The organism is Paracoccus liaowanqingii, from assembly GCF_004683865.2.
In the GTDB taxonomy this organism is placed as follows: Bacteria; Pseudomonadota; Alphaproteobacteria; order Rhodobacterales; family Rhodobacteraceae; genus Paracoccus; species Paracoccus liaowanqingii.
In genome coordinates this window covers 1,003,809-1,117,940 of sequence record NZ_CP038439.1, presented here as the reverse complement: position 1 = coordinate 1,117,940, position 114,132 = coordinate 1,003,809, and the positions used below count along the sequence as shown (strand labels likewise).

Genomic DNA, 114,132 nt, shown 5'->3' with positions numbered 1-114,132 from the left:
TGACCCTGGGCAGCGAGGAGGGCATCGTCTCGCCCCAGGCCATCCGCGACCGCGCCGCCCGCTGGCCCGGGTCTGACCTGATGGTCATCCCCGGCGCGCGCCACGAGGTGATGATGGAAACCAACGACCTGCGCGCCCCCTTCCTCGAGGCGATGCTGGCCCGCTTCGACGCCCGCTGAGGCTCACTTCCTCCTCTGCAGCGGTCCGAAAATATCCTCGGGGGGAGACGCCGCAGGCGTCGGGGGGCAGACGGCCCCCCTGCCCCCCTCGGGCAAGGGGCGCGTCCCTCAGTCGTCCGCCGTCTGCCGCTCCGAGGGCGTGGCGACGCCGGTCATCCGCAGCCGGATGCGCTTCAGCCGGCGCGGATCGGCCTCGACCACCTCGAACTCGGCGCCCGAGGGGTGGCTGATGACCTCGCCGCGCAGCGGCACCCGGCCTGCCAGCATGAAGATCAGCCCGCCAAGCGTGTCGACCTCGTCGTCCTCGGTCTCGACCAGGCGCAGCCCGGTCTCGGCCTCGACATCGGACAGGTCGGCCCGGGCCTGGATCAGCCACTGGCCGGTCTTCTCATGGACCCACAGCCCGCCCTCGTCCTCGTCATGCTCGTCCTCGATCTCGCCGATGACCTGCTCGATCAGGTCCTCGATCGTGACCAGCCCGTCCACGCCGCCATATTCGTCGATGACCAGTGCCATGTGGATGCGCTTCTGCTGCATCTGCTGCAGCAGCACCCCGATGGGCATCGAGGGCGGCACGTACAGCATCGGGCGCAGCATGGGCCGCAGGGTGAACTTGCCGCCCGCGCCGAAGCCGTGCTTCAGCGTCAGGTCCTTGAGGTGGATCAGGCCAAGCGGGCTGTCCAGCGTGCCGCGAAAGACCGGGATGCGCGAGAAGCCGTGCTCGCGGAACATCGTCACCAGATCGTCGAGGGTGATGTTGAGCGGCGCCGCGATGATCTCGACCTTGGGGATGGCCACGTCGTCGACCCGCATGCGGCGCAGGTTCATCAGCCCGGGGCGGCCGGCGGCGTGATGCTCGCCCTCGTCCCCCTCCGTCTCGGCGCTGTCGGATCCCTTGATCGCGTCGATCACCCGCCCGAAGAAGCCGCGGGGACTGGCCGGCTCCTGCTCGGCCTCGTCGGCCCGGTCACGATCGGGAACGGGGGACAGGTCCTGCGTCGGCTGTTCGGATAATCGGGTCTCGGAATTCATCGGGCGGTCTCTCCATAGGGATCGGGCACGTCCAGACGCGCGAGGATCGCGCGTTCCGTCGTCTCCATGCGTTCGGCGTCGGGGTCGGTGTCGTGGTCATATCCCAGCAGGTGCAGGGTCGCGTGGACCAGCAGATGCAGGACGTGATGATCGAAGGGCTTGCCCTGCGCCTGCGCCTCGGCGACGCAGGTCTCAAAGGCGATGGCGATGTCGCCCAGCTCGTCCTCGTCGGGGATCTCGGGCGCCTCGCCGGGCGGGTGCGGCAGATGCTCGACCGAGGGCCAGGACAGCACGTTCGTGGCGCGCGGCTTGCCCCGGAAATCGGCGTTCAGGCTGGCGATGCGGGCATCGTCGCAGCCCATCACCACGACCTCCCCGCCGATGCGGTGCCATGACAGCGCCGCCTCGACCGCCCTGGCCGCCAGGTCTTCCAGACCGGCGGCCTCCCATCGGTCATCCTCGATGACGCAATCGGCAGTGATCTCGTCAGGCATCGTTCCGCATCATCCGGCGCGGGACATACTGCCCGCGCATCTCCTCGGTTTCGCCGCGGGCATGGGCCGCGATTTCCTCGGCGTCATACGCCTTGATGATGCGCGCGACAAGCGGGTGGCGCACGACATCGTCGGCGGTGAAATAGCTGAAGCTGATCCCCTTGACGTCCTTCAGGACCTTTTCCGCGTCGATCAGGCCCGACTGCATGCCGCGCGGCAGGTCGATCTGGGTGCGGTCGCCGGTGATGACCATCCGCGATCCTTCGCCCAAGCGCGTCAGGAACATCTTCATCTGCATGCTGCTGGCGTTCTGCGCCTCGTCCAGAACCACGAAGGCGCGGCTCAGCGTGCGGCCCCGCATGAAGGCCAGCGGCGCGATCTCGATGCGCTTCTCCTCCATCAGCTTCTGCATCTGCTTGCCGGGCAGGAAGTCGTTCAGCGCATCATACAGCGGCTGCATGTAGGGATCGACCTTCTCCTTCATGTCGCCGGGCAGGAAGCCCAAGCGCTCTCCGGCCTCGACGGCGGGGCGGGACAGGATGATCTTGTCGACATGGCCGCCGATCAGCATGGTCACGCCCACGGCGACCGCCAGATAGGTCTTGCCGGTGCCCGCGGGCCCGATGCCGAAGGCCAGTTCGTTCTGGAACAGCGCGCGGACATAGGCCTTCTGCGCCTCGGTGCGCGGCTCGACCGACTTCTTGCGGGTGCGCAGCTCGTAATTGCCCTGCGCGAACATCTCCATCTGCTCGGCCGGGGTCACCTCGGCGGCGGGCTCGACGCCCATGCGCAGGGCGGCCTCGACCTCGGCCAGGCTGACGGGGCGGTGCTGTTCCAACCGGGCATAGAGGCCCCGCAGCAGGGTCGCGGCCTCGGACTGCGCTTCGGGACCGCCGACGACGGCGATCTGGTTGCCGCGGCGCAGGATATGGACGCCAAGCGCCTCCTCGATGCGGGCCAGATGGCGGTCGTTGGCGCCGCAGAGGTCGATGAGCAATCGGTTGTCGGGAAATTCCAGAAGGGTTTCGGCCGTGGGTGCGGTGACGGGTGGCGTCGGGGTCAGGCCCAAATGTCTCTCCTGTTCAGGCGTGTGATCTCAAGGTGGCAAGCCTGCGGGATTCGCACAAGGTCGCGCGACCCGCATCCGGCGGGGAATTGCCGCAGAACGTGGCAAAACACGGGCCATGGCGCAAAAGTTGCATCACGGCGCAGCAAAACCGGCCGACTGCGCCGGGGATCTGCCCAGGAAAGCGGCCAGAGCGGGGGCCGCGTCCATCCCGGCCACCGGCCCGTCGTGGACGATCCGCCCGCCCTGCAGCAGCGCCACCCGGTCGCCGATCCGTGCGACCGAGGCCATGTCATGGGTGATGGTCAGCGCCGTGGCGCCGGTCTCGGTCACGATGCCGCGGATCAGCGCGTCGATGGCGCGGGCGCGGATCGGGTCCAGCCCGGTGGTCGGCTCGTCGAAGAAGATGATCTGCGGGTCGTCGGCGATGGCGCGGGCCAAGCCCGCCCGCTTGGCCATGCCGCCCGACAGCTCGGCGGGCATCAGGTCGGCGGTCTCGGGGCCCAGACCCACGCGGGCCAGCTTGTCCAGCGCGATGCCCCGGGCGCGGTCGTCCGACATGCGCTGGCGCAGCCGGAAGGCGACGTTCTGCCAGACCGACAGGCTGTCGAACAGCGCCGCCCCCTGGAACAGCATCCCGAAGCCCGCCAGGAACCGCGCCCGCGCGGCCCGGTCCAAAGGCCGGCCCTGCCACAGGATGCGGCCCGCCTCGGGCGCCTCCAGCCCCAGGATGCACTTGAGCAGCACCGACTTGCCGGTGCCCGACTGCCCGATCACGCAGAGGCTTTCGCCCTGCCCCACCGTCAGGTCCACCCCGTCCAGCACCCGCGTGGCGCCGAAGGTCTTCTGCAGGCCCCGGATCTCGATCATTCGAAGAACAGCCCCGTCAGCACGAAGTTCGCGGCCAGGATCCCCACGGCGGCGGCGACCACGGCCGAGGTCGTGGCCCGGCCCACGCCCGCCGCCCCGCGCCCCGCGCGCATCCCGAACCAGCAGCCCGACAGCGTCACGACCAGCCCGAAGACCGCGCCCTTGATCAGCCCCGAGGTCACATCCCAAGGCTCCAGATAGGACCAGCTGCCGGCGATGTAGGTGGCCGAGCTGAAGCCGAGCGATCCGGTCCCCACCAGCCAGCCGCCCATGATCCCGATGATGTCGCCCACCGCGACCAGCACCGGCATGGACAGGATCCCGGCCCACAGGCGCGGTGTCACCAGCCAGCGCACCGGATCGGTGGACAGCGTCACCAGCGCGTCGATCTGTTCGGTGACGCGCATCGTCCCCAGTTCGGCGGCGATCGAGCTGGCGACGCGCGCCGCCACCATCAGCCCGCCCAGCACGGGCCCCAGCTCGCGCACCATGCCGATGGCCACGATCGCGGGCACGACGTCGCTGGCCTGGAACCGGGCGCCGCCGGAATGGATCTGCAGCGCCAGCGCCGCCCCGGTGAACAGCGCGGTCAGCCCCACGACCGGCAGGGACAGCCAGCCGATCTGGACGATCTGGACCAGCAGCGCGCGGCTAGGGAAGGGGCGCAGCCCACCGAGGCCCCGTGCCGCGAAGATCGCGACCGCGCCGATGCCGCGCGTCACCCTCAAGGCAGGGCGGCCGACCGCCCGGATGGGGGTCACAGATAGGTCCGGGCGTAGCGCAGGCCAAGCGAGGTCAGCACCTCGTAGCCGATGGTGCCGGCCAGATCGGCCAGCCGGTCGATGGGCTGGGCCGGACAGATCAGCGCCAGCCGGTCGGGCACGTGGTCCAGATCGGTCACGTCCACGGTGATCAGGTCCATCGACACCCGCCCAACGATGGGACAGGCGATCTCGCCCGCGTAAAGCTTTGCGCCGCTGGAGGACAGGGCCCGCAGGATCCCGTCGGCATAGCCCGCATCCACCGTCGCGATGCGGCTGTCGCGCGCGGCGTGCCAGGTGGCGCCATAGCCCACCATCTCGCCCGCGGCCACCGCCCGCGTCTGGATCACGCGCAGCGACAGCGTGACCACGGGCCGCGCCTCGGCAAAGGGCAGCCCGCCGTAGAGGCCCACCCCGGGCCGCACCATGTCGAAGTAATAGTCCGGCCCCAGCAGGATGCCCCCGGTCGCGGCCAGCGATCGCGGCACGTCGCAGCCCTCGGTCATGGCGCGGAAGGCCGCCAGCTGCGCGGCATTGGCGGGGTGGTCGGGTTCGTCCGCGCAGGCCAGATGCGACATGATGAACTCGGGACGCGCGGCCATCGCCTCGGCGCGGATGGCGCCCCATTCGGCGGCCTCCATGCCAAGGCGGTTCATGCCGCTGTCCAGCTGGATGGCGAAGGGCTTGCCGGGGCGCAGGACGCGGTCGCGGAAGAACTGGGCGGGGCTGTTCAGGACCGGGACCAGGCCCGACAGATCCTCGCCTTCCATATGGCCCGACAGGATGTTGATGCGCGCGTCGGGCGGCAACAGGGGCCGGATCGCCCTGCCCTCGCGCGCCAGCGCCACGAAGAAGTCCCGCACCCCCGCCGCATAGAGGGCCGGGGCGACCCGGTCGGCGCCCAGGCCATAGGCATCGGCCTTGACCACAGCGGCGGCGCGGGCGCCGGGCGCGCGGGCGGCCAGGGCGGCGTGATTGGCCAGGATGGCCGCGATGTCGATCTGCAATCCCATATGCGTCGATTGCCCCCGCGCATGGCCCGCGTCAAGACCCGTCGCGCGCCGGGGTTTGCAGGTTTTCAGTTTGCTGGTTCAACACCCTCGCTTCTTTGCAAATTTCCCCGATTTTCCTTTGCCGCATCCGCATCACCCGCTAGCCTGCAGCGTGAACGAGGGAGGCCCGCCATGAAGGACATTCTGCAAGAGCTGGAACGGCGGCGCGCCGAGGCCCGGCTTGGCGGCGGCCAGCGCCGCATCGACGCCCAGCACGCCCGCGGCAAGCTGACCGCCCGCGAGCGGGTCGAGCTGCTGCTGGACGAGGACAGCTTCGAGGAATTCGACATGTTCGTCGCCCATCGCAGCACGGATTTCGGGATGGAATCCGACCGTCCCTACGGCGACGGCGTCGTGACGGGCTGGGGCACGATCAACGGGCGCATGGTCTATGTCTTCAGCCAGGACTTCACCGTCTTCGGCGGCAGCCTGTCGGAAACCCATGCCCAGAAGATCTGCAAGATCATGGACATGGCGATGCAGAACGGCGCCCCCGTCATCGGCATCAACGATTCGGGCGGCGCGCGCATCCAGGAGGGCGTGGCCAGCCTCGCGGGCTATGCCGACGTGTTCCAGCGCAACATCATGGCCTCGGGCGTGATCCCGCAGATCAGCCTGATCATGGGCCCCTGCGCGGGGGGCGCGGTCTATTCGCCCGCCATGACCGACTTCATCTTCATGGTCCGCGACACGTCCTACATGTTCGTGACCGGGCCGGACGTGGTCAAGACGGTCACCAACGAGGTCGTCACCGCCGAACAGCTGGGCGGCGCGGGCACGCATACGAAGAAATCCTCGGTCGCGGACGGCGCCTTCCAGGACGACGTGGAGGCGCTGTCGGAAATCCGCCGCCTCTTCGACTTCCTGCCGCTGAATAACCGCCAGAAGGCGCCCGTGCGGCCCTTCTTCGACGACCCGGCCCGGATCGAGCCCAGCCTGGACACGCTGATCCCCGACAACCCCAACCAGCCCTACGACATGACCGAGCTGATCGCCAAGATCGCGGACGAGGGCGATTTCTACGAGATCCAGAAGGATTTCGCGGGCAACATCATCACCGGCTTCATCCGGATCGAGGGGCAGTCGGTCGGCATCGTCGCCAACCAGCCGATGGTGCTGGCGGGCTGCCTGGACATCGACAGCTCGCGCAAGGCCGCGCGCTTCGTGCGCTTCTGCGACGCGTTCGAGATCCCGATCCTGACGCTGGTCGACGTCCCGGGCTTCCTGCCGGGCACGGGGCAGGAATATGGTGGCGTCATCAAGCACGGGGCGAAACTGCTCTTCGCCTATGGCGAGGCGACGGTGCCCAAGGTCACGGTCATCACCCGCAAGGCCTATGGCGGGGCCTATGACGTGATGGCGTCCAAGCATCTGCGCGGCGATTTCAACTATGCCTGGCCGACGGCCGAGATCGCCGTGATGGGCGCCAAGGGCGCGGTCGAGATCCTCTATCGCAGCGAGCTGGGCGACCCCGAGAAGATCGCCGCGCGCACCAAGGACTACGAGGACCGCTTTGCCAATCCCTTCGTGGCCGCGGAGAAGGGCTTCATCGACGAGGTGATCCAGCCGCGCTCCACGCGTAAGCGGGTGGCCCGGGCCTTCGCGTCGCTGCGCGGCAAGCAGCTGACGAACCCGTGGAAAAAACACGACAACATTCCTCTGTGACGGGGCGGGCGGGGCGCGGGATGCACAAGGTCGTGAATGATGCAGCAGGGCCACAGCCGCGCGGCGGCGTCGGGGCGGGCGCGTCCGATCCCTGTCTGCAGGCGGGTCGCTTGGCTATCATGCGCGCCAGGTCGGCTGTCCAACAAGCCTTCCATAACTCGAGCAGTCGGGCGCGCCGCCGCCCGCATCACAGGAGCCTTTGTCCATGTCGAAGAAAATCATCCTGGGCCTCGTGCTGGTCTCGGCCTTTGCCGCCTGCCAGCGTCAGCAGCCCGCCGACGTCTACGTGCCCACCGCACCGGCCGCGCCGATGGTCAACCCGGTCACGACCGAGCCGGTCTACAGCGGCAAGTTCGGCTAACACCCGCATCCACATCCTAGCGCGCGGGCGGCCTGCCCGCCCGTGCGCGGCGCCAGGCCCCCTGCGCCCCAGCAAAGGGGCCCAGCCATGCTGAAGCATCGCGGCTTTCCCGGGCGTCTGCCCGGCACCGATTTCCAGTTCGTCATCCGGCGCGAGAACCGCAAGAAGGGCGCCACGCCCATCACGCGGCGCGAGCGCTTCAAGGACCGCCGACCCGCCGACAAGCGCGCCGATGCGGGCTTCCTGTCCGCCCTGATCGCCCAGTTCGGCGACGAGCCCTTCCCCCGCGGCAATCTGGATGCCGGGCGCCTGTCCTGGCTGATCGGGCGCGAGGTGCTTGCCGTGGGCGAGTTCGATCCCGCCGACTACGACCAGCTGCTGCAGGTCGACATGGCCGCCGCCGAGGCGGGCTTCCCCGAGCTGTTCGTCCAGGACGCGCCCCCGGCCTTCGATTGGGACGACGCGGATGCCTGGGACGAGGATGACGACGGGGATGACGGCCGCTGATGCACGAGTTGATGCTGAACCCCTTGAAGTCACACGCATGTCAGTTTGACGCGGGGTGCAGCTGTGCGATAATGGATGTCGGCTTACAACCGGCCCCCTCTGGGCCCATCACCACAGGCATCATTTCATGCAGAAGATCTTCACCCTCCGTCTTGCCGGTCTGGCCCTTGTCGCAGCCGGCCTGTCCGCCTGCGCCCCCGGCTACCAGGGCGGCGGCATCTCGCCGGACGCGCAGCGCGCCGCCGGCGGCGCCGTGGCCGGTGCGGTCATCGCCCGCGCCCTTGACGAGGACATCGCCACCGGCGCAGCCATCGGCGCCGTCGGCGGCGCGCTGTGCGACGACGCCGGCGTCTGCCAGCGCCGCTACTGATCCAGACTCAGAAGGGCAGGCCGCGCGATGCGCGGCTGCCCGCCAACCCACGGGATTCACATCATGTCCAAGTATTTCGCCATCGCCGCTCTGGTCGGCACGACCGCCATCGCGGGCTGCACGCAGGGCATCAACCCGACCGACACCGACCGCGCGCTCATCGGCGCCGGCGTCGGCGCGACCATCGCCAGCGTCAGTGGTGAAAACGTCGTCCAGGGTGCTGCCATCGGCGGCGCGGCCGGCGCACTGTGCAACGACTTCCGTCTGTGCCAGTGACGACCTGACCGGCGCGTTTTGCGCGCCATCGGCCTGCCAGACCGTCCGAAGCCCCGCGCTTCGGACGGTTTTTTCATGTTCCGTCCTGGGGGGAGCCCATGTTCAAGAAGATCCTGATCGCCAACCGGGGCGAGATCGCCTGCCGCGTCATCAAGACCGCGCGCAAGATGGGCATCGCCACCGTCGCCGTCTATTCCGACGCCGACCGCAATGCGCTGCATGTGAAGATGGCCGACGAGGCCGTCCATATCGGCCCGCCCCCCGCCGCCCAGTCCTATATCGTGATCGACAGGATCATGGACGCCATCCGCCAGACAGGCGCCGAGGCGGTCCATCCCGGCTACGGGTTTCTGTCCGAGAACCGCAAGTTCGCCGAGGCGCTGGAGGCCGAGGGCGTCGTCTTCATCGGCCCCCCCTCGGGCGCGATCGAGCAGATGGGCGACAAGATCACCTCGAAGAAGCTGGCGCAGGCGGCCGGCGTCAGCACCGTGCCGGGCCATATGGGCCTGATCGCGGATGCGGACGAGGCGGCGGCGATCAGCGCGGGCATCGGCTATCCGGTGATGATCAAGGCCAGCGCGGGCGGCGGCGGCAAGGGCATGCGGATCGCCTGGAATGACGACGAGGCGCGAGAGGGCTTCGAATCCTCGAAATCCGAGGCCGCCAGCAGCTTCGGCGACGACCGCATCTTCATCGAGAAGTTCGTCACGCAGCCGCGCCATATCGAGATCCAGGTCCTGGCCGACCAGCACGGCAATGCGGTCTATCTGCACGAGCGCGAATGCTCGATCCAGCGCCGCAACCAGAAGGTCATCGAAGAGGCGCCCTCGCCCTTCCTCGACGAGGCGACGCGGGCCGCGATGGGCACGCAGGCCGTCGCGCTGGCCAAGGCCGTGGGCTATACCAGCGCGGGCACGGTCGAGTTCATCGTGGACGGCGACCGCAACTTCTACTTCCTCGAGATGAACACCCGGCTGCAGGTCGAACATCCGGTGACGGAACTGATCACCGGCGTCGATCTGGTCGAGCAGATGATCCGCGTCGCGGCGGGCGAGCCCCTGCCCTTCGCGCAGTCCGACCTGAAGATCACCGGATGGGCGATGGAAAGCCGTCTTTACGCCGAGGATCCCTATCGCGGCTTTCTGCCTTCGATCGGGCGGCTGACCCGCTATCGCCCGCCCGCCGAGGTCTCGGCCGGTCCGATGCGGGCGCAGGGCAAGTGGCTGGCGCAGCGCACGCCCTCGGGCGAGGCGGCGGTCAGGAACGACACCGGCGTCTTCGAGGGCGGCGAGATCAGCATGTTCTATGACCCGATGATCGCCAAGCTGTGCACCTGGGCGCCCACCCGCGGCGCGGCGATCGAGGCGATGCGCGTGGCGCTGGACACGTTCGAGGTCGAGGGGATCGGCCACAACCTGCCCTTCCTGTCGGCAGTCATGGACCATCCGAAATTCGCCTCGGGCGACATCACCACCGCCTTCATCGCAGAGGAATATCCCGACGGCTTCCAGGGCGCGACCCTGCCCGAGGAGGAATTGCGCCGCCTGGCGGTCGCCGCCGCCGCCATGCACCGCGTGGCCGAGATCCGGCGCGCGCGCATCAGCGGGCGGCTGAGCAACCATGAACGCCATGTGGGTCAGGATTGGGTGGTCTTCGCGGGCGGGCGCGAGTTCGCCTGCCGGGTGGTCCCCGACCGCGAGGGGGCCGACGTTCAGGTGGACGGCCTGTCGCTGCGGGTGGAAAGCGACTGGCGCCCCGGCCAGACCCTGGCACGGCTGGAGGTGGACGGCCGTCCGCTGGTCCTCAAGGTCGACAAGATCGCCGCCGGGCTGCGCCTGCGCAGCCGGGGCGCCGACCTGCGCGTCCATGTCCGCAGGCCCCGCGCCGCCGAACTGGCACGCCTGATGCCCGAGAAGCTGCCCCCCGACACGTCCCGGTTCCTGCTGTGCCCGATGCCCGGGCTGATCGTGAAGATCAATGTCGCGGCGGGCGACGAGGTGCAGGAGGGTCAGGCGCTGGCCACCGTCGAGGCGATGAAGATGGAGAACATCCTGCGCGCCGAGCGCAAGGGCGTGGTCAAGTCCGTGACCGCCGCCCCCGGCGAAAGCCTGAAGGTCGACGAGATCATCATGGAATTCGAATGACCGCCCCGCTGCCCTCCGGCCTGCTGGCCGCCCTGATCGCCCTGGGCGGGGCGGCGGGCGTGCTGGTGGTGGCGGGTGGCGCGGTCTTTCCGATGGGCGGCACCGACCTGCCCGCCGCCTATGTCCTGCCGCCGCTGGTGGCGCTGGCGCTGTTCCAACTGGTCTTCGGCGCGATGTCGGGGCGCTGGCGCGGCCCGGGTTTCTGGCTGGCGGCGCTGCCCCTCACCACGCTGATCTGGGGCGCGGGGCTGTGGCTGCTGCTGGACGGGCGGATCACCGCGCCGCAGGCGCTGGCGGGCACGGCTGCGGCCCTTCTGGCGGTCCTGCTGGTCGCGCTGATCCTGATGCGGAGGCGCGGGGATGGGCGGTGATCAGTCGGCCTCGCGGCGGCGCATCGGCATCGTGTCGATCAGGGCGGTGATCTCGTCCGGGGTCACCGGGCCGTCGCGGTCCAGCTTGACGCCGCCATCCTTGCCGATGAGCAGCACCCGCAGCCCGGTGCCAAGGCGCAGCGCATCGGCGCCGGGCCCGTCGGTCAGCAGCACCACCTCGCGCTCGGCCAGCGCCCCGGCGGCCGCGTGCATCCGGGCGATCTGGTCCGCGACGAGCGCGGCCTCGCCCAGCACGACGACCGGGCGGGCCTGCCAGCGCAGCCCCTCCAGTGTGTCGGACTGCAGGGCCATTACGGGCAGGGACGCCGCCCCCCGGCCCGCATCGGCGGGGGCCATCGCCGGCCACAGGGCCATCGCGGCGGTCAGGCAATATCGCATCGCATCTCTCCCATCTGTCCCGACAGGACGCATCCCGGCGGTGGCAGGTTCCCATGCCGCCGCTTGACGCCCATCTCAGCCCGCAGCTGCAGCAGGCAGTGGTCACGGGGCTGTTCGTGGCCATTGGCTGGATCGTGGTCGCGTCGCAGACCCGCCGCCGCGACGCCGCCCTGCGCCGCGCGCGCGAGGCCGACCTGCAGCGCGCCCTTCTGGCCGAGATCCGCGCCCATGTCTTCGCGCTGGAGCAGCAGACCCCCTCGGCCGAGGATGCCGAGGCGCTGATCGCGCGCATCCGGTCGGGGGATTTCGTGCCCACCCTGCCCCAGCAGGCCAATGACCGGATCTTCGGCGCGGTGATCGCGGATATCCACATCCTGCCCGCGCCGGTCATCGACCCGATCGTGCTGTATTACCGGCTGCTGTCGATCATGGGGGCGCTGGCCACAGACCTGCGGCGCATCGCGCGCAGCGACGGGGGGCGGGCGGCGCAGATGATGGCGGACTATCTGTCGCTGATGAACGAGACGCGCGACAGCGGCATCCAGGCGATCCGCGTGCTGACCGAATGCCTGCGGGGCGGGGCCGAGGCGGTCGACCGGATGCTGGACGAGGACGAGGCGCAGGCCATCGCGCAACTGGCGCGGCATCTGCCGGATGATCTGGCCCGGATGCGCGACCGGCTGGCCGCGCGCGATGTCAGTAGCCGATCTTCGGACCCGAGAGGCCGGTGATGGGACGCAAGCCGATGGCCCGGACGATCTCGTTGGCGCGGCTGATGGCGGTGGGCTTTCCCTCGGCGCGTGGGGCGACGGTGTCGCTGCGGCGCGCGGGGGTCTTGGTCGGTCGGGCAGGCACCACGGGCGCGGCGCTGCGGTCTGCACGCGGATTGGCCATGATCGGTCCCCTTGCTGGGTCCGGCACCATGCCGGACGCCCTTCATGATATAGGGAACGCGCCACAAATCCACAAGTTTCGCGCAGGCCCCGCTCAGCGCACCGCGCTGCCCCGCCCGATCTCTTGGCGGCGCAGCGGCAGCCGGTCGATGGCGCGGCCGACCTCGCGGGCGTCCCACAGGCTGGGGCGGCGGATCTTCACCTGCCCGTCCTTGTCGATCACCACCAGAGAGAAGCCGCGCGGCCGCAACTGCTGGCGCCAGAGGCTGTTGGCCGCCGGATCGCTGTCGACCACCACCACCACGTCGCGCGCCGCCAAGGCGCGGCTGTCGCGTTCCAGCGCCGCCACCTGCTGCAGGAAGGCCGGATCGTCGGGCGTGTCGGCGAAGACCACCACCGGACGGGCGTTCCACAGGAACTGCTGCGGCGTGACCTCGGTCGCGTCCAGAAGCGCGGGGCTCCCCTCGGCCAGGGGCGTCACCACCGGCACGGGCGGGTCGGGCTGCTGGGACACGGGCGGCAGGCGCGACGGATTGCGCTGCGGCTCGCTGGCGCTGGCGACGTCCGGATCCGCCTCCGGGTCGGGCACGGGGCCCTCGCGGGCGGGGCCCATTGCGGCCAGAGCCATCACGAAAATCAGGAATTTCAATTTCATCGGCACCTCGTCATGCTTTGAATATAGGGCAGGACGGGCCGCGCGAAAGGACGGATCATGACAAAAGCCACGATGAAGGACTGGGACAAACTGGCGCGGAGCGAGCTGAAGGGCCGCGATCCCGACAGCCTGACCTGGAACACGCTGGAGGGGATCGCGGTCAAGCCGCTCTATACCTCGGCGGATACCGAGGGGCTGGACCATCTGGACGGGCTGCCCGGCATCGCCCCCTTCACGCGGGGGCCGCGCGCCACGATGTATGCGGGGCGCCCCTGGACGATCCGGCAATATGCAGGGTTCTCGACCGCCGAGGCGTCGAACGCCTTCTATCGCCGCGCCCTGGCGGCGGGCCAGCAGGGCGTGTCGGTGGCCTTCGACCTGGCCACCCATCGCGGCTATGACAGCGACCATCCCCGGGTCGAGGGCGATGTCGGGAAGGCGGGCGTCGCCATCGATTCGGTCGAGGACATGAAGATCCTCTTCGACGGCATCCCGCTGGACCGCGTCAGCGTGTCGATGACGATGAACGGCGCGGTCATCCCGATTCTCGCCAGCTTCATCGTCACCGGAGAGGAGCAGGGCCATTCCCGCGCCGTGCTGTCGGGGACCATCCAGAACGACATCCTCAAGGAGTTCATGGTCCGCAACACCTACATCTACCCGCCCGAGCCCTCGATGCGGATCATCGCGGACATCATCCAGTACACGTCCGATGAGATGCCCAAGTTCAACAGCATCTCGATCTCGGGCTATCACATGCAGGAGGCCGGGGCGAACCTGGTGCAGGAGCTGGCCTATACCTTGGCCGACGGGCGCGAATATGTGCGCGCAGCCATCGCGGCGGGCATGGATGTGGATGCCTTCGCGGGGCGGCTGTCCTTCTTCTTCGCCATCGGCATGAACTTCTTCATGGAGATCGCCAAGCTGCGCGCCGCGCGGCTGCTGTGGCACCGGATCATGTCCGAGTTCGAACCCAAGAAGCAGGGCAGCCTGATGCTGCGCACGCATTGCCAGACCTCGGGCGTCAGCTTGCAGGAACAGGACCCCTACAACAACGTCATCCGCACGGCGTACGAGGCGATGTCGGCGGCGCTTGGCGGCACGCAATCGCTGCACACCAACGCGCTGGACGAGGCGATCGCCCTGCCGACCGAGTTCAGCTCGCGCATTGCGCGCAACACCCAGCTGATCCTGCAGGAGGAGACCGGCATCACCAACGTCGTCGATCCGCTGGCGGGCAGCTATTACATCGAAAGCCTGACGGCCGAGCTGGCCGAGAAGGCCTGGGAGCTGATTTCCGAGGTCGAGGAGATGGGCGGCATGACCAAGGCCGTGGCCAGCGGCATGCCCAAGCTGCGCATCGAGGAGACGGCGGCGCGGCGGCAGGCGCTGATCGACCGGGGCCAGGACGTGATCGTCGGCGTGAACAAGTACCGCAAGGAGACCGAGGATCCGATCGACATCCTCGACATCGACAACGTGGCCGTCCGCGACAGCCAGATCGAACGCCTGGCCCGCATCCGCAGCACCCGCGACGAAGCCCAGGTCACCGCCACGCTGGCCGAGATCACGCGGCGCGCCCGCGAGGGGGGCAACCTGCTGGAGGCCGCCGTCGAGGCCGCCCGCGCCCGCGCCTCGGTGGGCGAGATCAGCATGGCGATGGAGGAGGTCTTCGGCCGCCACCGCGCCGAGGTCCGCACGCTGGCCGGCGTCTACGGCGCCGCCTACGAGGGCGACGAGGGCTTCGCCCAGATCCAGCGCGATGTCGAGGCCTTCGCTGAGGAGGAGGGCCGCCGCCCCCGCATGCTGGTCGTCAAGATGGGCCAGGACGGCCATGACCGCGGCGCCAAGGTGATCGCCACCGCCTTCGCCGACATCGGCTTCGACGTCGATGTGGGCCCGCTGTTCCAGACCCCCGAGGAGGCCGCGCAGGACGCCATCGACAACGACGTGCATGTGGTGGGCATCAGCTCTCAGGCGGCGGGGCACAAGACGCTGGCGCCCAAGCTGATCGCGGCCCTGCAGGCGGCGGGCGCGGGCGAGATCCTGGTCATCTGCGGCGGCGTGATCCCGCAGCAGGATTACGACTTCCTGCGCCGCGCGGGCGTCAAGGCGATCTTCGGCCCGGGCACCAACATCCCCTCCGCCGCCGCCGACATCCTGGCGCTGATCCGCGAGACGCGGGGGTGAACCGGGCCGGGGGGGCAGCCCCCCGGCCCCGTCGGCATCGAGGGACCAATGCAGACCCTGTGGCTTCATATCGGCATGCAGAAGACCGGCACCTCGGCCGTCCAGACATGGATGGCGCGGAACGAGGCCCGGCTGTTCGACGCGGGGCTGCTTTATGTCCGCCCCCGGAAGGGCCTTCCGGCCAGCGGCGCCCTGGCGGCGGCCCTGAACCGCGATCCGCCCGAGGCGCAAAGGCTGATCGCGGAGCTGCTGGACCGCGTGCGGAAGGCCGGGCCCTCGCTGACCGACATCCTGGTCTCGTCCGAGGATTTCTCGGTCAGCCCGCCGCAGGTCGCGGCCCCGCTTCTGGACGCGTTCGCGGGCTGCCGGATCCGCATCCTTGTCTGGCTGCGCCGCCAGGACCTGTTCGCCGAGGCGCTGACCAAGCAGTGGATCAAGTGGAACGGCAACCAAGCGCAGGACCCGGCCCTGTTGATGCGCAAGGTCGTCGCGCCGCTTCTGGATTATGACCGGATGCTGCAGGCCTGGTCGGACGCCTTTCCCCAGGCCGTGATCCTGCCGCAGATCTATGCCGAAGACCTGCCCGGCCAGCCGCCGCCCGACAACATCGCGGCGCTGCTGAGAGCGATGGGCAGGGATCCCCTGATCCCGTCCGATTCGCCCGGGCATCGCGCCAATGTCTCGCCCCAGGCCGCGCTGCTGCAGCATTACCGGACGCTGGACGATCCCGTCCGCGTGCGGCAGGCCAATCGCCGGCTGATGGCGCAGGGCCCCGATCGCTTCGCCGGGCGCGGCGACCTGTTCAGCCCCGCCGACCGGCAGCGGATCCTGGACGATCATGCGGCCTCGAACGCGCGGCTGCGGGCGCGGTGGTTTCCCGACCGGGCGCAGCTATTCGACCCGCGCGATCCCGCGCCGCATCCCGGCCATGCCTCGGGCGAGGCGGCGGTGGCCGCCTTTCGCGCGATTTATGACGCCGAGTGATCGTGCATTGCCCCGGGCGGCCCGATTTGGGACAACCGAGGCACCATCACGGGCAGGACGAAGATGAGCGACGGACGCGACGGCAATCTCAAGCAGATCATCTGCATCAAGTGGGGCGCCAAGTTCGGGCCCGACTATGTCAACCGGCTGCACGCGATGATCGCGCGCAACATTACCCCGCCCTTCCGGCTGTTCTGCTTCACCGATGACGGGACCGGGCTGCATCCCGACGTGGCGGTGCGGCCCCTGCCCGACTTCGCCTATGAGGCGCCGGTCAACACGCGGGGCAAATGGCCCAAGTCGCGGCTGTGGGGCGATCTGGGCGACGTGACGGGGGTGGTTCTGTTCCTGGATCTAGACGTGATCGTCACCGGCGATCTGGACCCGTTCTTCACCTTCGGCGATCCCGACGACACGGTGCTGGGCCGCAACCCGAACACGCCGCTGGAGAAGATGGGCCAGACCTCGGTCTACCGGATGCGGGTGGGCAAGCTGGCGCCCCTGCAGCAGATCTTCGCCGCCGATCCGCAGGGCGTAGCCGACCAGTACCGCTACGAGCAGCGCTTCGTGACGCGCAACGCGCCGGGCGGGGTCAAGTTCTGGCCGCGCGGCTGGCTGGCGCATTTCCGGTTCCACTGCGTGCCGGTCTTTCCGCTGAACTACCTGCGCGAACCCCGCATTCCGCGCGGCACCCGCATCGTCATGTTCCCGGGCAGCCTGAACCCGCCCGACGCCATCGCGGGCCGGTGGGACGAGGCCGACCCGGTCCGCCCGCCCCTGGCGCATCTGCGCGCGCTGTTCACCGGCGACCGTCGCGAGGCGCCGCTGAAGCATCTGCGGCACTATGTGCGCCCGACCTCGTGGGTGGCGCGGCTCTGGCACGACTAGGGCCATGGCCCTGCCCCGCGCGCCCGACCGCCTGCCCGACGAGATGGCTGCGGCGCTTGGCCATGCGGTCGCGGCCTTCGGCTTTCTGGAAGAGGCGCTGAAGCGGGCGATCTTTTCCCTGACCCGCCACAGCCTGGGCGAAACGACAGATGACCGCGCCCTGGCCGCCTGGCTTAGGCGCATGGAGGAGATCGCCGACGATTCGCTCGGCACGCTGATCGACAGCTTCCTGGCCACGGCGCGGCGCGCCCATGTCGAGGCGCTGGACCCGCTGTCGCGCGAGCTGCCGCAGCTGCGCCTGCTGCGCAACCTGATCTGCCATGCCTCGTGGCGGCCGGGCGCGCAGCCGGGCCTGTGGCATCCGACCTTCATCAACACCCGGGGCGAGCGCCATCCCGACGACATGGGCCCCGCCGACCTGGCGGCCATCCGCGACCGCACCCTGCAGGCGGCCCGGCAGGTCGTGCGCATCATGCGCGCCACCGGCATCGAGGGCCAATGGGCGGGCATGGACGACGACGGCCCCTGAGGCCCGCGCATCGCGCGTTGCAACAGCCGCGCGGGCAGGCTAACACCCGCGAAATCAAGGATGAGAGGCTGCCATGTCGTCCCCCCTCCGCCTCGGCATTGCCGGGCTAGGCACCGTCGGGATCGGTGTCGTCAAGATCATCCAGCGTCATGCCGACCTTCTGGCGATGCGCTCGGGCCGCGCGGTGACGATCACCGCCGTCAGCGCCCGCGACCGGATGAAGAACCGCGACGCCGACCTGTCCTCGTACCGGTGGGAGGACGATCCGATGGCCGTCGCCACCGCCCCCGACGTGGATGTCTTCATCGAGCTGATCGGCGGCGACGCGGGCATCGCGCGCGACAGCATCGAGACCGCGCTGCGGTCCGGCAAGGACGTGGTGACCGCCAACAAGGCGCTGCTGGCGCTGCACGGGCAGCCGCTGGCGGAACTGGCCGAAGGCCTGGGCCGGGTGATCCGCTTCGAGGCGGCGGTGGCGGGCGGCATCCCGGTCATCAAGTCGATGACGGAGTCGCTGGCGGGCAACCGCATCACCCGCGTCATGGGCGTGATGAACGGCACCTGCAACTACATCCTGACGCGCATGGAAAGCGCGGGCCTGCCCTACGAGGCGGTCTTCGAGGAGGCGCGCCAGCTGGGATACCTGGAGGCCGATCCGACGCTGGACGTGGGCGGGATCGACGCGGGCCACAAGCTGGCGATCCTGTCCTCGATCGCCTTCGGCACGCAGGTCAGCTTCGACGCGGTCGAGATCGAGGGGATCGAGCGGGTCAGCATCGACGACATCCACCGCGCCCGCGACATGGGCTATCGCATCAAGCTTCTGGGCGTGGCGCAGATGACCCCGCGCGGGCTGGAACAGCGCATGGCGCCCTGCCTCGTGCCCGCCGACAGCCCCCTGGGGCAGCTGGTCGGCGGCACCAACATGGTGGTGATCGAGGGCGACAGCGTCGGCCAGATCGTCCTGCGCGGCGCCGGCGCGGGCGAGGGGCCGACCGCCAGCGCGGTGATGTCCGACATCGTCGAGATCGCCCGCGGCGTGCGCCTGCCGGTCTTCGGCCAGCCCGCGAACGGGCTGGTCGCGGCCCAGCCCGCCCGCACCGCCGTGCCCGCCGCCTATTACATGCGGCTGGAACTGCAGGACAAGCCGGGCGCGCTGGCCAAGGTCGCCACCGTGCTGGGCGATGCGGGCATCTCGATCGACCGGATGCGCCAGTACGGGCAGCACAGCCCGGCCAGCGTCCCGGTCCTGGTCGTCACCCACAAGACCATGCCCGAGGCGATCGACTATGCCATCGAGGGCCTGCCCCGCACCGGCGTCCTGGTCAGCGACCCGGTCGAGCTGCGCATCGAAGAGGTGTGACGGGAAACGGGGGCGGCAGGGCCCCCGTCCCGCGCGGGCCCGGTGCCGCGCCCCCGGACCGGGGGCGCGACCGTCGGCCCCCTCAGGGTGCCTTGTAGATCTCGACCAGCTTGCCCAGCATCTCCAGCGCATCCTCGCGCGAGCGCTGGAAGCTGTTGCGGCCGATGATCGAGCCGTTGCCGCCGCCCTCGCGGATCGCGCGCGCATCGTCGAAGACCGCATCCGCGCCCTTGGACGCCCCGCCCGAGAAGACGACGATCCGGCGCCCGCCGAAGCTGGCCTGCATGCAATGCGCCACGCGCTTGGCCTGGGTCGAGATGTCGATGCCCTTCTCCTCGTAGACCTTCTTGGCCTCGGGCAGCATCAGGTGGTCGGTGGACAGCTTGATCTTGATGATATGCGCGCCGATCAGCGCCGCGATCTGGGCGGCATAGGCGGCCACGTCGATCGCCGTCTCGCCGTCCTTGGTGATCGCCTCGCCGCGCGGATAGGACCAGATGACGGTCGCCACGCCCTTGGCGGCGGCCTCCTTGCGCATCTCGACGATCTCTTCGAACATGTCCAGGGCCATGTCGCTGCCCGGATAGATGGTGAAGCCCACCGCCGCGCAGCCAAGCCGCAGCGCGTCGTCCACGGATGCCGTGATCGCCTGGTTCTTGCCCGCCGTGTCCGACATCAGGCTGTTGGCGCTGTTCACCTTGAGGATCGTCGGGATCTGGCCCGCGAAGGTGTCCGCGCCCGCCTCGATCATGCCCAGGGGGGCGGCGAAGGCGTTCAGCCCGGCATCGATCGCCAGCTGGTAATGGTAATGCGGGTCGTATCCGGCCGGGTTGGCGGCGAAGGTGCGCGCCGGGCCGTGCTCGAAGCCCTGGTCGACGGGCAGGATGATCATCTTGCCGGTGCCGGCCAGCTTGCCGGTCATCAGCATCCGCGCCAGCTGCGCCTTCACGCCGGGCGTCTCGCCCTCGTACTTGGCCAGGATGCGGCGCACCGTGTCGGTCATCTGCATGGGGTCTTCTCCTTGGGTTTCGCGCGTGCATAGCACGCCCGCCCAAGGTCACAATTCTGATTACGCTAACGAAATCCTCACAAAGGTCAGGACGGGTGCCCCACACCGACCGTTCCGTCCCGCGCCACCCGAAAGGCGACGCGGGACGGGACCGCTCAGCGCTTGGCGGCCTGCAGCGCGGCGACGCCGGGCAGGGTCTTGCCCTCCATCCATTCCAGGAAGGCGCCGCCCGCGGTCGAGATGAAGGTGAACCCCTCGGCCGCGCCCGCCTTGTTCAGCGCCGAGACCGTGTCGCCCCCGCCCGCGACCGAGACCAGCGCGCCCTGCGCTGTCAGCTCGGCCGCGGCGCGCGCGGCGGCATTGGTGGCGGCGTCGAAGGGCTCGATCTCGAAGGCGCCAAGCGGGCCGTTCCAGATCAGCGTCTTGCAGGCGGTCATCGCCTGGCGCAGCGCCTCGACCGTGGCGGGGCCCGCATCCAGGATCATCGCATCCGCCGGGCAGTCGCCCACCGGCAGAGTCTCGGATGCGGCGCCCGCCTTGAACTCGCGCGCCACCACGATGTCGACCGGCAGGTGGATCCGGCAGCCGGTCGCCTGCGCCTTGTCCATGATCGCGCGGGCCGTGTCGGCCATGTCGCGCTCGGCCAGCGACTTGCCGACCTCGACGCCCTGCGCCACCAGGAAGGTGTTGGCCATGCCGCCGCCGATCACCAGGTGGTCCACCTTCTCGATCAGGTTCATCAGCAGGTCCAGCTTGCTGGACACCTTGGCACCGCCGACGACCGCCATCACCGGGCGCTGCGGATCGCCAAGCGCGGCGTCCAGCGCCTTCAGCTCGGCCTCCATCAGACGCCCGGCGCCCGCGTTCAGAAGCCGCGCCAGCCCCTCGGTCGAGGCATGCGCCCGGTGCGCCGCGGAAAATGCGTCGTTCACATAGGCCCCGCCAAGCGCCGCCAAGGATGCGGTGAAGGTCGCGTCGTTGCTTTCCTCGCCCGCGTGAAAGCGGGTGTTCTCCATCAGCGCGACCTGGCCGGGCTGCAGCGCCGCCACGACGCGCTTGGCCGGTCCGCCGATGCAATCGTCGGAAAAGACCACCGGCTGGCCCAGGGCCGCCTCCAGCGCGGGCAGGATCTGGCGCAGGCTCATGCTGTCCACGCGCTGGCCCTTGGGGCGGTCGAAATGGGCCAGCAGCACGGGGATGCCGCCCTTGGCCTGGATGTCCTTCACCGTCGGCACGATCTTGTCGATCCGGGTCGTGTCGGTGACCTGCCCGTTCTCGACCGGAACGTTCACGTCCACGCGGGTCAGCACCACCTTTCCGTCAAGATCCATGTCGTCGATGGTGTGGAACCTGGCCATGTCGCATCCTTCCGCTTGGGGTTGGCAAGCTTGTCCCGCATGGCAGCCGCGGCGTCAACCGCACCGATGGGCGGAGCCTTGCCGGCCCCCCGCCCGATCCCCCGTGAACCGCGCGTCACGGTTTCGCGCGTTGCCCTTGGGCGCCCGAGCCCCTAGATCAGGGGTCGAACAAGCCACAGGAGGGCCGCATGGCCGAGATCAAGGACCCGGAAAACACCATCGTCATCACGCTGAAGGACGGCCCCGTCGTCATCGAGCTGCTGACCGATGTCGCTCCCAAGCATGCCGCGCGCATGAAGGACCTGGCCCGCGCCGGGGCCTATGACAACGTGGCCTTCCACCGCGTGATCGAGGGCTTCATGGCCCAGACCGGCGACGTGGCGAATGCCAACATGGAAAAGGACTACAACCCGGGCCGCGCCGGCACGGGCGGGTCGGACATGCCGGACCTGCCGGCCGAGTTCTCCAAGCTGCCGCATGACCGCGGCACCCTGGGCGCGGCGCGCTCGCAGAACCCCAACAGCGCCAACAGCCAGTTCTTCATCAACTTCGGGGACAACCATTTCCTGAACGGTCAGTACACGGTCTATGGCCGCGTGATCGAGGGGATGGAGCATGTGGACAAGATCGCCCGCGGCGAGCCGCCGGTGAATCCCGACCGCATGATCAGCGTCAAGGTGGCCGCCGATGCGTAATCTGGCCCTCATCCCCGCCGTCCTGATGCTGGGCACCGGCGCGGCCTTCGCGCAGGGCACCAACCCGCAGGTCGAGGACACCGACGGCCCGAACATGGTCATCGAGGTCGCCGATGCCGAGGGCACGTCCAAGGGCACCATCGTGCTGGACCTGCGCGAGGACCTGGCCCCCAACCACGTGGCCCGGCTGGTCGAACTGGCCGAATCCGGCGCCTATGACGGGGTCGTCTTCCACCGCGTGATCGACGGCTTCATGGCCCAGACCGGCGACGTGGAGCACGGCCGCCAGGACGGCGACACCGCGATGGCCGGCATGGGCGGGTCCGACCTGCCCGATCTGGAGGCCGAGTTCAGCGACGCCTCGTTCGATCGCGGCACCGTCGGCATGGCCCGCGCGATGGACCCCAACAGCGCCAACAGCCAGTTCTTCATCGACCTGGCCCCCGCACAGTTCCTGGACGGCGAATACACCGTCGTGGGCCAGCTGATCGAGGGCTGGGAGGTGCTGGACAGCATCAAGAAGGGCGACGCCGCGACGAACGGTTCGGTCACCGATCCCGACGTCATGCAGAGCGTGACGATCGTGACGGGCGACGAGCCCGCCGAGGCCGAGGCCGACGCCACCGAGGGCTGACGCCCCCGCACGATCGACGAACAGGGGGCCCTTGCGGCCCCCTTTTTCGTTCACGGCACTGCAGCACGGCGCCCGCTGCGACGCCGTGCTGCAGTGCCGCATATTGCGCTTGCGACAGGACTGGCATGGCCCCTAGGATGCAGCCGTCATGAGCATCGCGCCGCCCCCCACCGCCATCCGCATCACACCCTCGGCCCCGGTCGTGCGCGATCTGCACGGCTGGCGGGCAAAGTGCCTGCAACGGCTGATCCGGATGGAGCTGCCGGTGCCCAGCAGCTTTGCCATCGGCTGCGACAACGTGCGGATGATCGCGCAGGGACGGCGCCCCCCGCCTGCGGAACTGTCGCCGATCTTCGACGGCAGCGGGCTGGTCAGCGTGCGCCCCTCGGCGGTGATGCCCGAATGGGGCGGGCCGGGGACGGTGCTGAACGTCGGCATCAACGATGCGCTGCACGACAAGCTGGCGGGCCGGATCGGCCGGGCAAATGCCGATGCGGTCTATCTGTCCTTCGTCCAGAGCTATGCGATCCACATCGCGCGGCTGGACCCCGACATGTTCACCCAGGACGGCCCCGACGCGCTGGCGGGCGCGCTGCGCTGCTATCGCGACGAGATGGACCAGCCTTTCCCCCAGGATCCCGCCGAGCAGCTCTCCGAGGTGCTGCGCAGCATGGCGCGGGCCTGGGACGGCCCGACCGCCCGGCTGCTGCGCCAGGCCAAGGGCGCCCCGCCCGACGCGCCCCTGGGGCTGGTCGTGCAGGAGATGGCCCTGGCCCTGGGGCCGGGCATCTGCGGCTCGGGCACGATCCAGTTCATCGATCCGGTCACCGGCGCGCCGCGCGTCACGGGGCGGTTCCGCGGCCAGCGCCACGGCCCCACCATCGGCACCGGGGCCGAGACGCTGTACCTGACCCGCGACAGCCGCGGCCCTTCGCTCGAGGAGACCGCGCCCGAAATCTTTGCCGATCTGGTCCGCTTCGGGATCGCCGCCCGCGAGCGCCTGCGCGAGGAGATGCAGATCGAGTTCGTCGTGACCGGCGGACAGATCAGCGTCATCGACGCCGACCGCGTCGCGCGCGGCAGCCGCGCCAGCGTGCGCATCGCGGTCAGCTTGGCGCGCGACGGCATCATCCCCCCGAACGAGGCGCTGATGCGGGTCGAGCCCCGCGCCCTGGCCGACCTGCTGCACCATCAGGTCGATCCGCGCGCGCCCCGCGACGTGATCGCGCGCGGCATCGATGCCAGCCCCGGCGCCGCGACCGGCCGCATCGTCTTTTCCGCCGCCGCCGCGCAATCCGCCCATGCCCGCGGCGAGCCCTGCATCCTGGTCCGGCGCGAGACCATCCCCGAGGACATCCGCGGCATGCATGCCTCGGTCGGCGTGCTGACGGAACGGGGCGGCACCACCAGCCATGCCGCCGTCATCGCGCGGGGCCTGGGCCTGCCCTGCATCGTGGGGGCCAGCGCGATCAGCATCGACGCCCGTGCCCGCACCCTGCGCGCGGGCACGCGGATGCTGCGCGAGGGCGACGAGATCACCATCGACGGCTCCTCAGGCGAGGTGCTGGCGGGGGCCGCCGTGCTGCTGCCCCCGGCGCTGGACGACGCCTTCACCCAGCTGATGGACTGGGCGGCGGATGCGGGGGGCCTGGGCGTGCGCGCCAATGCCGACACGCCCGAGGACGCGATCACCGCGCGCCGCTTCCAGGCGCAGGGGATCGGGCTCTGCCGGACCGAGCACATGTTCTTCGACGGCGAACGCCTGCCCGCCATGCGCGAGATGATCTTCGCCGACAGCCCCGAGGACCGGCGCCTGTCGCTGGACCGCATCCTGCCCATGCAGCGCCAGGATTTCACCCGCCTGTTCGAGATCATGGCCGGCCTGCCCGTCACCATCCGCCTCTTCGATCCGCCGCTGCACGAATTCCTGCCGCACGACCGCGAGGGGCTGCGCGAGCTGGCCGAATCGCTGGACCTGCCCCTGTCCGACGTCACCCGCCGCGTCGAGGCGCTGACCGAGTTCAATCCGATGCTGGGCATGCGCGGCGTCCGCTTGGGGATCACCGTCCCCGAGATCTATGACATGCAGGCCCGCGCCATCTTCGAGGCCACGGTCGAGGCCAGCCGCAAGGGCGATCCCGTCGTCCCCGAGATCATGATCCCGCTGGTCAGCGCCATGCGCGAGGTCGAGCTGGTCAAGACCCGCATCGATGCCGTCGCGGCGGCTGTCCGCAACCAGACGCGCACCGATTTCACCTATCGCTTGGGCGTCATGGTCGAGACGCCGCGCGCCGCGCTGCGGGCGGGCGACATCGCCGGGCAATGCACCTTCCTGTCCTTCGGCACGAACGACCTGACGCAGATGACCTACGGCCTGTCGCGCGACGACGCGGGCCGCTTCATGGGCACCTATGTCGGACAGGGCGTCTATGCCGAGGATCCGTTCCACGTCCTGGATCAGGACGGGGTGGGCGAGTTGTTGCTGATCGGCGTCCAGCGCGCCCGCGCCCACAAGCCCGGCATCACGCTGAGCGTCTGCGGCGAGCATGGCGGCAACCCGGAATCCATCGCCTTCTGCCACAAGGCGGGGCTGGATTACGTGTCCTGCTCGCCCTTCCGGGTGCCGGTGGCGCGGCTGGCGGCGGCCCAATCGGCGATTCGCATGGATCAGGGTCGCGTCGATCCCTGAGTCCTCAACCGCAAGTTGCTGTTTTTATTGGGACAGTTCGGACCTATTCCGGCGTTTGCGCCGGAACCCGCCAATAGCGCGGCGATGATGCAGCGGATACCTGCCCAAATAGCCCCGAATTCGTCCTGAACGCCCCGTTACCGGGAACGGGGATAGCCGGGGCCATGTCGAAAATCCTAATCACATCGTCAGACCGCCCGGCATGACGGTCTGCTTCCTGTCGCCGGGCCTTAATGCCCCGTCAACGGGTGCCCTGTTATAGGACGATCCATGCCCAAGCTGCTTCACCGGCTGGCGCACGTGACCTTATGTGCCGCCATCGCCGTCCCCTTGACCTCGACCATCGCCACCGCAGGGGGAACGGATCGCTGTTTTCGTCCGACGCGGTCCTCTTGGGCACCTTGCAGGCGGCCGCGACCCACGCCCGCCCGACGCCGCTTCTATACACCGGTGCCGAGCCGGCGAAAGTGGAAATTTCGCCCGACGCGCCGATCGAGCAACTTCATCTGGCCAGCACCCGCGCCAGCTATTCGGGCGCCGATCTGGAATGCATGGCCGAGGCCCTGTATCACGAGGCGCGCGGCGAGGGACGCCAGGGCCAGGCCGCCGTGGCCGAGGTCATCCTGAACCGTGTCGACAGCGGCGCTTTCCCGGGCACCGTCTGCGGCGTGATCAACCAGCCCAGCCAGTTCAGCTACACGATCGGTGGCGCCAAGCCGATCCGCAACAAGGGCGCCTACCTGCGCGCCCGCGACATCGCTCAGGCCGCGCTGTCGGGCGCGCCCCGTGCCCTGACCGGCGGCGCCACCTATTTCCACACGCCCGCCGTGCGCCCCGCCTGGTCGCACCGCTTCCAGCGCACCGTCCAGATCGGCCGCCACATCTTCTATCGCGGCAACCAGCGCGTCGCCTCGAACTGAGGCAGCGTGCGGGACTTGCCCGCGCCGCGGATTTGCTGTGAATGGCAGGCATGGAACATCCCGACCGCATCTTTCTGCGCGATCACGTCCTTTCGGCCGAGATCGGCGCCTTCCAGTCCGAACGCGGTCATGACCAGCGCCTGCGCTTCAACCTGAGCGTCGAGCTACGCGACACGGTGGCGGGCAGCGACGATCATGTGGACCTGATTCTGTCCTATGACGTGCTGACCCAGGCCGTGGCGACCGCCCTGGCCGACCAGCGCTACAACCTGGTCGAGACCCTGGCCGAGCGCATCGCCGCCGAGGTCCTGGCCCATCCCCGTGCCGCCTGCATCCACGTCACCGTCGAGAAGCTGGACCTCGTCCCCGGCGCGCTTGGCGTGTCGATCACCCGCCACCAGGGCCGCGTGCCCGCCTCGGGCGCGGCGGCCCGCGTGGCGATCCTGGTCCACGGCCCCGGCGCACCCGCCCCGCAGGGAGCGGTCGTGGTGCTGCCGGGCGATGCCCCCGCGCGCTCGGACGGTCCCCATGCCCGGCGCATCGCGCTGCTGGCGCTGGATCAGGCGGCCTGGGCGCTGGCCGGAGAGCTAAACCTGGAGGTCGCCGAGACGCGGACCGAACTGGACGCCGCCAGTCAGGCCGGTCGGCCGGTGGTCTGGGCGCCCGCGCGCCTGGCCGCCGACGCCCCTGCAGCGGGCGAGACCCCCGACAGCCTGGCGCTGTGGCTGGCCCGTCGGATCGGCGCGCATCGCGTGGACTTCATGCGGCCCGAGGCGGTCCCCCTGCCCCCGCTGCCCGAGGGTCTGACGCTGACCCTGGCCCGCCTGCCCGCACGCTGATGGCCATGTCCGACCGCATCTATTATCGCCCGATCCCGCAGACCGGCGCCGCCCGCTGGCGGCTGGCCGGGGGCTGGACGGGCTTCACCCTGTTCGAGCGTCTGCAGCGCGGCCAGCCCCCGCAGGTGGTGGACCGCGCCCCCGACGAGGTCGTCGCCGCCCTGACCGCGCCCCGCCCGCCGCTGCTGGGCCTGCCGCTGGATCGCCCGCGCCTGATGGGGATCGTGAACGCCACGCCCGACAGCTTTTCCGATGGCGGGCATTACGTCCCCTCCGAGCAGGCCCGCGCATTGCTTCAGGCAGGCGCCGACCTCTTGGACGTGGGTGGCGAATCGACCCGTCCCGGCGCCGCGCAGGTCCCTGAGGCCGAGGAGATCGCGCGCATCCTGCCGACCCTTTCCGCCATGGCGGGCCAGGCCCCCCTGTCGGTGGACACCCGCAAGGCCGCCGTCGCCCAAGCCGCGCTGGCGGCGGGCGCGGGCATGGTCAACGACGTGTCGGGCTTCGATTTCGACCCCGACCTGCCCGGGCTGGTGGCGCAGGCGGGCGTGCCGGTCTGCCTGATGCACGCGCAGGGCCTGCCCCAGACGATGCAGGACGATCCCCGCTATGGCGACGTGCTGCTGGACGTCTACGACGCGCTGGAGGCCCGCATCGCGCGCGCGCGGGCGGCGGGCATTCCCGCGCAGCGGATCGTGATCGATCCGGGCATCGGATTCGGCAAGACGATGACGCATAATCTGGCGATCCTGCGGCGCATCTCGGTCTATCATGGGCTGGGCTGCCCGATCCTGCTGGGCCTGTCGCGCAAGCGCTTCATCGGCACGATCGGGGGCGCCGAGGCGCCCGGCGACCGGATGCCCGGGACGCTGGCGCTGACCGTCTCGGCGGTGGCGCAGGGGGTCCAGATCCACCGCGTCCATGACGTGGCCGAGCATGCACAAGGGCTGCGCCTGATCGCCGCCCTGAACGACGAACAAGGAAAGACGGGGACATGAGCAGGAAGCTTTTCGGGACCGACGGGGTGCGCGGACGCGCCAACACCCATCCCATGACCGCCGAGATGGCGCTGCGCCTCGGTGCCGCCGCGGGGCGGTACTTTCGCCGCGACGGGCGCAACCGCCACCGGGTGGTGATCGGCAAGGACACGCGCCTGTCGGGCTACATGCTGGAGAACGCGCTGACCGCCGGGCTGACCAGCACGGGCATGAACGTGCTGCTGCTGGGCCCGGTGCCCACGCCCGCGGTGGGGTTCCTGACCCGGTCCATGCGGGCCGATCTGGGGATCATGATCTCGGCCAGCCACAACCCGGCCGAGGATAACGGCATCAAGTTCTTCGGCCCCGACGGCTTCAAGCTGTCCGACGAGGCCGAGGCCGAGATCGAGGCCATCGTCGCGGGAGAGGTCGCCCCCGCCCAGCCCGCCAATATCGGCCGCGCCAAGCGCATCGACGACGGGCGCGGGCGCTACATGGAATACGCCAAGACGACGCTGCCCTCGGGGCTGCGGCTGGACGGGCTGAAGGTGGTGCTGGACTGCGCGCATGGCGCGGCCTATCGCGCCGCCCCCGACGTGCTGTGGGAACTGGGCGCCGAGGTGATCCCGCTTGGCGTGAAGCCCGACGGCTTCAACATCAACGACGGCGTGGGCAGCACCCATCCGCAGGCCTGCGCCGAGGCGGTGCGGGCCCATGGCGCGCATCTGGGCATCAGCCTGGACGGGGACGCCGACCGGGTGGTGATCGTGGACCAGACCGGCCGCGTGGCGGATGGCGACCAGATCATGGCGCTACTGGCGGGCCGGTGGGCCGCGCAGGGCCGACTGAAGGGCGGGGCGCTGGTCGCCACCGTCATGTCCAACCTGGGGCTGGAGCATTTCATGGCCGCCAAGGGGCTGCGGCTGGAACGCACCCGCGTGGGCGACCGCTATGTGGTCGAGCGCATGCGCGAGGGCGGCTTCAACCTGGGCGGCGAGCAGTCGGGCCATATCGTGATGACCGACTATGCCACCACCGGCGACGGGCTGGTGGCGGCCATGCAGGTGCTGGGCGCGATGGCCGAGACCGGCCTGCCCGCCAGCGACCTGGTCGCCCAGTTCGAGCCGGTGCCGCAGATGCTGAAGAACGTCCGCTATGCCGCCGGCGCCGATCCCCTGGCCGCCGAGCCGGTCCGCCGCGTGATCGCCGAGGCCGAGGCGCGCCTGGCCGGGACGGGCCGGGTCCTGATCCGCAAGTCGGGCACCGAGCCGCTGATCCGGGTGATGGCTGAGGCAGAGGACGAGCATGTCCTGCGCGAGGTGGTCGACGGCATCGTGGCAGCGGTCGAACAGGCGGCCTGATCGCGTCCCGCGACGGCCCGACAGGCGCGTCCCGCGACAGCGGGGGGCCAGCCCCCCGCGCCCCCCGGGATATTTCTGCCAAGATGAAGGAGGTGCCGGGGCCGTGTGTGCCTTGGGCCGGGCGGTTCCGGCCTCAGGGGGTGGCCGAGACGGGATCGTGGTCGTAGAGCCAGTCGAAGCGGCCGGGCATCAGGCCGGGGGCGAGGCGGTCGGCCAGGCGCAGCACGGTATGGGCGGCGAGGCGCATCGGGCCCTTGAAGTGATAGTTGCGGGCATTGGCGGTGGCGGCATCGGTGATGCGGGTGACGCGCGGCTGGCGCAGGGCCTGATAGCGGGCAAGGGCTGCGGGCTGGTCGGAACCCGCGTCGAGGCAGGCGGCCAGCACCCAGGCATCCTCGATCGCCATGCCCGCGCCCTGGGCCAGGAACGGCAGGGTCGGATGGGCGGCGTCGCCCAGGATCGCGCGGCGGTCGTCATGCCAGCGGGCGGCGACCGGGTGGCGGAAGAGGCCCCAGAGATGGACCCGGTCCACCGCCGCCAGCCAGCCGGGCACCGGGCCTGCGAAGCCTGCGAAGGCCGCGCGCAGGTCCGTGGGGTCGCCGGGATGGGACCAGCCCTCGTCCTGCCAGTCGGCGCGCTCGACGACCGCCACCAGATTGCGCAACCCGCCCGCCAGAGGATAGCTGACCAGATGGCGGCCCGGGCCCATGAAGACCTGCGCCTCGGGCGGGGCATCCGCAGCCTCGGGGAGGAGCGCGCGCCACGCGGTCTGGCCGGTGAAGAAGGGGGTCTCGGGGCCGTTCAGCGCGCGGCGCAGCGTGCTTCTGACGCCATCCGCGCCGATGACCAGCGGTAGGTCGGGGGGCGTCGCAATGTCCTGCCCGAGGCGGAGATCGACCCCGGCATCGAGGGCGGCCCGGGCCAGCAGGTCGATCAGACGGGCGCGGTGGATCAGCAGGAAGCGGGCCTCGGGCCGGTGCGCGGCCAGGTCCATGCGCAGCACGCGGCGACCTTGCGCGTCGTTGAGCTGGACCGCGCGGTTCCTCAGGCTGGCCGCATCGACGGCGGGACCCAGGCCGAGCGCGTCGAACACCCGCACCGCATTGGCCGACAGCTGGATGCCCGCCCCCACCTCGGCGATCGTCGGAGCGCGTTCGAGGAGGGTGACGCGCGCCCCGCGCCGCGCCAGGGCCAGCGCGGCGGTCAGGCCGCCGATGCCCGCGCCGATCACGGTCGCGGGGCGACCTTCGAGGGCGCCCGTCACGGCAGGGATGCGCCCGGGCGCATGTCGCGAAGGGCGTCCGGGGTCAGTCGTCGCGATGGACGCGCTCCTTGCGCTCGTGACGCTCCTGCGCCTCCAGCGTCATGGTGGCGATGGGCCGGGCGTCAAGGCGGCGCAGGCTGATGGGCTCGCCCGTCATCTCGCAATAGCCGAAATCGCCCGTCTCGATCCGGCGCAGCGCGGAGTCGATCTTGCTGACCAGCTTGCGCTGGCGGTCGCGAGTGCGCAGTTCCAGCGCGCGGTCGGTTTCCTCGCTGGCGCGGTCGGCCAGGTCGGGCACCGCACGGGCGCTGTCCTGCAGGCCTTCCAGCGTCTCGGCCGACTGGTCCAGCAATTCCTGCTTCCAGGCTTCCAGCTTGCGCCGGAAATATTCGAGCTGACGCTCGTTCATGAAGGGCTCGTCCTCGGCGGGGCGATAATCCTGGGGAAGGAAGGTCTGGGCTTTCATACGTCCTCCGGCAGCGCCGGGCGGAGCTAATTTACCGGCACCTTGCGCGCCCCCTTAAAGTATGGCGTAGCGCTTGTCACTAGGGTTGCGCGCGGTAATCATGCGCGGCGTGCAAATCTGCCCGCCCGCGCGGGCCATCGCGGCCAAGCACCTTGGCCAGAAGGAGAGTTTCCATGCAATTCACCGGGACAGACCGCTATGTGGCGCCCCCCGACCTGGCCCTGGCGGTGAATGCGGCCATCACGTTGCAGCGACCGCTGCTGGTCAAGGGCGAGCCCGGCACCGGCAAGACCGAGCTGGCCCGGCAGGTCGCCGCCAGCCTGGGCATGCCGATCCTGGAATGGCATGTGAAGTCGACCACCAAGGCGCAGCAGGGCCTGTACGAATACGACGCGGTCAGCCGGTTGCGCGACAGCCAGCTGGGCGATGCGCGGGTGTCCGATGTCGCCAACTACATCCGCAAGGGCAAGCTGTGGCAGGCCTTCGCCGCGCCCGAACGGGTGGTGCTGCTGATCGACGAGGTGGACAAGGCCGATATCGAGTTCCCCAACGACCTGCTGCAGGAACTGGACCGGATGGAGTTCCATGTCTACGAGACCGGTGAGACCGTCCACGCCACCCACCGTCCGGTCGTGATCATCACCTCGAACAACGAGAAGGAGCTGCCCGACGCCTTCCTGCGGCGCTGCTTCTTCCACTACATCCGCTTTCCCGATGCCGAGACGCTGAAGGCCATCGTCGAGGTCCATCACCCCGGCCTGAAGCCGCGCCTGCTGGACGCCGCGCTGTCGCAGTTCGTGGCGCTGCGCGAGGTGCCGGGTCTGAAGAAGAAGCCCTCGACCAGCGAGTTCCTGGACTGGCTGAAGCTGATCCTGGCCGAGGATCTGGCACCCGAGGACCTGACCCGCGATCCCGCCACCATGCTGCCGCGGCTGCACGGAGCGCTGCTGAAGAACGAGCAGGACGTGGCGCTGTTCGAGAAGCTGGCCTTCATGGCCCGGCGTCAGGGGCGGTAGACCGGGTCGGAAGGGGGGCGCCGCCCCCCGTCCTGCGGACTCCCCCCGGGATATTTTCGTGAAGAAGAGGTCGAGGGTGGTCGGGACCGGAGCCGGGGCTCCGGTCCGGGGGTCAGTTGGCCGGGGCCTCGGGGAGCGGCTCGACGATGCCCGGGACGATGGGTTCATCGGCGGCGGGGGCGCCGTCGCCCGGCATCGGGGGGTGGACCGGGGCGGGCGCGGGTCCGCCCTGGGGTCCGCCGTGGGGTCCATCGGAAGGTCCGCCATGGTGGCGGCCATAGGAGGGCATCGGGGCGCAGGCGCCCTCGCCCGCCAGCGCGTATTCGACCTCGACCTGGGCGGTGGTCTCGACCTCGCCGGGCTGGACGGGGGTGCTGTCGGCCATCGCCGCCTCCATCCGCATCATCGGGCGCGGACCGCCGCCGCCGGTGGCCATGTCGCGCAGGGTCATCAGCGGGCCCAGCTCGACGCCTGCGGCCTCGGCCAGCACCTGCGCCTTGCGCTGCGCGTCGGCGACCGCGTCGCGGCGGGCGTCATCCTCGGCCGAGGCGCCGTCCTCGCGGGTGAAGGTGATGCCGTTGATCTCGTTGGCGCCGGCCCCCACGATCGCGTCCAGCACCTCGCCCAGGGCCGGCAGATCCGAGACGCGGACGGTGACCATGTTGCTGGCCTGATAGCCCGTCACGGTGGGGGCCTGGTCCTCGCCGTACTGCATCAGCGGGTTCAGGGTCAGGCCCGATGTCTGGATCTGCGCCGCGTCGATCCCCTGGCCGGTCAGCGCCTCGATCACCGCGCGCTGGCGCTCGCTGTTCTGCGACATCGCCTCGGCTGCGCTGTCGGCCTGGGTGGTCACGCCCAGCTGGATGCTGGCCATATCGGGGGCGGTGCGGGACTGGCCCTCGCCCGTGACGGTCATGCGCGAGGGGCCGGCAGGGCCGCAGGCCATCGGCGCGGCCAGGCCGGGACCGGCGGTCAGCGCGGCCAGCGCGGCCAGCGCGGCGGTCAGGGCCAGGCGGCGGGCATGGGGGGCACGAAGGGTCGGTCGCATCGGGGATCCTTTCTGATCACGCATCAGGCGTGCCTTTTGATGCCTTGGGCCGCGTGCGGTGGACAGCCCTTTTGCACGCATTCCGATCACAGATGTGGCAGATCTTCTTTCCACGTTCCACAATTTGCGGTAGAGATGGGGCCGAGGCCAACGACATGGTGCGCACGCATCGCACCATGCAAACCGAGCAGTGAACATATCCATGAATCAGCATGCCGCGCCCCCGGAATTCGCCATGAGCTTCACCCAGGAGGCCGTGCAACTGGAATGTCGCGACGGCCCCGAATGGCAGCCGCTCGGCCAGGCCCGCTTTGCCGGCGGCGACCTGGCCTCGGTGCTCAATGCCCTGCGCAAGGAGGCCGGCGGCCAGGCCGGCGAGTTGGACACCGTCCTGGTGATCCCCGACGACCAGATCCTGTACACGGTGCTGACGGTGCCCTTCGGGTCCGACACGGCCGCCACCATCGCCCGCGCGCTGGAGGCCTCGTCGCCCTACCGGGCCGAGGATCTGGCCTTCGACTGGTGCCCCGCCGCCAATGGCGACATCGAGACGCTGCGCGTGGCCGCCGTGGCCCGCCGCACGCTGGACGAGGCCGAGGATTTCGCCCGCGCCCAGGGGTTCCGCCCCTCGGGCTTCCAGGCCCGGCCGGGGGATGAGCGTTTCGAGGGGCAGCCCGATTTCGGGCCGACCCGCCTGGCGCAGGAACAGTTCAACCGCCGCCCCTTCAGCGAACCCGACCTGATGCAGGCCCGCGTCACCGCCCCGGTGATCGAGGTCGAGGCGGGGGCCGCGCCGGCTGCGGCCGCGCCGCCCGCCGTCTCGCGCATCACGCCGCATGTGGCGGCAGGGATGCCGTCGGACATGGCTGTGGCTTCGGCCGCCGCGCCGGAGGGTGCCGCCGATGTCGTGGCGGATGACGACATCCCCGCCGCCGAGGGCGGGACCGGGGCCGTCATCCGGCATGGCGGGCCCCTCACCGCCAACCGGCTGTCGCCCCGGGCCGAGGCCGTCCATCAGCGTGCCGCGACCGCCAAGGCGCAGCGCGAGGCCGATGCCACCGCCCCCGCCCCGACGCCCGGATGGGCCGACCGCCTGCGGGCGCTGGATCCCGGGCGGCTGCCGGTGATGTTGGGCGGGCTGGTGGTGGTGCTGGTCCTGGCGCTGCTGGTCCTGGGCCGTCCGACGTCTGAGGAGACCGTGGTGGCGGATGCGCCGGTGGCCGAGGCGCCGGTGACCGAGGTTCCGGTGGAAGCTCCTGTGGCCGAGGCGCCTGTCGCGCAACCGGCGGTCCCGGTGGATCCTGCGCCGGAGGTGGCGCCGGCCCTGCCCGAAACGGCGGGCGAAGTGCCCCCGTCCGAGGCATCCGATGCCCTGCCCGAGGGTGCCGCACCTGCGCCGGAGCCTGTGGCCCCTGCCGAGGCACCCGCGACCGAGCCGGACGCGCTGGACCGCGCGCTGGCCGAGGCATTGGGCACGGCCCCGACCGAGGCGACGTCCGGTCTGACCCCCGAGGCGGCCAGCGTGGCCGCGACGGCGGCCGCCTCGGCCGCGGGTCTTCCCGAGGCCGGTGCCGCGACAGGGACAGCCTCGGCCACCGCGCCTGCGTCCTCGACGACCGCTCCCGCATCGGACTTCGTTCCGGCGGAGGACGGCCCTGCCGCGGATGCACCCGCCACGGCTGCGGACACGGCCGCTGCCACCCCGCCCCCCGCCGCGCCCGCGACGCCGCCGGTCCCTGCGCCCGCGACGCCGCCTGTCGCCGCCGACCCCTCCGGCACGCTGGCCAGTTCCGTGCGTCCGCCCCGGTCGGCCCCGGCGGCGGCGGCGCAGCCTGCGGCTCCGGACAGCCGTCCCACGGTGCCCGACAGCCCGCTGCCCTTCGAGGCGCAGCAGCAGGCCGCGCCCGCACCCGTCGCCCCCACCCGTCCCCGGTCCCGTCCCACGGCAGCGCAGCAGCCTGCGGCGGCCCAGACCGGTACGGCCCAGCCTGCCGACACGACGCCTGAAGCACCGCCCGCCACCACGCCCACGGCGGCCGCGCCTGCAGCGCGTCCCGACAGCGTCCGGCCTCCGGCCGCCAGCGCGGCCCCGGCGTCCACCGCTGCCCCGACCCCTGCCCCGGCACCAGCCGCGACCCCGGTCGAATCGACCTCGCGTCCGCCCGCAAGGCCCGACAACCTGTCCCAGCTGGACGAAGGCAGCGTGGCCGAGGACGATCAGCTGCGCCGCCTGACCCAAGCCGAGCAGGATCAGGTGACCCGGCAGATGCGCGATCTGAGCATGGCCTTCGCGGGGCCCGCGCCGCTTTCCGGGTACGACCGGACGGCAGGGCGGCAGGTCTTGCAGGCGGACATGGCCTCCGTCTCCGATGTCGATGCCAAGACCCGGCAGCGTCGTGACCTGCGCACCGCACAGGCGGGCAATGCGCCCCTGACCGGGGCCGAGCGGGGGGCGGTCTTCCAGCTGGCCGATGCCCGTCCGATGCGCAAGCCGACCTCCGTGGCAGCGCCCACGCAGCGCGCGGCGCAGGACATGGTGGCCCGGCCCCGCCCCGCGGCCCGCGCCAGCATCGCGGCCGATGTCGTCTCGCCGCCCGCCGCCGCCAGCCCCGCCCCGGCCGTGACGGCGGGGCCCACGGTCGGCATCCTGCGCTCGGCCCGTCCGGCCGGCAGGCCCGGTGGCCAGGCCGCGCCGAACCGCGTGTCGGGGGCGGCGGTCGAACAGGCCATCGCATCGGCCATCGGCAGCAGCACGGCCACGCCCGGGGCGGTCGCCCTGACGGCGCTGACCTCGTCGCAGGTTCCGCCCCGCCGCGCGGCAGGCGCTGCGGGCGCGGCGGTCAATTCCATGATGGCCTCTGCCGCACCGGTCGCCGCCGCGCTGACGCCCTCGGCCTCGGATCTGCGCGCCGCGGCCGAGGCGCAGGCCGCCGCCGCCGCCGCGGTCGCCGCCCAGAATTCGCAGGCCGCCATCGCCGAACAGCGCCGCCAGGACGACGCGCTGCAGGCCCAGGCGGAGGCCCGCGCCCGATCGCAGGCCGCCGCCGATGCGCGCGCCGATGCGCAGGCCCGGGCGGCCGCCGAGGCCCGCGCGCGGGCCCAGGCCGAGGCCGAACAGCAGCGCGCCGCGTCGCGCAACCAGCGCTACCAGCCGCCCGAGGTCGATGCCGAGCCCGACGTGGTCGCCGCGGTGCCCCGCAACGCCATCGGCAATGCCGCCGCCAGCGCCACCGTCAAGGACGGCATCCAGCTAAGCAGCACCCAGATCATCGGCACCATCGGCGCGGGCCGGGCCAGCCGGGCGCTGGTGCGCCTGTCGAACGGGCGCGTGCTGACGCTGCGGATCGGCGACCGCATCAATGGCGGCACGATCAGCGAGATCAGCGACAGCCGCATCACCTATCAGAAGCAGGGCCGCGCCCACGCCCTGGGCGTGCTGAACGGGCAGTAGGCCTCAGTCCAGCCTGTTAATGTCGAAGCCCTCGGCCTCCAGCAGGGCCAGCACCCCCGCCGCGCCGGGCAGGTGCAATGCGCCGAACGCCGCGACGATCCCCTGCCCCTCGGACGCGGCCTCGACGGCGCCGCGCGTCAGCGGCGCGATCCAGGCGCGGTTGCGGTCATCCATCAGCCGGGTCTGGGCAAAGCTCATCTGGCGATCCACCTCGGCCCGCGACAGCCCCGAATTGGCGATGGCGTCGAAGCGGCCGAACTCCCAGATCTTCCACACGTCGCCATCGAAATAGGCGTCCGTCAGCGTCACCGCATAATCGTCGGCATAGCCTGCTGCCGGCAGGCCCGCGCGGATCATGTCCAGTTCCTGCTGCGGGGTCAGCCCCTCGAAGAGGCCGAAGATCGTGTCCCACGGCTCCAGCGGGCGGATAGGAGTGCCGGCCGCCTCGGCCTCGGCGACCAGAAGATGGTCCAGCCCGCCCGCATCGCCCGTCTCGGCCATGGTGCGCACCATGCAAGGCGACACGCCCAGCATCATCGCCACGTACCAAGGCCGCATCTTGGCGGCGATCACCGCCGGCGTGCCGCGATCCGACATGGCCTGCGCCAGCGCCTGCCATTCCGGCGCGGACAGCCGTTCGGGCAGGGTCGGGCCGTCGGGATTGACCATCAGCGTCGGATCGCGGGTCAGCGCCTCGGCCAGACGCGCCTCCTCCTCGGGGCCGGCCTCGACGAACAGCGCGTCCGCCTCGGCGATCAGGGGGCGCAACCGGTCGACCATCGCCTGATGGCGCGAATCGGCAAAATGGTAGGTTCCGGCCAGGATGATGCGCTGATCGTCGCGCCGCGCCTCGAACAGAAGGCCCCGCCGATAGGGCACGCCCTCGGTCGCGGCCTCGATGGCGGCGGCGCGGTCGGGGGGCATGGTGTCGAACAGGTTCTGCCCGTCACAGGCGGCCCAGACCGGCTGACCCGCCAGCACGAACAGGGCGGCGGAAATCGTCATTCGCATGGGGGATCAGGTCCTTATCGGTCGGCGTCCCCCACAGGCTGTCACGTCCGGCGGGCGGAATCCAGCCCGGCGGGGGCATCACGGCTGTTGACACGGGCGCCGGATTTGCCTAGATCACCGCCATTGGCACTCGCAGTCGGTGAGTGCCAACAACGAAACACTGCAACCTGAAATATCGGAGTGTTCTATCATGGCTTTCACACCCCTGCATGACCGCGTGCTGGTCCGCCGCGTCCAAGGCGAAGAGAAGACCAAGGGCGGTCTGATCATCCCGGACAACGCCAAGGAAAAGCCCGCCGAAGGCGAGATCATCTCGACCGGCGAAGGCGCGCGCAAGGACTCGGGCGAGCTGATCGCTCCCTCCGTCAAGGCAGGCGACCGCGTCCTGTTCGGCAAATGGTCGGGCACCGAAGTCACGATCGACGGCGAAGAGCTGCTGATCATGAAGGAAAGCGACATCCTGGGCGTGATCAACTGATCCCCGGACTGTTCCATCCTTCCCCCCAGAATCTAGGAGACTCATAATGGCTGCCAAAGAAGTCAAGTTCAGCACCGACGCGCGCGATCGCATGCTGAAAGGCGTCAACATCCTGGCCGATGCCGTCAAGGTCACGCTTGGTCCCAAGGGCCGCAACGTGGTCATCGACAAATCCTTCGGCGCCCCGCGCATCACCAAAGACGGTGTGACGGTCGCCAAGGAAATCGAGCTGTCCGACAAGTTCGAGAACATGGGCGCCCAGATGGTCCGCGAAGTCGCTTCGCGCACCAATGACGAAGCGGGCGACGGCACCACCACCGCCACCGTGCTGGCTCAGGCCATCGTCAAAGAGGGCATGAAGGCCGTTGCGGCCGGCATGAACCCGATGGATCTGAAGCGCGGCATCGATCTGGCCACCACGAAGGTCGTGGAAGCCATCAAGGCCGCCTCGCGTCCCGTCACCGACAGCGACGAAGTCGCCCAGGTCGGCACGATCTCGGCCAATGGCGAAGCGCTGATCGGCCGCTTCATCGCCGATGCGATGCAGAAGGTCGGCAACGAGGGTGTCATCACCGTCGAAGAGAACAAGGGGATGGAGACCGAGGTCGAAGTCGTCGAAGGCATGCAGTTCGACCGCGGCTACCTGTCGCCCTACTTCGTCACCAATCCCGACAAGATGATCGCGGATCTGGAAGACGCCTATATCCTGCTGCACGAGAAGAAGCTGTCCTCACTGCAGCCGATGGTTCCTCTGCTGGAAGCCGTGATCCAGTCGGGCAAGCCGCTGGTCATCATCTCGGAAGACGTCGAAGGCGAGGCCCTGGCCACGCTGGTCGTCAACAAGCTGCGCGGCGGCCTGAAGATCGCGGCCGTCAAGGCTCCGGGCTTCGGCGATCGTCGCAAGGCGATGCTGCAGGACATTGCGATCCTGACCGGCGGTCAGGTCATCAGCGAAGACCTGGGCATGAAGCTGGAGAATGTCGGCATCGACATGCTGGGCCGTGCCAAGAAGATCACGATCAACAAGGACAACACCACCATCGTCGACGGCGCCGGTGAGAAGTCCGAGATCGAGGCACGCGTGTCCCAGATCCGTCAGCAGATCGAGGAAACCACCTCGGACTACGACAAGGAAAAGCTGCAGGAGCGCGTGGCCAAGCTGGCCGGCGGCGTCGCAGTCATCCGCGTCGGCGGTATGTCCGAGATCGAAGTCAAGGAGCGCAAGGACCGCGTCGATGACGCGCTGAACGCGACCCGTGCAGCTGTCCAGGAAGGCGTTGTCGTCGGCGGCGGCGTGGCTCTGGTTCAGGGCGGCAAGGTCCTGGAAGGCCTGACCGGCGAGAACAGCGACCAGAACGCAGGCATCGCCATCGTGCGCCGTGCCCTGGAAGCGCCGATGCGCCAGATCGCCGAGAACGCGGGCGTCGACGGCGCCGTCGTGGCCGGCAAGGTCCGCGAGTCGACCGACAAGACCTTCGGCTTCAACGCCCAGACCGAAGAATATGGCGACATGTTCAAGTTCGGCGTGATCGACCCCGCGAAGGTCGTCCGCACCGCGCTGGAGGATGCAGCCTCGGTTGCCGGCCTGCTGATCACGACCGAAGCCATGATCGCCGACAAGCCCGAGCCGAAAGGCCAAGGCGGCGGTGGCGGCATGCCCGACATGGGCGGCATGGGCGGCATGATGTAATCATCCCCCTGCCCCTTGCAGGACCGACGGAAAAGGGCGCCCCACCGGGCGCCCTTTTTCCATGGCGCGGGCCCGTGGCGCGGCCCCTGGCCGGGGCTGGCCTGCGTCGGGACATGAAAAAGGGCGCCCCGTCACGGGCGCCCCTTCCCATTTCGGTGGCGGACCGGCCTAGCGCAGCACGCCCTCGACCCCCATCGACTTGCACAGCGACTGGAACCGCGACAGCGCGACCTCGCCCATCAGGTTGCGGCCCGTCGCGGTCAGGCGCAGTTCGACCGCCTCGCCCGGGATCAGCTTGAGGCTGGCGGCGTCCGAGGGATCGTCGGTGGCGAACATCGCGCCGAAGCGCATCGCCTTGCCCAGGATCTCGGCCTCCAGGATCTGCGCCTCGTCCAGCAGCGCGAACAGAGGCGCCATCTGCGACTGCGCGCGGCTGTTGCGATACCGATGCAGCAGGGCCAGCCCCAGATAGATGCGCTCGGAGTGGCTCAGCGCGGCCATGTTGGCGCGGGTGACATTGTCGAAGCAGGCCTCGGCCCGGTAATCGGGATGCGCCCGCCACGCGGTGTCATGCAGCAGGCAGGCCGCCCGCATCAGCCGGTCGCGTTCGGGGGGCAGGTCGGGAAACAGCGGCAGCAGGAACTGGTACAGCTTCTTGCCGAAGCCCGGCAGGCGGGCCATCTGCTTTTCGGTGAAGCGCGCGGCCTCCAGCAGCGGGTCGCGCTTGCGCAGGGTCGTGGACATGTGCTCGTACAGCAGCCCCTCGCGGATGCCATAGCTGGACACGGCCAGCTCCGCCGGGCCGAAGACCTCGATCATCTGGGACAGAACCTGGGCCGCCAAGGGCACCAGCTCGATCCGCGAGGCCGAGATGCCGACCGTCGCCCGCAGCGCGTTCAGGTCGTGCTGGCCGATCCAGTCGACGGTCTTGCCGACCGCCTCGGGGGTCATGCGATATTCGTGCAGCACCGTCATGGGATAGGCGCTGCGCTCCATATCCAGCCGGGCGATGGCGCGCCACGATCCGCCGACCAGATAGATGCGGTCGTGATCCGTCCCGATCTGATCGGCCAACCCGCGCAGCACGCCTGCGATATGATCGGCCAGCTGTTCGGGCGGGATCTGCTGCAGCCGGAACGGCCCCAGCTGAGAGGTCACGCGCCGCCCGACCTTGCCGTCCGCGACCTCGGCCAGCTCCATCGAGTTGCCGCCGATATCGCAGACAAGTCCCCTGGCATCGGGCCAACCCAACAGCACGCCCTGCGCGGACAGCCGTGCCTCTTCCTCGCCGTCGATGACGTGCAGCTTGAGGCCGGTTTCCTTCTCGACCCGGCGCTGGAACTCGGGGCCGTCCTCGGCCTCGCGCACGGCGGCGGTGGCCACGCAGGTCAGCGGTTCGATCTTCATCGCCCGGGCCAGGGCCGCAAAGCGGACCAGCGCGGAAAAGCCCCGCTCGATCCCCTTGGGGTTCAGCTTGCCGGTCCGGGCCATGTCCTGCCCCAGCCCCGCCATCACCTTCTCGTTGTAGAAATACGCGGGCGATCGGGCCGCCCCGTCGAAGACGACCAGCCGGATCGAGTTCGATCCGACATCGACGACACCAAGCCGGCTCAGCGCCCGCTTGGGCAGCTTGCGGAACTTGGGCCCGAAGGGATCGATCATCCGGCCGCTGGTGGTTCGCACCCCGTTCATCTTGATATCCCTTGCCTGAGGTCATGGGTTGATGGCCCCCAATGGGGCCAACCGTCAATCCGCTGAATGGGTCAGCGCCGGCACATCGCGCGCGCCTGCCGTTCCCCGCCCGGACAGGGAGGGGTTTTCCATGAAAAAGCGATGACAATTGAACAGATCATCCCGGCCTTCGGGAAGGTAACGCAGGAAACGCCCATCCGGCTGCAACAGCCAGCTTTGCGCCTCGTCGGCCATGTTGGCGGACATGACCTGATTGACGATCTGCGCCTTGACCGTGTCGTTGACGCATTCGACCAGCGTTTCCACCCGGCGGTTCAGGTTGCGGTCCATCCAGTCGGCCGAGCTGATGAACACCCGCGCTTTGGCCGAGGGCAGCCCGTGGCCCGAACCGAAGCACACGATCCGGCTGTGTTCCAGATAACGCCCGACGATCGACTTCACGCGAATATTCTCGGACAAGCCCTTGATGCCCGGACGGATTCCGCAGATGCCGCGGATGATCAGGCTGATCTTGACGCCCGCCGCGCTGGCGGCATACAGCGCCTCGATCACGTCCTTCTCGATCAGCGAGTTCATCTTGGCCCAGATCGCGCCGGGGCGGCCCTGGCGGGCATATTCCGCCTCGCGCCCGATCAGGTCCAGAAGCCGCGTCTTCAGGTCGATGGGCGAGATCGACAGGTTCTCCAGCCCCGCGGGCTGCACATAGCCCGACAGATAGTTGAAGACCTTGGTCGCGTCGCGCCCCAGGGCCGGGTTGCAGGTGAACAGCGACAGGTCGGTATAGATGCGCGCGGTGATCGGGTGATAGTTGCCGGTGCCGTAATGGGTATAGGTTACCAGCCCCTCGCCCTCGCGGCGCACGATGGTGCTGATCTTGGCATGGGTCTTGTAGTTGACGAAGCCGTAGACGACATGCGCCCCCGCACGTTCCAGACGGCGCGACTGGCGGATGTTGGCGGCCTCGTCGAAGCGGGCTTTCAGTTCGACCAGCGCGGTGACGGATTTCCCCGCCTCGGCCGCCTCGCAGAGCGCGTCGACGATGGGGCTGTCGCGGCTGGTGCGGTACAGCGTCTGCTTGATCGCCAGCACGTCGGGATCGCGCGCCGCCTGCGCCAGATAGCGCACCACCATGTCGAAGGTCTCGTAGGGGTGGTGCAGCAGCATGTCCTTTTGCCGGATGGCCGAGAACATGTCCCCGTCATGGTCCTGCACCCGTTCCGGCACGCGCGGCACGAAGGCGGGCCACAGCAGGTCGCGGCGGCTGTCCAGGACCAGCTCGGCCAGGTCGGCCATGCCCAGAAGGCCCTCGACCTCGATCACCTCGTCGGCGCTGACCTCCAGCTCGTCCATGATCAGGCGGCGCAGGCGGTCGGGCGCGCCGCCGGTGATCTTCAGCCGGATGACGCTGCCCCGGCGGCGGCGTTTCAGGGCGGTCTCGAACTCGCGGACCAGATCCTCGGCCTCTTCCTCGACCTCCAGATCGCTGTCGCGCAGCACGCGGAAGCTGCAATGGCCCACGTCGCGATAGCCCGGGAACAGGCTGGACAGGTGCATCAGCAGCAGATCCTCCAGCCGCAGGAAGCGCTGGCCGCCCGGCAGGGGCACGAAGCGCGGCAGCTGCGCGGGGATCGGCAGCAGCGCCTGCATCTGGCGCCCGTCGGTTTCCCGCGCCAGCTCCAGCGCCAGCGAAAAGCCCAGGTTCGGGATGAAGGGAAAGGGATGCGCCGGGTCGATGGCCAGCGGCGAGAGGACCGGAAAGACCAGGTTCTGGAAATGGTCGCGCAGGAACTCCTCTTCGGCGCGGGTCAGGCGCTGGCGGGACAGGATGACGATGCCGGCCTGTTCCATCTCGCGGCGCAGGGCGGTCCAGACGCCCTGCTGCGCGCCCATCAGGCGCCGCGCATCGGCGTTGATCAGGGCCAGCTGCTCGGCGGGCGTCAGCCCGTCATCGGACGGCGTGGTGCTGCCCTCGCGCAGCAATTCGCGCAGACCCGCCACGCGGACGCTGTAGAACTCGTCCAGGTTGGTGGCGCTGATCGACACGAAGCGCAGGCGTTCCAGCAGCGGCACGCGCGGATTGCGCGCCTCGTCCAGGACGCGCCAGTTGAAGGACAGCCAGGACAGTTCCCGGTTGAAGAACCGGGCGGGGCCTTCGGGCGTCCCTCCGGGCAGGGGCTTGGCATCGGGAAAGGGCGTGCGGAGGAAGTCGGCTTGGGTCATGGTGTTCCGGCATCGGGCAATGGCGCGATCATGCGTCAGCCTCGGTCAGCTTGTCCAGCAGGTCGGCGGCGATGCGGCGCGTCACCGGGCCCTGCCGCGCCATCGCGGCCAGGTCCATCGCCGCCACCAGGCGCCGCGCCAGGCCCAGGTCGCGGTCCATGTGCAGCACCAGCCAGTCGATCAGCCCGGCGGGCACGGCCAGCTGGCGGTCGGCGAACAGCTTGACCAGCACGGCGGCCAGCAGCGCCTCGTCCGGAGAGCCCAAGCGCACCTGCGGCATCGCGTCCATCCGGGACCGCAGGTCGGGCAGCACCAGCCCCCAATCGCGCGGCGGCGTGCGCGCGGTCAGCAGCAGCAGGCATTCGCGCGGCCCGCAGAGGTTCCACAGGTGGAACAGCGCCTGTTCCGCGCCCGCCGCAAAGCCCGCATGGTCGGCATCCTCGACCACCACCGCGCCGCCCTCGGCCGCCAGCAGATCGGCCCCGTCGGGGCGCAGGGCGGCGGCGGTGATGCGGCGCGCGCCGTTCTCGGCCGCCCAGAAGGCCGCCAGATGGGACTTGCCCGACCCCTCGGGGCCGATCAGCAGCATCCGCCCCTGCGGCCAGTCCTGCGGGCGTTCCAGCGCCGCCAATGCCGCGTGATTGGCGGGCGCGGGCAGGAAATCCGCCCGCGCATGGGCGGGCGGCGTGGTCAGGTCCAGCGTCAGTTGCCGAGAGAGGGGAAAGGCGGTCGTCACGCGGCCCTACCCTTCGGCGTCCCGGCGGGTCAGGTCTTCCTGCATGGCGTCGATCTGCTGCTGGCTGCGCACCCGGTCCGAGGCCATGCGCGCGGCCCGCAGGCGGTCGGCCACGGTGCCGGTGGGCACCATCTCGACCAGCAGGGGCTGGGCGGGCTCGTCCGGCACCGCCTGCCCGGTGAAGAGCGAGCTGTCCCGGTAGCGCGCGATCAGGAAGCGCGCCAGCACGCCAAGCGCCGCCGCCATCGGCACCGCCATGACCAGGCCCACGAAGCCGAAGAGCGTGCCGAAGACCGACAGCGCCAGCAGCAGCCAGACCGGATGCAGGCCGACATGGCCGCCCACGATCTTGGGCTGCAGATAGTTGCCCTCGACGATCTGGCCGATGGCGAAGATCGCCACGACCGCCCCGATCCACAGCGGATCGCCCCAGAAGCTGAACAGCGCCACGCCGATGGCCGTGGCCCCGCCGATCAGCACGCCCACATAGGGGATGAAGGACAGGACCGCCGCCATGATCCCGATGAAGAAGCCGAAGGGCAGGCCCACGAACATCAGCCCCAGGGCGTACCAGGTCCCCAGGATCGCGATGACCACCGCCTGCCCGCGCAGGAAGCCCGACAGCGCGTCGTCGATCTCGGAGGCCAGCTGGCGGATGGTGCCCGCGTGTTCGCGCGGCAGGTAGCGGTCCACCGCCTCGACCATGTTGTCCCAGTCCAAGAGCAGGTAGAAGGCCACCACCGGCACGATGACCAGAAGCGCGATCCCGCCCAGCACGCCCGTCACCGACCCCAGCACGGTCGAGGCCAGCCGCCCCGCCTGCTCGCCCACCGCGGCCTGCAGGTCGACAAGCGTCTGCTGCAGCCCGGCGCCCTGCGGGATCAGGTCGGGAAAGCGGGTGTCGAAGAACAACCGGCCCTGTTCCAGCATCTGCGGCGCGGTCTCGACCAGGGCGGTGGCCTGGCGCAGCAGGATCGGCACGACCAGCAGCATGACGGCCACGAAGGCCAGCACGACGGCGAAGGTGATCACCACCACCGACAGGGTGCGCGACAGGCCCGCCCGCTCCAGCCGGTCGGCGACGGGGTCCAGCAGATAGGCGATCCCGGCGCCCAGGATGAAGGGCAGCACCGCCTGGCCCAGCAGCCACAGGGTCAGCGCCAGGGTGAAGGCCGCGATCCCCCACCACATGACCTGCTTGCGTACGGGAATGCGCATCGTTCGACCTTTGCCCTGAAAACTGCGGCGAATGTGCCGTCCCCGCACGCCGGTTGCAAGCGCCATGCTTGGCAAGGCCGGGCCGATCCGGTAACGCTGCCCAAACCGTTTCGAAGGACTTCGACCATGCGCCTGTCGCGATATTTCCTGCCCGTGCTGAAGGAAGACCCCAAGGAGGCGCAGATCGTCAGCCACCGCCTGATGCTGCGCGCGGGCATGATCAAGCAGCAGGCGGCGGGGATCTATTCCTGGCTGCCCCTGGGCTTCAAGGTGCTGAAACGCATCGAGCAGATCGTGCACGAGGAGCAGCAGCGCGCGGGCCATATCCCCATGCTGATGCCCACGCTGCAGCCCGCCGACCTGTGGCGCGAATCCGGCCGCTATGACGATTACGGCGAGGAGATGCTGCGCGTCACCGACCGCCACAAACGCGACCTGCTCTATGGTCCCACCAACGAGGAGATGATCACCGACATCTTCCGCGCGCATGTGAACAGCTACAAGGACCTGCCGCTGACGCTGTACCACATCCAGTGGAAGTTCCGCGACGAGATCCGCCCCCGCTTCGGCGTGATGCGCGGCCGCGAGTTCCTGATGAAGGACGGCTACAACTTCGACCTGACCAAGGAAGACGCGCTGCATGCCTACAACCGGCATCTGGTCAGCTATCTGCGCAGCTACGAGCGCATGGGGTTGCAGGCCATCCCGATGCGCGCCGATGGCGGCCCGATCGGCGGCGACTACACGCACGAGTTCCTGGTGCTGGCCGAGACCGGCGAATCCGAGGTCTTCTATGACAGCCAGATCACCGACCTGACCTTCGGCGACCGCCAGATCGACTATGACGACGTGGCCGAATGCCAGGCGGTGCTGGAGGAGTTCACCTCGCGCTATGCCCGCACAGACGAGACCCACGACCAGGAGGTCTTCGACCAGATCCCCGAAGAGCGGCGCCGCACCGCGCGCGGCATCGAGGTGGGGCAGATCTTCTACTTCGGCACCAAGTATTCCGAGGCGATGGGCGCGACCGTGCGCACCTCGGACAGCACCCAGGTGCCGGTCCACATGGGCAGCCACGGCATCGGCGTCAGCCGCCTGCTGGGCGCGATCATCGAGGCCAACCACGACGATAAGGGCATCATCTGGCCCGAGGGCGTGACGCCCTTCCATGTGGGCATCGTGAACCTCAAGCAAGGCGACAATTCGACCGACAGCGCCTGCCAGGCGATCTATGCCGAGTTGCAGCATCGCGGGCTGGATCCGCTCTATGACGACCGGGACGAGCGGGCGGGCGCGAAGTTCGCCTCGATGGACCTGATCGGCCTGCCGTGGCGCATCACCGTGGGGCCCCGCGGCCTGACCAACAACAAGGTCGAGTTGACCTGCCGCCGCACCGGCCAGTCCGAGGAACTGTCCCCCGCCGACGCGATCCACCGGGTGGCGCAGATCTATCAGCCGATGCTGGGCCTGACGGTCCAGGACCGGTGATCGGGCTGCTGCGACTGGCGCTGGCGGCGGTTGCAGCCGCGCTGCTGTCGCAGTTCCCGGCGTTTTCGGACCATTATGTGCAGCGGCTTGGCGGACAGGTCGATGCGCTGACGCTGGTGGCGCAGGATTTCGACGCCAGCGCCGCCCGCGCCGACATGACGCGCGACGAGGCGCTGGCCGACCTGTCGGGCAGCGCCTTCCGCGACGGCCACCGCGCCGACATGCTGCGCGCCTTCGGGCGGCTGGACCGGGCGCAGGCCGATCTGGCGATGCTGCGCCTGGCCGGGCCTCTGGAACGGATGGTCCTGCCCCACCGGCTGCGCGACGCCGACACGCTGCGCGCCACCTGGACCGATTTCCGGCCCGCCCTGCCCCTGACCTCGTCGGGGCTGATCGCGGCGGGGATCGGCTTTGCCCTGGGCTGGATGCTGGCGGCGCTGCTGGGGCGTCTTGCGGGCCGCACCCGGCGGCGCGACGAGCGGCTCGGCTGGCGCTGAGCCACGCCCTTGACGTGGCGCCCGGGGACGCGCGGCGGACCAGTTCACCCTTCCTTTTTCGGAAACCTACTTCTACCCTGACGCGCAGGACAATGTTCCAACTGGGAGACAACCAAATGAAAAATCTTCTTCTTGCGACCGCCGCCGGCGCATTGATGGCCGGTGCCGCCGGTGCCGAGGAGATCAAGCTGGGCATCTCGCTCGGCTTCACCGGTCCGCTGGAATCGATGGCCCCCGCCATGCAGCAGGGCGCCGAGCTGGCGATGAAGGAAGTCACCGATTCGGGCCTGCTGCTGGACGGGTCGACCGTCACCGCCGTCACCGGCGATTCGACCTGCATCGACGCCGCCGCCGCGACCGCCACGGTCGAGCGCCTGATCGCCTCGGAAGGCGTCAAGGGCATCATCGGCGGCATGTGCTCGGGCGAGACGATCGCCTCGCTGGAGAACGTCGCCAAGGCCAACGGCGTGGTGATGATCTCGCCCTCGGCCACCTCGCCGGCGCTGTCGACCATCGAGGATGACGGGCTGTTCTTCCGCACCTCGCCCTCGGACGCGCGCCAGGGGCAGGTGATGGCGGACATCCTGTCCGACCGCGGCATCACCAGCGTGGCCGTCACCTATACCAACAACGACTATGGCAAGGGCTTGGCCGACAGCTTCCAGGCGGCCTTCCAGGAAGCCGGCGGCAGCGTGACCGTGAACAGCGCGCATGACGACGGCAAGGCCGACTATTCGGCCGAGGTCGCCGCACTGGCGGCCGCCGGTGGCGAGGCGCTGGTGGTGGCGGGCTATGTCGATCAGGGCGGCTCGGGCGTGGTCCGCGCCTCGCTGGACACCGGCGCCTTCGAGACCTTCGTCTTCCCCGACGGCATGGTCGGCAACGCGCTGGAGGCCAATTTCGGGTCCGAGATCGAGGGCAGCTTCGGCCAGAACCCGGCTGCCGAAGGCCCGGGCCGCGACGCTTATCTGGCCATGGCCGAAGAGGCGGGCTTCGACGGTACCGGCGCCTTCTCCGCCGAGGCCTATGACGCGGCGGCGCTGATCCTGCTGGCGATGGCCAAGTCGGGCTCGTCGGATCCGGCGACCTACAAGGACAGCATCATGGAGGTGTCCAACGCGCCCGGCGAGGAGATCCTGCCCGGCCAGCTGGCCCGCGCGCTGGAGATCATCGCCGAGGGTGGCGATGTCGACTATGTCGGCGCCACGGCGGTCGAGATGGTGGGCGGCGGCGAATCCGCCGGCAGCTATCGCGAGGTCCAGATCACCGACGGCAAGCTGGAGGTGGTCGGCTATCGCTGATCCCGTCTGACGGCGGACAGCCCGGGGCGCGATCGCGCACCGGGCTGTTTTTGCAAATTCATAACAGCCTCTCGCAGGCACATCTTCACCCCGAATGTGAAGACAGGGACGTAGAAGCATGATCAGGGTCGAGGACCTTCACAGGCATTTCGGCGGCTTCCGCGCCGTCGACGGCGCCAGCCTGACCATCGAGACCGGCTCGATCACCGGGCTGATCGGCCCCAATGGCGCGGGCAAGTCGACGCTGTTCAACGTGATCGCGGGCGTGCTGCCCCCCACCTCGGGCCGCGTGATCATGGACGGGCAGGACATCACCGGCCTGCCGCCGCACACGCTGTTTCACAAGGGCCTGCTGCGCACCTTCCAGATGGCGCACGAGTTCGGCTCGATGACGGTGCGCGAGAACCTGATGATGGTGCCGGGCGCACAGGCCGGCGAGACGATCTGGAAGACCTGGTTCCAGCGCGGCCGGATCGAGCGCGAAGAGGCCGAGCTGAGGCGCATGGCCGACGAGGTGCTGGACTTCCTGACCATCCGCCACCTGACGCACGAGAAGGCCGGCAACCTGTCGGGCGGGCAGAAGAAGCTGCTGGAACTGGGCCGCACGATGATGGTCGACGCCAAGATCGTGTTTCTGGACGAGGTCGGCGCGGGCGTGAACCGCACCCTGCTGATGACCATCGCCGACGCAATCCTGCGCCTGAACCGCGAACGCGGCTATACCTTCTGCGTGATCGAGCATGACATGGATTTCATCGGCAAGCTCTGCGACCCGGTGATCGTCATGGCCGAGGGCAAGGTCCTGGCCACCGGCAGCGCGCAGGACATCATGAAGAACGAGGCGGTGATCGAGGCCTATCTGGGCACCGGCCTGAAGAACAAGGACATGGTGGGCGCATGAGCGACGTGGGTTTGGGCAACCGGGGGATGCGCGACGCCTCGGTCGTGAATGCCAAGGGGATGGGCAAGATCGACGGCACCCGCCGTTCGGGCCCGGTGGGACCGGGACAGGCGGGCGATCCGTTCCTGATCGGCGAGGCGATGACCGGCGGCTATGGCAAGGGCGCCGACATCCTGCACGACTGCACCATCGCCGTGGAACAGGGCCAGATCGCGGTGATCGTGGGCCCGAACGGCGCGGGCAAGTCGACCGCGATGAAGGCGATCTTCGGGATGCTGAACCTGCGCCAGGGCTCGGTGCGCCTGAACGGTCAGGACATCACCGCGCTGAACCCGCAGGACCGCGTCAAGGCCGGCATGGGCTTCGTGCCGCAGGTGAACAACATCTTCCCCTCGATGACCGTCGAGGAAAACCTCGAGATGGGCGCCTATATCCGGCGCGACGACATCAAGGCGACGATGGCGCAGGTCTATGACCTGTTCCCCGCCGTCGCCGCCAAGCGCCGCCAGGCGGCCGGAGAGCTGTCGGGCGGCCAGCGCCAGCAGGTGGCCGTGGGCCGCGCGCTGATGACGCAACCGAAGGTGCTGATGCTGGACGAGCCGACCGCGGGCGTCAGCCCCATCGTCATGGACGAGCTGTTCGACCGCATCATCGCCATCGCGCGGGGCGGGCTGCCGGTGCTGATGGTCGAACAGAACGCACGCCAGGCGATGATGATCGCCGACAAGGCCTATGTGCTGGTGCAGGGCGCCAACGCACATACCGGCACGGGCGAGGAACTGATGAAGAACGACGAGGTGCGTCGCACCTTCCTGGGGGGCTGAGCCTGTGGATATCGCAAACGCCCTCGTGGTCTTTCTGAACTTCGTCTTCATCCCCGCCGCCGCCTACGGGGCGCAGCTGGCGCTTGGCGCGCTTGGGGTGACGCTGGTCTATGGCATCCTGCGGTTCTCGAACTTCGCGCATGGCGACACGATGGCCTTCGGGACCGGGACGGTGATCCTGCTGACCTGGGGCCTGCAGGCCATGGGGATCAGCGCCGGGCCCCTGCCCACCGCGCTGATCGCCCTGCCCTTCGGGATCGCGCTGACCGCGCTTCTGGTGCTGGGCACCGACCGCGCGGTCTATCGCTTCTATCGCAAGCAGAAGGCGGCGCCGATCATCCTGGTCATGGCCTCGGTCGGCGTCATGTTCGTGATGAACGGGCTGACGCGGGTGCTGATCGGCGTGGACGAGTACCGCTTCGACGACGGCACGCGTTTCATCATGGACGTGCGCACCTTCCGCGAGATGACAGGCCTGCCCGAGGGGCTGGCGCTGCGGTCCACGCAGGCGCTGACCGTGGGGGTGGCGCTGATCGTCATGGTCGCGCTGTTCTGGTTCCTGAACCGCACCAAGTCCGGCAAGGCCATGCGCGCCTATTCCGACAACGAGGATCTGGCGCTGCTGTCGGGCATCGACCCCGAAAGGGTCGTGCGCCTGACCTGGATCATCGCGGCGGGCCTGGCGACCATCGCGGGCACGCTCTACGGTCTGGACAAGTCCTTCAAGGCCTTCAACTATTTCCAGATCCTGCTGCCGATCTTCGCCGCCGCCATCGTGGGGGGCTTGGGCAATCCGCTTGGCGCCATCGCGGGCGGCTTCCTGGTCGCGTTTTCCGAGGTGGCGGTGACCTACCCCTGGGTCCGCGTGGTGGGCTATTTGGTGCCCGGCTACGAGCCCTCGGGCCTGATGCAGCTGCTGGGGACCGAATACAAGTTCGCCGTCAGCTTCGTCATTCTGATCGTCGTCCTGCTGTTCCGGCCCACGGGCCTGTTCCGCGGAAAATCGGTGTAAGGGGAAGATCATGGCCACCAACCGTCAAGCCGCCTCCTCCTCCAGCCGCTGGCGCGCGCCCGTGCTGTTCGCGGTCCTCGCCGTGCTGTTCGTGCTGGAGGGGACGGTGCGCAACGCGATGTTCTCGGGCAGCTGGAACACCTCGCTGGCGATCCTGAACATGGGGCTGATCTCGGCCATCACGGCCTTGGGCGTGAACATGCAATGGGGCTATGCGGGCCTCTTCAACGTGGGCGTCGTGGGCTTTCTGGCGATGGGCGCGCTGGCCCCGGTGCTGGTGTCCCTGCCCCCGGTCGAGGGGGCCTGGGCGGCCGGCGGCACCCGGCTGATGCTGGCGCTGCTGGTCGGTCTGGGCACGCTGGCCATGGCCAAGCTGGCCTGGACGCGCACCCGCAGCGGCCTGCTGACCATCGTCGTGCTGATCGCGGGCTTCGTCGCCTATCGCTGGCTCTTCGACCCGGCCGTCGTCGCGATCGAGGCCAACAACCCCGCCCGCCACGGCAATATCGGCGGCCTCGGCCTGCCGGTGCTGCTGTCCTGGGCGGTGGGCGGGATCTTCGCCGCCGCCGCGGCCTGGGCCATCGGCAAGGTCGCCTTGGGCCTGCGGTCGGATTATCTGGCCATCGCCACGCTTGGCATCGGCGAGATCATCGTCGCGGTCATGAAGAACGAGAACTGGCTGGCGCGCGGGGTGATGAACATCACCGCGATCCCGCGCCCCGTCGCGCAGGAGGTCGACCTGCAGAACAACCCCGATTTCGTCGAATTCGCGTCGAGCTGGGGATTCGCCGCCGCCGAGGCCTCGGGGATCTGGGTCAAGCTGTCCTACATGTCGCTGTTCCTGGTCGTGCTGCTGGTCATCATCCTGCTGGCCGAGCTGGCGCTGAAATCCCCTTGGGGCCGGATGATGCGCGCGATCCGCGACAACGAGACCGCCGCCGAGGCGATGGGCAAGGACGTCACCCGCCGCCACCTGCAGGTCTTTATCCTGGGATCCGCGGTGATCGGGGTGGCCGGCGCGATGATGGTGACGCTGGACGGGCTGCTGGCGCCGACCAGCTACAACCCGCTGCGCTATACCTTCCTGATCTGGGTGATGGTGATCGTCGGCGGGTCTGGCAACAACTGGGGCGCGGTGCTGGGCGCGGTGACGATCTGGTTCCTGTGGATCAAGGCCGAGGTCTGGGGACCGGCGCTGTTCGCGCTGCTGACCGGGCCGCTGCCCGACAGCGCCTTCAAGTCCCACCTGCTGGACAGCGCGCCGCACATGCGCTTCATCGCGATGGGTCTGGTGCTGCTGCTTGTGCTGCGCTTTGCGCCGCGCGGTCTGTTGCCCGAGAAATGACCTGACAAAGGGGCGCGGTCCGATCCGCGCCCCTCTCCCGTGTTCCTGGCAATCGTCTTACTGGCAGTCGTTGCCCAGAACGACGCTGTGCCACAGCCGACCGTCCGCGCCCTGCGCCACGCCGCTGCCGATCTCGTAGCTCAGCTGGCCCATCACCTGCTCGCGCTGCGGGCCCGGCACAGTCCAGGCCGCGACCGTGCCCTCGGGCGTGCCGCCGCTGCCGACAAGCTGCGCGACACCGCAGGTCGGATAGCCGACCGAGCGGGCGCGATCGACCACGTTCGAGCCGTTCGAGCCCGCCACATCGGCACGTCCCTGCTGGGCCATGTCGCAGGCATGAGACAGCGCGATCGTGTCCAGCGCCTCGCTTTGGGTCAGCACGGTCTTGCCATCGGCGGCCCGCGCGGCGTTCACGGCGGCGCCAAGCCGGGCGCCCTGCTCGGGATTGCCTTGGCACTGCGCAGCCAGCGCTTCCTCGGCCGCGGGCTCGGTCTCGGGCAGCGACATCATCGGGCCCGTCGCGCAAGCGGACAGGGACAGCAGGCAGACGAGAGACAAGGACGATCGGAACATGGGAGGCAACCTTCGGTTCGGGCGCGCGGGCGCGTGGGGATCCTGCGGGCAAACGCCCCCGCCTGTCGCCGGTTCCGCCGCCCGAAGGTCGCGACTCTCTTGCAAGGTGCTGTAACCGCGCTTAAAGCGCATCCATGACCCAGCACCAGCGCCTTCTGATCATCGACTTCGGCAGCCAGGTGACGCAGCTGATCGCGCGTCGCCTGCGGGAACTGAACGTCTATTGCGAAATCCACCCGTTCAACGCGGTGACCGACCAGGCCCTGCGCGACATGGCCCCTCAGGCGGTCATCCTGTCCGGCGGCCCGGCCAGCGTCACGACCCAAGGCAGCCCCCGCGCACCCCAGGCCGTGTTCGAGCTGGGCGTGCCGGTCTTTGGCATCTGCTATGGCCAGCAGGTCATGATGGAACAGCTGGGCGGCCAGGTCGAGGCCGGCCACCATGCCGAATACGGCCGCGCCTACATCGCTCCCGCCCCGGGCCACAAGACCGACGGCATCTTCGCCGGCCTCTTCGGGACGGGCCGCGAAGAGGTCTGGATGAGCCATGGCGACCGCGTCACCGCGCTGGCCCCGGGCTTCGAGGTGATCGGCACCTCGCCCAACGCCCCCATCGCGATGATCGCGGACGAGACGCGGCAGTTCTACGGCGTCCAGTTCCATCCCGAGGTGCATCACACCGCCAATGGCCGCACCATGCTGGAGAACTTCGTCCGGCTGGCGGGCTTCACCGGCGACTGGACCATGGCCAGCTACAAGGACGAGGCGATCCGCAAGATCCGCGAGACGGTGGGCGACCGCAAGGTCATCTGCGGGCTGTCCGGCGGCGTCGACAGCTCGGTCGCGGCGGTGCTGATCCACGAGGCGATCGGCGACCAGCTGACCTGCGTCTTCGTCGATCACGGGCTCCTGCGCCTGAACGAGGGCGCCGAAGTCGTCAAGATGTTCCGCGACAACTACAACATCCCGCTGATCCATGCCGACGAGGCCGAGCTGTTCCTGGGCTCGCTGGAAGGCGTCAGCGACCCCGAGGTCAAGCGCAAGACCATCGGCCGGCTGTTCATCGACGTCTTCCAGAAATACGCCAGCCAGATCGAGGGCGCCGATTTCCTGGCCCAGGGCACGCTCTACCCCGACGTCATCGAAAGCGTCAGCTTTTCGGGCGGGCCGTCGGTCACGATCAAGAGCCACCACAATGTCGGCGGCCTGCCCGAAAAGATGGGCCTCAAGCTGGTCGAGCCGCTGCGCGAGCTGTTCAAGGACGAGGTGCGAGAGCTGGGCCGCGAGCTGGGCCTGCCCGCCAGCTTCATCGGCCGCCACCCCTTCCCCGGCCCGGGCCTCGCCATCCGCTGCCCCGGAGAGATCACCCGCGAGAAGCTGGAGATCCTGCGCAAGGCCGATGCCGTCTTCATCGACCAGATCCGCCGCCACGGCCTCTATGACGAGATCTGGCAGGCCTTCGTGGCGATCCTGCCCGTCCGCACGGTCGGCGTGATGGGCGACGGGCGCACCTATGATTTCGCCTGCGCGCTGCGCGCCGTGACCTCGGTCGACGGGATGACGGCGGATTACTATCCCTTTACCCACGAGTTCCTGGGCGAGACCGCGACCCGGATCATCAACGAGGTCCGCGGCATCAACCGCTGCACCTATGACATCACCTCGAAGCCCCCGGGCACGATCGAGTGGGAATGACGGGACGGCGGGGCTGACGCGGCACCCCGCCGCATCGTGAAACGGGACCGCGCGGGGCACCCTGCGCGTCCTGTCGTCCTCGGGGGTGCCCCATGCCGCGTCTGATCCTTGTGCTGGGCGACCAGCTGACCCGCGACCTGTCCGCCCTGCGCGAGGCCCGCCCCGACGATGTGATCGTCATGGCCGAGGTGATGTCCGAGGCGAGCTATGTCCGCCACCACCCCAAGAAGATCGCCTTCCTCTTCGCCGCGATGCGCAAGTTCGCCCATGCGCTGCGCGCCGAGGGGCTGAACGTCGCCTACACGGCGCTGGACGATCCCGACAACGGCCAGTCCATCCCCTCGGAGCTGCTGCGCCGCGCAGCCGAGCATGGCGCCTCCGAGGTCATCGCCACCCAGCCCGGCGAATGGCGCCTGATCGCCGCGCTGGATGAGCTGCCCATCCCCCTGCGGCAACTGCCCGACGACCGCTTCCTGGCCAGCCATGCCGAATTCGAGGCCTGGGCCGAGGGCCGCAAGGAACTGCGGATGGAGTGGTTCTATCGCGAGATGCGCCGCAAGACCGGGCTGCTGATGGAGGGCGACCAGCCCGAGGGCGGCAAATGGAACTACGACCACGACAACCGCAAGCCCGCCCAAGCGGACCTTTTGCGCATCAAGCCCCCCCGGTTCGACCCCGACGACATCACGGCCGAGGTGCTGGATCTGGTCGAGGCCCGCTTTCCCGACAATTTCGGCCGGCTGCGCCCCTTCACCTTCGCCACCGACCGCGAGGGCGCGCTGCAGGTGCTGGACCATTTCATCGCCCATTCGCTGGACGAGTTCGGTCCCTATCAGGATGCTATGCTGCAGGACGATCCCTTCCTGCACCACTCGATCCTGTCGCCCTACATCAATGCAGGGCTTCTGTCCCCGCTGGAGGTCTGCGAGGCAGCGGCGGACGCCTATGCCAAGGGCCGCGCGCGCCTGAACTCGGCCGAAGGGTTCATTCGCCAGATCATCGGCTGGCGCGAATACATGCGCGGCGTCTACTTCCTCGAAGGCCCCGACTACACCGCGCGCAACACGCTCGGGCATGACCGCGACCTGCCGCCGCTCTACTGGGGGGCGCCCACGAAGATGAACTGCCTGGCCCACGCGGTCGGGCAGACCCGCGACCATGCCTATGCCCATCACATCCAGCGCCTGATGGTTACGGGCAACTTCGCCCTGCTGGCGGGCTGCGACCCCCATCAGGTCCATGAATGGTATCTCGAGGTCTATATCGACGCCTATGAATGGGTCGAGGCGCCCAATGTCATCGGGATGAGCCAGTTCGCCGATGGCGGCGTGGTGGGCTCCAAGCCCTATGTCAGTTCCGGCAACTACATCAACAAGATGTCGGATTACTGCAAGGGTTGCGCCTACAAGGTCGCGGCCAAGACCGGACCCGACGCCTGCCCCTTCAACCTGCTCTATTGGGACTTCCTTGCCCGCCACCGCGACCGGTTCGAGGCCAATCCCCGCATCGGCCGGGTCTACGGCACCTGGGACCGCATGGAGGCCGACCGGCGCCAGACGATCCGGGCCGAGGCGGCGGATTTCCTGCAGCGCCTGGATGCGGGCGAGCCGGTCTGAGCCGAGCGCTTGACGTCCCGCGCCGCGCCGCCGATGCTGCGGGCGACCCGACCGGAAGGACCCCCGATGAGTTGCGCCTGCGGCCACCACCACCCTGCCCAGGCAGATGTCTCGGGCCGCCCGGTCCCGCTGGCCCGGCCCCTGGTGGCGCTGCACGGGCGCCTTATCTGCACCGACATGTCACAGATGCTGACGGCGCTGGACCTGCTGCCCGACCACCGCGCCCTCAGCCGCGCCGAGCCCGGCTGCCTGCGCTTCGATGTCGAGCAGTCCGAGGATCCGATGGTCTGGACCCTGACCGAGCTCTTCGCCGATGATGCGGCCTTCGCCACCCACCAGACCCGCACCACGGCCAGCCCCTGGGGCCAAGCCAGCCGCGCCCTCACCCGCGATTTCCACCGCCACGAGGTGCGGCCCCTGATCCGCCCCGAGGCCCCCGGCGACCACAAGGCGCTGGACCGCCTGCTGACCATCGCATTCGGCCGCCCCGACGAGGCGCGACTGCTGCGCCGCCTGCGGGCCGAGGGCGATCTGGCCGTCTCGCTGCTGGCCCATGCCGAAGGCGTGCCCATCGCCCATGTCGCCCTCTCGCCCCTGCAGGCCGAGCGGCCCGCCCTCGCCCTGGCGCCGCTCGCCGTCCACCCCGCCCTGCAGCGCCGCGGCCTGGGCCGGGCCCTGACCGCCGCCGCTCTCGCTGCCGCCGGCGACCGCCCGGTCGTCACCTTGGGCGATCCCGAACTCTACGCCGGCTGCGGCTTCGTCCCCGCCGATCTCGCCTCCCCTTGGTCCGGCCCCGCCCTGCAGATCCATGGCGCGCTGCCCCCCGGCTCGCGGATCACCCACGCCCCGGCCTTCCACGCGCCCTGACTTTCATCTTGGCGAAAATATCCCGGGGGGATCGCGGAACGCGAGGGGGGCAGCGCCCCCCACCGGCCCCGCCACCCCGCACAGGCTTGCACCCGGCCGCCCCAGCCTCCACATCGGGACCAACCGACAGAAAGGACCGATCATGCCGACCCAGATGGTATTCGACGCCGCAGAGGCCAATTTGGCGCAGGGCGATTTCGGCGCCCTCCCCGAATGGGACCTGACCGATCTCTATCCCGCGCCCGACAGCCCGGAACTTGCCGCCGATATCGACCGGCTCGGCGCCATGGTCCAGTCCTTCGCCGCCGCGTATCAGGGCAAGCTGGCGGACCTCACGCCCGAGGCGATGCTGGCCTGCATCGAGACCTACCAGCAGATCGACATCCTGGCCGGGCGCATCATGTCCTATGCGGGCCTGCGCTATTACCAGAACACCACCGATCCCACGCGCGCCAAGCAGATGGGCGACCTGCAGGCGAAGATCACCGACCTGACCACGCCGCTGGTCTTCTTCGGGCTGGAATTCAACCGCATCCCCGATGAAACCTACAGTTCGGTCTTCACCGCCTCCGACGGTCCCGCCCGCTACAAGCCGGTCTTCGACCGGATGCGCGCGATGCGCCCCCACCAGCTCTCCGACGAGCTGGAACAGTTCCTGCACGACGCCTCGGTCGTGGGCGCCGCCGCCTGGAACCGGCTCTTCGACGAGACGATGGCCGGGCTGACCTTCGAGGTGGACGGCGAGACCCTGGGGCTGGAGGCGACGCTGAACCTTCTGACCGACCACGACCGCGCGCGCCGCGAGGCGGGCGCCCGGGCGCTGGCCAAGGTCTTCACCGCCAATGTCGGCCTCTTCGCGCGCGTCCACAACACGCTCGCCAAGGAGAAGGCCATCGAGGACAAGTGGCGCAAGATGCCCAGCCCCCAGCATGGGCGCCACCTGTCCAACCATGTCGAGCCCGAGGTGGTCGAGGCGCTGCGCGATGCCGTGACCAAGGCCTATCCGCGCCTGTCGCACCGCTACTATGCGCTCAAGGCCAGATGGCTGGGGCTGGACAAGCTGCAGGTCTGGGACCGCAACGCGCCCCTGCCCACCGAGACGCCCCGCAGCATCGACTGGCCCGAGGCGCGCGCCACGGTGCTGGACGCCTATGCGGGCTTCTCTCCGGAGCTGGCCGAGCTGGCCCGTCCCTTCTTCGATCGCGGCTGGATCGACGCCGCCGTCAAGCCGGGCAAGGCCCCGGGCGCCTTCGCCCATCCGACCGTGACCACCGCGCATCCCTATATCCTGCTGAACTATTTGGGCAAACCACGTGACGTGATGACCCTGGCGCATGAGCTGGGCCACGGCGTCCACCAGCGGCTGGCCGCGCAGCAGGGGGAACTGCTGGCCTCGACCCCCCTCACCCTGGCCGAGACGGCTTCGGTCTTCGGCGAGATGCTGACCTTCCGCGCGCTGCTGGCGAAAACGACCGATCCGGCGCAGAAGAAGGCCCTGCTGGCCGGCAAGGTCGAGGACATGATCAACACGGTCGTGCGCCAGATCGCCTTCTACGATTTCGAATGCCGCCTGCACGCGGCCCGCGCCGAGGGAGAGCTGACCCCCGACGACATCAACGCGCTGTGGATGGCCGTCCAGCACGAAAGCCTCGGCCCGGTCTTCGAGTACATGCCGGGATACGAGACCTTCTGGACCTATGTGCCGCATTTCGTGCATTCGCCCTTCTACGTCTATGCCTATGCCTTCGGCGACGGGCTGGTGAACGCGCTCTATGCCGCCTACGAGGACGGGCTGCCCGATTTCGAGCAGAAATACTTCGCCTTGCTGAAGGCCGGCGGATCGCAGCATCACAGCACGCTGCTGGCGCCCTTCGGGCTGGACGCCTCGGACCCGGCCTTCTGGGACAAGGGCCTGTCGATGATCGAGGGATTCATCGACGAGCTGGAGGCGCTGGAGGCGTGATCCTCGGTCCGGGGGGTGGCCCACGGGGGCTGCCGCCCCCGCACCCCGCGGATATTTGAGGACCAATGCAGGGGGCCGAGGGGGGCTTTTTTGCGCGGAGGAATGTGGTGCGGCGGATTGTGCTTGGTCTGGCAGCGGTGGGGGTGGTGACGCTGGCGGGGTTTCTGGTCCTTGCCCCGGCTTACGTGGAGCGGGGGATGAACCCGGTCACCATGCCCGCCGAAGGCTGGCCGGTGGGCCCCGAGGCACAGGCGCTGCACGAGCGGCTGGTCATCGGGGACTGGCATTCGGACGCGCTGCTCTGGGACCGCGACCTGCTGCACCGCGTCGACCGCGGCCATACCGACATTCCCCGCCTGCTGGAGGGGAACATGGCCGTGCAGGTCTTCACCACGGTGACGAAAAGCCCGCGCGGCCAGAACTATGATCGGAACAGCGCCGCGGGGGGCGACAACATCACGCCCCTGTTCATAGGGCAGTTGCGACCGCCGCGGGCGTGGTTCTCCCTGCGCGAACGGGCGTTGGTGCAGGCGGCGGCATTGCAGCGCGCCGCCGACCGGGCGCCCGACCGGCTGACGGTGATCCGCACGCGGGGCGATCTGCAGGCGCTGCTGGAGCGCCGCGCGGCCGGAGAGCGGGTGCTGGGCGGGATCCTGGGATCCGAGGGCGGGCATCCGCTGGAGGGCGATCTGGCCAATCTGGATGTTCTGCACGATGCGGGCTTCCGCTTGATGGGGCTGACGCATTTCTTCGACAACGAGCTGGGCGGCAGCCTGCATGGCGAGGGCGGCAGCGGCGACGGGCTGTCGGATTTCGGGCGCGAGGTGGTGCAGGGCATGGTCGCGCGGGGGATGATCGTCGACGTCACCCATGCCGCCCCGCGGATGGTCGAGGACGTGCTGGCCCTGCCCGGCACGCGGCCCGTGCTGTCCCATACCGGCATCGCCAGCCACTGCCCCAGCCCGCGCAACCTGCCCGACGATCTGGTCGCGCGCATCGCCGGGGCCGGGGGCATCATCGGCATCGGCTTCTGGTCGGATGTCGTCTGCGGCACCACGCCCGCCGATGTGGCCGGCGCGATCGTCGCGGCGATCGGGGTCGCGGGCGAGGATCACGTCTCGCTCGGCTCGGACTGGGACGGGTCGGTGGATGTGCCCTTCGATGCGGCGCATCTGCCGGCGCTGACGCAGGCGCTGCTGGATCAGGGCCTGGACGAGGCGCAGATCGTCAAGGTCATGGGCGGCAACATGATGCGCTATCTGGCCGAGATGCTTCCCGAGGATTGAGGAGACACGAATGAAACGCACGGTACTGTTGCATGCCGAACTGTCGGGGCTGGTGGCCGCGATGGGGCATGGCGATCTGCTGGTCATCGGGGATGCCGGATTGCCGGTGCCGCGCGGGGTGCGGGTCGTCGATCTGGCCGTAACCCGCGGGATTCCCGGGGTTTTCGATGTTCTGGACGCGGTGCTGGCCGAGATGGTCGTGGAACGCTCGGCCCTGGCGCAGGAGGCCGGGGCGGATCTGGCGGCGCGGTTCCGGGCGCGGCAGATCGGGGCGGTCTCGCCGATGCCGCATGACGCGCTGAAGGCCGCGATGGCCGAGGCGCGGGCGGTCGTGCGGACGGGAGAGTTCACGCCCTATGCGAATATCTGCCTATATGCGGGCGTCGCGTTTTAGCCGGGAACCGATGCTTCAAGGATTGCGTTGCAAGGTCAGATGGTTATCCACAAGGAGAGTGTGCCGTGCAGAAGAAGATCCTGGGCCTGAGCGCCGTTCTGGCCATGATGACGCTGGCTGCCTGCGAGACCGTGCAGGGTGCCGGACGCGACATCTCGACCGCCGGCGCGGTCGTGCAGCAAGAGAGCGCCGAGGTTCAGGCCGGGATGTGATCCCGTCCTGACCGACGACGACAAGGCCCTCCGCAGCGTGCTGCCGGGGGGCTTTTTCTTGTCCCGCGATGGGGCCGCACCCGGGATGCACCGCCGCGGCACAGGGGCGGCACAGGATGGACACCGCTTGCGGGCGGTGCGTTCAGGACCCGTCAAGGCTCAAGCGCCCTGACGGATTGTCGCAATTGCATCCCGTGCCCCGGGGTGGGATCATCGGGCGTGGCCCCTGCTTTGGGCCGGGAAGACCGGAGGAGGTCGGGATGCGCGGATGGCTGATCGTCTTGCTGATGCTGCCGCTGCCTGCGGCGGCGTTCACGGCGCGAAACGGGATGGAGGTCGCGCAGGTCGGCGCCACCGGGATCGCGGTCGCCTTCCGCTCGGGCCGGGCGGATACGGATTACTGGTGCGCGGCGGGCGATTATGCGCAGCGTGTGCTGAACCAGCCGGTCGGCACGCGGCTCTGGCGCGCCAGCCCGAAGCCGCGCGAGGCCGGGGCGGGGATCCTGTTCACGCTGGACCCGGCCGAGCGGGCCGAGGGCGCCGGGCTATCGCAGTTCGGCGCGGGGCCGCAGGACGGCGCGATCTCGGTCGGGGCGGCGGTGTCGGGTCATTGCCGGGTGATCGTGCCGCTGTGGCGGGACTGAGATCACGCGCGACGGGCGAGGCCTGTCGTCAGGGGCCGGGCAGAGGATCGCGCCTGACCGGCGCGACCCTTGTCCGGGGCCCGATCAGCTGTCCATCTTCAGCGCCTGGATGAATGCCGTCTGCGGGATCTCGACTTTCCCGAACTGGCGCATCTTCTTCTTGCCGGCCTTCTGCTTCTCCAGCAGCTTCTTCTTGCGCGTCGCGTCGCCGCCATAGCATTTGGCGGTCACGTCCTTGCGCATGGCCGACAGGGTCTCGCGTGCGATCACGCGGGCGCCGATGGCGGCCTGGATCGGAATCTTGAACATGTGGCGCGGGATCAGCTCTTTCAGCTTCTCCACCATGACCCGACCCCTCGCCTCGGCGCGGTCGCGATGGACCATGATCGACAGCGCGTCCACCGGCTCGTCATTCACCAGGATCGACATCTTCACCAGGAAATCCTCGCGGTATTCGCTGATCTGATAGTCGAAGCTGGCATAACCCTTGGTCACCGATTTCAGCCGGTCGTAGAAGTCGAAGACCACCTCGGCCAGCGGCAGGTCATAGACGACCATCGCGCGGGCGCCGGCATAGGTCAGGTCCAGCTGGATGCCGCGGCGGTCCTGGCACAGCTTCAGCACATCGCCCAGATAGTCATCGGGGACCATGATCGTGGCCTTGATGCGCGGCTCCTCGATATGGTCGACCAGCGATAGGTCGGGCATGTCGGCGGGGTTGTGCAGTTCCTTCACCTCGCCGTCGCGCATGTGCAGGCGGAAGACGACCGAGGGGGCGGTGGTGATCAGGTCCAGATCGTATTCGCGTTCCAGACGGTCGCGGATGACCTCGAGATGCAGGAGGCCCAGGAAGCCGCAGCGGAAGCCGAAGCCGAGCGCGGCCGAGGTCTCCATCTCGCTGGAGAAGCTGGCGTCGTTCAGGGCCAGCTTCTCGATGGCGTCGCGCAGGGGTTCGAAGTCGTTGGCGTCGACCGGGAAGAGGCCGCAGAAGACCACCGGCTGCGCGGGCTTGAAGCCGGGCAGCGCCGTGGTGCAGGCGCGGCGCTCTTGGGTGATCGTGTCGCCCACGCGGGTGTCGCGGACCTGCTTGATCGAGCCGGTGAAGACGCCGATCTCTCCGGGGCCCAGTTCCGGGATGTCGACCATGGCGGGCGTCAGGACCGACAGCTTGTCGATGCGGTGGCTGGCGCCGGTCTGCATCATCTTGATCTGGTCGCCCTTGCGGATGACGCCGTCCATGACGCGGATCATCACGACGACGCCCAGATAGGCGTCGTACCAGCTGTCGACCAGCATCGCCTTCAAGGGCGCGTCGCGGTCGCCCTTTGGGGCGGGAAGGCGGGTGACGATGGCCTCCAGCACGTCGGGGATGCCCAAGCCCGTCTTGGCGCTGATCGTGATGGCATGTTCGGCGTCGATGCCGATCACGTCCTCGATCTGGGCCTTCACGCGGTCGGGCTCGGCGGCGGGCAGGTCGATCTTGTTCAGGACCGGGACGATCTCGTGGCCCGCGTCGATGGCCTGGTAGACATTGGCCAGGGTCTGCGCCTCGACCCCCTGCGTGGCGTCCACGACCAGCAGCGAGCCCTCGACCGCGCGCATGGACCGACTGACCTCGTAGGCGAAGTCGACATGGCCGGGCGTGTCGATCAGGTTCAGGACATAGGTCTGGCCATCCTTGGCCGGATAGGCGATCCGGACCGTGTTGGCCTTGATGGTGATCCCCCTCTCGCGCTCGATATCCATGCTGTCCAGCATCTGGGCCTTCATGTCGCGATCCGCGACAGTGCCCGTGGACTGGATCAGCCGGTCGGCCAAAGTGGATTTTCCGTGGTCGATATGCGCCACGATCGAGAAATTGCGGATGAGGGAAAGCTCGGTCATGGCCGGGCTATACAGGGGTGCGGGCGCCACGAAAAGAGGGTTTCGCGGCGCCCGAGCGATTGGCCGCAGCCGGTCGGGTCAGCGGATGGCGGGCTGGCCCGCGGCCTGCAGCATCAGCTGGGCGACCTGCGCCGAGGAGGCCGGGTTCTGGCCCGTCACCAGCCGCCCGTCGGCCAAGGCGAAGGGCTGCCAGTCGGGGCCCTTCTCGTGGCGCGCGCCCTGCGCCTTCAGCTGGTCCTCCAGCAGGAAGGGCACGGTGCCCGTGAGGCCCGCGGCCTCCTCCTCGCTGTTGGTGAAGCCCGCGACGCGGCGCCCGTCGACCAGCGGCTTGCCCGAGGGCAGGCGTGCCGACAGCAGCCCCGCCGGGCCGTGGCAGACCGCGCCGATGACCGCGCCCTTGTCCCAGGCCGAGGCCAGCAGCTGGCCCAGGGCCTGCGACCCGGGCAGGTCCCACATGGTGCCGTGGCCGCCGGGCAGATAGACGATGTCGCAGCCCGACACGTCGATCTCGTCCAGCTTCTCGGTATGGGCCAGGCGGTTCATCGCGGCGTCGTCGGCCATGAAGCGGCGGACCTCGTCGGTCATCGTCTCGTCGGTGGCCGAGGAGGGATCGGCGGGCGGGTTGCCGCCCAGGACGCTGGCCAGCTCGACCTGCCAGCCGGCATCGGACAGGATCCAGTAGGGGGCGGCCAGCTCCTCCCAGTAGAAGCCGGTGGGCGTGCCGGTGTCGCCCAAGCGGTCGTGCGAGGTGAGGATGATCAGGGCCTTGGGCATGGGATGCCTCCTTGTCGTCATGCGGAACCTGACGCGCGCGCCCGGGTGGCGTGCCGTCTGTCACCCCGACAATGATCGCCGCCGTCCCGAGGTTCCCGTGCCGCCGCGTCGCCCGTGAGGCGGCCGGTCAGGGGCCGGGGCGGGCCCCGCAGGGGCGCGCGGCCGGCAAGGCCCCTCGAGGGGGCCGTGGCCGGCCTGCCCCCGCCCGCAGCCGCAGGCGCGGGCATCTGCGGGGATCAGCTGGGGCCGGGGCGGATCAGCCCGTCGACGGGGGCGGGGCGGCGCGGCTTGCGGGCCTCGCGCCACATCGCATAGCCGCCCGCCAGCGCGATCAGCCCCGATCCGGCCAGCATGGGCAGGTCGGGCCGCTCGCCGAAGACCACCGCCGCGACCAGCAGCGCAAAGCCCAGCCGGGCATAGCGGAAGGGCGCCACGACGGAGGCCTCGCCCAGGCGCGAGGCGGCGACCAGCGTGGCATAGCCCAGCACGCCGAAGACCACCGTCCCCGCCAGCAGGCCCACCTGCGCCGGATCGGGCATCACCGGCCCCGTCCCCGTCGCCAGCCCCAGCAGCAGCCCCGCCACCAGGATCGCTGCATAGGCCGAGCCCGAGAGCTGGTCCGAGGCCACGCCCGCCGGAATGCGCCGCGTCGCCAGGTCGCGCAGCGTCAGCCCCGCCACCCCCAGGCAGGCCCAGAGCATCGCCGGATCGAAGGCCGCCGTGCCCGGGCGCAGGATCAGCAGCACGCCCGCAAAGCCCACGACGACCGAGGCCCAGCGGCGCCAACCCACCGCCTCGCCCAGAAACAGCGCCGCCCCCAGCACCAGCGTCAGCGGCAGCACCTGCAGGATGGCCGAGGTCGTGGACAGATCGCCCGTCGCCAGCGCGGTCAGAAAGCTCAGCGCGCCCACGATCTCGCCCAGATTGCGCATGAGGACCATCGGATGGCCCAGCGCCCGCGTCCACAGCCGCTGCCCGCGCAGCCGCAGGCGCAGCCCGAAGATCAGGGCCGAGATGGCGCCGACGATCGCCAGCAGTTGCCAGATCGGCATGGTCCGGGTCAGGATCTTGAGAAAGGCGTCCTCGATGGCGAACATGGCCATGGAGGCGATCATGAACAGCGCCGCGCGCCCGTTGTCGGTCAGGCCCGCGCCGATCATGGGCGCGGCCCCGCGCGGCAATCGGTCCGGTCCGTGGTCTGCTGGTCCCTCATCGCCGCCCTGCCTTCCTGGCCCCTGCCGGGTGTTTCCGCACCGCTTGCCACGGCGCGCCGGGCGCCGCATGATCGCCCCCGGAGATCCGTGGAGGCCCGATGATCTATTCCGTACCCGACATGAGCTGCGGCCATTGCAAGGCCGCCATCGAAACCGCCATTGCCGGGGCCGGAGGCCGGGCGCAAGTGGATTTGCCGCAAAGGCGCGTCACGATCGAGGGGCTGTCGCCCGAACAGGCCGTGGCGGTGCTGCGCGAGGCGGGCTTTCCCCCGCAGCCCGTCGTCTGACCCGCCCCCGCTCATGCCGCAAGCGTGATTGAGCCGAGGCACCGATGCTGATATGAGATTCCCCAGGCGCCTGCGCGACCAAGACCGGATCAACCGGCCCATCGCAGGCCCGTTCGAGGCAATCGAGGAGACAGTCCATGCTGAACCGTTTCATTATCGCGGCCGCCGCGATCGTCATGACCACCCCGCTGGCGATGGCGGGACCGGTCGACAGCGCCTGCGTGCGGTCCGACCGGGCGCGGGGCAATGCGCCCCTGTGCGGCTGCATCCAGCAGGTCGCCAACCAGACCCTGTCGCGGTCCGACCAGCGCCGCGCGGCGCAGTTCTTCCGCGACCCGCATCGCGCGCAGGAGGTCCGCACCTCGAAGAGCGATGCCGACAACGCCTTCTGGCGCCGCTATCGCAACTTTGCCGCGCAGTCCGAGCGTCTGTGCCGCTGAGGCCTTAGGCCATCTGCTAAGGCCACTGGCCGCCCGCAGGGGCGGTCAGCCGATCCGGGCCAGGATCTCGTCGGTCAGCGCGGCCATCTCGGCCGTGGCGGGCCCCTTGGGGCGTTCGATCGCGCCCAGGCCCAAGCCCAGCGTCTCGGCATAGACGACGCGGTTCGACACCTGCGTCGCGGCCACCTCGGCCCCCAGTTCGACCGCCTTCTGCGCCACCTCGACCGACAGCCTGGTGTTGGGGCGGGTGCGGTTCAGCACCACCAGCACCTCGGCCTTCTCGCGCCGCGCCAGATCCAGCACGCCCTCGGTCGCCCAGAGGTCGACATGGCTGGTCGCCACCGGCACCACCACCAGATCGGCCACCCGCAGCGCGGGCCGCAGGTCGCTGTCGATCTTGGGCGGCGTGTCGATGATGACGTAATCGAAGCGCTTCTTCAGCTTCTCGGATTCGTAGCTGGCGCCCCAGGCGGAGGAGGTCGAGAAGTCCAGCGCCTCGTCCTCGCCCTTGACGCCCATGCGCTCCATGAACCAGCGGCCCATGCTGCCCTGCGGGTCGGTGTCGACCAGCGCCACGGAATGCCCGCGCGCATGAAGGCAAACCGCCAGGTTCACCGCCAACGTCGTCTTGCCCGAGCCGCCCTTCTGCTGGGCCACCGTGATGATCCGCCCCGCCATGCCGTCCTCCGTCCGTTTCGCCAGAGCCTACTGAGCGCCGCGGGTGATTGCACGGGCTTTTATGCAGCTGCAGCATCAGCCCTGCGGATAGACCGACTGGACCTCGTACATCACCGGCTCGAAGCTCTTGCACATCTCGTGGATCTGGCGATTGCGGCGGCGCATCTCGGGGTCGCGCAGCATGCCTTGGTAATCGCGGCGGTCGCGCCACTGGGAATAGGTGGCGATGCGGGTCTGCGCGTCGTTCAGGTGGATCGCCCCGCCCAGGCAGCCGGTGCGCCGGCTGATCACCTCCGCCCAGGCCTCGGTCAGAAGGTCCAGCACGTCCTGCGCGCTGCCGGGGGTGACCTCGAAGGTGGTGATGACGGTCTGGCCGTCGAAGTCCGACGTGATGCTGGGCATGGGCTGGCCTTTCGCTGCGCAGGGCGTGACGCCTTCAGCCTAGAGCGGCGCGCAGGCCATGCAAGGCGCGATGCGCCATTGCGGGGCGATTGCAGGATATGCAAACTTCAGGCGACATCACGAGAGGACCAGCCATGACGCCCGTGTTCGACGGCCATAACGATTTCCTGCAGCGCCTGGTGGCGGCGGGACCGAACGGCGCGCGGCTGTGGCTGCAGGGCGACGGGACGGGGCATCTGGACCTGCCGCGGATGCAGGCGGGCGGGCTGGTGGGCGGGTTCTTCGCCATCTGGATCCCCTCGCCCTCCGGGCTGACCGATGCGGGCGCGCTGCACGCGATGGAGAACCCGCCCTTCGCCCTGCCCCTGCCGGACGAGATCCCCCATGACACGGCCCTGCCCCATGCCTTCGCCCAGGCCGCGGCCCTGCTGGCGCTGGAGCGGACGGGCACGCTGCGGGTGGTGCGCGATGCGGCCGGGCTGCGCGCCTGCCTGGCCGAGGGACGCATCGCCGCCGTGATGCACATGGAGGGGGCCGAGGCGATCCGCGACATGGACGCGCTGCACCTGTGGCACGCGGCGGGGCTGCGGTCCCTGGGGCCGGTCTGGTCACGGCCCACGCGCTTCGGCCACGGGGTGCCCTTCGCACATCCCGCAGGGCCGGGTATCGGTGCCGGGCTGACGCCCGCCGGGTGCGCACTGGTGGCCGAATGCAACGCGCTCGGGATCCTGCTGGATCTGTCGCATCTGAACGAGGCGGGGTTCGACGATGTCGCGCGACTGTCGGACGCGCCGCTGGTGGCCAGCCACAGCGCCGTGCATGCGATCTGCGAAAGCAGCCGCAACCTGACCGACCGGCAGCTGCGTCAGATCGCCGACAGCGGCGGGCTGGTGGGGCTGAATTTCGCATCCAGCTTCCTGCGCCCCGACGGGCGGCGGCTGCCGCTGGAGGATCTGGGCGTGATGATCCGGCATCTGGATCACCTGCTGGCGATCCTGGGCGAGGACGGCGTGGCGCTCGGGTCGGATTTCGACGGCGCGCTGATGCCGCGCGATCTGGGGGATGCCGCCGCCCTGCCCCGGCTGATCGCGGCGATGGAGGCGCATGGCTATGGCCCGGCGCTGATCGCCAAGATCGCCTGCGACAACTGGATCGGCATGCTGGAGCGGTGCTGGGCACGCTGAGGCCCTGCGGGGCGGCAGGCGCCGCCCCTTCGGTCAGTCGGTCATGTCGGCCGGATCCTCGGGCGTCTCGATCTGGGCCATGGCGATCATCTGCGCCAGTTCGGGATCGGTCTGCAGGTCGGCCAGGGCGAAGCGTTCGGTCAGGCTGGTGGGGGACAGCTCCACCCCGCTGATGACCTGCGCGCCGGGGGCGGCGGGGCCATAGGCCTGGCCATTCACCGCGAAATAGACCGCGCCGGAATTGCCCGTGCGCAGGACGGGGGGCTGTTCCAGCGGCGGCAGGGCGAAGCGTTCGCCTGCATCCATGATCTTTTCCAGCAGCACCGTGCCATCGGCCGATGTCACCCGCACCCAGGCCGGGCGCACGGACAACAGCTCCAGCCCCGGCGCATCGGGGGCCAGGGTGCGCACGCCGCCCTCGGCCGGAGCCTCGGCCAGCTGCTGGGCATCGGGCGCCTCGCCTTGGGGTTGTGCGGCGCCCTGCCCGGGCTGCGGCACCTCGGTCACGTTCCCGGCCGAGGCGATCACGTCCTCGACCGTGGCGGTGCCGTTCAGCAGGCCCGGGTCGATGGCGGCGATGGGGCCGTCGCGGGCGGTCAGCACCGGTGCCTCGAGGATCTGCGGACGATAGAGTCGGTCCAGCGCCTCGGGCTGCGGCAGGGTCTGGGCGATGTCGCCCGCCGCCGCGCCCTCGATGGCGGGATCGGAGAGGCCGGCGCCCTGCGTCGGGTCCAGTTCGGCCACCACGGCGGGCACGTCGTCGCCCGGCGTCAGCGTGACGCGCTGCACTTCCTGCAGGACCGACCAGGTGCCGTATCCCAGGCCCCCGATCAGCGCGATCAGAACGGCGATGGCGCCGATGGCGCGCGGCTCGATCTCGGACAGGAAGCCGCGTTCCTGGGGAATGAACAGCGCGCGCGGATTGGCCAGCGCCTCGGCGGGGTCCGAGGGACGGCGGGCGGGCTTGGGTCCGGCGGCCGAGGGCGCCATTCCATGCGTGGGCAGGAAACCCGATTCCTGGCAGAAGCGGCGGAAGACCCAGTCGGGGTCCATGCCCAGATAGCGGGCATAGGACCGCACATAGCCCGCGATGAAGCTGGGCGTGTCGAAGGCGGAAATGTCGCAATTCTCGATCGCGGCAACGTAGGAGGCGCGGATGCGCAACTCCCTCTGGACGTCCAGAAGGGACTTGCCCAACGTCGCCCGTTCCCCGCGCATCAGATCCCCCAGGCGGGTGTCGTCGTCGAGAATATGCACCATATCATCCGCCTGCGAGTTCTGTTCTGCCGGGTCATATACCCGCAGCCTGCTCATTTCCGTGTGCCTCGCCGCCGTTATGTGATGCCCGCGAATCGCGGGCCATCAAGTCTTCTTAAATCAGAGAGTATCACGCAGGCGAGAGCTGTTCATCCGTGGATTGAGCTAGGCGCTCAATTCAGCGCGATTCAGGGCGCAGTGCGACCAAAGCGCATCCATCGCCCGCACCAGATGGTCGATCTGCTTGGGATCATGCACCGGCGAGGGCGTGAAGCGCAGGCGTTCCGTCCCGCGCGGCACGGTGGGGAAGTTGATCGGCTGCACGTAGATGCCGTAATCGCGCAGCAGCATGTCCGACAGCGCCTTGCAGTGGACCGGATGGCCCACATGGACCGGCACGATATGGCTGCCATGGTCGATGATCGGCATGCCCAGCGACTTCAGCCGCATCTTGAGGATGCGGGCATGCAGCTGCTGCTCGTCGCGCAGCTTCTGCCCCTCGGGCGTCTTCAGAAGCGCGATGGAGGCCGCGGCCCCCGCCGCCACGGCGGGCGGCAGCGAGGTGGTGAAGATGAAGCCCGGCGCATAGGACCGGATCGCGTCGCACATCTTCTCGCTGGCCGCGATATAGCCGCCGAAGACGCCGAAGGCCTTGCCCAGCGTGCCGTTGATGATGTCGATGCGCCCCGCCAGCTGGTCGCGTTCCGCCACGCCGCCGCCGCGCGGGCCGTACATGCCGACCGCATGGACCTCATCCAGATAGGTCAGCGCGCCGAATTCCTGCGCCAGATCGCAGAAGGCCGCGATCGGCCCGAAATCGCCGTCCATCGAATAGATGGATTCGAAGGCGATCAGCTTGGGCGCGTCGGGATCGTCGGCCTCCAGCAGCGTGCGCAGATGGGCCAGGTCATTGTGGCGGAAGATGCGCTTGGCGCCGCCGTTGCGCTTGATCCCCTCGATCATCGAGGCGTGGTTCAGCTCGTCCGAATAGATGATCAGGCCGGGAAACAGCTTGGGCAGGGTTGAGAGCGTCGCGTCATTGGCGATGTAGGCGCTGGAGAAGACCAGCGCGGCCTCCTTGTCGTGCAGGTCGGCCAGCTCGGTCTCCAGCCGCTTGTGATAGACCGTGGTGCCCGAGATGTTGCGCGTGCCGCCCGAGCCCGCGCCGGTCGCGTCCAGCGCCTCGTGCATGGCCTGCAGGACGACCGGATGCTGGCCCATGCCCAGATAGTCGTTGCCGCACCAGACGGTGATCTCCTGGCGTTCGCCGTCGGGGCGGTTCCACACCGCCTGCGGGAACTTGCCCTTGGCCCGCTCGATATCGATGAAGGTGCGATAGCGCCCTTCCTCGTGAAGTCGAGAGATGGCCTGGTCCAGAGCGGCGTCATACTTCATTGCGGGCGATCCCTTGCGTAGCTGGCTGGGTGCGATCATTCTCCGACCGCGCGCGTTGTGCCTTGATAGAGGTCAAAGCGCAAAGAAAACAGGCCGAAAACGTCGCAATTCGACGAAAGGCGCAGGCATGGACCCGAGATCCTCGGTGCAAAAGGTAGAAATCATGGGCGATGACGCAAGACTGCAGGACATCCTGACGCATCTGGATCAGGGGTTGGAGGCGGGGCTGGACCGGCTGGTCCGGTTCCTGCGCATCCCGTCGATCTCGACCGATCCGGCCCATGCGGGCGATGTGCGCGCCGCCGCCGACTGGCTGGCCACCGACCTGCGCGACCTGGGCTTCGAGGTCACCGTCCACGACACGCCGGGCCATCCGATGGTCACCGCCCGCAGCCAGCCCGGCGGCGCGCGGTCGCTCCTCTTCTACGGCCATTACGACGTGCAGCCCGTCGATCCCTTGGACCTGTGGGACCGCCCGCCCTTCGACCCCATCATTGAGGAGACGCCGCAGGGCTGCGTCATCCGCGCGCGCGGCGCCTCGGACGACAAGGGCCAGCTGATGACCTTCGTCGAGGCGTTCCGCGCGTGGAAGGCGGTGCATGGCACCCTGCCCTCGGACCTGATCCTGCTTTTCGAGGGCGAGGAGGAATCCGGCTCGCCCTCGCTGCGCCCCTTCCTGCGCGCCCATGCCGAGGAGTTGCGCGCCTCGCTGGCGGTGATCTGCGACACCGGGCGCCATGCCGACGGGCGCCCGGCCATCACCACGCAGCTGCGCGGGCTGGTGGGACAGGAGGTGGTGATCGACGCCGCCGACCGCGACCTGCATTCGGGCAGCTTCGGGGGCCTGGCGGCCAATCCGATCATGGTACTGGCGCAGGCCCTGGCGGCGCTCAAGGACGATCAGGGCCGCGTCACCCTGCCGGGCTTCTACGACGGGGTCGAGGATCTGGCCCCGGAACTGGCCCGCGACTGGCAGGCCCTGGGGTTCGACGCGACCGAGTTCCTGGGCCGCGTGGGCCTGTCCACCCCCATCGGCGAGGCGGGCCGCACGCCGCTAGAGATGATGTGGAACCGCCCCACGGCCGAGATCAACGGCATCGCGGGCGGCTATGCGGGCGACGGGTTCAAGACCGTGCTGCCCGCCCAGGCCCGCGCCAAGGTCAGCTTCCGCCTGACCGGCACCCAGGACCCCGAGGCGATCCGCGCCGCCTTCCAGGACCATGTGCGCCGCTTCCTGCCCTCCGACTGCCGCGCCAGCTTCCACGACCACGGCGCCAGCCCCGCCAGCGTCATGGACATCTCGGACCCCGCCTTCGGACTGGCCAAGGAGGCGCTCGGCCAGGAATGGGGTCAGGATGCCGCCTATATCGGCGCCGGCGGCTCGATCCCCATCGCGGGCGATTTCAAGCAGATCCTGGGCATGGATTCGATGCTGGTCGGCTTTGCCCGCGACGACGACCGCATCCATTCCCCCAACGAGAAATACGACGTCGAAAGCTATGCCAAGGGCGCCCGCTCCTGGGCCCGCATCCTGACCGCCCTGCGCTGACCACAGGAAAGGGCGGCGCCTCCCCGGCCCGCCCTCCATTTCTTCTTCACGAAAATATCCCGGGGGTCCGGGGGCTGGCCCCCGGCCTTCTTCAGCCCTTCGCCACCTCCGGCGCCGTGCAATAGCTCTGGCTCGAGGTCCAAGCCGCGATGTCGGCGCGCTTGGTGGCGCTGCGCAGGGGGGCCCAGTCCCGGGCCACGCCGCGCCAGCCGCCCTCGGCGCGGGCGACCGCGTTGTCGCGTCCGACCTGGCGGGACATGATCTTGACCGCGCAGGACATGTTGTCCGCGCCGTCCTTGATGTTGCCGTTGCAGCCGTAATGCCGCCAGGTCGCCGGGGCGATCTGCATCAGCCCCAGCCAGCGCCCGCCCCCGCCCGCCGCCTGCGGGTTGTAGGTGCTCTCGTGCTTGGCGACCGAGGACAGCAGCCCCGCCCAGAAGGCCTTGCGGCCGGTCTGGGTCAGCGCGCGATAGTTGGGGCAGTATTCCTGGATGTCATGGGGCACGCGGGACATGATCGTCACGCCCTCGCGGTCCAGCGCCTCCAGCGTCGCGCGGGTCCAGGCGTCGGAACCGCTTCTGTCTCCCCACCGCATCGGAGGCACCTGGGCCAGGGACATCTCCTGGGCCGCCGCGATCTCGGCCTCGGAGGGGCCCGTCGGGGTCGTGGCGCAGGCGGCCATCAGCACAAGGGCGGCAAGGGAGAGCGCGACGCGCATCGGGACCTCAAGGGGTTGTTTCGCTGAAACCTGCCATAGCCGGTCCCGGCCATCCCGCAAGCGCGGCCATTCAACCTCGGCGGGAACCTGCCGCAGGGGTCGTGCCGCATGGTCGGATTTCCGCCGACGGCTGCCCGACGCCCCCGCGCGCGCCCGCCGGATGCCGCAGAAAGACGGTTCCGCCCGCGCCCTGCCGATTCGCGCGGCAGGGCGGGTGCGGGCCGCGGCGACCCGTGACAAGCGCGCGGCCTTGCCCTACAAGCCCTGCCAGACCGTTTTGCCGCCAACGAGGCCCGCCATGCTTGACCTGACCTATACCGCCCCCCAGCCCAAGGTGATCCAAGGCGCGCAGGGGGATTGGGAACTGGTGATCGGGCTGGAGGTCCATGCCCAGGTCGCCTCGAACGCCAAGCTGTTCTCGGGCGCCTCGACGCGCTTCGGGTCGGAGCCCAACAGCAACGTGGCCTTCGTGGACGCGGCCATGCCGGGCATGCTGCCGGTGATCAACGAGTTCTGCGTGGCGCAGGCGGTGCGCACCGGGCTGGGGCTGAAGGCCGCGATCAACCTGCGCAGCGCGTTCGACCGCAAGAACTATTTCTATCCCGACCTGCCGCAGGGCTATCAGATCAGCCAGCTCTATCACCCCATCGTGGGCGAGGGCGAGGTGATCGTGGACATGGCCCCCGGCGTCGCCCGCCGCGTGCGGATCGAGCGGATCCATCTGGAACAGGACGCCGGCAAGTCGATCCACGACATGGACCCGACGATGAGCTTCGTCGACCTGAACCGCACGGGGGTCGCGCTGATGGAGATCGTCAGCCGCCCCGACATCCGCGGCCCCGAGGAGGCCGCCGCCTATGTCGTGAAGCTGCGCCAGATCCTGCGCTATCTGGGCACCTGCGACGGCAACATGCAGAACGGCAACCTGCGCGCCGACGTGAACGTGTCGGTTTGCAAGCCCGGCGATTACGAACGCTTCCAGGAAACCGGCGATTTCGGGCATCTGGGCACGCGCTGCGAGATCAAGAACATGAACTCGATGCGCTTCATCCAGGCGGCCATCGACGTCGAGGCGCGCCGCCAGATCGCCATTCTGGAGGATGGCGGAAGCATCGTGCAGGAAACCCGCCTCTACGATCCCGACAAGGGCGAGACGCGGTCGATGCGGTCCAAGGAAGAGGCGCATGACTATCGCTACTTCCCCGACCCCGACCTGCTGCCGCTGGAGATCGAGCAGGACTGGGTCGACGACATCGCGGCCTCGATGCCCGAGCTGCCCGACGAGAAGAAGGCGCGCTTCGTGCGCGACATGGGCCTGTCGGAATATGACGCGGGCGTGCTGACCGCCGAGGTCGAGAATGCCGACTACTTCGAGGCCGTGGCGGCGGGGCGCGACGGCAAGATGGCCGCCAACTGGGTCATCAACGAGCTGTTCGGCCGCCTGAACAAGGAGGGGTTGACGATCGCCACCTCTCCGGTCTCGGCCGCGCAGCTGGGCGGGGTGATCGACCTGATCGCGGACAAGGCCATCTCGGGCAAGATCGCCAAGGACCTGTTCGAGATCCTCTGGACCGAGGGCGGCGATCCGGCGGCCATCGTCGAGGCGCGCGGCATGAAGCAGGTGACCGATCTGGGCGAGATCGAGGCCGCCGTGGACCAGATCATCGCCGCCAACCCCGCCCAGGTGGAGAAGGCCCGCGCCAATCCCAAGCTGGCGGGCTGGTTCGTGGGCCAGGTGCTGAAGGCGACGGGCGGCAAGGCCAACCCGGCCGCCGTCAACGATCTGGTGGCGCAGAAGCTGGGGCTGTAAGCCCCGATCTGCGGCCCCTCGGGGCCGCACCCCCTTTCGGCCCCCTTCCGCGACAGGATCCGCCCATGCGCTTTGAATATTCCGTCATTCCCGCTCCGACCCGGACCGAGAAGTCCCGCGAGGCCAAGACCCCCACTGACCGCTTCGCCCTGACCCTGACGGCAGAGCTGAACCGGATGGCGGACGAGGGCTGGGAATATCTGCGCGCCGACGTGCTGCCCAGCGAAGAGCGCAGCGGCCTGACCGGGCGCGCGACGGTCTATCACAACGTGCTGGTGTTCCGCCGTCCGCAGGCGGCGGACCCCGAGGTCAAGCGCCTTCCCCAGCCCGAGGCGACACCCGCCCCCGTGACGACGGCGACCGCGCCCGATCCGGCCTGAGTTCAGGCGGCGGCGCTGAGCCGCTCGGGGTGGAAGGGCAGGATCTGCACCCGGTCCTTCTCGAAGATGCAGAAGCTGCCCGGGGGCACCTCCTGCCAGTCGGCCTGATCGGTCTCCAGCGGCTCGGACACCACCGCCCAGCCCTGCCGCGAGGCCGACCAGCGGTGGTACAGGGACGGCGCCTGATCGTCGCTGCTGTAGCGCAGCGCATAGAGCCGCTGCCCGTCCGAGAAGGCGCAGGCGGCGCGGACATGGGGTGCCGTGCCCCGCTGGAAGGCCAAGCCGCCCAGCTTGCCCAGGGCCCGCTCCATCGCGCCCTGCGGGTCGCTGTCCAGCCCCTCGCCCAGGGCGACCAGGAACAGCGCCTCGCTGTCGGTGGCGCCCTTGCGGTGCGGATAGAACTCGTCGGGGATCAGCACGTCGGCATGGCGGCGGAAGGCGTCGTAGCCGCCGAACTGGCCGTTATGCATGAAGGACCAGCGCCCGGCGGCGAAGGGATGGCAGTTGTTGCGGCTGGTCGCCGTCCCGGTCGAGGCGCGCACATGGGCCATGAACAGATGCGAGCGGACCTGCCCCACCAGGCTGCGCAGGTTCGGGTCCGACCAGGCGGGCATCACGTCGCGGTAGAGGCCGGGCTCGGGCCGTTCGCCGTACCAGGCGATGCCGAAGCCGTCGGCATTGACCGGCGTGGGGCAGCGCGTCGCCCCCTGGCTCTGCCGGATCAGCGAATGCGCCGGCCGGCTGACGATGTCTTCCAGAAAGATCGGTTCGCCCAGATAGGCGGCCCACCGGCACATGCGCTGTCCCTTCACGACTGCTTTGTGACAGCCCTAGCACGAAAGGATGAAGGCTTCACCTATTCCGTGGCGGGTGCTGCCTCTTCCACGATCACGAGGTCGCGTTCGCTGGCGCCTTTGGCATGTGCCAATGCCGCCTGGTATTCGCTGCTGTGATAACAGGCAACCGCCGCATCGAGCGAGGGGAAGCGCGCGACCACATGGCGGGCACGGTCCGCCCCCTCCAGCACGTGATAGCGCCCGGCGCGGGCCAGAAAGACCCCGCCATGCGCGGCGATGGCAGGGCCGGCGCCCTGGGCATAGCGCCCATAGGCCTCGGGGTCGGTGACGGTGACATGGGCAATCCAGAGTGCGGTCATGCGCTTTCCTCGATCAGTTTGCGGGCATCGGCAAAGGCGGCCTCGGCGGCCTCCAGGCTGGGGGCGCCGCCCTGCGCGCGGTCGGGACGGCCACCGCCGCCCTTGCCGCCAAGCGCGGCGGTCGCGGCCTGCACCAGCGCCACGGCGCTGACACGGGCGGTCAGATCCGGGGTCACGCCCGCCGCGACCGTGGCCTTGCCATCGGCCTCGGCCAGCACCAGCACGATGCCGCTGCCCAGCTGGGCCTTCATCTCGTCGACCAGCGCGCCCAGCTCCTTGCCGCCCACGCCCTCGACGCTGCGGCCGATGAACTTGATGCCGGCGATCTCCTGCACCGCGTCGCCGCCGCCCATGGCCAGCTGGCGTTTCAGCTGCGCGACCTCGTTGGCCAGCGCCTTGCGCTCGTCGGCCAGCGCGCGGACGCGGTTCACGACCTCGGCGGCCTGCGATTTCAGGATGCCCGCGATCTCGGTCAGCCGCCGGTCGGCATCGCGCAGATGGTCCAGCGCCGCCTGCCCGGTCAGCGCCTCGATCCGCCGCACCCCGGCGCTGGAGGCGCTGTCGCCCAGCAGCGCAAAGGCCCCCATGTCGCCCGTCCGGGCCACATGCGTGCCGCCGCAGAGTTCCAGCGAGTAGGTCGCGCCATCCGCACCCTTGCCGCTGCCGGGATGGGCGCCCATCGACACGACGCGCACCTCGTCGCCGTATTTCTCGCCGAAGAGCGCCTGCGCGCCGATCGCGCGGGCATCGTCGGGCGTCATGATCCGCGTCTCGACCGGGCTGTTCTGGCGGATGAAGCCGTTCACCTCGGCCTCGACCTGCGCCAGCTGTTCCGCCGTCACCGCGTGGTTGTGGCTGAAGTCGAAGCGCAGCCGGTCGGGCGCGTTCAGGCTGCCGCGCTGCGAAACGTGATCGCCCAGCGCGCGCCGCAGCGCCTCGTGCAGCAGGTGCGTGGCCGAGTGGTTGGCCCGGATCGCACCGCGCCGGTCGTGATCGACGGTCAATGTCGCGCCCTGCCCGCGGCTGATCGTGCCCATCGTGACTTCGGCATGGTGGACGAAGACGCCCGCGACCTTCCTGGTGTCGGTGACCCGGGCAGCCCCCGTCTCGGTCCGGATCAGCCCGGTATCGCCGACCTGCCCGCCGCTTTCGGCATAGAAGGGCGACTGGTTCACCACGATGGCGACCGATGCGCCCTCGCCCGCCTCGGGGGCATCCGCGCCGTCGCTGACCAGCGCCAGCACCTGCCCCTCGGCCTCTTCGGTGTCATAGCCCAAGAACTCGGTCACGCCATGGCGCTCGGCCAGCTCGAACCAGATCGTCGCATCCGCTGCCTCGCCCGAGCCGGACCAGGCCGCCCGCGCCATGCGCTTCTGCTCGGCCATGGCGGTGTCGAAGCCCGCGACCTCGACCGCGCGGCCCTTCTCGCGCAGCGCATCCTGCGTCAGGTCCAGCGGGAAGCCGAAGGTGTCGTACAGCTTGAAGGCCGCCTCGCCGGGCAGGTCGGCCCCCTCGGGCAGGCGCGCCAGCTCGTCGTCCAGCAGGCGCAGGCCGCGGTCCAGCGTCTGGCGGAAGCGCGTCTCCTCGGAGCGCAGCGTCTCCTCGATCATCGCCTGCGCGCGGGTCAGTTCGGGATAGGCCGCGCCCATCTGGCGCACCAGCGCGGGCACCAGCCTGTGCATGACCGGATCGGCCGCGCCCAGCATGTGGACGTGCCGCATCGCGCGGCGCATGATCCGGCGCAGCACATAGCCGCGCCCCTCGTTGCTGGGCATCACCCCGTCCGCGATCAGGAAGCTGGTAGAGCGCAGGTGGTCCGCGATCACCCGATGATGCACCTTGCCCGGCCCGTCGGGATCGGCACTGGTCGCATGCGCGCTGGCCTCGATCAGGGACCGCATCAGGTCGGTGTCGTAATTGTCGTGCTTGCCCTGCAGCAGCGCGCCGATCCGCTCCAGCCCCATGCCGGTGTCGATGGACTGCATGTCCAGCGCCCGCATCGAGCCGTCCTCGAACTGCTCGTTCTGCATGAAGACCAGGTTCCAGATCTCGATGAAGCGGTCGCCATCCTCGTCGGGGCTGCCCGGAGGCCCGCCCCAGATCTTGTCGCCATGGTCGAAGAAGATCTCCGTGCAGGGGCCGCAGGGTCCGGTCGGGCCCATCTGCCAGAAGTTGTCGCTGGTCGGAATGCGGATGATCCGGTCGTCGGTCAGGCCCGCGACCTTCTTCCAGATGTTCGCGGCCTCGTCATCGGTGTGATAGACGGTGACCAGCAGCCGGTCCTTGGGAATGCCGAATTCGCGGGTCAGCAGTTCCCAGGCATAGGGGATCGCCTCGGTCTTGAAATAGTCGCCGAAGCTGAAATTCCCCAGCATCTCGAAGAAGGTGTGGTGCCGGGCCGTGTAGCCGACATTGTCCAGATCGTTGTGCTTGCCGCCCGCGCGCACGCATTTCTGCGCCGTGGTGGCGCGCTGGTAGTCGCGCGTCTCCAGCCCGGTGAACAGGTTCTTGAACTGCACCATGCCGGAATTGGCGAACATCAGGGTCGGGTCGTTGCGCGGCACGAGGGGGCTGGAGTCGACGACGCGGTGGCCGTTCTTCTCGAAATACCCCAGAAAGGTCGAGCGGATGTCATTCAGACTGGGCATGGCGGGCCTTCATCGCAATACAAGGGATTTCCGGACGGGCCGGGCTGGCCCATGGTCTACCCCCGCCCCGCAGCCCTGTCCAGCAATCGCCCGGCCCGCAGAGGCGCTTGCGGGACATCGTCCGCAGATCTCTGCATGACGTTGGCATGAAAAAGCGCGCGAGGGTCGGCCCCCGCGCGCTTTTCAGTTGGTCCCGGTACCGATCATTCCTCGGTGACGGCCCCGTCGTCGTTGTTGGCCACGCCGAAATCCAGGCCGTGGCTGGCGCGGATCTTGTCCTCGATCGCGAAGGCGATCTCGGGGCGGTCGCGCAGGAACTGCTTGGCATTCTCGCGGCCCTGGCCGATGCGCTCGTCGCCATAGGAGTACCAGGCGCCGGATTTCTCGACGACCCCGGCCTTCACGCCCAGATCGACCAGCTCGCCCACCTTGCTGATGCCCTCGCCGAACATGATGTCGAACTCGACCTGCCGGAAGGGCGGGGCCACCTTGTTCTTGACCACCTTGACGCGGGTCGAGTTGCCCACGACCTCGTCGCGGTCCTTGACCGAGGTGATGCGGCGGATGTCCAGACGCACCGAGGCGTAGAACTTGAGCGCATTGCCGCCGGTCGTCGTCTCGGGATTGCCGAACATGACGCCGATCTTCATGCGGATCTGGTTGATGAAGATGACCATGCAGTTCGACCGGCCGATGCTGGCGGTCAGCTTGCGCATCGCCTGGCTCATCAGGCGGGCCTGGCTGCCCATCTGCATGTCGCCCATGTCGCCCTCGATCTCGGACTTGGGCGTCAGTGCGGCGACCGAGTCGATGACCACAAGGCTGACCGCGCCCGAGCGCACCAGTGTGTCCACGATCTCCAGCGCCTGCTCGCCCGTGTCGGGCTGACTGATCAGCAGCTCGTCCAGGTTCACGCCCAGCTTGCGGGCATAGAGCGGGTCCAGCGCATGTTCGGCATCCACGAAGGCACAGACGCCGCCCTTCTTCTGTTCCTCGGCCACGACATGCAGCGTCAGCGTGGTCTTGCCCGAGCTTTCCGGCCCGAAGATCTCGATGATGCGGCCCTTGGGCAACCCGCCGATCCCCAGGGCGATGTCCAGACCCAGCGAGCCGGTCGAGGTCGATTCGATCTCGGCCACCGGATTGTCCTTGCCCAGCTTCATGATCGAGCCCTTGCCGAACTGCCGTTCGATCTGGGCCAAGGCGCTGTCCAGGGCCTTCTGCTTGTCTGCCGCCGCGCGTTTGTCCGTCATGTCGAAGATGCTCGCCTGTGCCATGTGATCCACCTTGTTATTTCACAGCCCTCCGGGCGGGGCAATCAGTTCGGCCGTCCGGATGTTCATGTCTTGTTCACAACTAGATGCGCCTTTGCGCGGCGAGTTTCAAGGACGCAGACGTGGTTTTGTGATTCGCCTCGCCCCAAGGATCGCGCGGGCCGGTTAACAAAGCGTTTACAGCCCCGGACGGGGCCGCTATCCAGCACCCCGTGCAGCCAAAACAACAAGATCGGGGCCCGACGCATGCTGATTTTCTGGGACCAGAGGCTGGTGTTCCTGGCCACGCCCAAGGCCGGATCGACGGCGATCGAGATGGCGCTGGATTCGCTGGCCTCGGCCTCGCTGCAGCGCCCGGCGGCGCTGAAGCATACCGATATCGGCAGCTTCCGCCGCTATCTGGGCCCTTGGCTCGAGGCGCAGACCGGGGACAGGTTCACCACCGTGGCGCTGATGCGCGAGCCGGTGGACTGGCTGCGCAGCTGGTACCGCTTCAAGCTGCGCGATGACGACGACGATCCGGATCACGCGATGGCCGGGATCGGCTTTGCCGAGTTCGCGCAGGGCTATGCCCAGCCCGACGGACCAAGCCGGATGGGGATCGGCCGGCAGGTCGATTTCCTGACCGAGGCCGAGACGCGCGTCGACCGGATCTTCCGCTATGACCGGATCGACGGCTTCGTCGACTTCCTGGAGGGGCGGCTGGACTGCGCGATCGAGCTGCCGCGCATCAACGTGCCGCCCAGCGTCGACGTGAATCTGGACCCCGGGGCCGAGGCCGCGCTGCGCCTGGCGATGGCCCGCGACCTGGCGCTTTACGACGCGCTGTAGCGCGCGGCGAATGCTGTCCGTCCGGCGGGGGCTGCCAGCAAGGATCCCTCAGTGCCGGGGCGCGTCCCGGTCCGGGGGGCGGGCCAGCTTCGCCTCGACCAGGCCCGTCAGTTCGAGCAGCGTGAAGGGCTTGGCCAGGAAGGCCGCGCCGGGGACCGGGACCTGCCCGTCGACGAAGATGTCCTCGGTATAGCCCGACATGAAGATCACCCGGGCCGAGGGCAGCAGTTGGCAGCCCTCGCGCACCCAGGTCGGCCCGTCCATGCCGGGCATCACCACGTCGGTGACGAAGATGTCGACCTTGCGGTCGTCCGCCTCCAGCAGGGCCAAGGCCGCCTCGCCCGATCCGGCCTCCAGCACCTCGTAGCCCTTCAGCTTGAGCGCGCGGGCGGCGAAGGCACGGACCGGGGCCTCGTCCTCGACCAGCAGCACGGTGGCGCGCGGACCGGCCTGCAGATGCGGGGCTGCGCGCGGGTTCGGGCGGGGCAGCGCGGTGACCGTGGCCCCCGCATGCGCATGGGCGGGGAAATAGAGCGTGAAGGTCGTCCCCTCGCCCAAGGTGCTGTCGCAGAAGATGAAGCCGCCGGTCTGCTTGACGATGCCATAGGCGGTGGACAGGCCCAGCCCGGTGCCCTCGCCGGTGCGCTTGGTGGTGAAGAAGGGCTCGAAGATCTTGTCCAGATGCTCGGGGGCGATCCCGCAGCCCCGGTCCGCGACCGAGATGCGCACATAGCGCCCCCGGGGCAGGGTCACGCGGTCGCGGGTCATCGCCTCGGTCAGGTGCAGGTTCTCGGTCCGCACGGTGATCTCTCCGCCGCGCGGCATGGCGTCGCGGGCGTTGACGACCAGGTTCATGATCACCTGTTCCAGCTGCCGCTTGTCGGCGCGCACGGCACACAACGCCGGGTCATGGGTGATCGTCAGGCCCATCCGTTCGCCCACGAGGCGGTTGAGCAGATGGGTCAGGTCGGCCAGCGTGTCGCGCAGGTCCAGGATTTCCGGCTGCAGGGTCTGCTTGCGCGAGAAGGCCAGCAGCTGGCCCACCAAGGCCGCGGCGCGGTTGGCGTTCTGGCCGATCTGGTCCAGGTCGGCATAGTCCGGATCGCCCTTGTCGCGCCGGAGCATCAGAAGGTCGCAATGCCCGATGATCGCCGTCAGCAGGTTGTTGAAGTCATGCGCGATCCCCCCGGCCAGCTGGCCGATGGCCTGCATCTTCTGGCTCTGGACGAATTGCGCCTCGAGCGTCTTGAGCGCGCTGGCATCGGTCAGCACGCCCAGCAGATGGCCCGGCGCGGAGGGGTCGCGGGCCAGGGTCAGCTGCAGGTGGTGATCCTTCATGTCCAAAGGCCGCGCCTCGGCATGGCGCAGGCGCAGCATCTGGGAGCCGTTCGTGGCGCGCCCGGCGCACAGATCGGCCAGCCAGTCGGACAGGGGCCGGCCCGGTCCCTCCAGCAGCTCGGCCAGGTTCTGCACTCCTTCTTCGGGCAGCAGCAGCCCGTCCAGCAGCTGGCGCGCGCCGGGATTGGCGCGGACGATCTGCCCGTCCGGGGCCAGGCGCAGCAGCGCGACGGGCACCGCGTCGAAATCGTCGCTTGGGGGGGCGTCGAGGTGGCCGGGTGCCACGTCGATGACGGCCGCGGCGGGGCGGCAGATCGACCAGACCTGCAGGGGCGCGTCGGGCAGGCAGCTGAGCGACAGGATCTGGCCCTGGTCCAGGTCCAGATCGGCATTGCCCAGGCGCATGGCGCGGGCGGTCAGCTGGGCCAGCTGCCCTTCGGCATCGGCGCGCAGCTTGGACATCAGCGTCAGGATGGGCCGCCCGTTCAGGTCCGAATAGGCCCGGTGGGCGGCGGAATTCTGGTAGAGCACATGCCCGCGCCCGTCCGAGAGCCAGATCGGATCGGCGGAGGCCGCGACCTCGGCACGGATGGCGCGAAGCGCACGGCGGGCGGCCAGCCCCTGCGAGATATGCGCCAGCGTCACGAGGCCGCCCAGCAGATACCACGCCACCGCCACGGTCGACAGGACCAGCGCCCCCACCCCCACGGCAGAGCCCGGCCGCATCACCAGCACCGCCGCCCCCAGGGCCATGGGCGCCAGAAGCAGGGGCAAGGCGGACATGGCGCCGCGCGGAAGACCCAGCCGTTCATCCAGTTGCAGCATGCGAATCATCGTCCCTCCCTGTCCGGCGGCTTTTCCGCAGCATTAGCCTATCGAATGTTAAGAGAGAGTTAAGTGCGGCGCATCAGGGCCAGATAAAAACCGTCGCCTCCCTCCAGCGGGGTCCAGAGGCGCCGCAGGACAGGCGCGAAGCCCGGCTGGCGGGCGTGGAAGGCCTCGATCTGGGCGTCGTTTTCGGCCTGCAGCAGCGAGCAGGTCATGTAGGCCAGGTGCCCGCCCGGCCCCACCAGCGGCGCGGCGCGGTCCAGGATGCGGGCCTGCAGCGCCAGCAGCTCGTCCAGCTGCGCCGCGTCCAGCCGCCACTTGGCATCCGGGGTGCGGCGCCACGTGCCCGAGCCCGAGCAGGGCACGTCGGTCACGACCAGATGGAAGGGGCCGCGCGGGCGGGCCTCGACGGCGATGCGCAGGCCGGCGCGCTCGGCCCGGGCCGGAAGGTCGGCCATGCGGGCGGGCCGCGCGTCATGGGCGGTGATCGTCATGCCGGGCTGGCGCGCGCCCAGGGCCAGCGCCTTGCCGCCGCCGCCGGCGCAATAGTCCAGCACGCGCAGTCCCGGGGCCAGCGGCAGCAGCGCGCAGGCCTGCTGGGGCGACAGATCCTGCAGCTCGATCAGGCCGTCGCGATAGGCGGCCGAGCGGGCCACGGCGCGGTCGTTCGAGGTGACCCGCAGGGACTGGGGGAAGCCGGGGGCGGGGTCGGTGTCGATCCCCTCGTCGGCCAGGGCGGCGGCGGCGCGGGCGGGATCGGTCCGAGCCAGGTTCACCCGCAGCCAGAGGGGCGCGCGGTCGGTCATGGCACGGGCGACCTCGGCCGCCTGCGGGCCCAGGGCGGCGGTCCAGGCGGGGCGCAGCCAGTCGGGCAGGTCGTCGGGCAGATCGCCGGGCGGGGGAGAGGCGGCCTCGGCCTCGGTCAGGGGGGCGGGATCGTGGCGCGTGCCGGTGAAGATCGCGGGCAGGTCCAGGCCCGCCTGGCGCGCATGGCCGATCATCAGCCCGCGCCCGGTCATCGCGCCGCCCAGCGCGGCCAGGCTGTCGCGGCGCCGCAGCGCGCCGAAGACCAGATCGCGCAGCGCCATGCGGTCGCCCGATCCGGCGAAGCGGCTGGCCCGCGACCAGCGCAGCAGCGCCTGCTCGGCCGGGCTGCCCGACAGGATCTGGTCCAGCACGGTGATGGCGGCGGCGATGCGGGCGGCGGGGGTCATGGGCGGGCCTTTCGCGGGCGGCAGGGGTTGGTGCCGCCTAGCATGGCCCACCGCCCCGCCTCAATCGCGCAAACGTCCCCGTCAGAAGCAGGTCGAGGTGACGATGACCGGAAACAGCGTGAAGGCGCTGGACACGAGCCCGATCCAGGTGCCCGCCACGATGATCCAGCGCGCCCGGCCCTGCCCCGCGGGCATCCAGACGACCAGCCCCGCATGCAGCAGCAGGCCGCCGATCCAGACCGTCCACATTGCCGCGTGATGCAGGTCGGTGAAACCCAGGGGCCGGTCGGACCAGCCCAGATGGCAGCCCGCCCCGTGCAGCGCATAGACGGCCGAGAACAGGACCGCCCACAGCACCGGGCCCGCCAGCACGCGTGCCATCCAGATCATGCCAAAACCTCCTGCGCGCAGATCAGCGCCACCGAGACGATCGAGGTCGCCAGCCAGAACTTCTGGAACAGCTGCCAGACCGGCAGGGCGCCGCGCCGGTCGCCGCCGATCCGGCCCCGCACCGCGTCGACATGGGCGCGCAGCGCCAGCATCACCGCGATCACGCCATGGGCGACCGCAAAGCCCACCACCGCGCCGCGCAGCGCATCGCGCGCGTGCCGGGTCGGATCGTCCAAACCCAGGGCCAGCGGCGCCAACAGGGCCAGCCCCAGGCCCGCGGCCCCGAGGCCCGCCAGCGTCCAGACCCGCAGCGCAGCGCTGTCACGCCGCGCCTCGGCCAGATGCGCAATCACGGTGGAAACCGCCATCGCCGCCAACGCCGCCAGCGCCAAGGGCAGCATCCACGGGCCGAAGCCCGTCTCGGGCGCAGGCCAGCCGGGCGCCACGACGGTTAGGAAGCCCACCCCGAACAGCAGCGAGGCGTAGAGCGTCGCATCCGCCACCAGCAGAGCCACCGCGCCGGTATGGGCCAGGGTGTTGCGCACCTGCCAGTGCAGCGGCAGCGACAGGCCGGGCGCGACCTCGGCCGGGGGATGGTCGGTGGTGGTTCCCATGATCTCGCCCCACCGCCAGGCCATGATCAGCGTGGCCAGGATCCCCAGGGGCGCCAGCCAGTAGAGCCCCGCCAGCATCATCGCGAAGAAGCTGCCGATCGCGGCCGAGGTGGCGACCGGCAGGGCGGTGTTGGTGGCCAGCACCATGACATGCTGGGGCCGCCCGCTGCCGGGCTCGACGACCAAGGTCTCGCGCCAGCCGCGCGGCGCGCCGGGCAGCAGCCCCTCGCCCCGCGCCAGCGGCAGGATCGCATCCGCATCGGGCTGGCGCGGTCCGGGCAAGGATGCGAAGTTGTAGGAGGGCGCGGGCAGCGGCATCGCCCAGTCCAGGGTCGGCGCCTTCCACGGGTTGCGCCAGCTGCGCCGCCCGAACAGCCATTGCATCACGATGTCGAAGGCGAACAGCGCGAAGCCCGCCGCCTGCACCATCCCGAAGATCGACGAGATCAGGTTCAGCCATTCCCATTCCGGATCGCCCGGATAAGTGGCCACGCGGCGCGGCATGCCCAGAAGGCCGGTCAGGTGCATGAGGAAGAAGGTGCCGTGGAAACCGATCAGGATCAGCCAGAACGCAGCCTCGCCCAGGCCCGCCACGCGCCAGCGCCCGCTGATCAGCGGCATCCAGTAGCTGACGGCGGCCAGCATCGGGAAGACGAAGCCGCCGACCAGCACGTAATGCAGGTGGGCCACGACGAAATGCGTGTCATGGGCCTGCCAGTTGAAGGGCACCATGGCCAGCATGACCCCGGTCAGCCCGCCCATCACGAAGGTCGCGAAGAAGCCCATCACGTAGAGCATGGGCAGGCGCAGCGTCACGCGCCCCTCGTACATGGTGCCGATCCAGGCGAAGATCTGGATCGCGGTCGGCACCGCGACCAGCGCCGAGGCCGCGCTGAAGAAGGCCAGCGCCATGTGCGGGATGCCCACGGTGAACATGTGATGCACCCACAGCCCGAAGGACAGGAACACCAGCCCGATGACCGCCGCGACGATGGCGCCGTAGCCCAGGATGGTCGTCCGCGACAGGATCGGGATGATCGTGGACAGGGCGCCTGCGGCGGGCAGGAAGATGATATAGACCTCGGGGTGGCCAAACAGCCAGAAGAGATGCTGCCACAGCAGCGGACTGCCCCCCCGCGCCACGTCGAAGAAAGGCCAGCCGAAGGCGCGCTCGACCTCGAGCAGGATCGAGCCCAGGATCAGCGGCGGAAAACCCAGCAGCATCATCACGGAGGTGCCCAGCAGGTACCACGCCATCAGCGGCATCTTGGTCAGCGGCATGTGCGCGGCGCGGCAGCGCAGGATGGTTACGGTGATCTCGACCGCCGCCGCCATGGCGCTGATCTCGACGAAGGTGACGCCCAGCAGCCAGATGTCGGCATTGATGCCCGGCGAATAGGTCCGCGAGGTCAGGGGCGTGTACATGAACCAGCCGCCATCGGGCGCGACCCCGAACAGCAGCGACAGCACGATGACCGTGCCGCCGAAGAGATAGCAGAAATATCCCAGGGCGCTGAGGCGGGGGAAGGCCATGTCCCGCGCGCCGAGGATCTTGGGCAGCAGCCACAAAGCCAGCCCCTCCAGCAGGGGAATGGCAAAGAGGAACATCATGATGCTGCCATGCATCGTGAAGATCTGGTTATACAGCTCGACATCCAGGAAGGCGCCGTCGCGGGTGGCCAGCTGCGCGCGGATCATCATCGCCAGCACGCCGCCGATGGCGAAGAACACGAACGAGGTCGCCATGAAGCGCAGCCCGATCGTGCCGTGGTTCACCGAGGTGAAGAAGCCGCGCCAGCCCGGCAGGTCGCGCCAGACCTTGTCCAGCTGCCGGTGCAGGACCAGCGCGCGCTGCGGCGGGCTTGCGGCGATGTCGGCGGCCTCGATGGCGGTGCCGTCCGGCAGGACGCCCGCGCCCGCGTCCCGGCCCGGTCCCTGCTGCGTGGCATCGGTCATGGGCGGGGCTCCTCGGGGTCGGTCGGGTCGGTGGCGGGCTGGGCAGGGTCGGTCGCTAGTTGGTCGGGGGTCGGCTGGTCGGTTGCAGGCTGGTCGGGCAGGTCGTCGGGCGGCACCGGAGAGGTCACGGCGTCCACGAGCTGGCTGTCGAAGGAGGGCAGCGGGCCGTCCGGATCATAGGCCACCACCGTGAAGCGCATCGTGCTGTGGCCCAGGCCGCAGAACTCGGCGCAGAGCCCCTCGAAGGTGCCGGGACGGTCGGCGCTCAGCCGGTGGACGTTGCGATGGCCGGGGATGGCGTCCATCTTGCCGCCCAGCTGCGGCACCCAGAAGCTGTGGATCACGTCCTGCGAGGTCAGCGCCACGTCGAAGGGGCGGCCTGCGGGGACATAGAGGATCCCCTCGGTCCGCACCGGCGCGCCGTCCGGGCCGGGCTGGGTGAAGGTCCAGCCCCATTGCTGCGCCTCGGCCTGCACCTGCAGGGTGCCGTCGTCGCGGGTGATGATCCGCTCTCCGGTCCACAGCGCGAAGGTCAGCAACGCGGTCAGCACCGTCAGGGAAAAGCCCAGGCCCCAGCCCATGATCCAGTGCCGCTCGCGCGCCGGGTCGGGGGCGCGGCCCACGGCGCCGTCGCCGCGATGGCGCATGGCCAGGACCAGCATCACGCTGACCAGCAGGGTGATCAGGGCGCTGCCCGCCAGCATGACCCACCACAGGCGCGCGCCGTGCTGGGCGGCGGGACCCGCGGGGTTCAGGGTGCTGAGGGGACCGTTGCAGGCCGCCAGAAGCGGAACCGCCAGCAAAGCCGCGGACTTGTGACCGTGAATGCGGAACAGAGGGGATCTCCGATGCGTCAGAAATATTCGTGGAAGCAGCGCCGGCGGCTGACCGACCCGATCGAGGAGCATGTCGCCTTCAGCGACACCGAGAGCAAGATCGCCTTCGCGGGCCATCCGCTGCATGCGATGATGGTGGCCTTTCCCATCGCCTTGGCCTTTTCCGTCTTCGGTGCCGACGGCATGTACTGGCTCACGGGCGACGAGTTCTGGCCGCGCGTGGCGCTGTGGGCCGCGGGCGTCGCCTTCGGCATCGGCGTGATCGCCGGGGTGACCGGCACGATCGAGCTGCTGATGGTGCCCGGCATCCGCATCCGCAGCGCCAGCTGGACGCATTTCATCCTGGCGGTGATGCTGCTGTCGGTGCTGGGGCTGAACTGGGGCTACCGGCTGGACGACCCGGTGGGCGCGGTCCTGCCGTGGGGCTTCATGATCTCGGCCCTGGGCGCGGGCATGACCGGCATCACCGGCTGGCACGGCGGCAAGCTGGTCTTCGACTATCAGATCGGCACCAAGCAGGAGACGCGCAGCAAGTAGGTGCCGCGCCTCCCGGTCATCCGACCGCCTCATGCCTGGCCCCGCGGCGCCAGCATGAAGGCGGGCAGCCAGTCCGCCATCCACGCCAGGTCCGGCTTGGCCAGCACCAGCCACAGCACCCCCATCATCAGCGGAATGACGATGAACAGCGCGTAGAGCGGCGAGGGCATCCAGCCCGTGCCGCGACGTTCGGCCGAGACCAGGACGATATGTCCCAGCCAGGCATGGACCAGCGCCATGCCCGCCACCAGCGCCAGCTTGGCCGCGAACCACAGGTCGAAGACCTGGGCCGCGAAGATCAGCGCCGTCCCCGCCGCGATGGCGATGACGGCGGCGGGCGTGGCGAAGGCCACATAGCCGTAATGGGTGATCAGCCGGAACTCGGCATAGCGGGCCTGCCGCGCCTCGCCGCCCTCGTTGTTGCGCCAGGTGCTGCCGTAGAGGCTCAGCAGCAGGGGCAGCGCGATCAGCGACGCGCACCAGCACAGCATCGCGGCCAGATGCAGGTACTTCAGCGAGGCGATCATCATGCCCGGAACCCCGCCATCCAGCCCCGGCGCAGCATCAGCGCCGCCAGCGCCGCCAGCGGCACGAAGCCCGGCACCCACATGATCAGCCCGGCCAGCTGCTGGTCGGCCAGCGCGGGCAGGCCCCAAGGCGCGGCGCCGGTCACATGCTGGATGTAGAGGATGCCCGGCGTGAAGGTCAGCGCCGCACCCAGAAGGCCCATGATCCCGGCCAGCCCCCCGATCAGCAGGGCGCGGGCGACGGCGTCCTCGGCGGTGATGCCCGGCGCCAGGACAGCGGACCAGAAGGCCCAGGCCGGCAGCAGCATCGCCGCCTGCAGGCCCCAATATAAAGCGTCCGACCACCAGATCGCCGCATAGACCGAAGGCAGGTGCCACGCGATCATCGCCGCCGACAGCGCGACCAGCGACAGGCTGGCGGGCAGGCGCGCCGCCAGGGGCAGCGCCAGGGCCAGCGCGGGGGCGGCCACGGTGATGATCAGCAGGTGATGGGCCGCGCGAGCCGAGAACAGCGCCACCGTCAGCGCGCAGAGCGGCGAGACGAAGGCCACGACCAGCGCCGCGATCGCGATCAGCGCGGGCGTGCGCCCCTCGCGGTCGCTGCGCCACAACAGCAGCCCTCCCGCCACGGCCAAGGCCGCCAGCAGGACCGGATCCAGGTTCCAGGCGCGCCAGATCTGCTCGGGCACGGGCGCGGGGCCGCAATAGGTCATGGCTGCGTCGGTCATCATCTGTCCCTGTCATCCGGAGGTCTGCCGTGGCGCGGGCGCGTCGGGAACCGTGGGGGTAACCATCTGTTCCCGCGCGGGTTCCGCCGAAAAGCCCCTGCCCCGCCGCGCAAGGCGATTGGGAATGGCCAACGCCCGCACGGGATCGGGCGGGCGTTGGCATATCTCGCAGGGATATGGGACGCCGGACCCCACCCCCGTCGGGGCGGGCCCGCCTGTCGGACGGGCTCAGCCCAGACGGTAGTTCGGCGATTCCCGCGTGATCTGCACATCGTGGACATGGCTTTCCTTGAGCCCCGCCCCGGTGATGCGGACGAACTGGCAGTCCGTGCGCATCGCGGCCACGGTGGCGCAGCCGGTATAGCCCATGGCGGCGCGCAACCCGCCCACCAGCTGGTGGATCACCGCGCCCGCCGTGCCCTTGTAGGGCACCTGCCCCTCGATCCCCTCGGGGACCAGCTTGTCGGAGGCGGCATCCTTCTGGAAATACCGGTCCGCCGAGCCGCGCGCCATGGCGCCGAGGCTGCCCATGCCGCGATAGGACTTGAAGCTGCGGCCTTGGTACAGGATCACCTCGCCGGGGCTTTCGTCGGTGCCCGCGATGGCGCTGCCGACCATGGCGCAGCTGGCGCCCGCCGCGATGGCCTTGGCGAAATCGCCCGAGAACTTGATGCCGCCATCGGCGATGATCGGGATGTCGCCAGCCGCCCCCGCCGCATCCATGATCGCGGTCAGCTGCGGCACGCCCACGCCCGCGACGATGCGGGTGGTGCAGATCGACCCCGGCCCGATGCCCACCTTGACGGCATCGGCGCCCGCGCCGATCAGCGCGCGCGTCGCCTCGGCGGTGGCCACGTTGCCCGCGACGACCTGGATGTCGCCGCGGAAGGCCTTGATGCGTTCCACGGCATGGGCCACGCCCGCCGAATGGCCATGCGCGGTATCGATGACGACCATATCCACCCCGGCCTCGATCAGCGCGCAACTGCGCTCGTAGCCCTCGTCGCCCACGGTCGAGGCGGCGGCGACGCGCAGCCGGCCCAGATCGTCCTTGCAGGCCTGGGGGTTCAGCACGGCCTTTTCGGTGTCCTTCAGCGTCAGGAGGCCCGTCAGCTTGCCCGAGGCGTCGGTCACCAGCAGCTTCTCGATCCGGCGGGCCTTCATCAGGCTGATCGCCTCGGCCCGGTCGGCGGGCTCGCGCAGGATCGCCAGGTTCTCGGACGACATCATCGCGCGGACCGGGGTGCGCATGTCGTCGGCAAAGCGCATGTCGCGGTTCGTCACGATGCCCAGCACGCGGCCATCCGCGTCCACGACCGGAAAGCCGGTGACGTTGTAGCGGTCCTGGAAGGCCTTGGCGTCGGCCAGCGTCTGGTCGGGCGTCAGCGTGATCGGGTTGTAGACGATGCCGCTTTCGAAGCGCTTGACGCGGCGCACCTCGTCGGCCTGCTGGTCGGTCGTCAGGTTGCGGTGGATGACGCCCATCCCCCCGCCTGCGCCAGCGCGATCGCCATGCGGCTTTCGGTGACCGTGTCCATGGCCGAGGACAGAAGCGGGATGTTCATCCGGATCGCGCGGGTGACGAAGGTGGTCACGTCCGCGGTCGAGGGCAGCACCGTGGATGCCGCCGGAACCAGAAGAACGTCGTCGAATGTGAGGGCCTCACGAATCTGCATGGCGGGTGTCCTTGCGGCAATCTCGTTTGGCAGTTTCCCCTTTCACGGGCAGGGGGAATTGTCCAGCCCGTCCCGGGGCCGTTGCATTCGCGCCACGTGCGGGACCCGCCGTGACATGGACGTGGCGTCAGATGAACGGGGCGATTGATCCATGCATAATCGGCGATAAGGTGACGAAAAGGGCGATATGCCTTGAGGGAGGACGACATGAAATTCGCATTGACAGGCATGGCCGCATTGCTGGCAGGCACAGCGCCTGTCTGGGCCGGGGGGATCGAACGCGCGCCGCAATCGCTGGCCGCGCTGTTCGAAGAGGGCAACTATGTCGAACTGAGCTTCGGCGGCGTCGATCCGACCGTCGAGGGCACGGATGTCCTGGGCTTCCGCACCGGCGACGTGGCGCAGGGCTACGGCTTCGCGGGCCTGTCCTACAAGCACCAGTTCACGCCCAGTTTCTCGGGGGCGATCATCGTCGAGCAGCCCTTCGGCGCCGACATCCTCTATCCGTCGCAGCCCGGCCTGCTGCCCGACCCGTCGGCCGAAGGGTCGGTCCTGCTGGGCGGCACCGCGGCGCGCGTCGATTCGACCACCTTCACCGCGCTGGGCCGCTACCAGTTCCAGAACGCCTTCTCGGTCCATGGCGGCCTGCGCGGCTCGCGGGCCGATGGCGAGGTGACGCTGGACGGCGCGGCCTACGGGCCGGTCGCGGGCTACAACGTCGATCTGGACGCCAACACCGCCTTTGGCTGGGTGGCCGGCGTCGCATGGGAACGCCCCGAGATCGGCGCCCGCGTCTCGCTGACCTACAATTCGGACGTGGAACACGAGTTCGACACGGTCGAGACCGGCCCGCTGGTCGATCCCGACGGGCCGGGCCCGATCCCCGCCGTGCCGCTGCTGAACGCCAGTTCGACCACCACCGTCACCACGCCCGAAAGCTGGAACCTGGAGTTCCAGACCGGCGTCGCGGCGGACACGCTGGTCTTCGGCTCGGTCCGGTGGGTCGAGTGGAGCGCCTTCCGCGTCGATCCGCAGCAATTCGTGGCCGTCACCGGCGGCGGGCTGGTCGAGTTGGAGGACACGACGACCTATACCCTGGGCGTCGGGCGCAAGTTCACCGAAAGCTGGTCGGGCTCGGCCTCCTTCACCTTCGAGAAGGCGGGCGACGATCTGGTCTCGCCGCTGGCGCCCACGAACGGGCGCAAGGGCATCACCCTGGCCGCGATCTACAACCAGGGACCGCTGCGCGTGACCACCGGCATCAACTACACCAAGCTGGGCGATGCCAGCCCCGAGACCGGCACGCCGGACGTGGAACGGGCGCGGATGGAAGACGGCGACGCCCTGGGGATCGGGGTGCGGATCGGCTATCGCTTCTGATCGCGACAGGCACTGAGAGGACAGGCAGGGGGGCCAGCCCCCCTGACCCCCCGGGATATTTCAGCCAAGATGAAAGGCCGGGCCGAGGGAGGGTCCGGGTCGGGATGCGCGGCGGGTGGCCGGCGCCTCTTTCCAATGCCGGTTGCGCGGACTAGTCAGGGGCGCCGGCACAGGAGGGGACGGGGCATGATCTATCGCAGCGCGGCGGAGTGGCAGGCGGCGGCGTCGCGCAGGGTCGTGCTGTTCGGCATGTCGGGCCTGGGCAAGACGCATCTGTCCTCGATCCTGCGGGGCACGGGGGACTGGTTCCACTACTCGGTCGATTACCGGATCGGCACCCGCTACATGGGCGAATACATCGCCGACAACTTCAAGCGCGAGGCGATGAAGGTCCCGTTCCTGCGCGAGCTGCTGCTGTCGGACAGCGTCTACATCGCCAGCAACATCACCTTCGACAACCTGGCGCCGCTGTCGACCTATCTGGGCAAGCCGGGCAGCCCCTCGCGCGGGGGGCTGGACTTCGACGCCTATTGCGCGCGCCAGGACCAGCACCGCCGGGCCGAGATCGCCTCGCTGCTGGACACCCGCCATTTCATGGACCGCGCCCGCGACATCTATGGCCACCCGCATTTCGTCTGCGACAGCGGCGGGTCGATCTGCGAGGTGGTGGACCCCGAGGATCCCGCCGATCCGGTGCTGGCCGCGCTGGAGCGGGACCTGCTGCTGGTCTGGATCAGGGGCAGCGATGCCCATACGGCCGAGCTGGTGCGCCGCTTCGACCGCGCGCCCAAGCCCATGTACTACCAGCCGCAATTCCTGGAGCGCGCCTGGATCGCCTACCGCGTCGAGAAGGGGCTGGAGGGCGGCGAGGTCAATCCCGACGACTTCATCCGCTGGACCTATGCCCGGGCGCTGGCCCATCGCCAGCCGCGCTATGCGGCGATGGCGCGGCGCGGCGTCACCGTGCTGGCCGAGGAGGTGGCCCGGGTCGCCACGCCGCAGGATTTCACCGACCTGATCGCCCGCGCCCTTTCGCGCAAGGAAGACCCCGCCGCAGGGCGCAAGGAAGCCTGACCCATGCCCATCACGCTGAACGAGAACCTGCCCGCCTATCGCATCCTCTCGGACGAGGGGGTGATGGTGATGTCGCCGGGCCGGGCGGCGACGCAGGACATCCGGCCCCTGCGGATCGGGCTTCTGAACCTGATGCCCAAGAAGATCCAGACCGAGAACCAGTTCGCCCGCGTCATCGGCGCCACGCCCCTGCAGATCGACTTCCAGCTGATCCGCATGTCGGACCATGAAAGCCGCAACACCGCCGCCGACCATCTGGAAAGCTTCTACCGCCCCTTCCGCGAGGTCGAGGCCTCGGGCGAGAAGTTCGACGGGCTGGTGATCACCGGCGCGCCGATCGAGCATCTGCCCTTCGACCAGGTCACCTACTGGGACGAGCTGGCCCGGGTCTTCGCCTGGACGCAGACCCATGTGCATTCGACCTTCGGGGTCTGCTGGGGCGGCATGGCGATGGCTTGGCATTTCCACGGGTTGCCCAAGCATCCCCTGCCCTCCAAGGCCTTCGGCTGCTTCCGGCACCGCAACCTGGCGCCCGCCTCGCCCTATCTGCGCGGTTTTTCCGACGACGTGCTGGTCCCCGTCAGCCGCTGGACCGAGGTGCGCCAGGACGAGGTCGATGCCCGCCCGGCCCTGACCACCCTGCTGGCCAGCCCTGACGTGGGCCCCTGCCTGCTGGCCGATCCGGGGCACCGGGCCATCTATGTCTTCAACCATTTCGAATATGACAGCACCACGCTGAAGGAGGAATACGACCGCGACGTGGCGGCGGGCAAGCCCGTCACCCTGCCCGCGAACTACTATCCGGGCGACGATCCCGCGCAGATGCCCGCGAACCGTTGGCGCAGCCATGCGCATCTGCTCTATGGAAACTGGATCAACGAGATCTATCAGACGACATGGTACGACATGTCCCGCATCGGAGAGGGCTAAGCGATGACCGCCACGCAGCCGGACCTGCCGCTGGTCGGCAAGATCAGCGACTATCTGAAGACGGGCGCCCCGGCACCGATCCGCAAGGCGGTGGAAAAGTCCGGGTCCAAGGACATCCTGGACCCCGATTTCCCGTACCGCGCGGAGATGCCGAAATCCGACTACGAGGCGCATCTGGCCGCGCTGCAGCTGCAGCTGGTGCGGATGATGCATGACGTGATCGCCACCGGCAAGCGGCTGGTGGTGATCTTCGAAGGGCGCGACGCCGCCGGCAAGGGCGGCACGATCGAGCGCGTGCGCGAGAACCTCAACCCCCGCTCGGCCAGCATCGTGGCGCTGCCCAAGCCCAACGAGCGCGAGGCGGGGCAGTGGTATTTCCAGCGCTATGTCGACTGGCTGCCCGCCGCCGGAGAGATCGCGCTGTTCGACCGCAGCTGGTACAACAGGGGCGTCGTCGAACGGGTCTTCGGCTTTGCGACCGATCCCGAGCGCGCCTCGTTCTTTCGGCAGCTGCCCAGCTTCGAGCAGACGCTGGTCGATGACGGCATCATCCTGGTCAAGCTGTGGCTGAACGTCGGCCGGGCCGAGCAGCTGCGCCGCTTCCTGGACCGCGAGCAGGACCTGCTGAAGCAGTGGAAGCTGAGCCCCATCGATGTCGAGGGGCTGGTGCGGTGGGACGACTATACCCTGGCCATCCGCGACACGCTGGAACGGTCGCATTCGCCCATCGTGCCCTGGACGCTGATCCGCTCGGACGACAAGCGCCGGGCACGGATCGCGGCGATCCAGACGATCCTGGGCGCGGTCGATTACGCGGGCAAGGACGGTGACGCCATCGGCGCGCGCGACCCGCTGATCGCGGGCGGGCCCGAGCTGCTGCGCGACTGACGCCGCCCCGCCCGAGGCTGCCGCCGCCCTTGGCGCCGCCGCCCGCCCGTGGCACAACCCCGGGCAGGGACATCAAGGGAGGATCCGATGGATCTGTCGACATGCCGCGCCATCGTGACCGGGGGCGCCTCGGGCCTGGGGGCGGCGACCGCCGCGCATTTCCGCCAGCGCGGCGCGCAGGTCGTGGTGCTGGATCTGGACGCCGCCGGCGAGGCGGCGGCAACCGCCATCGGCGCGGGCTTTGCCAAAACCGACGTGACCGATGCGGCCAGCGTGACGGCGGCCCTGGATCACGCGGTGGCGGTGATGGGCGGCATCGATGTCTGCGTGAACTGCGCGGGCATCGCCATCGGCGAGAAGACCTTCGGCCGCGACGGGCCGCACCGGCTGGAGAGCTTTCGCCGCACCGTCGAGATCAACCTGATCGGCAGCTTCAACGTGCTGCGCCTGGCCGCCGAGCGGATGGCCGCGAACGGGCGCGACCGGAACGGCGTGATCGTGAACACCGCGTCCATCGCGGCCTTCGACGGGCAAAAGGGACAGGCGGCCTATGCGGCCTCCAAGGCGGGGATCGCCGGGATGACCCTGCCCCTGGCGCGCGATCTGGCGGGCGCGGGCATCCGCGTCTGCGCCATCGCGCCGGGCATCTTCGGCACGCCGATGCTGGCGGGCCTGCCCGCCGAGGTGCAGGACGGCCTGGCCGCCGAGGTGACCTTTCCCAAGCGGCTTGGCGATCCGTCGGAATATGCCCGGATGGTGGCCGTCATCGTCGAGAACGACTATCTGAACGGCGAAACCATCCGCCTGGACGGCGCATTGCGGATGCGCTGAGCATCCGCGCGCGGCGGTTGTGCGAAATGCTTGCGCGGGCGCAAGGGCGGGTCTAGCGTCATGAAAAACCGATCCCAGAGAGGCCCGATTTCATGCGCTTGCTGACAACCACCATCCTGGCCGCCGCCGCCCTGCCCGCAGCCGCGCTGGCCGCCGATCCCGAATTCACCGTCTTCGATTGGGCGGGGTTCGAGGAACCCTCGATCTTCCAGTCCTATGTGGACACGCATGGCACCAGCCCGACCTATTCCTTCTATGGCGACGACGACGAGGCCTTCCAGAAGGTCGCCTCGGGGTTCCGGGCCGATGTCATCCATCCCTGCAGCCAGATGGTCGGCAAGTATCGCGATGCCGGGCTGATCGAGCCCTGGGACACCGCGCGCATCCCGAACTTCGACAAGATCGACGAGCGCTTCCTGGACAGCGAGGTGTTCCGCGACGACGAGGGCGTCTGGTTCATCCCGACGGACTGGGGCGTCACCGCCATCGCCTACAACACCGAGACCGTCCCGGCCGAGGACGTGGCCAGCCTGAACGTCTTCACCTCGCCCAAGTATCAGGGCCGCACCTCGCTGCCCGACAGTCAGGACGATGTCTGGGCGCTGGCCTATCTGGCGACCGGCGTGACCGATTGGGACGGCGTCACCGAGGAGCAGTTCCAGGCCGCCGCCGCCTGGCTGCGCGAGGCGCACATGAATGTCGCGGCCTATTGGTCCGATCCCTCCGAGCAGGCGCAGCTGATGGCCTCGGGCGCGGTGGATGTCGCCTGGTCGTGGAACGACGGCGTGACCTATCTGCAGGCCGACGACTATCCGGTGGGCTTTCAGCGCGAGCCGGTCGAGGGGTCGTCGACCTTCACCTGCGGCTATGTGAACGTGAAGGACGGGCCGGGCAGCGAGGACAAGGCCTATGACTTCATCAACGCCTGGCTGGAGCCCTCCGCCGCCAAGGCGCTGCTGGAGACGATCGGCTATGGCCACACCTCGACCGAGGCGATGGCGACCATCGCGGACGAGCCCGCCGTGACCGAGGGGCTGTCCGAGATCGATGCGCCGGTGCTGGCGCAGACCCCCAACGATCCCGAGCAGCGCCAGCGGCAGCTGGAGGAGTTCGAGAAGATCAAGGCGGGGTTCTGAGAACACCGGCGTTGGCCGGGGGGCTTCGCGCCCCCCCGGACCCCCCGCGGGATATTATCGCCAAGATGAAGGGGCTGCGACTTGAGCGGGATTCATAACCTTGTCGAGAAGGATGAATTTGCCGATGGGAGGTGCAGGGGCTATATGAGGTGCTCCCTTGGAAAGGCCGTCCCATGCCCCTGCCCCCCTCGCCCGCCTTCGCAGCCCTGAACGCCGCCGCCGCCGAGCGCATCCTGATCCTGGATGGCGCGATGGGAACGCAGATCCAGGAGCTGCGCCTGGCCGAGGAGGATTACACCGGGCAGGGCTCGGGCCATGTGTGCCGGCATCATTCCGACCATCCGCAGACCGGCAACAACGACCTGCTGATCCTGACCCAACCGCAGGCGGTCGAGGAGATCCACTACCGCTATGCGATCGCGGGCGCCGACATCGTCGAGACGAACACCTTCTCCGCCACCACCATCGCGCAGGCCGATTACGGGCTGCAGGAGGCCGTCCACGACCTGAACGTCGAGGGCGCGCGGGTGGTGCGCCGCGCACTGGACCGCGCCACGGCCGAGGACGGGCGGGCGCGTTTCGTCGCAGGCGCGATCGGGCCCACGAACCGCACCGCCTCGATGAGCCCGGACGTGAATGACCCGGGCTACCGCGCGGTCAGCTTCGACGACCTGCGGGTGGCCTATCTGCAGCAGGCCAAAGGGCTGATCGCGGGCGGCGCCGACATCATCCTGATCGAGACGATCTTCGACACGCTGAACGCCAAGGCCGCGATATTCGCCTGCCTCGAGGCGATGGAGGCCCATGGGCAGCGCCTGCCGATGATGATTTCCGGCACGATCACCGATGCCTCCGGGCGCACGCTGTCGGGACAGACGCCCACCGCCTTCTGGCATTCGGTGCGCCATGCCAATCCCTGGACCATCGGGCTGAACTGCGCCCTTGGCGCCGCCGCCATGCGCCCGCATCTGGTCGAGCTGTCGGGCGTGGCGGACACGCTGATCTGCGCCTATCCCAATGCGGGCCTGCCCAACGCCTTCGGCCAGTATGACGAGGGCCCCGAGGACACCGCCCCCCAGGTCGCCGATTTCGCACGCGCCGGGCTGGTCAACGTGGTCGGCGGCTGCTGCGGCACGACGCCCGACCATATCCGCGCCATTGCCGAGGCCGTGGCCCGCTTCGCCCCCAGAAAGGTGCCCGCCTATGCCTGATCGTCATTTGCGCCTGTCGGGGCTGGAGCCCTTCGTGCTGACCCCCGACATTCCCTTCGTCAATATCGGCGAGCGGACGAATGTCACCGGGTCCGCGCGGTTCCGCAAGCTGGTCAAGAACCGCGACTATGCCGCCGCCCTCGAGGTCGCGCGCGATCAGGTCGAGAACGGCGCCCAGATCATCGACATCAACATGGACGAGGGGCTGATCGATTCGAAGGCCGCCATGGTCGAATACCTGAACCTGCTGGCCGCCGAGCCCGACATCGCCCGGGTTCCGGTGATGATCGACAGCTCCAAATGGGAGGTGATCGAGGCGGGCCTGAAATGCGTGCAGGGCAAGCCGGTCGTGAACTCGATCAGCATGAAGGAGGGCGAGGACCAGTTCCGCGAACAGGCGCGGCTGTGCCTGGCCTATGGCGCCGCGGTCGTGGTCATGGCCTTCGACGAGCAGGGGCAGGCCGATACCTGCGCCCGCAAGATCCAGATCTGCGAGCGAGCCTATCGCATCCTTGTCGACGAGGTGGGCTTTCCGCCCGAGGACATCATCTTCGATCCCAACATCTTCGCCGTGGCCACGGGGATCGAAGAGCACAACAACTACGGCGTCGATTTCATCGAGGCCACGCGCTGGATCCGGGCGAACCTGCCGCATGCGCATGTCTCGGGCGGGGTGTCGAACCTGTCCTTCAGCTTCCGCGGCAACGAGCCGGTGCGCGAGGCGATGCATGCGGTGTTCCTGTACCACGCCATCCAGGCCGGCATGGACATGGGCATCGTCAATGCGGGGCAGCTGGTCGTCTATGACCAGATCGACCCCGATCTGCGCGAGGCCTGCGAGGATGTCGTCCTGAACCGCCGCGACGACGGGACCGAGCGCCTGCTGGAGATCGCCGAGCGGTTCCGGGGCGACGGCACGGGCGCCAAGCGCGAGAAGGACCTGTCCTGGCGCGAATGGCCGCTGGAGAAGCGTCTGGAACACGCGCTGGTCAACGGCATCACCGAATTCATCGAGGCCGATACAGAAGAGGCGCGGCAGGCAGCCACGCGCCCGCTGCACGTGATCGAGGGCCCGCTGATGGCGGGGATGAACGTGGTGGGCGACCTGTTCGGCGCGGGCAAGATGTTCCTGCCGCAGGTGGTGAAATCGGCCCGGGTGATGAAGCAGGCCGTGGCCGTGCTGCTGCCCTACATGGAAGAGGAAAAGCGCCTGTCCGGCGGGACCGAGCGCGAGACGGCGGGCAAGATCCTGATGGCCACCGTCAAGGGCGACGTCCATGACATCGGCAAGAACATCGTCGGCGTCGTGCTGGCCTGCAACAATTTCGAGGTGATCGACCTGGGCGTGATGGTGCCCGCGCAGAAGATCCTGCAGGTCGCGCGGGATGAAAAGGTCGACATCATCGGGCTGTCGGGGCTGATCACCCCGTCCCTGGACGAGATGGTGCACATGGCCTCCGAGATGGAGCGCGAGGGCTTGGACATCCCGCTGCTGATCGGCGGCGCGACCACGTCCAAGATCCACACCGCGGTCAAGATCGCGCCGCGCTATACCAAGGGGGCGGCGGTCTATGTCACCGATGCCAGCCGCGCGGTGGGCGTCGCCTCGTCCCTGCTGAATGCCGGGCAGAAGGACGCCTATATCGACGGCATCCGCGCGGACTATGCGGCGGTGGCCGACAAGCACGAGCGGTCCGAGGCATCGAAAAGCCGGCTGCCGCTGGCCAAGGCCCGGGCCAATGCGCTGAAGATCGACTGGTCGGCCTATGCCCCGACCGCGCCCAGTTTCACCGGCACGCGGGTGATCGAGGACTGGGATCTGGCCGAGATCGCGCGCTACATCGACTGGACGCCGTTCTTCCAGACATGGGAGATGAAGGGCGTCTATCCGCGCATCCTGGAGGACGAACGCCAAGGCGAGGCCGCGCGGCAGCTGTTCGAGGAAGCGCAGGAGATGCTGGCCCGGATCATCGAGGGCGGCTGGTTCAAGCCCCGCGCGGTGGTGGGCTTCTGGCCCGCCAATGCCACGGGCGACGACGTGCAGCTGTTCACCGGCGCGGACCGGACCGAGGTCCTGGCGACCCTGCACATGCTGCGCCAGCAGGTCACCAAGCGGAACGGCCGGCCCAACGTGGCGCTGTCGGATTTCGTGGCGCCCGCGGGCATCCCCGATCATGTGGGCGGCTTCGTCGTCACCGCCGGCCCCGAGGAATCCGAGATCTCGGCCCGTTACGAGCGGGCGAATGACGATTACGGCGCGATCATGGTCAAGGCCTTGGCCGACCGCTTTGCCGAGGCCATGGCCGAGATGCTGCACGAGCGGGTGCGGCGCGACTATTGGGGCTACATGCCGGACGAAGCCTACACGCCCGCCGAGCTGATCGGCGAGGCCTTCTCGGGCATCCGCCCCGCGCCGGGCTATCCCGCCCAGCCCGACCACACCGAAAAGCTGACGCTGTTCAGGCTGTTGGACGCGGAAGCTGCGACCGGGGTGGAACTGACCGAAAGCATGGCGATGTGGCCGGGGTCGTCGGTCTCGGGCCTCTATATCGGGCATCCCGACAGCTATTACTTCGGCGTGGCCAAGATCGAGGAAGATCAGGCCCGCGACTATGCCGACCGCAAGGGCTGGACCATGGACGAGGCCGAGCGCTGGCTGGCACCGGTCCTGAACTATACCAAGCGCCAGGCAGCCGCCGACGCGGACGCCGCCTGACGGCACGGGCCCGCAGGGATGCGGGCCCTTTCTTACGCGTCCTCGCGCAGCATCGGGCGGCCCAGGATATGGTCGGCGGCCTTCTCGCCCGTCATGATCGAGGGGCCGTTCAGGTTGCCGTTGGTGATGCGCGGAAAGACGGAACTGTCCGCCACCCGCAGCCCCTCGACCCCGATCACCCGCAGTTCCGGGTCCACGACCGCCATCGGATCGCTGGCCGCCCCCATCCGGGCCGTCCCGCAGGGGTGATAGGCCGATTCGGCATGCTCGCGGATGAAGGCGTCGATCTGGGCATCCGACTGCACGTCGTCGCCGGGCTGGATCTCGGCACCCCGGAACTCGGCGAAGGCGGGGGCGTCGAAGATGCGGCGCGTGTGCCGGACGCAGGCGCGGAACTCGGCCCAGTCATCCTCGTGCGACATGTAGTTGAAGCGGATCTGCGGGGCCGCCGCCGGATCGGCGCTGGCAAGCCGCACCGAGCCGCGCGATTTCGACCGCATCGGCCCGACATGGGCCTGAAAGCCGTGCCCCTTGGCCGCCGACTTGCCGTCATAGCGCACCGCCAGCGGCAGGAAGTGATACTGGATGTCGGGATAGTCCACCGCGTCCGAGGATCGGATGAAGCCGCAGCTTTCGAACTGGTTCGACGCGCCCAGACCCGTCTTCTGCAATAGCCATTCGACCCCCACCCGGCCTTTGCCCAAGAGGTTGTAATAGGTGTAGAGCGTGATCGGCTTCAGCGAGGTGTACTGCATGTAAACCTCCAGATGGTCCTGCAGGTTCGCGCCGACGCCGGGCCGGTCGGCCAGGGCGGTGATGCCGTGCTCTGCCAGATGGTCAGCGGCCCCGATCCCCGACAGCATCAGCAGCTTGGGCGTGTTGATCGTGCTGGCCGAGACGATGACCTCGCGCGTGGCCTCCAGCGTGACGATCCGGCCCTTGGTTTCCAGCTCGACCCCATAGGCGCGCCTGTCCTGGAACAGGATCCGCCGCGCCATGCCGCGCACGACGGTCAGCAGGCCGGATGTCTTGGCGGGCCGCAGATAGGCATTGGCGGCGGACCAGCGGCGGCCCTTCCAGATGGTCGCCTCCATCGGGCCGAAGCCCTCCTGCTGGGCGCCGTTGTAATCCTCGGTCCGGGGCCACCCGGCCTGCTGGCCCGCCTCGATGAAGGTGTTGAACAGCGGGTTCTTGCGCTTGCCGCGCGTGATGTGCAGCGGCCCGTCGGTGCCCCGCAGGGGCGAGGTGCCGCCGTGCCAGGTCTCCATCCGCTTGAAATAGGGCAGCACGCCCGCATAGTCCCAGCCCGCAGCCCCGCTGTCGGCCCAGTGCTGGAAATCCATCGGGTTGCCGCGCACGAAGACCATGCCGTTGATCGAGGAGGACCCGCCGATCACCTTGCCGCGCGGAGTGGCCAGACGGCGGCCCCCCAGATGCGTCTCGGGCTGGCTGGCGAATCCCCAATCATAGCGCGGCATGTTCATCGGATAGGACAGCGCGCCGGGCATCTGGATGAAGGGCCCCATGTCGCTGCCGCCGAACTCGATAAGCGTGACGCGGCGCCCGGCCTCGGTCAGGCGATAGGCCAGCGCGCAACCGGCGCTGCCCGCGCCGATGATGACGTAATCGGCGGGGGCGGCGCCGCGCGGGGCGGGGGTCGTGGACTCAGTAGGGTGCATCGACGCCTCCCATGCCGACATAGACGGATTTCAACTGCGAATAATGCTCGATAGCGGCGGCCGAGTTCTCGCGCCCCAGCCCCGACATCTTGACGCCGCCGAAGGGCATCTCGACCGGGGTCAGGTTGTAGGTGTTGATCCAGCAGGTCCCGGCCGCCAGCCCCGCCACCACGCGATGCGCGCGGGTCAGGTCCTGGGTGAAGACGCCCGCCGCCAGGCCGAAGCCCGTGGCGTTGGCGCGCAGCACCGCCTCGGCCTCGTCGACGAAGCTCAGCGCGGTCAGGACCGGGCCGAAGATCTCGTCGGTGGCGATGGACATGTCGTCGGTGGCCTCGGCGAAGACGGTGGGCGGGATGAAGGCGCCCTCGCCCTCCCCCCCGCAGACCAGCCGCGCGCCCGCCGCCTGCCCCGCCCGGATGGCGGCGCGGATCTTCTCGGCCTGGGCCGGGCTGATGATCGGGCCATGGGTCGTGGCCGGGTCCAGCGGGTCGCCCATGCGGGCCTCCGTCACGCGCTCGGCCAGACGGGCGAGGAAATCTTCCTTGATCCCCTCCTGCAAAAAGACCCGCGTGCCGTTCGAGCAGATCTGCCCCGAGCTGTAGAAATTCGCCAGGATCGCCGCGCTGACGGCATCCTCCAGATCGGCGTCGTCGAAGACGATCAGGGGCGACTTGCCGCCCAGCTCCATCGTGACGTGGCGCATGCCTTCGGCGGCCGCCGCATAGACGCGGCGCCCGGTCGGCACCGATCCGGTCAGCGAGACCTTGGCCACGTCGGGGTTGGTGACCAGCGCGGCCCCCACCTCGCCGCGTCCCTGCACGACGTTGAAGACGCCCGGCGGCATCCCCGCCTCGATGAAGATTTCCGCCAGTTTCAGGGCACCCAAGGGCGTTTCCTCGGACGGCTTGAAGACCATCGTGTTGCCCATGACCAGCGCGGGCGCGGCCTTCCAGCAGGCGATCTGGCTGGGATAGTTCCACGCGCCGATGCCCGCACAGACGCCCAGGGGCTCGCGCCGCGTATAGGCCCAGTCCGCGCCAAGCGGAATCATCTGCCCGGTCAGCGTCGCCGCCAGCCCCGCGAAATACTCCAGGCACGCGGCGCCCGAGGGCCAGTCGGCGACCAGCGTCTCGGAGAGGGGCTTGCCGGTGTCCAACGTCTCCAGCCGGGCCAGCTCGTCATTGCGCGCCAGGATGATCGCGGCGGCGCGGCCCAGGATGCGGCCCCGTTCGACCGGGGCCAGCGCGGCCCAGGCCGGGCCCGCCGCGCGGGCGGCGGTGCAGGCGGCGGCGACCTGGTCGGTGGTGGCCTCGTGCAGCGTGGCGATCACCTCGCCGGTATAGGCATAGCGGACGGGCAACGCGGCGCCCTGCCCCTCGACGGGCTGGCCGTTAATGAACAGGCTGGCTGCGGGCTGGGCGGAAAGGCTCATGCGAGGGCCTCCTCAAGATAGGTCATGATGGTGTTCAGGGCGGCATCCGCATCGGTCGGCCCCGGCGTCAGGACGGCGCGCAGGTAGACGCCGTCGATCAGCGCGCCAAGCGTGTCGGCGGTGCGGGCGGGATGGTCGGTCAGGCCCCGCAGCGCCACGATCAGGTTCGACCGCAGCCGCCGGTGATAGACCCGCAGCAGCCGCGCCGCCGCCTCGGAGGTCAGGGCCAGCGCGTAGAAGTTCACCCATGCACTGACCGTCTCGCGCTGGAAGTTCTGCGGCGCGAAGCTGGCCTGAACGATGGCGTCCAGCCGCCCGCGCGGGCCCTGCCCCGGCAGCCGGTCATGGACCGACTGCCCATAGCTGCGCAGGATGAAGCGCATCGCCGCCAGAAAGATCTGGTCCTTGGATCCGAAATAGTGATGCGCCAGCGCCGGGGACATGCCGGCCCGCCGCGCGATCTGCGCCACGGTCACGTCCAGCGACCCCGCGCGCCCCACCTCGACGATGGCGGCGTTGATTAATGCTGCTTTTCGGATAGGCTCGGCCCCGAGTTTCGGCATGTTCGCACCTGTGACGGATGGATTTCTGTTGCTTTGCCGTTTCCATGTAGCGTTAATTGACTGACCAATCAAGAACAGGGAGCCTCCTTCATGACCCTTTCCCGGCCCATGCCCCCCGCCCGGCCCGCGATCCTGTCGCGGATCGCCGCGACCCTGGCGGTCGGCGCCGCGATGGCCCTGCCCGCGCAGGCGGCCGAGCCCGAGCAGTGCCACAAGGTGATCTTTTCCGACGTGGGCTGGTCCGACATCACCGCGACGACGGCGCTGGCCTCGACCGTGCTGGAGGCCCTGGGCTACACCACGCAGACCCGCATCCTGTCGGTGCCGGTGACCTACACGGCGTTGGCCACCGACGATGTCGACGTCTTCCTGGGCAACTGGATGCCCACGATGGAGGCCGACATCGCCCCCTATCGCGACGAGGGCACGGTCGACACCGTGCGGACCAACCTGACGGGGGCGAAATACACGCTGGCCACCAACCAGGCGGGCGCCGATCTGGGCATCGCCGATTTCGCGGACCTTTCCGCCCATCAGGAGGCGCTGGACGGCCGCATCTATGGCATCGAGCCCGGCAATGACGGCAACCGCCTGCTGCTGGAGATGGTGGCGATGAACCAGTTCGAGACGGGCACCTTCGAGGTGATCGAATCCAGCGAACAAGGGATGCTGGCGCAGGTGCAGCGCGCCTCGGACCGCGACGAGCCGGTGGTCTTCCTGGGCTGGGAGCCGCATCCGATGAACGCGCAGTTCCAGATGACCTACCTGACCGGCGGCGACGACATCTTCGGTCCCGACCTGGGCGGGGCCGAGGTGCGCACCAACACCCGCGCGGGCTATGTCGCGGAATGCCCGAATGTGGGGCAGTTCCTGCAAAACCTGGAATTCACCCTGCCGATGGAGAACGAGGTGATGGGCGCGATCCTGAACGACGGGCAGGCCCCGATGGCCGCCGCGCGCGGCTGGCTGGAAGCCAACCCCGATGCGGCGACCGCCTGGCTGGAGGGCGTGACCACCGTCGACGGCAACGACCCGCATTCGGCCCTGAGCGCGGCCCTGGCCGACTGACCCCACGGGCCCCGGCGCGCAGACCCGCGCCGGGGCCGGACCGACCGCACAGGCAGGAGCGCCGCATGGACCAGCTGACCGGATGGGTCACCGACAACAAGATCCCCGTGGGGCGCACGGCCAAGACCCTGTTCGACTGGCTCAACGCCAATGCCTCGGGGCTGTTCGACGCGATCTCGGTCGCGATGGAGGCGCTGATCGATGCCATCCTGGCCGGGCTGGAGGCGCCGCACCCGTTCCTGTTCATCGCGCTGGCCATGGCGCTGACCTGGGCGCTGCAGCGGCGGGCGGGCACCTGCCTCTTGGTCGGGGCGGGGCTCCTGTTCATCCTGAACCAGGGCTACTGGACCGAGATGATGCAGTCGCTGACGCTGGTGCTGTCGGCCTGCTTAGTCTGCATGGGCCTGGGCGTCCCCATCGGCATCGCCGCCGCCCACCGCCCGCGCCTGTACGGCTGGATGCGCCCGGTGCTGGACCTGATGCAGACCCTGCCGACCTTCGTCTACCTGATCCCGGCCATCGTCTTCTTCGGCATCGGCATGGTGCCGGGGCTGCTGGCGACGGTCATCTTCGTGCTGCCCGCGCCGATCCGGCTGACGCAGCTGGGGATTGCCTCGACGCCCCCCTCGCTGACCGAGGCCGCGACCGCCTTCGGCGCCACGCCGCGCCAGCTTCTGTGGAAGGTCGAGCTGCCCAGTGCCCTGCCACAGATCATGGCCGGGCTGAACCAGACCATCATGCTGTCGCTGTCGATGGTGGTGATCGCGGCACTGGTCGGGGCCTCGGGCCTGGGCGTGCCGGTGGTGCGGGCGCTCAACAGCGTGAACACCGCGCTCGGCTTCGAATCGGGCATCGTCATCGTCGTCGTCGCCATCCTGCTGGACCGGATGCTGCGCATGGAGGGCCGCAAATGACCGCGAATGCCGTCGAGTTCGACCGGGTCTGCATCGTCTTTGGCGATCATCCCGAACGCGCCCTGCCCCTGATGGACGAGGGGCTGGACCGCGGCCCGATCAAGACCGAGACGGGGCAGGTGCTGGGCGTCCATGATTGCAGCCTGTCGGTCGCGACGGGCGAGATCCTGGTGCTGATGGGCTTGTCGGGCTCGGGCAAGTCGACGCTGCTGCGCGGGGTCAATGCGCTGAACCATGTCTGCCGGGGCGAGGTGCGCATCCGCCGGGGCGGCGAGATGGTCAGCGTCACCGGCGCCGGCGCCAAGGCCCTGCGCGACATCCGCCTGCGCGACGTGGCGATGGTGTTCCAGGCCTTCGGCCTGCTGCCATGGCGCAGCGTGCGCGAGAATGTGGGCCTGGGGCTGGAACTGGCGGGCATGTCCGTGGCCGACCGCCGTGCCAAGGTCGACCAGCATCTGGACACGGTCGGCCTGACCGAATGGGCGGACCGCAAGGTGGGCGAGCTGTCGGGCGGCATGCAGCAGCGCGTGGGCCTGGCCCGCGCCTTCGCGACCGAGGCGCCGATCCTGCTGATGGACGAGCCCTTCAGCGCGCTCGACCCGCTGATCCGCGCCCGCTTGCAGGACGAGCTGCTGGAGCTGCAGGCCAAGACCGGCCGCACCATCATCTTCGTCAGCCACGATCTGGACGAGGCCTTCAAGCTGGGCAACCGCATCGCGCTGATGGAGGGGGGGCGCATCGTCCAGATCGGCACCGCGCGCCAGATCATCGCCGATCCGGTCAACGACTACGTGGCCGATTTCGTGGCCCACATGAACCCGCTCGGCGTGCTGACCGCCGAGGACGTCGCCGAACCGGGCGAGGCCGAGGGCCCGCCCGTGCCCCGCGACATGCCGGTGCGGGCGGTGATGGACCTCTTGGCCGGGCGCGCGGCCCTGCCCGTCGAGGGCGGCGGGCGCATCACCCGCGAGGCGGTGCTGGCCCGGCTGATCGACCCGCGCGGCTGATCGGCTCAGCTGTTCTGCAGGTCGCGGTGATAGCGCGCCAGCAGCGCCAGACCCAGGGCGAACAGCGCAAGCCCCAGCCCGAAGACATAGGCATGGCTGACATAGTCGCCACCATAGCCGGGATAGAAGGCACCGCGCATCTGGCCGATGATGTGGATCAGGGGGTTCCACCACAGCCAGTCCTGATAGGGCTGGGGCACGTCGTCGAACATGAAGAAGATGCAGGACAGCAGGAAGAACGGCCGCATGAGGATCGACCACAGCGGCTGCCACCAGCTGAAGGCCGCGAACATGAAGCAGTTCATCGCCCCCACGCCCGAGGCCGTCACCAGCATCATCGCGATCGAGAGGGCGATCAGGTCGATCTGGGGATCGGTGCGGGTGTCCCCGGTCACGAAGATGGTGACGAAGATGACCGTGGCGACCATGATCTGCGTCATCGAGTTGAAGGCGATCCGCGCCAGCAGCGCGTCCATGAAGGTCACCGCCGGATAGGCCAGCAGCGCCGCGGAATAGCGCACGGCCCCCGCCACCTTGCCCGACATGTCCAGATAGCCCAGGAAGGGCACCATCCCGGTCGCGTAGAACAGGGGAAAGCTGGTGCCGATGGGCGGCTCGCGGAAGGCGAGGGAGAAGATGATCGTCAGCAGCACGATCCCGCCCGCGGGCTCGGCGATGGCCCAGAAATAGCCCCCCGACTGGCGCCCGTGGCTGGTCTGCATCTCGCGCAGGACAAGCGCCCCGATGGCGCGCAGGCTGGCAAAGCGGCGATGCTTGCGCACCTCCTTGAGGAGCCGCGGGCCGGAGACGGGGCGGGCCTGCGGCAGCGGCGCGGCAGGAGGGGGTGCAGAAGGGGACTGGGTCATGGTCGGGCCTTGCCGGGACGCCTGTGCGATGCCTCACGAACCTGGCACAGGATCGGTGCTGGAATAGTTCCCCGCGCTTATGTATGAGGACCGCCACAAGTTCAACATGACAGGCGGGGTAAACGCATGTCGGCCATCGATCCCAAGACAGGCCTCGGCACCGTGCCGGCCGCCGACCGCGCAGCCGCGACGCCGGCGCCGCCCGAAGGCCACGGGACGCCCCAGACCGCTCCCGAGGCCAAGGCCGAGGCGCCTGCCGCCCCTCCCGCCGCCAAGCCCTGGCGGCGCGCGCAGCGGCAGCGGCGTCCGAATCCCGAGATGGAAGCCCGGATCGAGGCGGCGCTGGCCCAGCCCGTCCTGCCGCCCGCCAGCCCGGCGGCGCTGAAGCCGCGCCACTACGGCATGGCCGCCAGCTTCTTCCTGGTCGTGATCCTGCCGATCCTGCTCAGCGGCTGGTATGTCTATGGCCGGGCCTCGGACCAGTATGCCTCCTATGTCGGATTTTCGGTGCGCAGCGAATCCTCGCCCGGCGCAACCGACGTGCTGGGGGGGCTGGGCTCGCTGGTGGGGGTCACCTCCAGTTCGACCAGCGACACCGACATCCTCTACAAGTTCATCCAGAGCCGCGACCTGGTCGAGCGGGTCAATGCCCGGATCGATCTGCGCGAGGTCTGGTCCAAGGCGCCCGGCGATCCGATCTTCGGCTATCAGGGCGGCGCCGCGCTGGAGGATCTGGTCGACGAATGGGAGCGCAAGGTCCGCATCCATTACGACAACGGCATGATCGACCTGCGCATCCTGGCCTTCGTGCCGCAGGACGCGCAGGACATCTCGAACGCCATCCTCGACGAGGGCGGCATCCTGATCAACCAGCTGAACGACATCGCCCGCGAGGATGCCCTGCGCTATGCCCGGGCGGAACTGGAACGCGCGCAGGACATGCTGCGCGAGGCGCGCCAGTCGGTGACCGAGTTCCGCAACCTCTATCAGCTGGTCGATCCGGTGGCCGACGTGCAGGGCCAGATCGGTGTCGTCACCTCGCTGCAGCAGCAGCTGGCCGAACAGCTGGTCGGGCTTGGCCTGCTGCAGGCCAATGCCCAGCCCGAGGATCCGCGCATCAGCCAGACCGAGCTGCGCATCCAGGTCATCCGCGAGCAGATCGATGCCGAGCGGCAGAAGTTCGGCTCGACCGGCGGCGAGGTGGCCCTGTCCGAGGTGGTGGGCCAGTACGAGATCCTGGCCGCCGACCGCCAGTTCGCGGAAACCAGCTATGCCGCGGCCCTGGCCAGCTTCGAATCGGCCCGCGCCGAGGCCGTGCGCCAGTCGCGCTACCTCGCCCCCTATATCCGCCCGACCCTGGCGCAGGAGGCCGAGTTCCCCGAGCGCGAAAAGCTGATGCTGATGATCGCGGGGTTCCTGATGGTGTTCTGGATCATCGGCAGCCTGATCTTCTACAGCCTGCGCGACCGGCGATGATCCATCTGCAGAACCTGTCCAAGACCTACAAGCTGAACGGCAAGCGCAAGGTGGTGGCCGACGACATCACCGCGACCTTCCCCTCGGGCATGTCGATCGCGCTTCTGGGGCGCAACGGGGCGGGAAAGTCGTCGCTGTTGCGGATGATCTCGGGCGCGATGCTGCCCTCGTCGGGCAAGATCCTGTCCACCGGCACGATCAGCTGGCCGGTGGGCTTCGCGGGCTCGTTCAACGGGGAACTGACCGGAGAGCAGAACTGCCGCTTCGTTGCCCGCGTCTACGGCGTCGATACCGACGAGCTGCTGTATTTCGTGCAGGATTTCGCGGAGCTGGGCGACCATTTCAAGCTGCCCATCCGCACCTATTCCTCGGGGATGCGGTCGCGGCTGGCCTTCGGGCTGTCCATGGCCGTGCCCTTCGACACCTATCTGGTCGACGAGGTCTCGGCCGTGGGGGACGCGGCCTTCAAGGCCAAGTCGAACCGGGTCTTCAACGAACGCATGACCCATTCGGGCGCCATCGTGGTGTCCCACTCGATCGGCATGCTGCGCAAGACCTGTGATGCCGGGGCGGTGCTGGAGGACGGCAAGCTGACCTTCTTCGACGACATCGAGGACGCCATCTCGAACCACATGGCCAACATGGCCCGGGTGCGCGACAGCCTCGCCGGCTGAATGCCGCCGGTCGCGTGACGGTTCGGTGTCGGTCCCCGCAGCGGGGCTGGCCTGCGGGCCTTGGGCCGGATATTGATCCGAATGAATTTGGATCTGCTGGTCACAAGGCATCGCATGAAGATCATCGTTCTGGGCGGAGACGGCTTTTGCGGCTGGCCCACCGCATTGCACCTGTCCGCCCGCGGCCACGAGGTCGTGATCGTCGACAACCTGTCGCGCCGCAAGATCGACATCGAGCTGGAGGTCGCCTCTCTGACGCCCATCCGCCCGCTCGGCACCCGCGTGCGGGCCTGGGCCGAACTGACCGGCCACCAGATCCGCACCGTCGATCTGACCGTGGGGCAGGATTACGACCGCCTGCTGGCCCTTCTGGCCGAGGAACGCCCCGACGCGGTCATTCATTTCGCCGAACAGCGCGCCGCGCCCTATTCGATGAAGTCGGCCCGCCACAAGCGCTATACGGTCAGCAACAACCTGAACGCGACGAACGACATCCTGGCGGCCATCGTCGAATCGGGGCAGGACATCCACCTGGTCCATCTGGGCACGATGGGCGTCTATGGCTACGGCACGGCAGGCATGAAGATCCCCGAGGGCTATCTGGACGTCACCGTGCAGACCGCCAACGGTCCGCACAGCCAGCAGATCCTCTATCCGGCCAATCCGGGCAGCATCTACCATATGACCAAGACCCAGGATGCGCTGTTCTTCTTCTACTACAACAAGAACGACCGCCTGCGGATCACCGACTTGCACCAGGGCATCGTCTGGGGCACCCAGACCGAGGAGACGCGGCGGGACGAGCGGCTGATCAACCGTTTCGACTATGACGGCGATTATGGCACGGTGCTGAACCGCTTCCTCATGCAGGCGGCGATCGGCTATCCGATGACGGTGCATGGCACGGGCGGCCAGACCCGCGCCTTCATCCATATCCAGGATACCTGCCGCTGCATCGAACTGGCGCTGGCCTCCCCGCCCGCGCGGGGCGAGCGCGTGCGGATCCTGAACCAGATGACCGAGACGCATCGCATCCGCGACCTGGCGCAGATGATCGCGGCGCGCACCGGCACCGGGATCGCGCATCTGCCCAATCCCCGGAACGAGGCGGACGAGAACGACCTGCATGTCGCGAATGACGGCTTCCTGGACCTGGGCCTGCAGCCCATCCGGCTGGCCGACGGGCTGATGGCCGAGGTGCAGGACATCGCCCGCCGCTACGCCAATCGCTGCGACCGCGACAAGATCCCCTGCGTCTCGCAGTGGCGCGCTGCGCAGGCGGCGGAATAGACCATGTGACGAAGGGGTGCGCAGGTCCGACCCG

The 114,132-nt window shown here is 69.2% G+C and carries 105 protein-coding genes and 1 pseudogene (1 of these 106 cut by a window edge); 62 read left to right on the top strand and 44 right to left on the bottom strand.

What is annotated here, in order from left to right; all coding sequences use genetic code 11:
- On the top strand, positions 1-179 hold the 3' portion of the coding sequence (locus E4191_RS05345) for an alpha/beta fold hydrolase (RefSeq protein WP_135312486.1). It extends 766 nt beyond the left edge of the window; only the last 179 of its 945 coding nucleotides appear in the window; the start codon falls outside the window, past its left edge; its stop codon occupies positions 177-179.
- A gap of 108 nt (positions 180-287) precedes the next feature.
- Here E4191_RS05345 and E4191_RS05340 read toward each other — a convergent pair whose 3' ends face one another.
- The 6 genes from E4191_RS05340 to alr all read right to left on the bottom strand — a co-directional run bounded on the left by E4191_RS05340 (position 288) and on the right by alr (position 5,415).
- Complete coding sequence (locus E4191_RS05340; RefSeq protein ID WP_135312485.1) at positions 288-1,211, bottom strand: CBS domain-containing protein; 924 nt, start codon at positions 1,209-1,211, stop codon at positions 288-290.
- Positions 1,208-1,705: an rRNA maturation RNase YbeY gene (gene ybeY, locus E4191_RS05335; protein ID WP_135312484.1), complete on the bottom strand. Its 498-nt coding sequence runs from the start codon at positions 1,703-1,705 to the stop codon at positions 1,208-1,210. The genes E4191_RS05340 and ybeY overlap by 4 nt, the downstream gene beginning before the upstream one ends.
- Positions 1,698-2,774: a PhoH family protein gene (locus E4191_RS05330; RefSeq protein WP_135312483.1), complete on the bottom strand. Its 1,077-nt coding sequence runs from the start codon at positions 2,772-2,774 to the stop codon at positions 1,698-1,700. Before E4191_RS05330 ends, ybeY begins: the two co-directional genes overlap by 8 nt.
- Positions 2,775-2,906: 132 nt before the next feature.
- Positions 2,907-3,641, bottom strand: a complete 735-nt coding sequence (locus tag E4191_RS05325; RefSeq protein ID WP_135312482.1) for an ABC transporter ATP-binding protein — start codon at positions 3,639-3,641, stop codon at positions 2,907-2,909.
- Positions 3,638-4,402, bottom strand: coding sequence for an MlaE family ABC transporter permease (locus E4191_RS05320; RefSeq protein WP_135312481.1), 765 nt, complete (start codon positions 4,400-4,402; stop codon positions 3,638-3,640). Before E4191_RS05320 ends, E4191_RS05325 begins: the two co-directional genes overlap by 4 nt.
- Positions 4,399-5,415: an alanine racemase gene (gene alr / locus E4191_RS05315; protein WP_135312480.1), complete on the bottom strand. Its 1,017-nt coding sequence runs from the start codon at positions 5,413-5,415 to the stop codon at positions 4,399-4,401. The genes E4191_RS05320 and alr overlap by 4 nt, the downstream gene beginning before the upstream one ends.
- A 171-nt stretch (positions 5,416-5,586) precedes the next feature.
- On the opposite strand from alr, the gene E4191_RS05310 reads away from it, so the two are divergent.
- The 7 genes from E4191_RS05310 (at position 5,587) to E4191_RS05285 (ending at position 11,148) form a co-directional block, all read left to right on the top strand.
- Positions 5,587-7,119 (top strand): acyl-CoA carboxylase subunit beta, encoded by a 1,533-nt coding sequence (locus E4191_RS05310; protein ID WP_135312479.1) that lies wholly within the window; start codon positions 5,587-5,589, stop codon positions 7,117-7,119.
- A 205-nt stretch (positions 7,120-7,324) separates the two neighbouring features.
- Complete coding sequence (locus E4191_RS23645) at positions 7,325-7,480, top strand: hypothetical protein (protein ID WP_165571110.1); 156 nt, start codon at positions 7,325-7,327, stop codon at positions 7,478-7,480.
- 87 nt (positions 7,481-7,567) lie between these two features.
- Positions 7,568-7,987, top strand: a complete 420-nt coding sequence (locus tag E4191_RS05305) for a hypothetical protein (protein WP_135312478.1) — start codon at positions 7,568-7,570, stop codon at positions 7,985-7,987.
- A 127-nt stretch (positions 7,988-8,114) separates the two neighbouring features.
- A complete protein-coding gene (locus E4191_RS05300) occupies positions 8,115-8,357 on the top strand; it encodes a hypothetical protein (RefSeq protein WP_135312477.1) in 243 nt (80 codons plus the stop codon).
- Between the two features lie 63 nt (positions 8,358-8,420).
- A complete protein-coding gene (locus E4191_RS05295) occupies positions 8,421-8,633 on the top strand; it encodes a hypothetical protein (protein WP_168217537.1) in 213 nt (70 codons plus the stop codon).
- A 98-nt stretch (positions 8,634-8,731) separates the two neighbouring features.
- Positions 8,732-10,777 carry an acetyl-CoA carboxylase biotin carboxylase subunit gene (locus tag E4191_RS05290; RefSeq protein WP_135312476.1) on the top strand — a complete coding sequence of 682 codons (2,046 nt, stop codon included), beginning with the start codon at positions 8,732-8,734 and terminating at the stop codon, positions 10,775-10,777.
- Positions 10,774-11,148: a hypothetical protein gene (locus E4191_RS05285; RefSeq protein ID WP_135312475.1), complete on the top strand. Its 375-nt coding sequence runs from the start codon at positions 10,774-10,776 to the stop codon at positions 11,146-11,148. The genes E4191_RS05290 and E4191_RS05285 overlap by 4 nt, the downstream gene beginning before the upstream one ends.
- Here the strand turns inward: E4191_RS05285 and E4191_RS05280 are convergent, their stop codons facing one another.
- Positions 11,149-11,523, bottom strand: coding sequence for a DUF4174 domain-containing protein (locus tag E4191_RS05280; RefSeq protein WP_228461571.1), 375 nt, complete (start codon positions 11,521-11,523; stop codon positions 11,149-11,151).
- A 77-nt stretch (positions 11,524-11,600) separates the two neighbouring features.
- On the opposite strand from E4191_RS05280, the gene E4191_RS05275 reads away from it, so the two are divergent.
- A complete protein-coding gene (locus E4191_RS05275) occupies positions 11,601-12,278 on the top strand; it encodes a hypothetical protein (RefSeq protein ID WP_135312474.1) in 678 nt (225 codons plus the stop codon).
- Here E4191_RS05275 and E4191_RS05270 read toward each other — a convergent pair.
- Positions 12,244-12,441: a hypothetical protein gene (locus E4191_RS05270; RefSeq protein WP_135312473.1), complete on the bottom strand. Its 198-nt coding sequence runs from the start codon at positions 12,439-12,441 to the stop codon at positions 12,244-12,246. The genes E4191_RS05275 and E4191_RS05270 overlap by 35 nt on opposite strands.
- Before the next feature lie 93 nt (positions 12,442-12,534).
- Positions 12,535-13,095, bottom strand: a complete 561-nt coding sequence (locus E4191_RS05265) for a DUF4174 domain-containing protein (protein ID WP_135312472.1) — start codon at positions 13,093-13,095, stop codon at positions 12,535-12,537.
- A 57-nt stretch (positions 13,096-13,152) separates the two neighbouring features.
- On the opposite strand from E4191_RS05265, the gene scpA reads away from it, so the two are divergent.
- The 5 genes from scpA to E4191_RS05240 all read left to right on the top strand — a co-directional run bounded on the left by scpA (position 13,153) and on the right by E4191_RS05240 (position 19,049).
- Positions 13,153-15,285, top strand: a complete 2,133-nt coding sequence (gene scpA, locus E4191_RS05260) for a methylmalonyl-CoA mutase (protein WP_135312471.1) — start codon at positions 13,153-13,155, stop codon at positions 15,283-15,285.
- A 48-nt stretch (positions 15,286-15,333) separates the two neighbouring features.
- On the top strand, positions 15,334-16,269 hold the full coding sequence (locus E4191_RS05255; RefSeq protein ID WP_135312470.1) for a hypothetical protein: 936 nt from the start codon (positions 15,334-15,336) through the stop codon (positions 16,267-16,269).
- A 63-nt stretch (positions 16,270-16,332) separates the two neighbouring features.
- Positions 16,333-17,157 carry a glycosyl transferase gene (locus tag E4191_RS05250; protein ID WP_135312469.1) on the top strand — a complete coding sequence of 275 codons (825 nt, stop codon included), beginning with the start codon at positions 16,333-16,335 and terminating at the stop codon, positions 17,155-17,157.
- A 4-nt stretch (positions 17,158-17,161) separates the two neighbouring features.
- Positions 17,162-17,686, top strand: coding sequence for a hypothetical protein (locus tag E4191_RS05245; protein WP_135312468.1), 525 nt, complete (start codon positions 17,162-17,164; stop codon positions 17,684-17,686).
- A 73-nt stretch (positions 17,687-17,759) separates the two neighbouring features.
- Complete coding sequence (locus E4191_RS05240; protein WP_135312467.1) at positions 17,760-19,049, top strand: homoserine dehydrogenase; 1,290 nt, start codon at positions 17,760-17,762, stop codon at positions 19,047-19,049.
- An 82-nt stretch (positions 19,050-19,131) separates the two neighbouring features.
- Here E4191_RS05240 and E4191_RS05235 read toward each other — a convergent pair whose 3' ends face one another.
- Together E4191_RS05235 and E4191_RS05230 are read right to left on the bottom strand one after the other, a co-directional pair.
- Positions 19,132-20,058, bottom strand: coding sequence for a class I fructose-bisphosphate aldolase (locus E4191_RS05235; protein WP_135312466.1), 927 nt, complete (start codon positions 20,056-20,058; stop codon positions 19,132-19,134).
- Between the two features lie 155 nt (positions 20,059-20,213).
- Positions 20,214-21,416 (bottom strand): phosphoglycerate kinase, encoded by a 1,203-nt coding sequence (locus E4191_RS05230; protein ID WP_135312465.1) that lies wholly within the window; start codon positions 21,414-21,416, stop codon positions 20,214-20,216.
- A 188-nt stretch (positions 21,417-21,604) separates the two neighbouring features.
- Here E4191_RS05230 and E4191_RS05225 point away from each other — a divergent pair, with 188 nt between their 5' ends.
- The 7 genes from E4191_RS05225 to glmM all read left to right on the top strand — a co-directional run bounded on the left by E4191_RS05225 (position 21,605) and on the right by glmM (position 29,531).
- A complete protein-coding gene (locus E4191_RS05225) occupies positions 21,605-22,111 on the top strand; it encodes a peptidylprolyl isomerase (RefSeq protein ID WP_135312464.1) in 507 nt (168 codons plus the stop codon).
- Positions 22,104-22,745: a peptidylprolyl isomerase gene (locus tag E4191_RS05220; protein ID WP_135312463.1), complete on the top strand. Its 642-nt coding sequence runs from the start codon at positions 22,104-22,106 to the stop codon at positions 22,743-22,745. Before E4191_RS05225 ends, E4191_RS05220 begins: the two co-directional genes overlap by 8 nt.
- A gap of 148 nt (positions 22,746-22,893) precedes the next feature.
- Entirely contained in the window at positions 22,894-25,434 is a 2,541-nt protein-coding gene (locus E4191_RS05215) for a putative PEP-binding protein (protein WP_135312462.1), read from the top strand.
- A 467-nt stretch (positions 25,435-25,901) separates the two neighbouring features.
- A complete protein-coding gene (locus E4191_RS05210; protein ID WP_228461569.1) occupies positions 25,902-26,354 on the top strand; it encodes a cell wall hydrolase in 453 nt (150 codons plus the stop codon).
- A 50-nt stretch (positions 26,355-26,404) separates the two neighbouring features.
- Positions 26,405-27,193: a dihydroneopterin aldolase gene (locus E4191_RS05205; RefSeq protein WP_135312460.1), complete on the top strand. Its 789-nt coding sequence runs from the start codon at positions 26,405-26,407 to the stop codon at positions 27,191-27,193.
- A 5-nt stretch (positions 27,194-27,198) separates the two neighbouring features.
- Entirely contained in the window at positions 27,199-28,191 is a 993-nt protein-coding gene (gene folP / locus E4191_RS05200; protein WP_135312459.1) for a dihydropteroate synthase, read from the top strand.
- Positions 28,188-29,531, top strand: coding sequence for a phosphoglucosamine mutase (gene glmM, locus E4191_RS05195; RefSeq protein WP_135312458.1), 1,344 nt, complete (start codon positions 28,188-28,190; stop codon positions 29,529-29,531). Before folP ends, glmM begins: the two co-directional genes overlap by 4 nt.
- Before the next feature lie 133 nt (positions 29,532-29,664).
- Here glmM and E4191_RS05190 read toward each other — a convergent pair whose 3' ends face one another.
- Together E4191_RS05190 and dksA are read right to left on the bottom strand one after the other, a co-directional pair.
- On the bottom strand, positions 29,665-30,795 hold the full coding sequence (locus E4191_RS05190) for an FAD-dependent oxidoreductase (RefSeq protein ID WP_135312457.1): 1,131 nt from the start codon (positions 30,793-30,795) through the stop codon (positions 29,665-29,667).
- A 43-nt stretch (positions 30,796-30,838) separates the two neighbouring features.
- Positions 30,839-31,261: an RNA polymerase-binding protein DksA gene (gene dksA, locus E4191_RS05185; protein ID WP_135312456.1), complete on the bottom strand. Its 423-nt coding sequence runs from the start codon at positions 31,259-31,261 to the stop codon at positions 30,839-30,841.
- Between the two features lie 173 nt (positions 31,262-31,434).
- Here dksA and E4191_RS05180 point away from each other — a divergent pair, with 173 nt between their 5' ends.
- The gene (locus E4191_RS05180) at positions 31,435-32,277 is read left to right on the top strand and encodes an AAA family ATPase (RefSeq protein WP_135312455.1); all 843 of its coding nucleotides are present in this window, start codon (positions 31,435-31,437) and stop codon (positions 32,275-32,277) included.
- A gap of 112 nt (positions 32,278-32,389) precedes the next feature.
- On the opposite strand, the gene E4191_RS05175 is transcribed toward E4191_RS05180, so the two are convergent.
- A complete protein-coding gene (locus tag E4191_RS05175) occupies positions 32,390-33,325 on the bottom strand; it encodes an SIMPL domain-containing protein (RefSeq protein WP_176562630.1) in 936 nt (311 codons plus the stop codon).
- 235 nt (positions 33,326-33,560) lie between these two features.
- Here E4191_RS05175 and E4191_RS05170 point away from each other — a divergent pair, with 235 nt between their 5' ends.
- Positions 33,561-36,776 (top strand): ribonuclease E domain-containing protein, encoded by a 3,216-nt coding sequence (locus tag E4191_RS05170; protein ID WP_135312453.1) that lies wholly within the window; start codon positions 33,561-33,563, stop codon positions 36,774-36,776.
- 3 nt (positions 36,777-36,779) lie between these two features.
- Here E4191_RS05170 and E4191_RS05165 read toward each other — a convergent pair whose 3' ends face one another.
- The gene (locus tag E4191_RS05165) at positions 36,780-37,787 is read right to left on the bottom strand and encodes a TraB/GumN family protein (protein WP_135312452.1); all 1,008 of its coding nucleotides are present in this window, start codon (positions 37,785-37,787) and stop codon (positions 36,780-36,782) included.
- A 190-nt stretch (positions 37,788-37,977) separates the two neighbouring features.
- Here E4191_RS05165 and E4191_RS05160 point away from each other — a divergent pair, with 190 nt between their 5' ends.
- Together E4191_RS05160 and groL are read left to right on the top strand one after the other, a co-directional pair.
- Entirely contained in the window at positions 37,978-38,265 is a 288-nt protein-coding gene (locus E4191_RS05160) for a co-chaperone GroES (RefSeq protein WP_131574468.1), read from the top strand.
- A gap of 46 nt (positions 38,266-38,311) precedes the next feature.
- Entirely contained in the window at positions 38,312-39,955 is a 1,644-nt protein-coding gene (groL, locus tag E4191_RS05155) for a chaperonin GroEL (protein ID WP_135312451.1), read from the top strand.
- Positions 39,956-40,123: 168 nt separating this feature from the next.
- Here groL and E4191_RS05150 read toward each other — a convergent pair whose 3' ends face one another.
- From E4191_RS05150 to E4191_RS05135, 4 genes are read right to left on the bottom strand one after another with little or no spacing between them, the layout of a single operon-like run.
- Entirely contained in the window at positions 40,124-41,647 is a 1,524-nt protein-coding gene (locus E4191_RS05150; protein WP_135312450.1) for a Ppx/GppA family phosphatase, read from the bottom strand.
- Between the two features lie 54 nt (positions 41,648-41,701).
- Positions 41,702-43,867, bottom strand: coding sequence for an RNA degradosome polyphosphate kinase (locus E4191_RS05145; RefSeq protein ID WP_135312449.1), 2,166 nt, complete (start codon positions 43,865-43,867; stop codon positions 41,702-41,704).
- A gap of 28 nt (positions 43,868-43,895) precedes the next feature.
- Complete coding sequence (locus E4191_RS05140) at positions 43,896-44,603, bottom strand: P-loop NTPase family protein (RefSeq protein WP_228461567.1); 708 nt, start codon at positions 44,601-44,603, stop codon at positions 43,896-43,898.
- 6 nt (positions 44,604-44,609) lie between these two features.
- Entirely contained in the window at positions 44,610-45,821 is a 1,212-nt protein-coding gene (locus tag E4191_RS05135) for an AI-2E family transporter (RefSeq protein WP_135312448.1), read from the bottom strand.
- Between the two features lie 126 nt (positions 45,822-45,947).
- Here E4191_RS05135 and proS point away from each other — a divergent pair, with 126 nt between their 5' ends.
- The 7 genes from proS to E4191_RS05100 all read left to right on the top strand — a co-directional run bounded on the left by proS (position 45,948) and on the right by E4191_RS05100 (position 53,189).
- Positions 45,948-47,309: a proline--tRNA ligase gene (proS, locus tag E4191_RS05130; RefSeq protein ID WP_135312447.1), complete on the top strand. Its 1,362-nt coding sequence runs from the start codon at positions 45,948-45,950 to the stop codon at positions 47,307-47,309.
- The gene (locus E4191_RS05125; protein ID WP_135312446.1) at positions 47,306-47,806 is read left to right on the top strand and encodes a DUF2937 family protein; all 501 of its coding nucleotides are present in this window, start codon (positions 47,306-47,308) and stop codon (positions 47,804-47,806) included. Before proS ends, E4191_RS05125 begins: the two co-directional genes overlap by 4 nt.
- 116 nt (positions 47,807-47,922) lie before the next feature.
- The gene (locus E4191_RS05120; RefSeq protein WP_135312445.1) at positions 47,923-49,107 is read left to right on the top strand and encodes an ABC transporter substrate-binding protein; all 1,185 of its coding nucleotides are present in this window, start codon (positions 47,923-47,925) and stop codon (positions 49,105-49,107) included.
- 118 nt (positions 49,108-49,225) lie between these two features.
- On the top strand, positions 49,226-50,008 hold the full coding sequence (locus E4191_RS05115) for an ABC transporter ATP-binding protein (protein ID WP_135312444.1): 783 nt from the start codon (positions 49,226-49,228) through the stop codon (positions 50,006-50,008).
- Complete coding sequence (locus tag E4191_RS05110) at positions 50,005-50,832, top strand: ABC transporter ATP-binding protein (RefSeq protein WP_135312443.1); 828 nt, start codon at positions 50,005-50,007, stop codon at positions 50,830-50,832. Before E4191_RS05115 ends, E4191_RS05110 begins: the two co-directional genes overlap by 4 nt.
- Before the next feature lie 4 nt (positions 50,833-50,836).
- A complete protein-coding gene (locus tag E4191_RS05105) occupies positions 50,837-51,844 on the top strand; it encodes a branched-chain amino acid ABC transporter permease (protein WP_135312442.1) in 1,008 nt (335 codons plus the stop codon).
- A 10-nt stretch (positions 51,845-51,854) separates the two neighbouring features.
- Positions 51,855-53,189, top strand: coding sequence for a branched-chain amino acid ABC transporter permease (locus E4191_RS05100; protein WP_135312441.1), 1,335 nt, complete (start codon positions 51,855-51,857; stop codon positions 53,187-53,189).
- 57 nt (positions 53,190-53,246) lie between these two features.
- Here E4191_RS05100 and E4191_RS05095 read toward each other — a convergent pair whose 3' ends face one another.
- Entirely contained in the window at positions 53,247-53,762 is a 516-nt protein-coding gene (locus tag E4191_RS05095; protein ID WP_168217338.1) for a CAP domain-containing protein, read from the bottom strand.
- 134 nt (positions 53,763-53,896) lie between these two features.
- On the opposite strand from E4191_RS05095, the gene guaA reads away from it, so the two are divergent.
- The 8 genes from guaA to E4191_RS05055 all read left to right on the top strand — a co-directional run bounded on the left by guaA (position 53,897) and on the right by E4191_RS05055 (position 62,438).
- Entirely contained in the window at positions 53,897-55,456 is a 1,560-nt protein-coding gene (gene guaA / locus E4191_RS05090; RefSeq protein ID WP_135312439.1) for a glutamine-hydrolyzing GMP synthase, read from the top strand.
- 92 nt (positions 55,457-55,548) lie between these two features.
- Positions 55,549-57,072 (top strand): cryptochrome/photolyase family protein, encoded by a 1,524-nt coding sequence (locus E4191_RS05085; protein WP_135312438.1) that lies wholly within the window; start codon positions 55,549-55,551, stop codon positions 57,070-57,072.
- A gap of 66 nt (positions 57,073-57,138) precedes the next feature.
- Positions 57,139-57,939 carry a GNAT family N-acetyltransferase gene (locus E4191_RS05080; protein WP_135312437.1) on the top strand — a complete coding sequence of 267 codons (801 nt, stop codon included), beginning with the start codon at positions 57,139-57,141 and terminating at the stop codon, positions 57,937-57,939.
- A 142-nt stretch (positions 57,940-58,081) separates the two neighbouring features.
- Positions 58,082-59,902, top strand: coding sequence for a M3 family oligoendopeptidase (locus E4191_RS05075; RefSeq protein ID WP_135312436.1), 1,821 nt, complete (start codon positions 58,082-58,084; stop codon positions 59,900-59,902).
- 104 nt (positions 59,903-60,006) lie between these two features.
- Positions 60,007-61,188: a dipeptidase gene (locus E4191_RS05070; protein WP_228461565.1), complete on the top strand. Its 1,182-nt coding sequence runs from the start codon at positions 60,007-60,009 to the stop codon at positions 61,186-61,188.
- Between the two features lie 10 nt (positions 61,189-61,198).
- Entirely contained in the window at positions 61,199-61,582 is a 384-nt protein-coding gene (rbsD, locus tag E4191_RS05065; protein ID WP_135312434.1) for a D-ribose pyranase, read from the top strand.
- A gap of 104 nt (positions 61,583-61,686) precedes the next feature.
- The gene (locus E4191_RS05060) at positions 61,687-61,794 is read left to right on the top strand and encodes an entericidin A/B family lipoprotein (protein ID WP_135314332.1); all 108 of its coding nucleotides are present in this window, start codon (positions 61,687-61,689) and stop codon (positions 61,792-61,794) included.
- Positions 61,795-62,054: 260 nt separating this feature from the next.
- Positions 62,055-62,438 carry a hypothetical protein gene (locus tag E4191_RS05055; protein WP_135312433.1) on the top strand — a complete coding sequence of 128 codons (384 nt, stop codon included), beginning with the start codon at positions 62,055-62,057 and terminating at the stop codon, positions 62,436-62,438.
- A gap of 84 nt (positions 62,439-62,522) precedes the next feature.
- Here the strand turns inward: E4191_RS05055 and lepA are convergent, their stop codons facing one another.
- The 3 genes from lepA to E4191_RS05040 form a co-directional block, all read right to left on the bottom strand.
- Positions 62,523-64,322 (bottom strand): translation elongation factor 4, encoded by a 1,800-nt coding sequence (lepA, locus tag E4191_RS05050; RefSeq protein WP_135312432.1) that lies wholly within the window; start codon positions 64,320-64,322, stop codon positions 62,523-62,525.
- A gap of 78 nt (positions 64,323-64,400) precedes the next feature.
- Entirely contained in the window at positions 64,401-65,096 is a 696-nt protein-coding gene (locus E4191_RS05045; RefSeq protein WP_135312431.1) for a type 1 glutamine amidotransferase domain-containing protein, read from the bottom strand.
- A gap of 236 nt (positions 65,097-65,332) precedes the next feature.
- Positions 65,333-66,256 (bottom strand): DMT family transporter, encoded by a 924-nt coding sequence (locus E4191_RS05040; RefSeq protein ID WP_135312430.1) that lies wholly within the window; start codon positions 66,254-66,256, stop codon positions 65,333-65,335.
- A gap of 152 nt (positions 66,257-66,408) precedes the next feature.
- On the opposite strand from E4191_RS05040, the gene E4191_RS05035 reads away from it, so the two are divergent.
- Together E4191_RS05035 and E4191_RS05030 are read left to right on the top strand one after the other, a co-directional pair.
- Positions 66,409-66,597 (top strand): heavy-metal-associated domain-containing protein, encoded by a 189-nt coding sequence (locus tag E4191_RS05035; protein WP_135312429.1) that lies wholly within the window; start codon positions 66,409-66,411, stop codon positions 66,595-66,597.
- A 137-nt stretch (positions 66,598-66,734) separates the two neighbouring features.
- Positions 66,735-67,037 (top strand): hypothetical protein, encoded by a 303-nt coding sequence (locus E4191_RS05030; RefSeq protein ID WP_135312428.1) that lies wholly within the window; start codon positions 66,735-66,737, stop codon positions 67,035-67,037.
- Between the two features lie 45 nt (positions 67,038-67,082).
- Here the strand turns inward: E4191_RS05030 and parA are convergent, their stop codons facing one another.
- Together parA and E4191_RS05020 are read right to left on the bottom strand one after the other, a co-directional pair.
- Complete coding sequence (gene parA, locus E4191_RS05025; RefSeq protein WP_135312427.1) at positions 67,083-67,715, bottom strand: ParA family partition ATPase; 633 nt, start codon at positions 67,713-67,715, stop codon at positions 67,083-67,085.
- 75 nt (positions 67,716-67,790) lie between these two features.
- Positions 67,791-68,117, bottom strand: coding sequence for an antibiotic biosynthesis monooxygenase family protein (locus tag E4191_RS05020; protein WP_135312426.1), 327 nt, complete (start codon positions 68,115-68,117; stop codon positions 67,791-67,793).
- Positions 68,118-68,251: 134 nt separating this feature from the next.
- On the opposite strand from E4191_RS05020, the gene E4191_RS05015 reads away from it, so the two are divergent.
- Positions 68,252-69,301: a dipeptidase gene (locus E4191_RS05015; protein WP_135312425.1), complete on the top strand. Its 1,050-nt coding sequence runs from the start codon at positions 68,252-68,254 to the stop codon at positions 69,299-69,301.
- Positions 69,302-69,334: 33 nt separating this feature from the next.
- Here the strand turns inward: E4191_RS05015 and E4191_RS05010 are convergent, their stop codons facing one another.
- Positions 69,335-70,561, bottom strand: coding sequence for a helix-turn-helix domain-containing protein (locus tag E4191_RS05010; RefSeq protein ID WP_228461563.1), 1,227 nt, complete (start codon positions 70,559-70,561; stop codon positions 69,335-69,337).
- Between the two features lie 162 nt (positions 70,562-70,723).
- Entirely contained in the window at positions 70,724-71,953 is a 1,230-nt protein-coding gene (gene hemA / locus E4191_RS05005) for a 5-aminolevulinate synthase (protein ID WP_135312423.1), read from the bottom strand.
- A 163-nt stretch (positions 71,954-72,116) separates the two neighbouring features.
- On the opposite strand from hemA, the gene E4191_RS05000 reads away from it, so the two are divergent.
- Entirely contained in the window at positions 72,117-73,502 is a 1,386-nt protein-coding gene (locus E4191_RS05000; protein ID WP_135312422.1) for a M20/M25/M40 family metallo-hydrolase, read from the top strand.
- Between the two features lie 91 nt (positions 73,503-73,593).
- Here the strand turns inward: E4191_RS05000 and E4191_RS04995 are convergent, their stop codons facing one another.
- Entirely contained in the window at positions 73,594-74,220 is a 627-nt protein-coding gene (locus E4191_RS04995) for a transglycosylase SLT domain-containing protein (protein WP_135312421.1), read from the bottom strand.
- A gap of 298 nt (positions 74,221-74,518) precedes the next feature.
- On the opposite strand from E4191_RS04995, the gene gatB reads away from it, so the two are divergent.
- Both gatB and E4191_RS04985 read left to right on the top strand, forming a co-directional pair.
- Positions 74,519-76,030, top strand: a complete 1,512-nt coding sequence (gene gatB / locus E4191_RS04990) for an Asp-tRNA(Asn)/Glu-tRNA(Gln) amidotransferase subunit GatB (RefSeq protein WP_135312420.1) — start codon at positions 74,519-74,521, stop codon at positions 76,028-76,030.
- A gap of 65 nt (positions 76,031-76,095) precedes the next feature.
- Positions 76,096-76,410, top strand: coding sequence for a DUF4177 domain-containing protein (locus E4191_RS04985; RefSeq protein ID WP_135312419.1), 315 nt, complete (start codon positions 76,096-76,098; stop codon positions 76,408-76,410).
- 2 nt (positions 76,411-76,412) lie between these two features.
- Here the strand turns inward: E4191_RS04985 and E4191_RS04980 are convergent, their stop codons facing one another.
- From E4191_RS04980 to recA, 4 genes are all read right to left on the bottom strand, one after another.
- The gene (locus E4191_RS04980; RefSeq protein WP_135312418.1) at positions 76,413-77,207 is read right to left on the bottom strand and encodes a class II glutamine amidotransferase; all 795 of its coding nucleotides are present in this window, start codon (positions 77,205-77,207) and stop codon (positions 76,413-76,415) included.
- A gap of 59 nt (positions 77,208-77,266) precedes the next feature.
- Positions 77,267-77,566, bottom strand: coding sequence for a DUF1330 domain-containing protein (locus E4191_RS04975; RefSeq protein ID WP_131573198.1), 300 nt, complete (start codon positions 77,564-77,566; stop codon positions 77,267-77,269).
- Entirely contained in the window at positions 77,563-80,214 is a 2,652-nt protein-coding gene (alaS, locus tag E4191_RS04970; protein ID WP_135312417.1) for an alanine--tRNA ligase, read from the bottom strand. Before alaS ends, E4191_RS04975 begins: the two co-directional genes overlap by 4 nt.
- Positions 80,215-80,417: 203 nt before the next feature.
- Positions 80,418-81,491 carry a recombinase RecA gene (recA, locus tag E4191_RS04965; protein WP_135312416.1) on the bottom strand — a complete coding sequence of 358 codons (1,074 nt, stop codon included), beginning with the start codon at positions 81,489-81,491 and terminating at the stop codon, positions 80,418-80,420.
- Positions 81,492-81,734: 243 nt separating this feature from the next.
- On the opposite strand from recA, the gene E4191_RS04960 reads away from it, so the two are divergent.
- Entirely contained in the window at positions 81,735-82,319 is a 585-nt protein-coding gene (locus E4191_RS04960; RefSeq protein ID WP_135312415.1) for a sulfotransferase family 2 domain-containing protein, read from the top strand.
- A 48-nt stretch (positions 82,320-82,367) separates the two neighbouring features.
- Here E4191_RS04960 and E4191_RS04955 read toward each other — a convergent pair whose 3' ends face one another.
- From E4191_RS04955 to coxB, 5 genes are all read right to left on the bottom strand, one after another.
- A complete protein-coding gene (locus E4191_RS04955) occupies positions 82,368-84,482 on the bottom strand; it encodes a hybrid sensor histidine kinase/response regulator (RefSeq protein WP_228461561.1) in 2,115 nt (704 codons plus the stop codon).
- 68 nt (positions 84,483-84,550) lie between these two features.
- On the bottom strand, positions 84,551-85,699 hold the full coding sequence (locus E4191_RS04950) for an RsmB/NOP family class I SAM-dependent RNA methyltransferase (protein ID WP_135312414.1): 1,149 nt from the start codon (positions 85,697-85,699) through the stop codon (positions 84,551-84,553).
- Positions 85,700-85,780: 81 nt separating this feature from the next.
- Positions 85,781-86,089, bottom strand: coding sequence for a hypothetical protein (locus E4191_RS04945; RefSeq protein WP_135312413.1), 309 nt, complete (start codon positions 86,087-86,089; stop codon positions 85,781-85,783).
- On the bottom strand, positions 86,086-88,659 hold the full coding sequence (gene ctaD / locus E4191_RS04940) for a cytochrome c oxidase subunit I (RefSeq protein ID WP_135312412.1): 2,574 nt from the start codon (positions 88,657-88,659) through the stop codon (positions 86,086-86,088). Before ctaD ends, E4191_RS04945 begins: the two co-directional genes overlap by 4 nt.
- Positions 88,656-89,462, bottom strand: coding sequence for a cytochrome c oxidase subunit II (gene coxB, locus E4191_RS04935; RefSeq protein ID WP_228461559.1), 807 nt, complete (start codon positions 89,460-89,462; stop codon positions 88,656-88,658). The genes ctaD and coxB overlap by 4 nt, the downstream gene beginning before the upstream one ends.
- A 45-nt stretch (positions 89,463-89,507) precedes the next feature.
- On the opposite strand from coxB, the gene E4191_RS04930 reads away from it, so the two are divergent.
- Complete coding sequence (locus tag E4191_RS04930; protein WP_135312410.1) at positions 89,508-90,032, top strand: DUF2231 domain-containing protein; 525 nt, start codon at positions 89,508-89,510, stop codon at positions 90,030-90,032.
- Between the two features lie 29 nt (positions 90,033-90,061).
- Here the strand turns inward: E4191_RS04930 and E4191_RS04925 are convergent, their stop codons facing one another.
- From E4191_RS04925 to guaB, 3 genes and pseudogenes are all read right to left on the bottom strand, one after another.
- Positions 90,062-90,562, bottom strand: coding sequence for a CopD family protein (locus E4191_RS04925; RefSeq protein ID WP_228461557.1), 501 nt, complete (start codon positions 90,560-90,562; stop codon positions 90,062-90,064).
- Positions 90,559-91,290, bottom strand: coding sequence for a cytochrome c oxidase assembly protein (locus tag E4191_RS04920; RefSeq protein WP_228461555.1), 732 nt, complete (start codon positions 91,288-91,290; stop codon positions 90,559-90,561). The genes E4191_RS04925 and E4191_RS04920 overlap by 4 nt, the downstream gene beginning before the upstream one ends.
- Before the next feature lie 225 nt (positions 91,291-91,515).
- Positions 91,516-92,963 (bottom strand): annotated as a pseudogene (gene guaB / locus E4191_RS04915) (IMP dehydrogenase).
- Between the two features lie 207 nt (positions 92,964-93,170).
- Between guaB and E4191_RS04910 the strand changes: the two are divergent.
- The 8 genes from E4191_RS04910 (at position 93,171) to metH (ending at position 103,129) form a co-directional block, all read left to right on the top strand.
- On the top strand, positions 93,171-94,343 hold the full coding sequence (locus E4191_RS04910; RefSeq protein WP_135312409.1) for an outer membrane protein transport protein: 1,173 nt from the start codon (positions 93,171-93,173) through the stop codon (positions 94,341-94,343).
- 186 nt (positions 94,344-94,529) lie between these two features.
- On the top strand, positions 94,530-95,417 hold the full coding sequence (locus E4191_RS04905) for an ATPase (protein WP_135312408.1): 888 nt from the start codon (positions 94,530-94,532) through the stop codon (positions 95,415-95,417).
- A gap of 3 nt (positions 95,418-95,420) precedes the next feature.
- On the top strand, positions 95,421-96,347 hold the full coding sequence (locus tag E4191_RS04900; RefSeq protein WP_135312407.1) for a homoserine O-succinyltransferase: 927 nt from the start codon (positions 95,421-95,423) through the stop codon (positions 96,345-96,347).
- Between the two features lie 3 nt (positions 96,348-96,350).
- Entirely contained in the window at positions 96,351-97,235 is an 885-nt protein-coding gene (gene ppk2, locus E4191_RS04895; RefSeq protein WP_135312406.1) for a polyphosphate kinase 2, read from the top strand.
- An 87-nt stretch (positions 97,236-97,322) separates the two neighbouring features.
- Positions 97,323-98,066, top strand: coding sequence for an SDR family NAD(P)-dependent oxidoreductase (locus E4191_RS04890; protein ID WP_135312405.1), 744 nt, complete (start codon positions 97,323-97,325; stop codon positions 98,064-98,066).
- A 92-nt stretch (positions 98,067-98,158) separates the two neighbouring features.
- A complete protein-coding gene (locus E4191_RS04885; protein ID WP_135312404.1) occupies positions 98,159-99,202 on the top strand; it encodes an extracellular solute-binding protein in 1,044 nt (347 codons plus the stop codon).
- Between the two features lie 173 nt (positions 99,203-99,375).
- Positions 99,376-100,413 (top strand): homocysteine S-methyltransferase family protein, encoded by a 1,038-nt coding sequence (locus E4191_RS04880; RefSeq protein WP_135312403.1) that lies wholly within the window; start codon positions 99,376-99,378, stop codon positions 100,411-100,413.
- Entirely contained in the window at positions 100,406-103,129 is a 2,724-nt protein-coding gene (gene metH, locus E4191_RS04875; RefSeq protein ID WP_135312402.1) for a methionine synthase, read from the top strand. The genes E4191_RS04880 and metH overlap by 8 nt, the downstream gene beginning before the upstream one ends.
- Before the next feature lie 32 nt (positions 103,130-103,161).
- Here the strand turns inward: metH and betA are convergent, their stop codons facing one another.
- Genes betA through betI form a run of 3 tightly spaced genes read right to left on the bottom strand, consistent with a single transcriptional unit; the run spans position 103,162 to position 106,803 of the window.
- Complete coding sequence (gene betA, locus E4191_RS04870; RefSeq protein ID WP_135312401.1) at positions 103,162-104,808, bottom strand: choline dehydrogenase; 1,647 nt, start codon at positions 104,806-104,808, stop codon at positions 103,162-103,164.
- Positions 104,795-106,240, bottom strand: coding sequence for a betaine-aldehyde dehydrogenase (gene betB, locus E4191_RS04865; protein WP_135312400.1), 1,446 nt, complete (start codon positions 106,238-106,240; stop codon positions 104,795-104,797). The genes betA and betB overlap by 14 nt, the downstream gene beginning before the upstream one ends.
- Positions 106,237-106,803: a transcriptional regulator BetI gene (betI, locus tag E4191_RS04860; protein ID WP_135312399.1), complete on the bottom strand. Its 567-nt coding sequence runs from the start codon at positions 106,801-106,803 to the stop codon at positions 106,237-106,239. The genes betB and betI overlap by 4 nt, the downstream gene beginning before the upstream one ends.
- Before the next feature lie 90 nt (positions 106,804-106,893).
- Here betI and choX point away from each other — a divergent pair, with 90 nt between their 5' ends.
- The 3 genes from choX to choV all read left to right on the top strand — a co-directional run bounded on the left by choX (position 106,894) and on the right by choV (position 109,792).
- Positions 106,894-107,871: a choline ABC transporter substrate-binding protein gene (gene choX, locus E4191_RS04855; protein WP_407947048.1), complete on the top strand. Its 978-nt coding sequence runs from the start codon at positions 106,894-106,896 to the stop codon at positions 107,869-107,871.
- Between the two features lie 65 nt (positions 107,872-107,936).
- Positions 107,937-108,785, top strand: a complete 849-nt coding sequence (gene choW / locus E4191_RS04850) for a choline ABC transporter permease subunit (RefSeq protein ID WP_135312398.1) — start codon at positions 107,937-107,939, stop codon at positions 108,783-108,785.
- Entirely contained in the window at positions 108,782-109,792 is a 1,011-nt protein-coding gene (gene choV, locus E4191_RS04845; RefSeq protein WP_135312397.1) for a choline ABC transporter ATP-binding protein, read from the top strand. The genes choW and choV overlap by 4 nt, the downstream gene beginning before the upstream one ends.
- A 5-nt stretch (positions 109,793-109,797) precedes the next feature.
- Here choV and E4191_RS04840 read toward each other — a convergent pair whose 3' ends face one another.
- Positions 109,798-110,658: an ABC transporter permease gene (locus E4191_RS04840; RefSeq protein WP_135312396.1), complete on the bottom strand. Its 861-nt coding sequence runs from the start codon at positions 110,656-110,658 to the stop codon at positions 109,798-109,800.
- Positions 110,659-110,784: 126 nt separating this feature from the next.
- Here E4191_RS04840 and E4191_RS04835 point away from each other — a divergent pair, with 126 nt between their 5' ends.
- The 3 genes from E4191_RS04835 (at position 110,785) to E4191_RS04825 (ending at position 114,098) form a co-directional block, all read left to right on the top strand.
- Positions 110,785-112,134, top strand: a complete 1,350-nt coding sequence (locus tag E4191_RS04835) for a sugar transporter (RefSeq protein ID WP_228461553.1) — start codon at positions 110,785-110,787, stop codon at positions 112,132-112,134.
- Positions 112,131-112,808 (top strand): ABC transporter ATP-binding protein, encoded by a 678-nt coding sequence (locus E4191_RS04830; RefSeq protein WP_135312395.1) that lies wholly within the window; start codon positions 112,131-112,133, stop codon positions 112,806-112,808. Before E4191_RS04835 ends, E4191_RS04830 begins: the two co-directional genes overlap by 4 nt.
- Positions 112,809-112,922: 114 nt before the next feature.
- Positions 112,923-114,098 (top strand): NAD-dependent epimerase/dehydratase family protein, encoded by a 1,176-nt coding sequence (locus E4191_RS04825; RefSeq protein WP_135312394.1) that lies wholly within the window; start codon positions 112,923-112,925, stop codon positions 114,096-114,098.
- The last annotated feature ends 34 nt before the right edge of the window (positions 114,099-114,132 follow it).

Coding starts and splice junctions, on each gene's coding strand:
- E4191_RS05340 (WP_135312485.1), bottom strand. CDS start 1,211: ATGAATTCCGAGACCCGATTATCCGAACAGCCGACGCAGGACCTGTCC.
- ybeY (WP_135312484.1), bottom strand. CDS start 1,705: ATGCCTGACGAGATCACTGCCGATTGCGTCATCGAGGATGACCGATGG.
- E4191_RS05325 (WP_135312482.1), bottom strand. CDS start 3,641: ATGATCGAGATCCGGGGCCTGCAGAAGACCTTCGGCGCCACGCGGGTG.
- alr (WP_135312480.1), bottom strand. CDS start 5,415: ATGGGATTGCAGATCGACATCGCGGCCATCCTGGCCAATCACGCCGCC.
- E4191_RS05310 (WP_135312479.1), top strand. CDS start 5,587: ATGAAGGACATTCTGCAAGAGCTGGAACGGCGGCGCGCCGAGGCCCGG.
- E4191_RS23645 (WP_165571110.1), top strand. CDS start 7,325: ATGTCGAAGAAAATCATCCTGGGCCTCGTGCTGGTCTCGGCCTTTGCC.
- E4191_RS05305 (WP_135312478.1), top strand. CDS start 7,568: ATGCTGAAGCATCGCGGCTTTCCCGGGCGTCTGCCCGGCACCGATTTC.
- E4191_RS05300 (WP_135312477.1), top strand. CDS start 8,115: ATGCAGAAGATCTTCACCCTCCGTCTTGCCGGTCTGGCCCTTGTCGCA.
- E4191_RS05295 (WP_168217537.1), top strand. CDS start 8,421: ATGTCCAAGTATTTCGCCATCGCCGCTCTGGTCGGCACGACCGCCATC.
- E4191_RS05290 (WP_135312476.1), top strand. CDS start 8,732: ATGTTCAAGAAGATCCTGATCGCCAACCGGGGCGAGATCGCCTGCCGC.
- E4191_RS05285 (WP_135312475.1), top strand. CDS start 10,774: ATGACCGCCCCGCTGCCCTCCGGCCTGCTGGCCGCCCTGATCGCCCTG.
- E4191_RS05280 (WP_228461571.1), bottom strand. CDS start 11,523: ATGGCCCTGTGGCCGGCGATGGCCCCCGCCGATGCGGGCCGGGGGGCG.
- E4191_RS05275 (WP_135312474.1), top strand. CDS start 11,601: ATGCCGCCGCTTGACGCCCATCTCAGCCCGCAGCTGCAGCAGGCAGTG.
- E4191_RS05270 (WP_135312473.1), bottom strand. CDS start 12,441: ATGGCCAATCCGCGTGCAGACCGCAGCGCCGCGCCCGTGGTGCCTGCC.
- E4191_RS05265 (WP_135312472.1), bottom strand. CDS start 13,095: ATGAAATTGAAATTCCTGATTTTCGTGATGGCTCTGGCCGCAATGGGC.
- scpA (WP_135312471.1), top strand. CDS start 13,153: ATGACAAAAGCCACGATGAAGGACTGGGACAAACTGGCGCGGAGCGAG.
- E4191_RS05255 (WP_135312470.1), top strand. CDS start 15,334: ATGCAGACCCTGTGGCTTCATATCGGCATGCAGAAGACCGGCACCTCG.
- E4191_RS05250 (WP_135312469.1), top strand. CDS start 16,333: ATGAGCGACGGACGCGACGGCAATCTCAAGCAGATCATCTGCATCAAG.
- E4191_RS05245 (WP_135312468.1), top strand. CDS start 17,162: ATGGCCCTGCCCCGCGCGCCCGACCGCCTGCCCGACGAGATGGCTGCG.
- E4191_RS05240 (WP_135312467.1), top strand. CDS start 17,760: ATGTCGTCCCCCCTCCGCCTCGGCATTGCCGGGCTAGGCACCGTCGGG.
- E4191_RS05235 (WP_135312466.1), bottom strand. CDS start 20,058: ATGCAGATGACCGACACGGTGCGCCGCATCCTGGCCAAGTACGAGGGC.
- E4191_RS05230 (WP_135312465.1), bottom strand. CDS start 21,416: ATGGCCAGGTTCCACACCATCGACGACATGGATCTTGACGGAAAGGTG.
- E4191_RS05225 (WP_135312464.1), top strand. CDS start 21,605: ATGGCCGAGATCAAGGACCCGGAAAACACCATCGTCATCACGCTGAAG.
- E4191_RS05220 (WP_135312463.1), top strand. CDS start 22,104: ATGCGTAATCTGGCCCTCATCCCCGCCGTCCTGATGCTGGGCACCGGC.
- E4191_RS05215 (WP_135312462.1), top strand. CDS start 22,894: ATGAGCATCGCGCCGCCCCCCACCGCCATCCGCATCACACCCTCGGCC.
- E4191_RS05205 (WP_135312460.1), top strand. CDS start 26,405: ATGGAACATCCCGACCGCATCTTTCTGCGCGATCACGTCCTTTCGGCC.
- folP (WP_135312459.1), top strand. CDS start 27,199: ATGTCCGACCGCATCTATTATCGCCCGATCCCGCAGACCGGCGCCGCC.
- glmM (WP_135312458.1), top strand. CDS start 28,188: ATGAGCAGGAAGCTTTTCGGGACCGACGGGGTGCGCGGACGCGCCAAC.
- dksA (WP_135312456.1), bottom strand. CDS start 31,261: ATGAAAGCCCAGACCTTCCTTCCCCAGGATTATCGCCCCGCCGAGGAC.
- E4191_RS05180 (WP_135312455.1), top strand. CDS start 31,435: ATGCAATTCACCGGGACAGACCGCTATGTGGCGCCCCCCGACCTGGCC.
- E4191_RS05175 (WP_176562630.1), bottom strand. CDS start 33,325: ATGCGACCGACCCTTCGTGCCCCCCATGCCCGCCGCCTGGCCCTGACC.
- E4191_RS05170 (WP_135312453.1), top strand. CDS start 33,561: ATGAGCTTCACCCAGGAGGCCGTGCAACTGGAATGTCGCGACGGCCCC.
- E4191_RS05165 (WP_135312452.1), bottom strand. CDS start 37,787: ATGCGAATGACGATTTCCGCCGCCCTGTTCGTGCTGGCGGGTCAGCCG.
- E4191_RS05160 (WP_131574468.1), top strand. CDS start 37,978: ATGGCTTTCACACCCCTGCATGACCGCGTGCTGGTCCGCCGCGTCCAA.
- groL (WP_135312451.1), top strand. CDS start 38,312: ATGGCTGCCAAAGAAGTCAAGTTCAGCACCGACGCGCGCGATCGCATG.
- E4191_RS05150 (WP_135312450.1), bottom strand. CDS start 41,647: ATGAACGGGGTGCGAACCACCAGCGGCCGGATGATCGATCCCTTCGGG.
- E4191_RS05145 (WP_135312449.1), bottom strand. CDS start 43,867: ATGACCCAAGCCGACTTCCTCCGCACGCCCTTTCCCGATGCCAAGCCC.
- E4191_RS05135 (WP_135312448.1), bottom strand. CDS start 45,821: ATGCGCATTCCCGTACGCAAGCAGGTCATGTGGTGGGGGATCGCGGCC.
- proS (WP_135312447.1), top strand. CDS start 45,948: ATGCGCCTGTCGCGATATTTCCTGCCCGTGCTGAAGGAAGACCCCAAG.
- E4191_RS05120 (WP_135312445.1), top strand. CDS start 47,923: ATGAAAAATCTTCTTCTTGCGACCGCCGCCGGCGCATTGATGGCCGGT.
- E4191_RS05115 (WP_135312444.1), top strand. CDS start 49,226: ATGATCAGGGTCGAGGACCTTCACAGGCATTTCGGCGGCTTCCGCGCC.
- E4191_RS05110 (WP_135312443.1), top strand. CDS start 50,005: ATGAGCGACGTGGGTTTGGGCAACCGGGGGATGCGCGACGCCTCGGTC.
- E4191_RS05100 (WP_135312441.1), top strand. CDS start 51,855: ATGGCCACCAACCGTCAAGCCGCCTCCTCCTCCAGCCGCTGGCGCGCG.
- E4191_RS05095 (WP_168217338.1), bottom strand. CDS start 53,762: ATGTTCCGATCGTCCTTGTCTCTCGTCTGCCTGCTGTCCCTGTCCGCT.
- guaA (WP_135312439.1), top strand. CDS start 53,897: ATGACCCAGCACCAGCGCCTTCTGATCATCGACTTCGGCAGCCAGGTG.
- E4191_RS05085 (WP_135312438.1), top strand. CDS start 55,549: ATGCCGCGTCTGATCCTTGTGCTGGGCGACCAGCTGACCCGCGACCTG.
- E4191_RS05080 (WP_135312437.1), top strand. CDS start 57,139: ATGAGTTGCGCCTGCGGCCACCACCACCCTGCCCAGGCAGATGTCTCG.
- E4191_RS05075 (WP_135312436.1), top strand. CDS start 58,082: ATGCCGACCCAGATGGTATTCGACGCCGCAGAGGCCAATTTGGCGCAG.
- rbsD (WP_135312434.1), top strand. CDS start 61,199: ATGAAACGCACGGTACTGTTGCATGCCGAACTGTCGGGGCTGGTGGCC.
- E4191_RS05060 (WP_135314332.1), top strand. CDS start 61,687: ATGATGACGCTGGCTGCCTGCGAGACCGTGCAGGGTGCCGGACGCGAC.
- E4191_RS05055 (WP_135312433.1), top strand. CDS start 62,055: ATGCGCGGATGGCTGATCGTCTTGCTGATGCTGCCGCTGCCTGCGGCG.
- lepA (WP_135312432.1), bottom strand. CDS start 64,322: ATGACCGAGCTTTCCCTCATCCGCAATTTCTCGATCGTGGCGCATATC.
- E4191_RS05045 (WP_135312431.1), bottom strand. CDS start 65,096: ATGCCCAAGGCCCTGATCATCCTCACCTCGCACGACCGCTTGGGCGAC.
- E4191_RS05040 (WP_135312430.1), bottom strand. CDS start 66,256: ATGATCGGCGCGGGCCTGACCGACAACGGGCGCGCGGCGCTGTTCATG.
- E4191_RS05035 (WP_135312429.1), top strand. CDS start 66,409: ATGATCTATTCCGTACCCGACATGAGCTGCGGCCATTGCAAGGCCGCC.
- E4191_RS05030 (WP_135312428.1), top strand. CDS start 66,735: ATGCTGAACCGTTTCATTATCGCGGCCGCCGCGATCGTCATGACCACC.
- parA (WP_135312427.1), bottom strand. CDS start 67,715: ATGGCGGGGCGGATCATCACGGTGGCCCAGCAGAAGGGCGGCTCGGGC.
- E4191_RS05020 (WP_135312426.1), bottom strand. CDS start 68,117: ATGCCCAGCATCACGTCGGACTTCGACGGCCAGACCGTCATCACCACC.
- E4191_RS05015 (WP_135312425.1), top strand. CDS start 68,252: ATGACGCCCGTGTTCGACGGCCATAACGATTTCCTGCAGCGCCTGGTG.
- E4191_RS05010 (WP_228461563.1), bottom strand. CDS start 70,561: ATGGTGCATATTCTCGACGACGACACCCGCCTGGGGGATCTGATGCGC.
- hemA (WP_135312423.1), bottom strand. CDS start 71,953: ATGAAGTATGACGCCGCTCTGGACCAGGCCATCTCTCGACTTCACGAG.
- E4191_RS05000 (WP_135312422.1), top strand. CDS start 72,117: ATGGGCGATGACGCAAGACTGCAGGACATCCTGACGCATCTGGATCAG.
- E4191_RS04995 (WP_135312421.1), bottom strand. CDS start 74,220: ATGCGCGTCGCGCTCTCCCTTGCCGCCCTTGTGCTGATGGCCGCCTGC.
- gatB (WP_135312420.1), top strand. CDS start 74,519: ATGCTTGACCTGACCTATACCGCCCCCCAGCCCAAGGTGATCCAAGGC.
- E4191_RS04985 (WP_135312419.1), top strand. CDS start 76,096: ATGCGCTTTGAATATTCCGTCATTCCCGCTCCGACCCGGACCGAGAAG.
- E4191_RS04980 (WP_135312418.1), bottom strand. CDS start 77,207: ATGTGCCGGTGGGCCGCCTATCTGGGCGAACCGATCTTTCTGGAAGAC.
- E4191_RS04975 (WP_131573198.1), bottom strand. CDS start 77,566: ATGACCGCACTCTGGATTGCCCATGTCACCGTCACCGACCCCGAGGCC.
- alaS (WP_135312417.1), bottom strand. CDS start 80,214: ATGCCCAGTCTGAATGACATCCGCTCGACCTTTCTGGGGTATTTCGAG.
- recA (WP_135312416.1), bottom strand. CDS start 81,491: ATGGCACAGGCGAGCATCTTCGACATGACGGACAAACGCGCGGCGGCA.
- E4191_RS04960 (WP_135312415.1), top strand. CDS start 81,735: ATGCTGATTTTCTGGGACCAGAGGCTGGTGTTCCTGGCCACGCCCAAG.
- E4191_RS04955 (WP_228461561.1), bottom strand. CDS start 84,482: ATGCTGCAACTGGATGAACGGCTGGGTCTTCCGCGCGGCGCCATGTCC.
- E4191_RS04950 (WP_135312414.1), bottom strand. CDS start 85,699: ATGACCCCCGCCGCCCGCATCGCCGCCGCCATCACCGTGCTGGACCAG.
- E4191_RS04945 (WP_135312413.1), bottom strand. CDS start 86,089: ATGATCTGGATGGCACGCGTGCTGGCGGGCCCGGTGCTGTGGGCGGTC.
- ctaD (WP_135312412.1), bottom strand. CDS start 88,659: ATGACCGATGCCACGCAGCAGGGACCGGGCCGGGACGCGGGCGCGGGC.
- E4191_RS04930 (WP_135312410.1), top strand. CDS start 89,508: ATGCGTCAGAAATATTCGTGGAAGCAGCGCCGGCGGCTGACCGACCCG.
- E4191_RS04925 (WP_228461557.1), bottom strand. CDS start 90,562: ATGATGATCGCCTCGCTGAAGTACCTGCATCTGGCCGCGATGCTGTGC.
- E4191_RS04920 (WP_228461555.1), bottom strand. CDS start 91,290: ATGATGACCGACGCAGCCATGACCTATTGCGGCCCCGCGCCCGTGCCC.
- E4191_RS04910 (WP_135312409.1), top strand. CDS start 93,171: ATGAAATTCGCATTGACAGGCATGGCCGCATTGCTGGCAGGCACAGCG.
- E4191_RS04905 (WP_135312408.1), top strand. CDS start 94,530: ATGATCTATCGCAGCGCGGCGGAGTGGCAGGCGGCGGCGTCGCGCAGG.
- E4191_RS04900 (WP_135312407.1), top strand. CDS start 95,421: ATGCCCATCACGCTGAACGAGAACCTGCCCGCCTATCGCATCCTCTCG.
- ppk2 (WP_135312406.1), top strand. CDS start 96,351: ATGACCGCCACGCAGCCGGACCTGCCGCTGGTCGGCAAGATCAGCGAC.
- E4191_RS04890 (WP_135312405.1), top strand. CDS start 97,323: ATGGATCTGTCGACATGCCGCGCCATCGTGACCGGGGGCGCCTCGGGC.
- E4191_RS04885 (WP_135312404.1), top strand. CDS start 98,159: ATGCGCTTGCTGACAACCACCATCCTGGCCGCCGCCGCCCTGCCCGCA.
- E4191_RS04880 (WP_135312403.1), top strand. CDS start 99,376: ATGCCCCTGCCCCCCTCGCCCGCCTTCGCAGCCCTGAACGCCGCCGCC.
- metH (WP_135312402.1), top strand. CDS start 100,406: ATGCCTGATCGTCATTTGCGCCTGTCGGGGCTGGAGCCCTTCGTGCTG.
- betA (WP_135312401.1), bottom strand. CDS start 104,808: ATGCACCCTACTGAGTCCACGACCCCCGCCCCGCGCGGCGCCGCCCCC.
- betB (WP_135312400.1), bottom strand. CDS start 106,240: ATGAGCCTTTCCGCCCAGCCCGCAGCCAGCCTGTTCATTAACGGCCAG.
- betI (WP_135312399.1), bottom strand. CDS start 106,803: ATGCCGAAACTCGGGGCCGAGCCTATCCGAAAAGCAGCATTAATCAAC.
- choX (WP_407947048.1), top strand. CDS start 106,894: ATGACCCTTTCCCGGCCCATGCCCCCCGCCCGGCCCGCGATCCTGTCG.
- choW (WP_135312398.1), top strand. CDS start 107,937: ATGGACCAGCTGACCGGATGGGTCACCGACAACAAGATCCCCGTGGGG.
- choV (WP_135312397.1), top strand. CDS start 108,782: ATGACCGCGAATGCCGTCGAGTTCGACCGGGTCTGCATCGTCTTTGGC.
- E4191_RS04840 (WP_135312396.1), bottom strand. CDS start 110,658: ATGACCCAGTCCCCTTCTGCACCCCCTCCTGCCGCGCCGCTGCCGCAG.
- E4191_RS04835 (WP_228461553.1), top strand. CDS start 110,785: ATGTCGGCCATCGATCCCAAGACAGGCCTCGGCACCGTGCCGGCCGCC.
- E4191_RS04830 (WP_135312395.1), top strand. CDS start 112,131: ATGATCCATCTGCAGAACCTGTCCAAGACCTACAAGCTGAACGGCAAG.
- E4191_RS04825 (WP_135312394.1), top strand. CDS start 112,923: ATGAAGATCATCGTTCTGGGCGGAGACGGCTTTTGCGGCTGGCCCACC.